We start from the raw sequence: 86,676 nt of genomic DNA on the forward strand, positions 1-86,676 counted from the left end.
TTGGTTAGGCGTGGTATAAGTGGCTTTAGGTTCTTGTACCTCACGGTTACCGTCTGCACCGGTTGCGGTTACACCTGAACCAGTCAGTTGCTGCTCTAGGTTCGATTTAACCTGCACACTTTGTTTGGTTACATCGTCTTCTGGGCGATCTAATACGCGTGTTTTCAGGCGCAGTGGGTTATTCGGGTCGTTAGCCTCATCAACAATTTCTTGGAATTTGTCGTGCGCAACAATGCTCAGCGTATCGACGGCTTCAACACCTGTACGTTTGCCATAAGGTAAACGCAAACCACGGCCAATTGACTGTTCAATTAGGGTTCTGGCGTTGGCTGCACGTAGTGGCACAATGGTGTACAGGTTAGTAACGTCCCAACCTTCTTTCAGCATGTTAACGTGAATGACGATCTCGGTTGGCTCATCGACATGCTCAACATTGAGCAGTGCTTGAATAGTTTCTTCTTCTTTTTTACTGCTATCCACTTGAATGACTTTGCCACGGTAGCGGCCGTCAAACACTGTTTCAAGTTTGGTTAAAAGCTCTGCTGCATGCGTGGTATCACGGGCAATCACCAACATAAAAGGCTTAACTAACTTGGCATCGTTTTCATGTGCATAAGTGATTAAATCCACCTTGGTTTGCTCATGTAAACGAATACCGTCCATTAACTTAATGGTTTCTAGTTCGTCTTTATCATATTGGCTGGCATCAAAGTTACGCTGAGTAACAACGGCCGGCTCTTTAACAAAACCATCATCCATGGCACAGGCCAATGGGTAATCAATCACCACATTTTTAAAGTGCACAGGGCCACGACTTGATTCGGTAAATGGTGTGGCCGTTAGCTCTAATGCGAATAGTGGATTAAGCTCATTGAGCGCACGCATACCGGCATCGGCACGATAGCGATGCGATTCGTCCATCAGCAGCACTAAGTCAGGTAAGTTCGATAGATACTCAAAGTAGCTTTCGCCTAGGGTTTCCGCTAAACGCTTAATACGCGGGGCTTTGCCTCCACGTACTTCGGTGTTAATTTTCGCGATGTTAAACACATTGATCCGAACCGAACCAAATAGATCTCCCATGACTTGTGCGCCGCGGCTCTCATAGTTATCACCGGTGATCACTTCTGGCGGTGCTAGCACAAAATCGGTAATGCCTTTAAACACGTACTTCGGTGAGGCGGGCGAGAAATCGCTGATCAGCTTTTCATAAATAGTCAGGTTAGGTGCCAACACAAAATAATTGCGAATGCCGTGCACCTGATACAAATAGGTAATAAAAGCCCCCATCAAACGGGTTTTACCGACCCCTGTTGCCAAGGCAAAACACAGTGAAGGAAAGTCACGTTCAAAATCACTGAGCTTAGGAAACTGCGCTTTTAAGGTTTCTAATAATTCCGGCACATCGCGTTTTGGGTTAAGTAGTTTGTGCTCAGAAGCACTAATTGCCACCGCCAGCGCACGCAGCGAGTCTTGCTGTGGCTGGCGTAAACTTAAACGGCCAATAACATTGTTGATGGCGCGTAATTGCTCGGGTTTTAAGTTTGATAAATCCATGGTCATTATAATTATCCTTATTAACCGTTAATCTTGCGCTGCATCGTCATCGGCAGACGCATCGTCAGTTAGGTTTGCCACATTTAACGAATAATCGTCCTGACCAAATTGGCACTTATTCAAAATGGCTTTTGGCAGTTTTTTCAAGGTTAAATTCGCAAAACGACCTGGCTCGCAGCGAAATGCACCACACATAACCAGTAAAGTTCGGTCACTGCCAACTTCTTCTGACAGCGCTTCTAATTTATCTACCGATAAGCTTTGTGTGGTGACATAAATATGATCCGTCTCGGTTGAATAACCGTGATCCCACCAATTCACTTCCGATGGCGCATAGGTAAAACCTTCCAGCTTACAAACCGCCTCAGCAAGCATTTCTGGGTTGTACTCTTTATTGATCACTTCCAAGCCAAACTTATCTTTCACAATTAAGGTCGGGGCAAGTTTGTAATAGCGGAAGCCACCGCCACCTTGCCAGTTTACAAACTTAGAAATACCACCTTGATCTTCACCATCAATCACTTTTTGCAAGCGCGGGATGATGTGAGTGTGGCAATGCTCGCCTAGCTCCACCATGATCCAACGACGGCCCATTTTATGGGCGACTGCGCCAGTTGTTCCTGACCCTCCAAAAGAATCCAATACCAAGTCACCTGGTCTTGTTGTCATCGCAATAATGCGTTTCACTAACTTTTCTGGTTTTTTGCCATTTTTAAAATCTACTGAACCTTCATTATCAAGTCCTGTTGTTTTTATATCATGCCAAAAATCGCCGGGATGAACTTCTAAATACTTATCTGCAAAAAGCATTTTACATCGTGGTAGGCGCGTTTCATGATTAAACTCACCTCTAACAAGATATGCTTTGGATTGTTTTGTCGTGACAATGAATGCTGAAGGTATATCACCGTATGATAATTTCTTTTCAACGGCCAGATCTCTAGCCCCGCCAGTAATAGTTGCAAATTGAACTACGCGCCAAGCATTATCAAATAGCCACTCTTCTGTAAGCTTAGAGTTTCCCTCTTTTTTACACGCTTCTGTAGCACTACAGAATTCTAGCTTTTTAGCTAAATCTTCTGCTCTCTTGATCTCTTCTTCCGTGCGTAATTCGTTGTCCAAAACATCTTTTATATATTCAAGTTCTAGTTGGCTTAGACCCAGACAAACTGTTTTATATTCATAGTCCCAACTTCCCTTAGGGATTTTTTCAAGTGTAAGACCACGAATACCACTTTTTCCAGCCAAAATTATGTACTCTTTTAGCTTTGCAATACTTCCATTCTTATTAATGGAAGCCATTTTTACACCTGTAGGCTCACTCATCTTAACGCAGATGGTTTTTAAATTTTGCTCACCAAATATCTCTGCCATTATCAAATACAATCTTGCAAATTGTCGGTCATCTATTTGAACTGCAATAAACCCATTTTCATGTAATAAAACCTCTAATATCTCTAACCTAGACTTCATCAAACTCAACCATATAGAGTTTTCCAGTCCGTCATCATAATGCTCGAATGCGTTCCCTGTGTTATATGGCGGGTCTATATAAATACACTTTACCTGACCAGCATATTCTTGCTCTAACGCCTTCAACGCCAATAGGTTATCGCCAAAAATTAGCTTATTATCAAAAATATCATTTTCGGTGACTTTTTGGCTGGCATGGTAAGACTTGCTCGGGTCTTCTAATAAAATGCGCGGCTCTAGCTTTTTGCGCTCGTTTTTACCTATCCAGGTCAGTTCTAATTTAGTTTTGCTCATCATTTCTGTGCTCTTATTTTGTGTTCGTTACTTGGCGTTATTATTCCACAGCAATCGCTACGCAGGTTGTGCTTGGCGATTACTCGCTTGGGTGTTTTGCCCTTGTCGGCGTTGCGCTTGCTCGGCTAAGTAACTGAATAAATTCTGGTTGTGTGGGTCGTTCGCTTGAAGGCGTTCTTGTTTTGCTACAACTGCCGGGCTTTCTGTCAAGTTTAAATGGCTAATCCACACCGTTTGCATTAAACGTGCGGTATCGCCCAAGCGTTTGAAGTATGCGTGCGGCGCACTGCCTAATACTAATGCCGTAAAACTATCAAAAAATTGCTGACGAAGTTCATCAAAAGCGTGGCTGATTAATCTTTTAAATGCCGCTTGCTCGGTAATCTCAGGAGCCGTAATAGCGCCTTCAAACTGCGCCATTAATAGCGTGGTTATGCAGTAAGTAAAATGTCGATATACCAGTTTTTCTGGGCTTGGACTACTGCGCTCTGCGTTTGTACATAAGACTTGAATAGCCAGATAGCAGTTCACCGCGTTAATGGCGACGGCCCCCTGTAAATCTGTACTAAAAACGGCTTGGTACTCGGCACTTTCTTGGTTAGTGAATTTGCTTGGCTCTACTTTTAGCTGATAAGGCACGCGTACATCACCTTGCATACAGGCCAATGCTTTGGCCAAGGTGTCGATAGTAATGCTGCGAATACCCGCTGCTGCGCTTTGTTGTGGGCGGTAGAGATATTCAACACCAAACATTTTCATCTCTTGGCGCAAGCGTTCTTGGGTATCATCCAGCGCGGCAAAGTTGGCTAAATCGACCGGGTTTTGCAGGTTACGCGCTTTGGTTACTTGTTTGTGAAATGCATCGTTACCCGTGTTGATAATGGTTACCATCACTTGAGCTTGGCTGATGTCTGCATTTGGGTTTTCACGCATAAACTGTGCAGCACTAGCAATGGTTTGTGCACCGTTAACGACGGACAGGCCATCGACTGCAACATGCTTGCTACCTGTGTGGCCTCTAATATTCCCTTTTGGTTTTACTGCATTGCCAACCAGAGTAATGCCATTGTTAAGATAAATAAAATTTTCCGGCTCATGTAAAAGGGTGTCTTTAATCGCCCTATTTACCCCACGTCTGCCAGCACCAATAAAATAGCGAATATTTTTCTCGTAAAGTTTACGGTCATGAGTAGTGTGCAAGGCAATTAAATCGGTTAGCTTGGCGATACCAAATACGACTTTTCGTGGTTGTTCTTGCACTCGGAACTTATATACAGCGACACGCTCGTTTACCGTATCAACCGCATGTTCACTGCGAAGAGCCTGCTCAACATCGGTGGCGGTGTATTCTTGATATTCAGGTGCGATTTGCTCTTCACCTTCATCAATCAGCTCTTGGATCGCTGGTTGTAGGTAGTTTTGTGCTTGTATGGTAATGCCATTACCTGTGTATGCGACAAGCAGTTGAATGCTTTCGCACTCGTCTAATGCGGCTTCAATATTTGCTTGAAGGTTTTGAACATTTTGATTAAAGCGGTGAAATTGCTTGTTTAAAAGTAACTTTACACCCTCAATAAAAGCCTGTGCTTCGCCCAATTGGAATTGCGCATCTTCCTTCATTTTTGACTGTACTAAGTACAGAGTCTGATCAGCTTCGTGATAATAAATTGCATCAATACCATGGTCTTCATAGTCGTCCACCACAGCTTTTGCTGCGGTCACTACGTCTAAATCGAATTTTTGCTGTAGTACGAATGCGCTAAAAGCCCTGGAAATTTGCTTTTTAGGTTTATCTTCTCGCCCACCTTGCCCAAGCAATGGCGGTAAATGCGGCACAAAACGCTGCTGTAGCAGTTCTTTTAATGGGGTAAGAAATTGTGGTTCTAATGCTGCCAAGTGAGTTGTCCTTATTTTTATTGCCAAATTGGCCGCGCTTGCCAGTCGGCTGGAAAGCCCATGCGGTCAATGTCTATTTGGTGATGATTTATCAATTGGATGAGTCGTTGCTTCCAGTGATGTTCACCACTGATCACATCCATGAGGTAGCCCAACATCACCAAGGTGTTATAAATTTTTCGTAAACGCCGGTCGCTATCGGGCAGGTTTTGCAAGCTTTGAATCAGTGCCGGTTCACCATGGCGTGGCAGTACCGTGGTTTTAATAAAATCACGGTTCCATAGCCTAGAATGATGGGCACTTAAATTGCGCACTAGCGACAAATGCTCACAGAATGAGGTAAGAGTTTTTTCATCTAGGCCGTAGCTTTTGCTTATTACCTGGCGGTCGGCACGCAGCTTGATATTGCTGTACCAACAGGAAAGTTGCCCCATGGTTAACAGCTCAACACAGGCCCAAATAGGGGGTAGTGGCTCTTGATATTTTTGCGTAAGGTGCTTGATGAACTCTTCACGACTGCGCTTTACCTCACCCGTGAGTTTGCCAAGGCTACTGGCGTATTCTAATAAATCACCAAAGAGCTCTGGTTTTAAATGAGGGTGCGCGGTTTGGTATTTTTGGCTCAACTGATACGCAATTTGTGTGCGTAATGACACCTCAAAACGCTCGATGGCATCTAGCACTAACAAACGTAGTTCACGGTCGAAAACATATAGGCTTAGGACTTGGTCAAACTGAGTACCTGTGATAAACGTATGACTGGCATGATCTTGCTCATAGGGCAAACAATAAGCCGCAAAACGATAGTAGTTCAGCTGTGCTAAGTAAAACTCAGCTTTCGGGACATCACTGATCACTAGGCCACGTTGTTGCAACAAGCGTACTTGATCGCTAAAGCTTGTAGGGGGCTTGGTAAAAGCGACTTTAGGGACTGGTTTGCGGCTCATTTGACCTCCCATGCAACAGAAGATCGAATTTTGCGGGTCCCAGAAACGAGTAACCCCTCACAGGGCGCTGATCTGACGGGTAGCGGGAGGGGTGTTGTTGCAGTGATCATAGCCCCAAACTGAAAAAAGTCAATGCTGGCGTTGAAATTGATTGTCATCATTGAACCGTCCACCCAATGGTAAATAGGGTCTCTTGGCTGGTTTTTTTATTCAGTTTGCCTTCTAAGCTTTCAATAAGCTGTTCGCGCTTTTCGTCCACTTCATCTTGTTTATCAAAAAGTTCGCGGCGGCTTTTATTGCGCTGACTTTCTAACTGGCGCTGCTGTTTTTGCAGGGCAAGTTTCTCTTCTAGCGTTGGGGCTATTTTGGCTTCGCGGCGTACTTGCTTGATTTGCTTATCAAGCTCTTTTATGGATTGTTCAAGCCCTTCTTTTAAATCGTCTGCCCAAGAATCTAACTTGTTTACTTCTTGCTCGAAGAAGCTGAGATTACGATCGTTAACTTGCTTTTCGATGCCTAGTCTCGACTGCTGTAACGCTTGCTGCAGCGCATTTTGATAGCCAGGATATAAGGCGGCAAGTTCTTGCTCACTGACTTCACTTTGCACACAAGCACTGAGCTGCATCAACTTTTGCACGACTTCACTTGGCAGCAGGTTGCCATGTTCGTCTTGCGCTGCGAACAGTAAATGGTCTTCGCTACGCTCTAGTGATTCAACACTGAATTTTTGTAGGCTTAGTACACCTGACGAACCCACTAAGGGTTCTAGCATACTGATTTTTGTTTGGTGGTTGCTGTAATCAAAAATTACGCTGGCAATAGGTAATTCACGTTGAAGCGCGTTGCTGATCACCCATTCACCCAGCGGGTGGGTGATACGATAAACATGGGCATTGGCTAGTTTGCCGGTTTCAATACTGCCGCTTTGCTGTCCTCGGCGTACAAGTTGGTAGCTACCTGTAGGAGCCTGATTGATGCTCTGATTAAGCGTAAAACTATGGTTGCTTGGGTCAATGTCTGCGATAGCAGCGAGCTCATGCGTACTGAGTTGCCAAAACCAACGGCCTACTTTATCGAGGCGTTGCTGCGCGGCATCAAGCTGAATTTTGAGTAAGTCGTGAATATCTTCATCGAAATTTTCCAGCAGCAGTTGCTGGGTCTCGCGCATTTTTTGGTTAATGTCGGCTTCTAGCTCTTTTTGCAATTGATCAAAAGCTGCTTCTATTTCCGCCGGTTGCCGACAAGTCTCGTATATATTTTGGATGCGTTTTTCAAAATCAATACCAGATTCGATACTGCCTAGCACATCGTCCGATGCACCAAACACGCCATCGAACAGATGGAATTTTTCTGTTAGTAGCTCTAAAACACGCTGATCGGCTTTGTTGGCTTCGTTGAGGAAGTTGATCACCACAACATCAAATTGCTGCCCATAGCGGTGACAGCGGCCAATACGTTGTTCTACCCGTTGTGGGTTCCATGGTAAGTCATAGTTAATCAGTAACGAACAGAACTGTAAGTTAACCCCTTCTGCAGCCGCTTCGGTTGCGATCATAACTTCGGCATGATGGCGGAAGTAATCAATTAGGGCGGTACGGCGGTCAATTTGCGGTGAACCACTAACCTTATCACTACCTTGGTTTTCAGCTAACCACTGCTGATAAACTTTGGTTGCTTCTGGATGGTTATTGCTGCCACTAAAAGTGACTAATTTATCAGCAAAGCCATTCGCCTCGAGGAAACGAGCTAAGTATTCTTGCGTGCGCTTCGATTCGGTAAAAATAATGACTTTACGCGGCGCACCCATCTCCTCCATTTTGGCAAACCCTTGATTAAGCGCCGTTAGCAAGGCTTGGGTTTTACTGTCGGTGGTAATGGATTTAGCCTGCTCGATATAATGCTCAAGCTCGGCTATTTCAGCATTGAGTAACTCAAAGTCAATATCACTCTCAGGGGTATTGCTTTGTGTTTCTCCTACATACTCGCTGTACTCTTCTCCTAAATCATCACTCTCAACAAGCTCACTGATAATATCGAGGTCCGATTTAGCCTGTACTTTCAAGTCAACCAATCGGCGCTTTATAGTTTCGAGTGTGTTGAGCACTGCGTGCGAACTAGATGCTAATAGCTTTCTCAGTATAAGGCCGGTTAAATGACGTTGGCTCTTGGGTAGTGCATAGCTCTCGTCCTTTTCCAATAAGGCACTAATACTTTCGTAAAGTGCCATCTCAGCATTAGAGGGTGTAAACGGTACGGTGAGTGTTTGACGTTGGGTATAGCGGACGTATTCGAGTACATCTTTGCGCAAGGTACGCTGAATAAACCCGGTAAGTCGTTTCTTTAAATGCCCTAGCGCACTTTCGTTATTGACAAAGTGTTGTTTGAAGCTTCGCTCATCGCCGAAGATTTGATCGTCGATAATGGTTGAAAGTCCATACAATTCCATGAGCGAGTTTTGTAAGGGTGTTGCAGTAAGTAATAGCTTTTTACTGCCATCTAATGCGCGGCGTAGCGTTTGACCCATTTTATTGCTGCTACGATGTGCATTACGTAGCTTGTGCGCTTCGTCGATGACGACAATATCCCATGGCTCTAGCATTAGCTGCGTTTCCATTCTCGCAGCATAGTGATAGGACATAATAGAAACGCAGTGATTAGCTAGCGGGTTAGTTTGACCATTGTTAACACTAATGCGCCACGTTTTTGCATCAAGCACTTGCGTTGGTAAATTAAACTTATCGCCCAATTCCTGCGCCCACTGGCGTCGCAATGACGCCGGGCAGATGATCAATATGCGGCGTTTACGCTCTGCCCAATACTGTGACAGTACTAAGCCTGCTTCAATAGTTTTCCCTAAGCCCACTTCATCAGCGAGTACAACACCTTTGCTTAACGGGTTGTTGAGCGCAAAAAGTGCCGCATGAATTTGGTGCGGATTGAGATCAACACTGGCATCAAAAAGAGATTGAGACAATTTATCAACGCCATTTTCAGCGTGGCGAATGGTTAATTCCTGCGCAAAGTATTTTGCTTGATAATCAGTTAGTACCATCCAACACCCCTTTTCCTTGAGCTGCTTGCGTACTGATCCATTCTTCAAGATCGGATTGTTTAAAGCGCCAAGCATTGCCAACTTTAAAAGCAGGAATTTTATGTGCCGCTGCTAGACGGTAAACAGTTCTCTCATTTACCTTCAAATACTCAGCTACTTCTTTAATTGTCAGAACAGTATCAGTCATTTTCACTCGGCCACTTTGAAAAGTGCGTCAATTATCTAATGCGAGTGTCAAAATAGTACAAATAAGTACATGAATCAATCTTATTCGGCACTTGCCGGAGCTCCTTGGCTTTAATCCTCATCAATTTTAGGTACACAACCAGTACACTAACGGTATTGTCCGCCTTAGCCTTTAAACCTAGCCAAGCTCTTAGGTTGACTGGCGATTCACTGCAAGGCGACAAGCCAATACAGGATTCATCGCCTTTTTAGTCATCCAAGATGCTGCCTTTAACACAATACATGCGTGGGCGGGTGTTGTCGGGTAGGCTGACTTTGCGCTGTGGTCGGTTGCCATCGGGGACAAGGTAGCCTGCGGCTATCAGTGCTTTGGCGGCGCGATCTGGGCTTAGGCCTTCGGTGGCTTCGCGCCAGCCGGTTGGGTAAAACAGGTAAAGGGTTTGTGGGCCTGTAGAGTCAAGCCAACCGGCGCGTTGGCGTACTTGGCTGCTGTAACCGGTTTGTTTGGGCGTAAAGCGGCTTTCGCCATGTTGCTCAATAAAACTGCGTACTTGGCGAATGGCTTGTTGGTCTTCATTGGCGGCCACACCACCGCGGGCGAGTATCCATTGGTTAAGCAGGCTTAAACAAGCGGCTTCGACACTTTGAGCTGGCCAATCGAGTACTTTGGCTTGAATGGCTAACAGGCCTGCGCTGGCCAGTAAGGCAAACTTTTCGGCGACCCGGCGCACTTGGCCGTCAGCCTCGGTTGGTAAGCTGGTTAAAAAGCGTTGGCGTACGTTTTGGAAAACGGGTCGCACCTGTGCGCCGTGCTGCGTTAAATACCGTAACCAGTCCAAGGCCAAGCAGCCGTAATGTTGGCGACTTTGCTGTTTTAGATGATCGGATAAATCGGCGGCATTCATACCATGACTCTGGTTAAACACGCCCATTTGCGCTCCGGCATCGGCACTGAGATCAATCACTCGCACTTGCTGGCCGGCTTTTACGCGCTTGCCGATACTGGCAAGATGGCTTTCGAGCGTGACTTCGCCAGTGGATAAAAACACCAAACGCCAACGGGCGGGTAAGCGCATTTCACCGTATTTGCCTGCACGGGTTTTACCTTGTCCATTGGCAAGCATGTAAGCGACATCGCCCGCCTCTTTTGGGTCAACTTCGCCCATTTCATCGAGCGCCAGCAAGGCATCGTTATGCGCTAATGCTGTGCCTTCTAAACCGTTGGCCGTGGCCCGCCAACTGTGGCGTAGCTGATTAGGTTCGCCCCACACCGATAATGCCGGATACAGCGCTGCGGTTTTACCAGTACTGCTGGCACCATAGAGGTGTAAACCAAAACCATCCACCCCACACTCCAAGCTGAGCGAAGGTTCGACAATGCTGAGTTTCCCCAGCAGGCATATAAATTTGTGCCTTAGGTCTGGCCCCGCCCGAACTACCTCCGGCGACTAATGCGGCCAACACCTGTTGAGTACGCCCATCTAACTCATCGTGATTATCATCCATATAATCTGGCATTGAAGCATCGAACAGCGTTTGTGCTTCTAAGCCCAAGGTGGCTAAATCAATATCCGCATGCGTGGAGGCTGAAAACTCAGACACCGGAGAAAAAGACAATGCTCCCATGCCTTTATCACCGATAAAGGCCAGTCTATCCATCGCCGTTAATTGATTAGGCAGGATGCCCTGTTGCCGGAAAATACGATCTTGTAACAGCATGCCCCAGCCATCGGGCAAACAATCTCCAAATACGCCATGTACACCCTGGTGTGGCTGCTTAGGTGCAACTTGAACTTGCGCGTTCGCATGCAAGGTAAAAGGAGATAAATTGCCAAACTGCTGCAAATAGCTGTCTGCATACTGAAAAAAAAAACGCCTTGCCGATTCTGCGCCAAGATCCCTACAGCAACCTGCTCACCTGAGCTTAACGTACGAGTTACGGCGAGTTTTTGAATGGGTTTAAAACTCATCTTTTAGCACCTCATCAATACTCGCGGGTACAGCAGCGCGTTCTTTGCTATGTTGTGTGAGCTGATAAAGCCTCTCTAGCGAATCAAGTGTTTGCCAAAGCAACAGCAATTGGCGAAATGAAATTTGCCCAGTTAACTCAAACTTCTTAATGGTGGCCGCAGGCACACAGCTGCGCTCAGCAAGCGCCGCTCGTGACAGCTTTGCCTGCTTTCGTAACTCACGTAAATATGCCGCATAGGCTTGGCTTACATCGGTATCATCAAGTAAGGTAAATTTCATCCGCAAAGGCCAAATGGATACATTAATATCCATTATAGCGAAATAAAATAGAAAGTGGATATCATTGTATCCGTTATAAAGTGAAGTGTTGAAAAAATTACTCGATAAAGCCCTTCAAAACTGCTATGTTTTAGCTCTAACAGCAGCATAAAAACGGCACTGTTTTTCCGTAGTTTTAGCCAAGAAGCACCACTAAGATTTAGTAAAAGCCATAGGCAAGTGGTGGGCAGTTTGGTGGGCAAACAGGCATTTTTGAACGGTTTCTTTTCGATAACTCATTGAGTTTGTTAGGATTTAGGCCGCTACTCAATGAGCAAACACAGAATATAGGATGGAGTTAGGTTATAAAGTGAATAGCATTATAATTATTAAAATCCATTAATATTTAAATCGCTTATATGGATATTACCTATTTGTTTTAGGCTGATGTTCTTCTGTAACATTCTCCGCTGGAATACACCAAATCCCCTCATGACAGTTCGGACAACATTTTTGATTGTTTGTAAAGTATTCGCGGCACTGCACACAAAACCAATTCGTGACCTTTAATATTGGTGAAACTGACCTAAAGTGTGTGTTCAGTCGTGCCTTGTCTTCTAAGTTCTTGATCTTACTGATGACCTGCGGACAGTGCTCTGCGGTCTGAGGATCAGAATGGGTAAACCATGACTCCGTTGGCGTCTTGTGCAGTGTGACGGGCTCACCGCAGTGAGCACAGTAATAGTTTTCTCGTGAATAACTCGGTTCTTGGGTGGCTCCAGCGAATCGATTGTTTTGTGTTAGGGCGAGAGACATTTTGACTTCGTGTAATTTAAGCATGGGTGTGATCCTTTTTGGTTAATTCAAACTAAACGTTTTGAGTACCTAAAGCTCAGAACCGATTTGGTACCCACCTTGAAACTCAGAAGACCACTGAGCTGTGCCTGCATGCGTATCGAGTCAGGTTCGTATGTTTAGGGCGTAGCTTTGCCTAGAGCGCATTCAATCGCACCAGGTGTGGTTGAAATTGACTTGGTGGGTAATGGGTGGGTATGCTATGGAAAATGCACGGCGACTCGCGCTAGTGCCTTAGGATCCAAGGGCGGAGTTGCCCCCTCTCGATTCATCAATGCGCGCTTGTAACCACTGTACGACTTCACTTTTTAACCAGCGCGACATACGACCAAACTTGATGGGTTTTGGGAACTCTCCATTTTGGATCAACTTATAGAACCACTTATCCGTTAAGCCTGTGAGCTTTGTAATGAATTTCATATCGACAAATTGGTCATCTAGTAAGGAAATAGCTTGGGTAGTCATTATTGAACTCCTGTCTTTAAAGTTAAAAGGCAGAAGGGATATCGATAAGTGTTTAGGGATATCTCTCTTGCAAAAGATATCCCCCTCATGTTTTTTATTGGTAGATTAACGGCTGCACCCAAAAGAACGCTCACCATCACCATAATATTTTGTATGTTCTTTGGCTAAGTAGCGACAGCGCTGGTTTAATTCGAATATCGTGCTTTCATTATTGGGTTTATTATTATCTAGCCACGTTATGGCGTTATCTGGAATATGAATTAAATAACGCTCCGCAGGGTAGTTCACACCAATAGCACTACACCATGCTTGCTGTATTAATGCATAGAGCGTCCCTTCAGTTTTAATAAAATCGCCCAGCCCCCAATAAACATCTTTATTTAACAGCAAAAGAACATGATAGTGTTTTTTATTATTTATCTCACCGAACTCTCTGACCCAGACATAAGATAACGGACATATGTGGTTACGCTTCCATATTTTATTCTTACGTTTTAGGTCAGCATTTATTTTGGCTTTTAACGATTCAAAGAATCGAGTGATGACCCTCGAATCGTTAAAGTGAAATATATTTTCAGATGGGAAACGTAAGTCAACTCGAACAGCAGTAACACGATTGTGAATTAAAAGTGCTTTACGGATAGTGTGGTTTATCTTTTGAATGTAATGCTTATTGTAGGTGTAACTAGACATGATTAATACCTGTGGTTGGTTTTATTTCATATCTAGAAGGGATGTTGTTAAAAATAGGCATTCATCATTTAACCAAGATGATGAATATATGGATAGGTGAGTCAGTGACAGGGTAATGTTTAATCTTTTAGGTGTGGTTATGATGCTAGTTATCTTTATTAAAATAATACTATACCAACACGATAAAGCCTTTCTTTATCTTATCATCAATGCCCGTGACAGCGCGTTTTTGAACCACAATGAGCAGCTTCTTTTTGAGGAGAGTCAACTCTGATATTAACTTATCTAAAGATTAGTCTTCACTCTAATAGTAATTAGTGCAGTTATCGTGAGTTTTAGCACATAAATAGGGGTTTTCATGTAGTACAATGACACCTTAAACACTACGTAAAATACTATGTAAACATATGCAAAAAATACTACGTGGAGAATAAATGATAAATATAAATGTCAATGATAATTATTTGGAGTGCAGACAATATTATGCTGTTCTGTTCTATATATTTTCAGAAAAAATACTGTCGCCTAATGAGATTTATAAAATGATATCTGAGGCAAAGAATAAGAATGTGTGTACATTACTTAGTGAGCTAAATCAATATGTCGGGAATAGATTTAAAAATGTTGATTATTTTTTAAGAACGATAGAGCAAAAGATTATCCCAATAGAACAATTATCTTTTTTAACGGATGAAAGAATATCATTTGTTATCTTAAACTTTCTCATGAAGTCGTATAATAAACACCTTATAGAAAATGATTATCCATCAATTATGGGGGGCGTGTATAATTACTCTCCCTTGAACTTGAACCCTATCATGGGCAGGAATATCCCTTTTCATTATATTGTTTGTTTTTTGGACTTTTTAGTTTTGTTTATAAACCCTAAAGATTTTAATGAGACAGTCTTTTACATGAAAGATAAAGCTTCGTCTATTTCTAAAGAATACCCCGATCCTTTTTTATTTTTACCCAGAAAGAATGAAGCATTAAAATGGATAGCCGAGAGGATGATCCGCGCAAATATTGCTGTTGATGATGATGTTAATGTTCTTATTCAAAATGAAAAATGGAAATTAATTATTTCCTGTTTTGATTATTGGGCTATTATTTCAAGTGTAGAAGCGGTCAAGCTTTTTCTATCTCAAACAAGAAAAGCTTGGAGCCAAAAAAAATATCGTGATGGTGTTAAAGATAAGGCTGTACTGAATACGTATATTTCCAAATCAGCAATGGTAAAATTAAAAAAAATAGCCAAAAATCATAATAAAAATATTAACGAAATTATCGAGGCGATGATTGATCAAATTGTTCTACCACGGGATTCCATTGAAGAACTCATACTGCTAGTTAAAAAGAAAAATTTAAAATAATTTCAAATATATATTATCACCTTGAATAATGATAATTTTATTTTCAAGGAGTTTGTATGAATCAACATATTGAACTGGAGAAGGCTCTCGCAGCCTTTCCCTTTTCATTTAAAACATCATTTTTTAACCAACTCAGTCAGCTCATCAATTACTCCCCCACCATCGGTTTGATGGGTAAAACGGGAGCGGGAAAATCCAGTCTTATCAACGCACTATTCCAATCGTCATTATCACCTGTGAGTGATGTTTCAGGCTGCACACGCCAAGCCCAACGCTTCAGCATGACGATGAACAACCATACTCTCACTTTTGTAGATTTACCCGGCGTGGGGGAAAGCCTTGAGCGGGATAAAAAGTACCACCAGCTCTATCGCAACTTATTACCAGAATTCGATTTAATCATTTGGGTACTCAAGGCCGATGACAGAGCATGGTCTTCTGATGATCAGTGTTATCGCTTTCTCACGAAGAAATGCGGTTACCAACCTAATCAATTTCTATTTGTCTTGAACCAAGCCGATAAAATAGAGCCTTGTCGCCAGTGGGATGAATACAAGCATCAGCCATCCTCAGAGCAGACCTATAACTTAAAATTAAAGCAACAAGCCGTCATAACCGCCTTTAAGCCGCATCATCCTGTGATAACAGTTTCTGCGGTCGAAAACTATCAACTAACTGAATTAGCAGAGCAACTCATACAGGCGTTACCGGCGCAAGCCAGTAGCGGAGTAGCTAGGCAACTGAACACCCCTTACCGGACGCAATCGGTGGAGAACGCTGCACGTAACGATTTTGGTCAATGTGTCAGTGATATTGTGGATACCTTAATCAATATCATTCCCTTGCCGCCATTGATAAGAAGTACGGTTAGCATCGTTAAAAACAGTATCGTCTCCGTCGCTAAATCCCTGTGGAGAATGTTCTTTTAACCTCTTACATTAAACCATTAATTATCACTCTCAGCGCCAGTCCCGTTAAGGACTGGCGCTTTTTTACTTCTTTTTCTTGGAGTATCAACTGATGAATAATTCAACTGAATGTGCAATTACAATGACACTCGTCCCCAATGAACAACGACTTGATTTTTGGCTCAACCACTTCGGGAGCGTGAAAGGCTGGACCACCTTTGAAGTGGTCATTTTTACCACTATGGGGCAGTTTTGTGATGACTATCAAGGTGGATATTGGGAATATTGCACCTTATCCAATGGTGGCGCTTTTATTTATCCCGATTTACCTCAAGAGACACTGACGCTGTTCAACCCACATAACGGTAACGAAGCCAACGTCAGTTGTGAAGCCGCAGGCATTGCCGTGTGTTTGATGATGTACAGTTTATGGTCATTTCAAACGGAAAGTGACATCCTCGTCGATCGCTTTTATCAATTGCGTGATTATGCGGCGCAACACCCAGAACGTTCCGCCATTTTCCATCTAATCGATTAACCACGTCCTTATTTACGCCTTCGTATTATCTGATTCATTATAAAAGCATCATCAGACTAACCCATTAATTAACTTACATTTATTTTTATATCTATATTATTTTAGTGAATCAATCATCAGAATGAGTCACTAAAAATGATACTCAATATACCTATCATTTCGAGAAAGCTCTGCACCGCAAGGTGTAGGGCTTTTTTGCTTATTACTGTCTATCAATATCGACTGAATTGGAGTTCTATTATGTTTACCTTACAAGAGCAAGAATCAACTGTTATCAAAACCAATCTCGTTCACTCCAGTGGCCGTCATATCTTCTGGCGTTTCTACTTTGGGACGGTACCCGATTGGCAACGTATCGAGGGCGATATTTTTAACATGATGGCGAAGCTCTGTCATCGCTATCAGGGCGCGTTTTGGGAGTTCACCATGTTATCGAATGGGGGTGCTTTTATCTGGCCTGAGATGATTGAAATCACCTTGCCGATGTTTAACCCTCATAATGGTAACGAGGCTGAGTTAAGCCCTGAAGCAGCCGGTATCGCAGTCTGTCTAATGGTGTATAGCATCTGGTCGTTTAAAGCCGAGAGTTCTGTGCTGGTAGAGTATTTTTACCAACTTCGTGACTATGCGATGCAACATCCCGAGCAAGCACAAATCTTTCACCTAATTGACTAAGTTATTGATAACGCTTTAATACAGCGTCCACCAGCTTATCACCTCACTTATTTCCTTTATCTTATTTTAATTTATCAGTGTTATCACTGAGGAGGCCCCCTATGTCTCGTTTAGCTTCTCGCTTTGGTGCGGCGAATAGCATTCGCCGTGACCGCCCGTTAACCATTGAAGAGTTATTTCGCACAGTACCCAGTGTATTCTCTGAAGAGAAACACGATTCTCGTAGCGAAAAGTATACTTATATTCCTACGATTACCTTATTGGATAGCCTGCAAAAAGAAGGTTTTTATCCGTTCTTTGCATGCCAAACTCGTGTGCGAGATGACAGCCGTCGTGATCATACTAAGCATATGTTACGGCTCCGACGTCATGACCAAATTACGGGTAGCCAAGTGCCTGAAATCATCTTACTTAATAGCCATGATGGTTCAAGCAGTTATCAAATGTTACCGGGCTTTTTTCGCTATGTTTGTCAAAATGGGCTGGTTTGTGGCGATACCTTTGGGGAGGTCAGAGTCCCCCACCGAGGTCATGTTGTCGATAATGTCATTGAAGGGGCTTATGAAGTATTAGGCACCTTCGATACCATCGCTGAAAAACGTAAGCAAATGCAGTCCTTACTATTACCGCCACCAGCACAGCAGGCCTTGGCGCATGCGGCTTTAACCTATCGCTTTGGTGAGGAACATCAACCAATAACTGAAGCTCAAGTTTTACAACCTCGACGCGTTGAAGATAAAAAAGAAGACCTTTGGACGGTGTACCAACGTTTACAAGAAAATCTGATTAAAGGGGGATTATCAGGCCGTACTGCAAAAGGTAAACGCGCTCGCACTCGTTCAGTTAATGGGATTGATGGCGATATCAAACTCAATAAAGCCTTGTGGGTGATGGCGGATACCTTATTTAACCAACTCGCCCCTTGCCAACCCAACTAATTTTCCCGCCCTGACAGTTTGTGTCGTTACGCCTTACTTTCTTATTGTTCAAATAAAAAGCATAACGCTATTTATCAATGAATTACTTATAGTGATTTTTCACTAAAAAGCCCAATGAGAATTTTTCCCAACAGACATAACCTGTCAATCCCCTAAGTTAAACTCCCTCATTTCTTAATTTCCTAAAGTCTGTTATTGAGAGCAATACGTTATGTTTCAGACCAAACGAAAATATGAGCGCATGGCTGTGCGACTCTCTGTGTTGATTGCCCGCTTAATGGCAGGAGAAAGCCTTGTGCTCTCGCATTTAGTCCAAGAATTCAATGTTTCTGAGCGCACGTTACAACGGGATTTACGTGAACGCTTGGCTTATCTGGGTGTAGAAGGTCGGCAAGGTTGTTATCGCTTGCCCATCAATACGCTAAAAGCTTACCGAGACAAAGATGTTCTTACCTTTGTGAAACAGATTGGGATGACTCGCTTGTTTCCAGGGTTAGACAGCCGCTTACTCGGGTTACTGTTAACTCAGCAGCCTCATGCACCTTGTTTGATTTGGCATCACGCCCATAAGATTTCGGCTTTGCATGCTGACCATTTCTATCAATTGGTGTATGCCATTACCAGTAAGCAATCTATTAGCTTACTTACACCTGAGCGTCGATTTAATCCACTACAACCTTATCAACTGATTTACCGTGAAGGCCAGTGGTATTTATTAGCTGAATATCATCAGCAAGTGCATGTTTTGCTGTTAGAGGATATCCAGCAAGTTCAACCACTTAATACCCACTTCACACCGAAACACGTAGTGATGCAACTGTCACAACAAAACAATTTTATCGCGGCCTTACCGCATTTTCGATTGATATCACAAGTAGTTACCTCTCTTCTATCACACAAAGAAAGGAACCGACCATGACATTATTAATCCCACTAACATCGTATCCCACACATTGCCCTCACTGTTCTTCTGAGCAAGACATCATTGCATGGGGTACGGGTTGGATGTGCCGCGATTGCAATTTTGAATGGATAACGCCGATTAAAAATCAAGACACTATATCCAGTGAGATTAAGGAGAGACTGCAATTTCACGGTAAAGAAACATTCAGCCATTCATGAATTGAACACTTAATACGCTACACCTTAGAAAACTGAGCACCTATTAAGTTGTGCTTATCTTGCATCAATATTGACGTATCTAATAATATTGAAAGGAATTTTAAATGAAAAAATATTTAGCTCTTATTACATCCGCATCATTATGTCTTATCGCTTCGCAAGCTTTTGCCGCCAGCAAGCCGCCTAAAGATACAATTTGGGAATATAAAGGTGATGGAGGTAAAACTTTATGGCAAGTCTGTGGTAGCCAAAACAGTACCTGTAAAATTGTGGGTTCAACCAAACATTATGTTGCCGTACTGAACCGAAAATCTGCCTCTGGGTGTGCATTTGGTGATTTTTATATCGTAGCGAGAACTGAAGGTTTTTGGCAACAACGAGATACCGGCACGTGTAGTCCAAATGCTTATATTAAAAAGGGCTACATCAACAATGGTCAATACTCTACGGTGGACATTGGTGTCGGAGGAACGATTGTGGCTCAGTACCCCATCGGTTATTGGAGTCAGAAGAAAGAATTTTCAGGTAAAAATCGCCCTCGTTGGAAAGAGAAAAATAGAATGCAAGGCGGGTTACAAACTAACATGAAAGCTTATGAGGATATTCAAAAATATGGACGTATTCAAAAAGAGACATTAGAAGAAATGAAGCGAGAGAAACAAAATCGATAAATGTGGATACATGTTCATTAGTCTCCATTCTTTCATCGTCAAGCTTAAACCACCTCCTAAGGAGGTGGTGATTGACCCAGTGAGGCTAACCGAGGAGCGACAATACCAGATTTTGATGCTGCATGAAGATAACTTATAAAATTATATTGTTTCATCAGCATCACGATTACTTGTATTAGATAACCATCAGAAAAAGTAAGAATTTTATCTGTTGGTACATGTGTTGGTATAAATAAATTTATACTTTTATATTTTAATTTAGATCATGAGGTTAAGTATTATGTGCGAGTCCGGCCTTCGCACCATAAGAACATCAATGGACGTCAACAGACGTCTTTTTTGTATCTAAAATCCAGTGTTTGCAAGGCTTTTCCCACTTTTCAGTCAATGCATGTCAACTTAACTCAACCCACATCAACCTCCGAGTGAGTATATAACTGAGTATAGACGTCGCTTCGATAATGAATGTATACTCGTCATACTTCGAATTACATGGGTGTTGGCTTCATTCAGCTATCCTATATCCTAGTCACATAGTTATCTATGCTCCTCAGCTATCTTCACTTGTCGCCTACATGTGATCATGAGCTGATCTTTATCGGCGATCACAATTCTAGAAAACCAATGAGTGAGAACACGATTAACAACGCATTATATTGACCTAACGTGTAGTAGATATCTTTATTCAATAATAAAAGAAGGTGATAATATTTTTGTTTATTCCTTTCACCGTATTCTCGTACTTAAACATAATGTAATGGATTATTTAAGCGCCTACCCGCCGCCAGCACAACATGCTTTGGCACAAGCTGCACTCATATATCGTTATGGTGAAGAGCATCAACCTATTACGGAAGAATAGGTATTACAGCCACGTCGCTGGGAGGATAAAAAGACGACCTTTGGACCATCTACCAACGTTTGCAGGAGAATTTAATCAAGGGGGGATTGCCTGGTCGGAACGCTAAAGGTAAGTGAGCTCGCACACGTTCAGTGAATGGCATTGATGGTGATATTAAATTGAATAAGGCACTGTGGGTGATGACGGAAAAGATGTATGAGCATTTTGGCTGTAGCTAGTTTACTTAAGCAAAACTTTATTAGTGGGCAGGTTACGGATACTAGCTACTCAGCTAGCATCGCAATTTTTATGGGCGAAGGATAATACTAAACACATTTTTATTCGATGTTAAGTCGTCTTCTGGGGGGGTGAAAATTGTGTTTTTTCAATTAGTTCCATACCTCTAATGCAAAGCTTTTTATCATTGTTATTATTTTTCTCATTAGGGATAGCTGAAATTAATTTTCCATCGTCGTTGAGAGTAATCTTAATTTCGCACTCTTGTCCCTTATAAAGGTCTATATCATAAAACCGGCTTTGAATGGATTTTTTTAAATTTGAAGCGTAAATATCCATGGGATGTTTACTTGTTGGGGTAGCGTTTAAGTAGCTAGGAAAACAAATGAGAAACAAGAGAATGTAATTTTTAAAATTAATGATCATTTACCACCATTGGTTCAATCAAAGGTAAGTTACTTCAATATCTTCCGAAGTAAGAGATCTATTACGTATGCAACTATAGGAATTAAAAATACACCATGTATTACGTAAGAAGTCATGAATATGTGACCAAATATCCCAGTGGTTGAACCATTACTGGAGTACTGACTTGGATTAGCAATATAAATATTAATGTACCAAGCAATTACAGAAAGTATGTACGGTAAAACGATGTAAAATAAAAAACGATAACCATTATTCATTTTATTTTTAATACAAAAAAAGAATAAGGGGGCTATAGATAAAAGGTAAATAGTAAAAATGAGACTCAATAATTTTTGATGTTGAAATATAGGTATAGTATTCATTGCCTTCGGATAAAGTCTGAAAAAAAACTCATGAACCATTTCAAGGTAATAGAATAAAATGCTTAAAGATAATGAAATATAAGATATTTTAGTAGGCACCTGATATTACTCCACCTCGGCTAGGGTAGTAAATATCTAATAGCTGTTTTTTTAGCTCCCAAGGCGAACGCAACCAAAAAGGTTCTTTCAATTCACTAAAAATTCCACCACTTTCATGTAATACAGTATAAATACGTTTGGCACATTCCATGATCCCAGCACCACCATATTCAAAGACTAAATTACGTAAGTGCTCTGCTTGTTTTTCAGGGATAACAAATTCAATTATGGCAATATCCTCACCATCGTCTCTCTGATAAGCTAAATAGTCATTCCAATCATAATTTGGATATTCAAAGAATTCACCTGAACCCCGGTGTATAGTTACCCCATCTTCACATTGTCTTTTGTAACATCCAGTATATGAGCCAGCTGGGTCATATAACAAAGAACCTTCACCTTCGCCAATAACTAACCCAACATGGCCTATCCATTCGTTATTTATCATCACATATATTTTGACAGGATCTTCAATTAGTGAATCATTGATTGGGTTTGGATTGGTGATAACGGGAATATTTAAATTATTACTAAAAACATTATTAACAGTTGATGGCGGCTTAGGTGTTGTTATTAGCTGCTTTTGTTCAGTTTCAACGAAAGATCTTGCTTTGACTGGCTCATCTTCTTTGCTATAGCAATCAGTGATGGAGTTTATTAGTCCTGCTTTGCATGGGCAGGAACTAAAGCTATCCAGTGTTCCTGCCATCATTCTACCATTACCCCATACATTGCTAACGCCACCAAGTATGTTGTATGTCCCAGAATGTTTTCCACAGGTAACTAGATCGCCCTGACGTGCAGCAGATCTTCCATGAAATATAAAAGTATTATCTCCAGTTAAAATCTGACCGCCACATGTTGTTTTATCGCCAACGCGTAAAAAATATCCTATAGCCATGTCTGTCCCTAAACGAAATTGAACTTAAGTTAAATGTTATTGTTGACCAGTGTTAAGCAATTGACAAGTTATTTTTAACAATTACTAAGGGTTACAATGGATAAGAGTAAGGGGGAGTATTTTAATAATATCCAATAAAAATGATAAAGATGCTATTATGACAATAGCTTATGTAAGAGGGGGGAATGGTGCTAATTAATCCAGTCTTCAAACCCTAAATCACTGAGTATATATTTAAGTATACAAAAAATTATCTTTAAATTTATATCAAACAAAAAACAATGCATTGAATGTTAAGATCGAGTCCGGAATTCGCACCAAAAATCAGACGCTAAAAGCGTCTTTTTTGATTAATGGCATAAAACACATAGTAATAACTAATTAAACTCCAATACAAAGTTTGCGGAGGCACTGAGTTTGCCTGGCTTTACTTCATCACCATAACGATAATATTCTGCTTTTAATGGAACGTTATTGATACCACTCGCTAAATCCGCAAGTTTTACAAACTCATTATTAATTAATACGGTATTGCCACTGGAAGGGGCTGAAACCACAAATCCTACACCTTTAGCATTATTACTGTCGCCTTCGTTATCAGGTTTTATAATAGTTTTTTGTCCCTCATAACTTGTTGTGTTATGCGCCATAAGTTTGATTTTAGCGGAAGCATTACCAGTACAATTAATTCTTAGATGATCTTCAGCATATTGATTATCACGAGGAAATCCGATATCAGAGAATGCAGTAATAGGCATCTTAGGTAAATTCATCTCAAGTTCTGTATTTTCAGCACTGCAAGATATTGGTGCGCTAATAATATTGACTGATAAACGATAACTAAAACCAACAGCTGTTGTGCCACCACCTGAATTAAAGCGATTAATTAATATTGAGCCAATATATTGAGTCGTAAAACGCTGTGATTTAGGGTTATCTTTAGTGGAGTAAATAATAACGGTAGCATCTCTTGTATTAAGTTTAGGGCTGTTAACAGGAACTTCTTGTCCTGGCTGACTTCTAAATGAAAGGCCTGACTCGTTTTCAATGAGAACATAAGCATAATCATCTAAACCTGTAATATGGCCATTGCGTACAACATAATAAGCCGGTCTTCCATCGATATCCATATAATAGGTTGGCATTACACCACTGGCTTCGCTATATGTAGCATAAGCATAGAACTCAGCGCCATCTGGGCAATCCGCGACTGCGACATCAGAGCCATCGCGCTTAAATGTAAAACGTGCTATCTCTTGATTTCTTTTAATCATTCCTTTTAGTTCAATGGTGCCACCTTTTGCATCCATTGTGCCATGTTTAATACCGCCATTATTGACACAATCTGGCGCAGCATAACTGTAAAAAGAGAAGGTAGATAAACTAAGAATAAAAATTAGAAATAATAATTTGTTCATTTTATTTTTTACGTTAGTCATTTTATTTCCTTATTTACACTCAGTATCTAAAATATATAAGCCATTAACAGGCGTTTTATTATCAATATTATAAGTTGCATGGCAGCTTTTTTGCTCACCGTTAATTATCCATGAAACTTGAATATTGCCTTGTGGTTTATTAGCAACAAAATAGAGTTGATGGAAGCTTGCGACTAGTTGCGTATCATCGTTATCAATTTCAGCTTTAGCACCCATAGGGATGGTACTTTTATCCGGTGTTTGTAATGTTAGTAGGAATTTAAAGCCTTTTTTAGCATCGAAATCAGCCAACACTAAAGCGCCTTTGGTCGGAATAATATTACTAATAATGTTATTCGAAATTTCAGTATCACTTGGAATAGAATTGGTATTAACACTAATGCTATTTTTTTGGTAAGGCGACATTCCAGAAATAACCGCTAACCCACTATTATTCGTTTTAATCGATTGACCATTAATGACTTCTACTCCTGAAGTATCTTTAGTCAGAATTAACGCATTCGTTTGTTGTAATGAAGGTGTAAATACCACTCCATACTGTGTTGCAACTAACGCGCCATTAATACCGTAGTTGATGTTTTGTTTATCTTGTGTATATGAATAGCCTGCATTAATGACGGCACTTTGTGTTTTATAAGAGCCATTTACGCCACCACTATAGTTAACACCTTTATTGCCATATCCTTGATAAATATCCCAGTTAGCTTGGTTTTTATCACCATAGGTTCCACTTAAACGTGCGGTTTGTAATACTTGGTTATCATTGTTGGTCGAAATACCGTAATTAGCCCAAATGTAATTCTCATGCCATGAAAAAGGAATACTGACATTCATACTTAAATCATGGCTATTTTTATTATTATCGCTATAGCGATTGCCATCGTAATAAGTGTAATAAACGCTATAGTTAACTTTATTAATTGAGCTATTAAATCCCGCATTATAAGAATGAACAGTTTTACCATTAACATATTTATAAATAACAGAATTTAAATTAATTGAAGCATTATTAGAAAACAAAGGTTGGTTAATAGAGAGTGTATACTCATTTTTTAATCCATTGCTTGGATAGTATTTTCTGTCTTTGTGTTCCATCGCTTGAGTAAAATTGAGAAAATTGGCATCAAAATGACGATAACCGACTAACGAAAGCGTTGTATCTGTTATTGATATATTTTTAGAGTAATTAACTCTAAATGCATTGCCATGTAATGGATCATTGCCATTATTAGTAGAGGACTTGGCGTATAGTAAATCAGTGGTGATCGCGCCATAGCTACCTAAATTTACCCCAGTGCCCACACCAACAGATTGATATTTTTCACCAACAAGTATGCCGCCATAAAGGGTGACATAGTCAGTTAAACCATAAAAAGCTTCGGTCTGAACAATATAAGCTCCATCCCCGCTATTATTACCGTCGTATTTACCCGTGGAGAAGCTGTATTTTAATTCACCTTTTCTTTCTAGATTGGCAATAGAAGAGAAAGGCACAATAAAACTCTTTTCAGAGCCATCAGCTTCAGTCACGCTGACATATAAATCTCCGCCACTGTTCATCGGATAATAATCAGTAATATTAAAAGGTCCAGCAGGTACGCTACGCTTATAAATTACTTGTCCGTTTTGGGTGATAGTGACAATAGATTCTGTATTAGCAATACCTGAAACACTAGGAGCATAGGTTCTATTCTGTGTTGGTGTCATTAGTCTATCAGTGACTAATTTAATACCTCTAAATTTTACTGAATCAAAGAGTTGTGAAGAAGAATAGAGATCACCAATCATTAATTCACTATTAATGCGGGTAATTGCTCTAGAAATAACATTACTTAATGTATTCCATTTTTTATCGCCATTTTCATTTTTCGTCCATGTTGAATAATTATTGAAACGCCAAGACCCTAAATTAATTTGGGTTTGAATATTGCCATAATAACTATCTGTTGTATTCCCCTGACTACGACTATTAAATGAAGACAATGCGTAATTCACTAATAATGCAGGAATACCTGAATCCCAGTTTTTTATTTCATTTTCTTTCAATCTATCTTCGTTAACATATAACTGTGGTAATGTTAGAACATATTGTTTTCTATTTAAATCTAAATAACCGTTTGCATTATTGATCTCGTTGAGATTAATAAAATCATTATTTTTGCTTTTATTAATTACATCATAAGGAAGATCAATGCCTGCTTTATACCACTCTTCTGCTGAAAGACGAGGAGCTAATATTTTATTATTATTCTTATCTTCCATTAGAATAAAATCGAATTCACGGGTTTCTATACGATTGTTATTGACAAAAAGTGTTACTGTATAGTGACCAGGGGCAATATTATTCTCTCTAAAGACATTAAGATCCTCATTCGTTACTTGTTGAGTACTTCCTTCAATATTTAATAGATTGGCAGGATAATAGTCATTTGCTGATATATTAAAAGAAGCGAATAAAACGCCAGCAATAAATAAATTAAGTGACGGTTTATTAATATAACTATCCATTATCTTTTTCATATTGAATAACATCTCTTATTATAACGCGAATTCCATTGGTAGACTTTTTCCAAAATCATCGATATAAAATAGTTTTATTTTTTCTTTTCCAGACAGTGTTTTATTTACATTTATGGTTGTTTCTGATTTTGGTGATAGAAAACTAGGTATTTTCTCAATCTCGTTTCCATCAACAATAAGTTTCCCAATATTAATAAAATAGGGAGAACTGTTTGATACCACTAAACTTGTATTTTTTACGCTCCATCTTAATTCTTTGATTTCTTTTTCAATATTCACATCTCTAAGAGATTGAGGTCTATAAATTAACTTGATCCTATTGGTCATGGAATAGCGAAGAACATTTTCTAAGTTCTCATTGCTTGGTGCGACAAATTTAACATTGATCCAATACATGGATTCAATATCATTAGGTAATGTTGTATTTTTAGTGACTTGTAATGTATTTTTTTGTTGTGCCATTAATTTAATTAATGGTGGGGTAATCACAAAATCTTGAGTGAGTTTACCATTAAGATCTTCAACCCAAGATTGTAATAAATAGTTTGTGTTTTTATCGCTATTAAAGGCGACAAAACCTTCATTATTATTACTTTCATTATAAACAACACGAGTTGTCTCTAAACCAAATCCGGCAAAGCTAGATGTAATTGAACTAAATATTATGCCTAATCCTAATAGTATTTTTTTTAATTTCATCGATAAATACCTTTTTAATAAAAGCAGGTTAATACTATTATTAACCTGCTGTTTTTTATTATTGATAAGTTAATGTGTAATTCAATGTTGCATCAGCACGACCTGCTTCTACATCATCAGCAGTGCTGACATATTTAGCAATGAATGAAAGTGTTTTTGATTTAAGATCACCTGTATCTTTAATATCGTATTCAGTTGAAAGATTAATATGGTAAGGTGTACTTGGATCTTGCTCGCTATAAATATGAATACCGACATTTTTTGCTGTATTCGAATTATCGGGATTATCTAAAGCTAAAATTTGATCAGAGCTACTGTCTGTTTTACCTTCTAGTTTTAATTTAACTTTCCCTTGTGGTGGACAATTAATTAAAGAGATATCTAGTTTTCCATTACCTGATTTTCCACCGACTTCGCTGCCTGCACCGCCAAATTCACTGGTCGCATAACGACCCATATTAACGTTACCGTCAGAGCCAGTACCATTAATATCAATAGTACAAGTTGATGAATAAATTAAACCGGTAAAAGAGATTTGACCAGATTGCTCTTCAGCAGAAACTGTAGCACTTGCCGTTATCACAGAAATAACGAAAGCCATTGGAAGTAATTTTTTTGTTAAAATAGGCATTTTGACCCCTAGTGATTGATATAAATAGTATTTAATAAGTCATATTAAGTGCTATTTATTCTAAGATTAGTTTATTATCACTGCTTATAAATTGACTAAAGGCACCAGAAAATATAAGCATTTTAAATAGATAAATCTAATAAAAATATAATCTTAAATAAAATAGCTCTTACTGTTAATTATAAAAAACTTAATCAATTTTCATTGTTTTAATTTTTATAATTAACATTAAATCTTGATGTTGAAACTTACTTGAATTTATTCTCAAACGGATTCTATGTATTTTATTTAATTTTGTCTTATGGACAGTGTTACAAAATTTTCTTATGTAATTTAGAAAAATCATTAATAAGATAATGAAAATGAAATAATTTATGATTATTTATCATATAGTTAGTTTTGGATGTGTTATCAGGAAGAAAAGAAGATAGTTTAAATTTATTTTATGGAAAATATATTTTGTTACAAATGACATTAAGTTTAAAATATTATAATGGTCATGCTTGATAAAAAATAGTCATTAAAAGAAGTATTTTTAATAATCTAGATGAAATAATTAATGGAAATAATTTTCATTAAAGTTTTCATGCTAATTTAAATCTATTGATTAAGTTATTAATATTTAAAAATTCATCTTAAATAACTTTTATCATATTTTTATTTTTCTATATAAAGTGGCAATACTTATTCCTAAGATTTTTGCTGCTTTCTTCTTTCCTTCCAATGTTGTTCCTGTTTTTTCTAATAGGTTCATAATGGTTTGAAACTCTGATGTTAGGCTCTGAGATTTGAGATGTTCTTGTGTATTTAATGGCTGAATTTTCTCTTTATTATCTGTTTTAGCTTCTGTAGAGATACTACTGTTTTTATCCTTTTCTAAAGAAGCAGAATGCGATGTTTCTAACAAATAAGGTGGAAGGTGACTAAGATTTAAATCAACAGTATCGCCTTGCATAACATACATATATTCAATCACATTGCGTAACTCTCTGATATTACCGGGCCAATCGTAGGAATATAAATAGTTAATAATAACGTTGGGGATCTTCGTCGCAGGTCGCTGATAGGTTAATGCTAAATCGTCGGCAAAAAACTGAGCCAGTTCTGCAATATCTTCTCGGTGTTCACGTAATGCTGGCGTATGGATCGGAACTACATTCAGGCGATAAAACAGATCTTCACGAAATAGCCCTTTATTTACCATTTCACGCAGATCTTTATTGGTGGCAGCAATGATCCTTACATCAATATTGATCATATTATTAGAGCCAACACGCGTGATGCTTTTTTCTTGAAGTACACGTAAAAGCTTGGCTTGTAAATGTAAAGGCATATCCCCAATTTCATCTAAGAATAGGCTTCCACCATGTGCCAATTCAAATTTACCAATACGTCCTTTAGGATCTGCGCCACTAAATGCACCACGTACATAACCAAAAAGCTCACTTTCTAGCAGTTGTTCCGGGATAGCCGCACAGTTAATGGTAATAAAAGGCTGTTTCGTGCGTAAGCTTTGTTGGTGAATAGTGTAAGCAACCACTTCTTTACCTGAACCGCTTTCTCCGGTGATAAGTACGCTGGCGTGGCTAACGGCAACTTTGCTTAACATGCTTTTTAATTGGAGCATATTTTGTGAGTTGCCAATTAGAGGTGAGTGGGGATTTTCATCAACAGAGAAGGTATTTATTTGTGTCATATAATCACGAGCATCATGAAAAATAACCATGGTAAGTTGGTCATTATCAACGGATGAAAACGTAATTTTTTTACACAGAACATGATAGCGTTGTTGGTTTAGGATCAGCCATGCTTCTTCATCGCCATAAAGAATATCTCCTGTCATCTGAATATCAAGAGATTGACCAATCAATTCACTATCAAAAAAGCGCAAAGCAGAAAGATTAGCGTGCCAAATTTTACTTTGGCTATCGATAGCGATCACACCTCTATCCATGACATCAATCAAATTTCGAAAAGTACCAAATCGCTCTTGCTCTCTCAGCCTTTCAAGGCATTCAAAAACACGGCTTGAAATCATCTCGGAAAACTGTTCGATAAAAGTAATAAAAGCTTGTTTTTGTTTCATCAAAAACATTTTCTGTTCTCGGTTAGAACAGATAATGCCAATGACACCAATAACTTGGTTATTAAGAAAAATCGGTGCATTAAGATCAAGCTCTTCGGTACAAGTTAAGCGATTTTGGCATAGCTGACAGAGCGCGTTTTCTTTTGGATCTTCAATCAGAATAGTTTTTTGTACTTGCAGGACATGGCGATAAATATACCCATTACTAGAGACATCTTGATTGAGCATATAGCGATAACGCCCCGTACCGGCAATACGAATTAAATTGTTATCAATAATTTCAACATCAGTACCAGTGATCCCCGCAATGGCATCGGTGTACTTACTGATTTCATCTTGTAGGGTACTCAGTAATGAGTGCATCACATTCTCACCTTAAAATTATCAATATTGATAATAAATTATCATTGCTCATTTTGGGTTGTTAATTTAATTGTTATTTATTAATTATTTATGTGTTTTTTGTATAAGGCTCACACAATTTCTTATTATTGATAATTTATCACTTAAATAAAACCGCCTAGATCACAGCTTTTCTGCATCATTAATTTCATCTTTTAATCAGTTAAATAATAAATCCATTTAAAATCAAAATATTGCATCTTTATTAAAGGATTTTTGAGTGAGTTGGCATACATATTGCGATATAGGGGATAACCCTATGTATTCCGATTAATCGCGATATTGGGTTATCGCGAATTTTAAAGTGTGATTAAGAGGTAATTCCATGCAGGAGCAATTGCAGTACCTGATTAACCAGAGTTCATTTACACGAAAACCAACCGCTGAGCTTGCCCCTTTTCGTTATGAAGAGTTAGTCAAAGCGTTAGATTTTCACAGAACTATTCCAGGATACGCACCTACACCGTTATTTCATTTACCCCAATTAGCCAAAACTTTAGGGGTTGGTGAGTTATATCTAAAAGATGAGTCTTTCCGTTTTGGTTTAAAAGCATTTAAAGCGTTAGGTGGTGCTTATGCGATGGCTCGCCATATTGCTGATTTCCTCGAAATGGACATAAGTGAATTACCTTATGAGGTAATGATCAGTGATGAGATCAGGAAAAAGTTAAATGGCGTAACTTTTGCGACAACCACTGATGGGAATCATGGACGTGGTGTTGCTTGGATGGCAAGACAGTTAAAGCAAAAAGCAGTGGTCTATATGCCAAAAGGATCATCACAAGAACGTTTAGATGCCATTTTGCGTGAAGGTGCAGTCGCTGAAATCGTTGATATGAACTATGACGATGCCGTAAGAATGACGGCTGAAATGGCTGAAAAATATGGCTGGATAGTGGTTCAAGACACTGCATGGGATGGTTATGAAGAGATCCCTCTTTGGATCATGCAAGGCTATGGCACGTTAATGCTGGAATCTCTCGCACAATTACATGAAGTACCCCCGACGCATATTTTTGTGCAAGCCGGCGTGGGCTCTTTTGCGGGTATGGTGCAAGGCATGGTAACAGCCGCTTATGGCAAACAAGCACCGAAAGTGATTGTGGCAGAAGCGCGTATTGCTGACTGTTTATATCAATCTGCGGTATCAGGAACAGCAGATGCTATTCCTGTTGGTGGGGATTTACAAACGGTTATGGCAGGGTTGGCTTGTGGTGAAGCAAATAGTATTGGTTGGAATTTATTACGTGATTATTCAGCGGCATTTTTCTCTTGCCCTGATGCCGTCGCAACTAGGGGAATGCGGATTTTAGGGAACCCTTTACCCGGTGATCCGCACATCATTTCTGGTGAATCTGGTGCTGTGACAACAGGCTTGCTCTCTATTTTGATGCAATCACCTGTTTATCAGAGTGCAAAAGAAGAGTTGGGATTAGATGAAAATGCAAGAGTGCTTGTGATAAGCACTGAAGGTGACACTGATCCTGAACGTTATCGCGATATCGTGTGGGATGGTGAATTGCCTAGCTTCAAACAATTTTAAAAAACAAATAAGTCTTTTGGAGTGAAATAGTATGTTATCAGCAAACCGATTTGATGAAGTTATTAAGAATTGCCAATTATTAATCCAACAAAAAAGCTATTCAGGTGAAGAAGGTAATGTTGTTAAAGTCATAGAAGAGATGATGAAAAGCTATGATTTTGACGATATTCACATTGATAAATACGGCAATATCATTGGTGGAATTATAGGTCAACACCCAGGGAAAACCCTTGTTTTTGATGGTCATATCGACACGGTCCCCGTTAGTGAGCGCGACTGGAAAGAAAAGCCTTATGGTGCAGAAATAAAAGATGGAAAGATTTATGGCCGTGGTACCAGTGATATGAAAGGTGCCGTCGCAGCCATGATTTCAGCGATAGGTTTTTATGGTCAAGATAATCAGCGTAATTTTGCTGGTCGTATCTATGTCTCTTGTATTGTGCATGAAGAGTGTTTTGAAGGTGTTGCCGCAAGACTCGTTTCTGAACGCTATAAACCAGACTACGTGGTAATTGGGGAAGCCTCAGAATTAAATCTCAAAATTGGGCAACGTGGTCGTGCTGAAATTGTTGTTGAAACTTTTGGTAAACCCGCTCATTCCGCCAATCCAGATGCAGGGATCAACTCTGTTTATAAAATGGCAAAACTTATCGAGAAGATAAGAACCTTAACGCCTTCTGTTCATCCTGTATTAGGAAAAGGGATCTTAGAGCTCACGGATATTAAATCATCACCTTATCCAGGCGCTTCGGTTGTACCTGAATATTGTCGCGCCACTTACGATCGCCGTTTATTAGTCGGTGAAACTAAAGAGGAAGTGCTCGCACCATTACAAAAAGCAATTGATGAACTAGCTTCTCAAGATTCTGATTTTAAAGCAAAAGTCTCTTATGCCTACGGTACTGAAAAATGTTACACCGGTGCCACTATTGAAGGTGAGCGTTTCTTCCCGGGTTGGTTATTAGAAGAGAGCGATCCTTACGTACAAAGCGTTTTAAAAGGGCTGCATGAATCGGGCTTTAACCCTACAGTCACACAATACTCTTTCTGCACTAACGGTAGTCACTATGCGGGTGAAGCAGGAATTAAAACCATTGGTTTTGGCCCGTCTCGCGAAAACTTAGCCCACACCATTGATGAATATATCGAAATTGAACAGTTAAAAGGTGCAGCGAAGGGGTATTACAGCATTATGAATAGCCTTTATCACCTTTAATTTACTTCTTACGCAATAAATCCTTACTAGAAGAGTGTCTGGCGAAACAGTCAGATGCTCTTTGGAGAAATAACAGAATGAAAACAATATTTAAAAACGCCACTGTTATTGATGGAACAGGGGCAAGCGCATTTCAAGCTGATGTTGTGGTTAACGAAGGAAAAATAATAAAAATCGGTCAGTTTGATGCAAAAACCAATGATCAAATTATTGATGCAACAGGGAAGATAGTCTGCCCTGGCTTTATTGATACCCACACTCACTCTGATCTTTCTGCTCTGCTTAATCCCGCTTTATCTGCCAAAATTCGCCAAGGGATCACTACTGAATTGTTAGGGCAAGATGGTGTCGCACTAGCGCCATTGCCAGAACAATATATTTCAGCATGGCGCAAGAATATTGCGGGTTTAGATGGTGATTCTGACAGCATTGATTGGCATTTTAACAATACCGAAGGTTACTTAGGTATGTTGGAAGCGAGAGGCTCAGCAACGAATCTTGCTTACCTTGTTCCTCATGGCAACATCCGGATGGAAGCGATGGGATTGGAAGGTAATCCTTCTACTCGTGAAGATGTCGCCAAGATGTGTGAGATCTTAGAGCGTGAGTTAAAAGCAGGGGCATTTGGTTTATCCACTGGATTGATTTATATGCCTTGCGCCTTTGGTGATACCGCTGAAATGATCGAGCTTTGTAAGGTTACAGCAAAACATAATGGTATTTTTGTTGTACACCAGCGTAGTGAAGCTGACGATATTATTCAATCAACTCAAGAGCTTATTGATATCGCCAAAGCATCTGGTGTTTGGTTGCATATTTCCCATATGAAGGTTTGTGGTAAGAAAAACTGGGGATTAATCGATGAAATGCTGGGTATGTTAGAGCAAGCACAAAAAGAGGGCATCCGTATCTCTTTTGACCAATATCCGTATGTGGCAGGCAGTACCATGCTTGGGGTGATCTTACCGCCTTGGGTTCACGCAGGAGGTACAGAAAAATTATTAGAGCGCTTAGCTTCTCCTGAACTGCGTAAAAAGATGATTGAAGATATCGAAAAAGGCATTCCAGGTTGGGATAACTTTATTGATTTTGCAGGCTTAGAAAATATTTATGTCACTAGTTCTAAAACAGAAAAAAACCAAGATGCCGTTGGCCTTAGCCTTGTAGAGCTAGGCGAATTGAGAGGTAAAGATCCGTATAACGCAACTTTCGATCTGCTATATGAAGAAGAGAATGCAGTAGGAATGGTGGATTTTTACGGTACAGAAGAGCACGTTATCAAATTCTTATGTCGTCCTGAACAAAACGTATGTACTGATGGGTTAATGGGGGCAGGTAAACCTCACCCTCGTGTATTTGGTGCATTTCCTCGTGTTTTAGGGAAATACGTCAGAGAAGAAAAATGCCTCTCTTGGGAACAAGCTATCCGCAAAATGACAGGTAAACCAGCTGAAGTCCTTCGATTAACCGATAGAGGTTTAATTAAAGAAGGGTATGCGGCAGATATTGTGATGTTCGACCCTGAAACCATTATTGATAAAGGTACGTTTGTGGAGCCTAACCAATACCCAGAAGGGATCGACTTGGTAATGGTCAATGGTCGTATCGCTTTAATTAATGGAGTCGAAAGTTACGCCTGCAGTGGACATGTTTTAAGAGCATAACAACACAATAGCGCTCTTAAACGTTAAATCTTATCTCTGTTTATCACGGTTGTTTTTCAACCGTGATGGTTTCCCCTTACCTGAGGAACAGGAAAATGAGTTCAAATATTATTCCAGACCTTCAACCGAAGAAAACATGGAAAGCTCGTTACACCGTTTTATCCTTAATTTGGTTAGCATGGTTACTTTCATTCTTAGATAGAATGGTAATGAGTGTTTCATTACCCTTTATTGGACGTGATCTTAATCTTGATACCACCCAACAAGGTTTAATCATCAGTGCGTTCTTTGTCGGTTATGCGGCATTCCAAATACCGGGTGGTTTTTTAGCTGACCGCTTTGGTGCGCGTAAAATTATGGCAATCGGCATTGCATGGTGGTCAGTCTTCACTAGCTTAACGGGGATGGTATTTACATTACCGTTAATGTTAGCGGTGCGATTCTTATTTGGTATTGGTGAGGGATGTTTTCCATCGGCTTCTTGGAAAATGATCTCAACTTATTTCCCATCTAAAGAGCGTGGTCGTGCTACTGCAATTCAATCAACAGTAAATACTTTAGGGCCAGCATTAGCTGTCATTGTTGCCGCCAGTATTATCGGTGCTTTTGGCTGGCATATGGTGTTTATTGTTTTAGGTATTCCGGGATTATTAATTGCAGCGGGTATTTATTTCTTTACTCGTGATAATCCAAAAGATCACCCAAGTATTACTCAGCAAGATCTCGATGAATTAGCGGCAGATGGTACATTAACGGATAAACCTGTTGAAGCGGTACCTTTTAAAGACGTTTTAAAGATGCCAGTATTGTGGCAAATGGCAGCGATTTGGTTTCTGTTTGATATTACCTTCTGGGGATTCTCAACATGGTTACCAAGCTATTTAATTACTGTTCGTGAATTCTCTTTGGCGAAAACCGGGGTAATGGCGGCTATTCCATTCTTATTTGGTGCGGGTGGAACATTATTAGGGGGTTATGTTTCTGATAAATGTAAAGCACAGCGTAAATGGTTATATATGATCACCGCAGTGATTGCAGCAGGCTTCTTATATATGACATATACCGTTGAAAGTGCCGATATGGCTGTTGTATATCAGTGTATTTCAGCATTATTTATGTTCTTCGCCATGGCAATGTTCTGGGGTATTTTAATGGATACTATCCCCAATAAAATCATGGGCCGTGCTTCAGGAATTGTTAACTTCGGTGGGCAAATGGCGGGGGTTGTTTCTGCACCGGTGATGGGATTCTTAATTAAAGCCAGTGGCGGTAGTTATGACAGTGCATTTATGTTTATGATAATTGCATTGGTTGCCTCTGCTGTTGTGACGTTCACTGTTAAAATGAGAAATACACCAGCACCTGTTTAATTAATCAGTATTAATAACGTTTATATTTAAATAAGTGTGATGTTATTAAAAGAAATAAGATTAATTAAATAAAATAAATGTATTAACTGTAAGATTTATTTATTAAAACTCACTCTATGCTTTATTGATTTTTTAATTTAAAAAATCTTATTGTAGGATACTTTTGTCTTAAAAAAGCCACGATTAAAAATCGTGGCTTTGCTTTTGTTAGATTAATAACATTATTTGCTTGTAAGAACAAAATTGTCGCCGCTAAAACAGAGAGTAGCATCGCCACGAATAACTTGATGATGGGCAATATGACGTTGGCTATTTAATGAGGCGTGTTGCTTCCTCATATAAGCCTCTAAATGCCATGCAATAAGTTGTTTAGCGAGCTTTTTATTAGCGTGCTGACTACGCTCTGATTGCACTTTTACACTAATGCCTGTGGCAATATGTGTTGCTCTGACCGCAGATTCTGTTTTGTTAACATGCTGACCACCTGGGCCATTTGAGCGCATGGTTTCAAAAACAATTTCTTGGTCATTAATTTCATCAGGTTGTTCAAAACAAGCAACACCAATAAACCAATTTTTCCGTTTATGCCGTGGTCGTAACGTGCTTGCACATTGCCATTGTATAGAACCTGCCCACTGTTGTGCGATAGCCTGTGCATCAGCACCTTCAAGAGACACTAACGCTGATTTTAAGCCATAACGTGAAGGCTCTTTTTCAAGAACAGTGATGTTTACTTGCTGTGTTGCAGTTGATTTCAAAAAGTAATTTAAAGCTTTTTCAACTGCTAAGCAGCACTCTTCAGGGCCTTGTGCGGAGGTGAATTGTAATAACATTACGCCATCTCCCCACTGGTTTTATAGGTGACCACCGGTTTTAAACGAGCGATGACCTCGATTAATCCAACGTTCACCATACTTTCAATCACACTCTCTATTGATTTATAAGATTGCGGAGCCTCTTCATAAATCAGTTGCTTATTGGCACAAATAATGCGGCTACCTAATGCAGTTCGTGAAAGTTGTAAAGGTGTAAAACGGTGTGATAATCGCCCCTTACACTCTGTACGCATCCATTTTCTACCTGCACCATGAGGTAATGAATAAAGGCTTAATTCAGACACGATTGGCTTAACAATATAGCTGTGATCACCGCGTGAACATGGGATCACCACCATATCGTGATGTGCCGGTGTTGCACCTTTTCGATGTAACCAGCCTTGTTGACCATATAACTCACAAGGCTCCACAAGATTATGATTTACATCAGAAATAATTACACCTTGAGTACGGATTTGGCGCATCATTCTTTCACCAATAAGGCGACGATTAATCTTTGCATAATCAAGTGCATTATTGTGAGCTTGCAAATATTCATTTGCATCTTCAGTGTTAGCAATCAGCCCTTTATGACCAAACTGTTCTGTATGGGCACGTAAGATAGATTGTCCTAAGCCTCTCGATCCGCTGTGAACAAGTAGCAATAACTGTTTTTTATTGATACCACTTTCAGCGAAAAGCGTTTCATTGATCACTCGGTCAATTTGTTGGAATTCAGCAAAGTGATTACCACCACCAATAGAGCCTAAAGATCCAGCAAAAGGGTGGTTGTGCATTTCAGTTGGTAGATGTGCTTCTAACCATTCTAACGGTGCGATATCACTCATTTCACTCAACTGTTTTTCTGCTTTATCTAAGTTAAGTTTGCTGTTTTTAAATTCAGTTTGAAAGAGTGTCATACCACAGCCAATATCATTTCCGACTAGAGCAGGGTAAAAACGATTAACAGAAAAAAAGGCAGCGCCAATAGGATAACCACGGCCCGGATGTAGGTCTGGCATACCTGCAACATAAGCCATATCAGGAAGTTGAGCCGTTATTTCTAGTTGTTGGATTGCTTTGCTTTCAATCCAAGTATTATCCGATGCGATATAACAAACGCTATCAGATAAATAATGAACACACTTGTCCATATACCAATCCATATAATGTAAAGGATAAAAAAATAAATTGATTGGCGGACAGCAAAAAGAAGGAAAAAAGGATTACTTCTGAGATTGTCCGCAAAGAGTATTCATATTTGTTGTTGTCATGGGATACCTCCTTGCGTTAATTAAAATGGGTGAGAAATAATAAATCGCGGGCATAGTAACCACTTTTTTTTGCATTGGCAATTAAAAAGTGGTGTGATTTTTCTTTATTTTAAAAAACAGAATGAATAGATTTTATTTAATTTAAAGTTAATTTTCTTTTATTTACTATTTTAGTTAATACTCTATTTTTTATTAATAAATCACTTTTACTGAGCTTTTTCGGCAATAATCTTCGTAATCATCCGTTAATTTTCTATCTGTGATCACAACATCAAATTGCGCTAAATCACCCATATTGGCTGTCGCTGTTTCATCAAAATAGTGATATTTAGTGAGTAAGATCTTACGAATAGATTTGTCCATCGCTTTTTTCTTCATATAAAGATCGTCGATGCTATAACAGGTCACGCCAAAATCGAGATGTACCCCTTCGGCTGAAATAAAGGCTTTTTTAGGATTAATGCTATCAAGATAAGAGGGTTGGGTTGGATTGAAGAATGAATCACTTTTAGGGCGGTATTCACCTCCGCAAAGTAATACGGTGGCATTTTTTTTCTGACTTAATGCTAAAAATACTCGATGAGAATAACAGATCCCAGTGAAATGCAGGTTATCGGGAATAAGCTCAATCAGTGTGGGAATAAATTGTCCGTTATCGAAAAAAAGAACATCGCCCTCAGACACCATGCCAGCAGCAAGATTAGGAATATGAAGTTCTTCTGCTTGATCCGGCGTAATAATATTGGAGGATGTTGATAGCGATCCTGCATGAGGTTGGGCTAATGCAACAATATAGCCGCCTAATAATGACATTGGGAACGGGTTTTCAGCATCAGAGCTAAGATCTCGTCTAATCGTCATCTCAGAAACTTCAAGGATCCTTGCGGCGTCTTTAAGATGTATGCGACCTGAGCGTTTTATACATTCACTGAGGCGGCGCAAACGTTCGTGCTGTTTGGTCTCTATCACCGAAGGATCCTTGTATTATCGAATAGCGCACTCCAAAAAAAGATACGCTAAATAATTAGTAAGTTGATTCAGGTGCATCTGAATCTGTTGCGATAGCGACACTTGCGCTAGCTCCGATACGTGTTGCTCCTGCTTTGATCATGTTTAGTGCTGTTTGGCGATCGCGAACACCACCAGATGCTTTCACGCCAACTTCATCACCAACGGTTTTACGCATCAAAGCAACATGATGTTCTGTTGCGCCCATTGTACTGTATCCTGTCGATGTTTTCACAAAATCAACGCGGATCTCACGGCACATTTCACAGACTAAACGTACTTCGTCGTCAGTTAATAAGCAAGTTTCTAAAATCACTTTCAGAGTTGTATTACCACAAGCTGCTTTTACTGCTTCAATATCTTGTTTTACGAAGTCTAAACGACCGCTTTTTAACATACCGATATTGATAACCATATCGACTTCTTGTGCACCTTGACGAATAGCTTCAGCCGCTTCAAATGCTTTTGTTGCTGTTAAACCAGCCCCAAATGGGAAGTCGATAACACAACATACTTTTACATCACTGCCTTCAAGGCAAGTTCTTGCTAAAGGGATGTAAGAAGTGTTAATACACACAGAGAAGAAACCGTGTTCAATTGCTTCAGCACACAATTTCTTGATTTGTGATTCAGTTGTATCTGCAGCAAGAAGAGTATGATCGATATAATTAGCTAATGGACGCATAGTCTATTCCTTAGTAAAGAGATTGTTATTTTTCACTCATGTTAGTTTGGTAACATATTAGAGCCGTTTTAATGAGATAACAATCACAGATGATATCTAAATAACATTATACTGTTATACACCTAACAAAATGTCACTATTTTCACATTTGAGAATTTCATATAAGAGTAAGAGGCGCTATGGATATTGCAGTGATTGGTTCAAATATGGTGGATTTGATCACCTATATAGATAGGATGCCAAAAGAGGGAGAAACCCTTGAGGCGCCGGCATTTAAGATGGGTTGTGGTGGTAAAGGGGCAAATCAAGCGGTTGCGGCTGCTAAACTAAATTCAAAAGTGATGATGTTAACAAAGGTCGGTGATGATATTTTCGCAGATAATACCATCATGAATTTAGGATCTTATGGCATTAATACACGCTATGTTGAAAAAGTACCCGGCACAACAAGTGGTGTTGCCCCTATTTTTGTGACATCTCAATCATCAAATAGCATTTTAATTGTTAAAGGTGCTAATCAACATTTGTCGCCAGAAGATATTGATAGAGCGGCAGATAGCCTGAAAAAATGCAAAATAATCGTATTGCAATTAGAAATCCCGCTTGAAACGGTCTATCACGCTATTGAGTTCGGCAATAAACACCATATTCCTGTGTTATTTAACCCAGCACCAGCTTCAAAAGCATTAGATCTTGGTATTGCTGCTCGTTGTGATTTTTTTGTTCCGAATGAAACCGAACTTGAAATATTGACCGGTATGCCAATCACTACAATGGATGAAATTCGCAAAGCCGCTTATTCTTTACTACAAAAAGGATTTAAGAATGTCATCGTTACGTTAGGTGAAAAAGGTGCATTATGGATGAACGGCGAAATTGAAAAGCACATTCCTGCCATTAAAGTTGATGCAATAGATACCAGTGGAGCAGGGGATGCCTTTATTGGTTGTTTCTCCCATTATTATGTTCACACTAATAATATTGACGAAGCATTAAATAAAGCAGTGATGTTTTCAGGCTTAAGTGTTGCCGGAAAAGGCACACAATCTTCTTACCCAAGCATTGAAGAGTTTGGGCTGTTTTTAGCACAAAAGAAATAGTCACCTTCTACACTATCACATCTTTGTATTCCACTTGCTTTCTTATTTAGAAGGTAAGTGGAAATCATTTTAAATCAATATATTACTTTGTTTTTTGGTCAATATTGAATTTCTTGCAAACAAAAAATATTAACTTAATGTGATTGATTTCACGAAGTGGTGACAAATACCATTGAAATATAATTTCAGTAAGTGTAATTTTTAATGAAATTTGGTTTCGTTGGGGTTGTTGTGATGAAAGAAGATGCATTAAGCGAATGTCTTAAAAATGAAAGCAATCAAGAAACAACACAGTTTTCTGAATTAAGTGCTTTAGAGTTGGTTACGCTTATCAATAGTGCAGATATGACAGTTGCAAGTGCGGTTAAAAAAGAATTACCCGCTATTGCTAAAGCAGTAGAAAAAATAACTGAACGTTTGCAAAAAGGTGGCCGTATTTTTTATGTCGGTGCCGGAACCAGTGGTCGATTAGCTGTACTAGACAGTGCAGAATGCCCACCTACTTTTGGTGTCTCTCCTACATTAGTGCAGGCGATTATTGCTGGCGGTCATGATGCAATGTTAAAAGCAGTTGAAAATATTGAAGATAGCCGAGAGGCTGCAATTGAAGAGCTTCAACGCCGTCATGTTGGTGATAAAGATGTTGTTATTGGTATTGCAGCAAGCGGTCGTACCCCCTTCACCGTCGCAGCTTTGCAATATGGCAAAAAGTTAAAAGCATTGACAGTATCTATAACTACCCGTGGCAAAAGTATGATGAGTGAAATCGCTGACTTATCTATTGCGCCAGATGTGGGCGCAGAGGTGTTAACTGGTTCTACAAGAATGAAAAGCGGTACGGCTCAAAAAATGATTTTGGGTATGTTAAGTACTAGTGTCATGACTAAGCTTGGAAAAGTGCATAAAAACCTTATGGTGGATGTGATTGCAAGTAATGAGAAGTTGCAACGCCGTGCTGAAGGTATTGTTAGCGAAGTGTGTGGAATATCACATGAAAGAGCCAGGACCTTGTTACAAATGGTGAATTATCATCCTAGAAAAGCCATTTTAATGTATGAACTTCACCTGAGTGTGGAGAAAGTGGAGCAAATTACACAGCAATATCCTTATCGTTCACTACAACAGCAACTTGCCTTATTTAATGAATAACAATATGAGTAAACACTCTGAACTTTAGCAGGCACATATATGGCTAATAAAATAGAACATCTCGACACGTTAGCAATAGAAATAGAAAAACATGCTGGTGGGTTTCAAAATGTGGCAACCCTAACACATTGTATGACTCGTATTCGATTGATTTTAAAAGATAGTTCTCTATTTGATGCTGATGCTTTAAAACAAGTCGAAGGCGTTAAGGGCGTTGTATTCAATGGTGAGCAGCATCAAGTAATTGTTGGAATGGGAACTGCGGCAAAAGTTTATTCCATCATGAATAAGCGTATGCAAAACAGTTCAGTCAGTAGTGAACATGAGACGGCGCCAACACCAGTAACAAAAGGCTTCTCAATTCGCCGTATGCTAAATACATTAGCGGCGATTTTTGTTCCAACAATTCCAGCTTTAATTGGCTGTGGTTTGATTATGGGGTTAATTAATATTATCCGTTTAGTCGCACCGGGTTTAGTTGAGCAATTTCCTGAACTATTTAAATTATTCAAATTAATTGGTAGTACGGTATTTGCATATCTCTCTATTATGATTGGGATAAATACCGCTAAAGAATTGGGAGCATCAACTTCAATCGGTGCGGTCATGGCCGGATTATTAGCCATGCCTGGGCTTGCTGATATCACCTTATTTGGTGAGAAGTTACAGCCAAACAGCGGCGGGATCTTTGCCGTATTGATGGTGGTTGTGTTCTCTTCAAAATTAGAATTATGGTTTCGTAGTATCGTTAAAGAGAGTCTTGATCTTATCTTAACGCCATTTGTGACGATTTTAGTCTCTTCACTGGTGGCGATTATGATATTTCAACCTATCGGCCATTACCTTAATCAGTTATTAGCGCAAGGCGTATCATTATCACTATTGAATCAAGGTAGTGGCGCGGTTGTAACGGGGGCTGCGTTAGGCGGAAGTTTCTTATTTTTACTCTTAACGGGATTACATCAAGGGCTGATTCCTATTCATACCGAAATTTTAAATACTTTTGGTTTAAATTATCTATTCCCTATTTTAGCGATGGGCGGTATGGGGCAAGTAGGCTCTTGTTTTTGGGTTTATCTACGTACTAAAAATCAACGTTTAAAGAAAACATTAATGGGCGCATTACCCGTTGGTATTTTTGGCGTCGGCGAACCTTTATTATTTGGTGTTTCCCTTCCACTAGGAAAACCTTTTATTGCGGGATGTATTGGTGGCGCGGCGGGTGGCGCATTAATGGCATATTTCCAAGTTGGGATCATTATTCCATTTGGCACTGCTGGGTTATCATTAATTCCTTTAGTCGGCGATGGGCAAATTATTAAGTTCTTGATCGCGGTATTAGGTGCATGGATTGTCGGTTTTATTGCCAGTATGCTAATGGGATTTACGGATCCAGAGAAATAAGTCAGAAATAAAAAGGATAACAGAATGTCGACACTGACCAAAAAGCTTGAAAGTTTGCGAATACAAGGTAAAGGCACAGAGCAGCGTATTGCTGATTATCTATTACAGAATAGTAAGAATATTGCCAGTATGAATGCGGCTGATCTGGCACTTAAAGCCGGTGTAAGTAGTGCTTCTGTTATCCGTTTTTCTCGTCAAATGGGATACAGCGGTTATCCTGAATTTAAAATTGATTACCTTTCAGAAGAAAAGCAACAAAAAAGCAGTGGCGATATTCTTTATGGTAATTTAGCAAAAACAGATCCGACGGAATTAATTATTTCCAAAACGGGTCATCTATTTACTAGTGCTATTCAGGATTCACTTGCGTTATTAGATCCCCATTATATTGATGTCTTAGCGGAAAAGATGGTCTGTGCAAAACGTATTGTATTGTTTGGTATTGGCGCATCAGCCATTGTGGCGAGTGATATTTTTCATAAATTAATTCGTGTAAATAAAAACACCTTATTTAGTCCAGATCTTCATGCTCAATTAGCGTATTCCGCCAATTTATCGGCGGATGATTTGGCTATTGCAGTGACTGCACGAGGCAATACTGCTGATATTAATCGAATGCTGAAATCTGCAAAAAATGAAGGTTGTTTAACAGTAGCATTAACGCGTTTTGGGCAAGATGAAGCCACTCGATTATCAGATTATACATTGCCTTATTTTTATGACGAGCAACACTCTCAATTAGGGGTGATCACGCCACAAGTTTTACAAATGGTGGCTTTTGATGTGCTGTTTTTTAAATATATGACATTAGCGAATGGGACGGCAGAAAAAGCACTATTAAAAGGGCGAGAAGCTGTTATGCAAGGAAATCAATAATGTTACTTATCACCACATTAGCGGTGGGTGCGGCCATTGGTTTAATAATAAGTACGACAGGTGTAGGTGGTGGTGTTATTGTTTTGCCTGTATTGACCTATTTTTTTGGTATGAATGCGTTAATGGCAGTGGCAACCGCCAATTTATTATCTATGTTGATGAAAGTCACGTCGTCTTATATGCATTTTCGCCTTGGAAACATTCCCTTTAAAAGAGCGATGATTGTATTAGGAATAATGCTACCAAGTACCTTTTTAGCCAGTGTGTTGGTAAATTATTTAGGTTCGTTAGAGCAGTATCAGCAACAAGTCGAGTGGGGGATTAATGCACTTGTTGTTGGGGCGATTATTTTTTCTCTATTTCTTTTTATTCAGAGAATGTTTTTCTCATTACCTTCCGCTGTGGTTGAAAATGCAACGTTAGCGCCTTTAAATATAAAAGCACTTTTACTGCCTGCGATTGCTGCAGGTGTTGTTTTAGGGGCAACTGGAGTAGGTGGTGGTGTGGTTGTATTACCATTATTGTTACGTTATGCAAATCTTTCTATTAAGCAAGCTATTGGTACTTCTATATTTACCACAACATTATTATCGGGATCTTCAGCACTAGCCTATATGCAAGATGGGCATACGGATATTCATTTGGCACTCTTGTTATTCTTAGGCTCGTTAATCTCTATTCCGTTATCTAAGTGGCTATTGATCAGAATGCCTGACAGGATATTTCAGTATGCGACTTTGATTTTAATTATTTGTAGTGCCGTAATGATGCTAGCTAAATTATTTTAGTATTGAAATGTATCATTAATGTTAATTGTAAAAATATAATTTAAATAATAGCTAAATAAAAAATTATTTTTATTGGCTATTTTTTTATTATCTTACTAATTTTATTGAAGTCATTTTTAATATGAAAACGATTATTCCTTATTTATTCTAGTGTTAATGGAATGTGTTATTAATAATTTATTTTACTAATATATAGTTTTATCATAAATAGATAATTGCGATGATAATCACATTAATATTAATTCCTATGTGTTTCACTGTGATCCTCATTTAATACCTATAAGTGACGGTACTAGTATTATGGAAAATAATAATAGAAAAACACCTCATATTAGACGTATTGCCCACATTATGATGTATAAACAACGTCAGTGCTTCCATTTCTCTGTTTTTAACGGATAAACCCTCTTTTTATTTTCTAGAAATATAAAACACACTTCTTAGTAACCTTGGTTATTGAGGTGGGTTTTCTTTTTTTTTAAATATCAAACTTTTTTTAACTCTATTATTATCAAAATAATTAGGAGATAGGATTATTATGTCTATTAATATTAAAGGTAGAAGTTTTTTAAAATTACTCGATTTCTCATCTGCTGAAATTCAATATTTATTAAAGCTTTCTAAACATTTTAAATCATTAAAAATGGCTGGTATTCCTCACCGCTCTTTGGAAGGCAAAAATATTGTTTTATTATTTGAAAAAACCTCAACACGTACACGCTGTGCCTTTGAAGTTGCGGGTTATGATTTAGGAATGGGTGTGACTTATCTTGATCCGGGCTCATCACAAATGGGAAAAAAAGAGTCTATTGAAGATACCGCGCGCGTGTTAGGGCGTTTCTATGATGGTATTGAATATCGTGGTTTTGATCAGTCATTAGTTGAGGAGTTGGCTGCGAAATCAGGAGTACCAGTATGGAATGGTCTGACAGACAAATTCCATCCAACTCAGATGTTGGCGGATATGTTAACAGTGGAAGAAAACTTTGGTCATTTAAAAGGGCTTAAGTTGACTTTCTTTGGTGATGCTCGTAATAACGTTGCTAACTCTTTAATGGTGGTTTGCGCCAAATTAGGCTTACATTTTACAGCTTGTGGCCCAGCATCTTTAATGCCAGAAGAACAACTTGTGAAGGCGTGTCGTGCAATTGCGGCTGAAAACGAAGGTTCTATCACATTAACAGAAGATATCGAGAAAGGGGCAAAAGATGCTGATGTTCTCTATACCGATATTTGGGTTTCAATGGGTGAGCCAGATAGTGTTTGGGATGAACGCATTCGCTTACTGAAAGCTTATCAAGTCAATGGTTCTATGATGAAAATGGCAAACCCTCATGCGATTTTCTTACACTGTTTACCTTCATTCCATGACCGTTTAACAACCATTGGCGAAGATATTTATCAAAAATTTGGTTTGAGTGAAATGGAAGTGGCGGACGATGTTTTTGAGTCTCGCCAATCAAAAGTTTTCGATCAAGCTGAAAATCGTATGCACACCATTAAAGCAGTTATGTTTGCAACGTTAAGCTAAAGCAAGGAGTTAACAATGCCTAAGAAGGTATTTATTGCTTTAGGGGGAAATGCGCTGGGTAGTACACCACTAGAGCAAAAGCAGATAGTACGAAAAACCGCAAGGCCCATTGTGGATTTGGTTGAGAAGGGCTATCAAGTCATTATTGGTCATGGAAATGGCCCACAAGTTGGGATGATCAATTTAGCTATGGATTATGCATCACAACAGAACATCGGCACACCTTATATGCCATTTGCTGAATGTGGTGCTATGAGTCAAGGCTATATTGGCTATCATCTACAACAGGCTATTAATGACGAATTATGTACGAGAAATCTAAATAAAAATCATGGTTGTGCCACTATTGTGACTCAAGTGGTTGTTGATAAAAACGACCCTGCTTTTTTATCACCAACAAAACCAATTGGCAGTTTTTATACTCAACAGCAAGCTGAGAAAATTCAAAAAGAGCACGGTTTTTACTTTATGGAAGATGCAGGGCGTGGATATCGCAGAGTGATCCCATCGCCTAAGCCGTTAGAAATTGTAGAATCACCGATTATTAAACAGCTGGTTGAACGTAATATTGTGGTGATCACTGTTGGTGGCGGTGGGATTCCGGTTATTCGAAAAGGGAATTTATTAGAAGGTATTGATGCTGTTATTGATAAAGATAACTCTAGCTCAAAATTAGCTGTAGAATTAAAAGTAGATATTTTATTAATATTAACGGCTGTTGATAAAGTTGCCATTAATTTTAATAAACCAGAACAAATAAATTTAGATAAATTAACACTTTCTCAAGCTCAGGAATATATTTCTCAAGGGCAATTTGCTAAAGGAAGTATGTTACCTAAAGTGGAAGCCTGCCTTAATTTTTTAAAAGAGAGTGAAAAAGGTGTACAAGCAATTATTACTTCTTTAGAGAATGCATTATCTGCTTTAGAAGGAAAAACAGGTACAACAATTATTTCTGGTTAATATCATACTTATTATTATTTTAAATTTAATTCTAATAATAGACTCTGCCAAATAGATATTATTTCTATTGGCAGAGTAGCCTCTTATTTAAGTCGAGGACGCTTATGAAACTTAAAAAGTTTGCGTTTCCGACCGCATTTACTATTTTATTTGCCATTACAGTAATTGTGGTTGGCTTAACGTGGATAATTCCAGCTGGCGAATATCAACGATTAAGTTATAACTCAGCAGAGCCATCATTAGTGGTTGCAAAAATAGATGGTTCTCATGAAGTGTTACCAGCAACTCAGGCGACATTGAATGATTTAAATGTCTCTATTGAGATTAATAAATTTACCGATGGGACAATTAAAAAACCCATAGCGATACCCGGAACCTATGAGCGTGTAGCACAGCAACCTAAAGGAATAATGGATATTACCGAAAGTATGGTGAAAGGGACAATAGAAGGGGCAGATGTTATTGTTTTCATTCTTGTCTTAGGGGGACTTATTGGGGTTGTAAATCAAACTGGTGCATTCAATGCGGGTTTAACAGCACTCGCGAATCGAACTAAAGGTAAAGAGTTTTTAGTCGTATTTGGGGTCACGATTATATTATCTATAGGTGGGACAAGCTGTGGGATTGAAGAAGAAGCTGTTGCTTTCTATCCCATATTAGTACCAATATTCTTAATCTTAGGTTATGACGCTATTGTGTGTGTTGGGGCTATTTTCCTTGCCTCTTCAATGGGGGCAGGATTCTCAACTGTAAATCCTTTCTCAGTTGTTATTGCATCAAATGCTTCCGGGATCAGTTTTATTGAAGGGATCGGATTTCGTACTATTGGGTTGGTGATTGGTACGTTGGGGGTTTTGGTTTATTTATATTGGTATTGCAAGAAGATCAAAAAAGATCCAACTTTCTCTTACAACTATGAAAATGCCGAAAGTTTTAAACAGCGCTTTTTGAGTAATTACGATCCTAATGAGATATTAGAATTTTCGTGGCGTCGTAAAGTGATCCTCTGCTTATTTGTTGCTGCTTTTCCTATAATGGTTTGGGGTGTTATGGACATGGGCTGGTGGTTTCCACAAATGGCGGCTCTTTTCCTTGCTATCGCAATCATCATAATTTTCTTATCGGGACTAAAAGAAAAAACAGCCATTGATGGATTTATTCACGGAGCATCTGAATTAGTTGGTGTTTCATTAATTATTGGTTTAGCGCGTGGTGTTAACCTTGTGATGGAACAAGGTAAGATTGCTGATACTATTCTTGAATTTATGTCTCATATAGTTGCAGGAATGCCACCGAGCTTATTCTTATTAGCACAACTCGTTGTCTTTATTTGTTTAGGTTTTATTGTTCCTTCCTCTTCAGGTCTTGCGGTTTTGGCGATGCCAATTATGGCACCATTAGCCGATGCAGTCGGTGTTCCTCGTTATATGGTGGTATCAGCATATAACTGGGGGCAATATATTATGTTGTTCTTAGCACCAACGGGATTGGTGTTAGCGACATTACAAATGTTAGATATCTCCTATAACAAATGGCTTAAATTTATTATGCCGATGGTGATATTTATGTTTGTCCTTTCGGCAACACTATTATTGGTTCAAGTTGCTTTTTTATAAAATAGAATCGATGTGTTTACGTTGAGAAAGGAATTTTTGGGTTATTCTGTAATATGAAATTAATCTGGTTTTTTATGCTGCAATCAGGGGTGTTTTTTGATTTTCACTAGAAGTGATCTAGCTCTCGTTTTTAGTGGTGGTAAAAAATAAACCGAAAAAAAAGGTTGTTAATTTGTAGAAGTTATGTTTTTTTAAATACAGATAACACGTAAACACATCATTAAATTAATTGATAGGTAACCCATGATCATCACTACTCTACTACAAAGCCTACGACTAACAGCGCATATCGCGGCTGTGGTTGTCGTGCGTGTGGTGGTGGTCGTCGGCAAAGCGCCGTAACGGGTCCGAATCAACACAGTTTCGAAACCCCGCCGGCGAACTAACCGGGCGGGGTTTTTCTTTTCTACCTGCCCATCAAGTCCGGCTTAGAACAAAGGACAGATAAAAATGGGTGATCAACAAGAAACCGCCACAACAAGTAGAACGTTTACTGGTGCGCAATTAATCGTTTATTTACTGGAACGGCAAGGCATTACCACAGTTGCAGGGATCCCCGGTGGGGCTGCTCTCCCTTTGTATGATGCATTAAGTCAAAGTAAATCTATTCGACATATCTTAACTCGCCATGAACAAGGCGCAGGATTTATCGCACAAGGTATTGCTCGTGCAAATGGTAAACCTGCTGTTTGTATTGCATCGAGCGGGCCGGGTGCAACAAACTTAGTGACAGCGATTGCCGATGCTAAGCTTGATTCAATTCCTTTAGTTTGTATTACAGGTCAGGTTTCTTCAGCAATGATTGGAACTGATGCTTTCCAAGAAGTTGATACCTATGGCATGTCTATTCCAATCACGAAACATAATTATTTAGTTCGTGATATTGCTGAGTTACCTGAAATTATTTGTGATGCGTTTCGTTTAGCGATGTCAGGAAGACCGGGACCTGTATGGGTTGACGTACCTAAAGATATTCAGCAAGCTACAATTACATTAGAAGCGTTACCACCTATTCCACAAAAAGATCCTGTTCCCACATTTAATACTGATTTAGTGATACAAGCGGCGCAAATGATTAATCAGGCTAAAAATCCCGTTTTATATTTAGGTGGGGGGATCATTAGCTCTGAAGCATGTAAAGAAGCAATTGAATTAGCAGAGAAAAATAATCTGCCCACAACGATGACCTTAATGGGGTTAGGATTAATGCCACCTTCGCATCCGCTGTATTTGGGGATGTTGGGTATGCATGCGACGCGTAGCACCAATTTTATTTTAGAAGAAGCGGATCTGTTGATTGTATTAGGGGCGAGATTTGACGATCGCGCCATCGGTAAAGCAGAGAAGTTTTGCCCTAATGCCAAAATTATTCATGTTGATATCGATCGCGCTGAAATTAGCAAGATCAAACGCCCAGATATCGCGATCCACGCTGATGCGAAATCAGTGTTATCACTGTTATTACCATTGATTAATACAAACAAACGTAGTGAATGGATAGATCGTGTTACGACATTGAAACAAGAATATCCATTAGAGATGAAAAATTCTGAAAATATTTTAAGTGGCTATGGCATTGTCTTAGCTGCTGCAAACTGTGTTGATGATGATGCCATTATTACAACAGACGTTGGACAACATCAGATGTGGGTAGCACAGGCATATCCGCTAAATCGACCTCGACAATGGTTAACATCGGGGGGGTTAGGTACGATGGGATTTGGTTTACCGGCAGCGATTGGTGCCGCATTAGCTGAGCCAAGTAAGAAAATTCTCTGTTTCTCGGGGGATGGTAGCATTATGATGAATATTCAAGAATTTGCTACGGCGGCTGAGCACCAATTAGATATCAAAATTATTTTGATAAATAATCAAGCATTGGGGCTGGTTCACCAGCAACAAACGCTATTTTTTGAAGAGCGTATTTATGCTGCTGCTTACCCTTATCAAACAGATTTTATTCGTATTGCACAAGGTTTTGGTTTAGATACCTGTGACTTAAATCAAGAAGCGGATCCTGCGAGCGCATTAAAAGCAGCAATTGAAAAACCAGGTCCGTGTTTAATTCATGTAATGATTGATATTCATGAAAAAGTATTTCCAATGGTACCGCCAGGGGCGGCAAATATTGAGATGATAGGAGCTTAATTTATGTCACACCAATCACAACCTATCGCACTGGAATTGATTGTTCGCAACCATCCCGGTGTTATGACCCATATTTGTGGGCTATTTGCTCGCCGTGCATTTAACGTCGATGGTATTTTGTGTTTACCAATGAAAAACAGTGATAAAAGCCGTATTTGGCTCTTAGTGCAAAAAGATGATCGCCTTATGCAAATGGTGAGTCAGGTGGAAAAGCTTGAAGACGTAAAAGAAGTGAGATTCAGCGACGATTTACGTGTTTTTGAGCAAATGGAAAGTTATTTAAATTAATCGCTTTATATTATTGGCTCGCCTCACTAATTGAGAGAGCCAATAATATCGCTTAAGGGCGGTGATGATAATGCTGTTGATTTGGGCTAGACATAATCACAGAGGCACGCAAATGTCCTTCAACACAGATATACGAGTGAGGGGCATTACCGTGAAAAGCATAAAAATCACCTGTTTCTAGTAAGACAGTTTCGTCATTATCAAAACGCATCATCAATTTACCAGAATAGACCATGATATGTTCTTGGGTGCCATCAGCGTGGGCAGGGCTATTGATGATCGCGCCATGCTTCATTTCGATATGCCAAATTTCAGTAATATTGCCGATGCCAATACGAAATTTAAACTCTTGGGCATAATCACCAACGATAGGTTTATGTCGTTCTAAACGAGGGTACTCTTCACGTGTAAAACTAAATAAATCTCCCAAAGGAAAGCCAAGTGCTATTGCGATAGCCTCTAAGGTATCGATTCTAGGATTAGAATCACCCGATTCTAATTTTGACAATGCAGCCTTGGATATTCCCGATTTTCTTGATAACTCATTAAGTGATAAATTTCGAGATTGTCTTAATTGTTTGACTTTATTACCAAGGTATTCATTTGTTTTTTTAGGAGGTTGTGGGTTCATTGCCAATTCAAAATATCGTTAGTTTAAAAGTGTTATTCCGATTAGATAATAACACTAAATAATCGTATTCGGAAAAATGAGATCCTGTTTCTGCTGTATTTTGTGAATAGTCTTACGATCACTGTTCGAGTTTTAATAATTACGCTAATATCCTTCATTAAATGATAATTATTCAAGGTTTTATTATGATGGACTTGCTCAGTTGGTCTGATCTTTTTATTTGCCTACTTACCTTATTCTTTGCTTATGTTATTTTCGGTATGGCTGGGTTTGGCTCAGCGTTAATTGCGGGTCCTGTATTAGCACTCTATTTACCTCTTTCAATGATAGTGCCTTTATTAGCATTAATCGATTTAAGTGCCGCCATAGTGAATGTTTTAAGAGATGGTAAACAGGCTGATTTTAAAGAGATACGCTATCTTATCCCGCTTATTATTATTGGGAGCCTTGTCGGAGCAACAATTTTATTAACCACACGACCGGATTTACTCTCTCTTCTTTTAGGCATCTTTGCCACTTGTTATGCAATTTATGCTCTGTTTTGGAAAAAACAAGAAAGCCAATTTTCTCAACGCTTAGTGTATCCTTTTGGGTTAATTGGTGGTGTGTTTAGTGCGTTGTTTGGCAGTGGTGGCTTTTTATATGCGATCTATTTATCAGGTAGAATTGCAGATAAAAACAAGTTTCGCATTACACAAACGACATTGATTGGCTTTAGCACACTTACGCGAGTGGTTATCTTCTTATTTGCAGGTATTTATTGGCAATTGGCACTCCTTAAGTTAGCCGTTATTTTCTTACCTGCTATGTTTGCTGGTGTATGGTTAGGGCGAAATTTAACATTACGGATGTCAAAAGCACGATTTATGAGTGTGATTTATACCATTGTATTGGCATCAGGTACTGTGCTTATCTATCGTTATTTTTCTTAAGCGTTGTAGGATAAATAACGATGAAGTGAGAATATTGTGAAAGGCAAAGATCTTCGACAGTCAAATGGAGATCTTTCTCTAATTAACATTACTTTTTAAGCATGTTTATCTATTTCTTATCCCCTATAATACAACAATATTTTATTTAACCACCTTCCTTTTATTACAGAGGTTTCTGTTATTTGCAGAAACAAAACAACATGTCACATCAAAATTATCGCCAATCTGAAGTTTTTGCGATAACAACTATCACGGTAAGCATTGGGGTTATCGGAATTGTTATCGGATTAACTATTCCTATGGTGGCACTGCGCCTTAATTTAGTGGGTATTAATGAGTCTATTATTGGGCTTATTTCCGCAGCACCCGCTATTGGAATGTTAATTATTTCCCCCTTTGCTCGGCGTATTGTCCAATGGATCGGTAAACGCTTTGCCATGCTATTAGCAACCATTATTTCTGCAATAAGTTTATTACCCTTAATGGGAAGTTTACCTCTAGAGTTGCTATTTCCTTTACGATTAATCACGGGTATTGCCAGTGGTGTGATGATTTGTTTAGGAGAAACATGGATTAATGAGCTTTCACCAGATAATAAACGTGGGCGGATTTTAGCGGTATATACCACGGTATTTACGATTAGTCAGTTATTAGGACCTTCAATTATTGCGTTGTATGGGGTTGCAGATAAGACACCGATTTTAATTAGTGTTTTTATTCATATTATCTCTATTGTTCTATTTTTAATGATGGATCAGAAAACCGGAGATAAACTACCAAAAGATACGCAAGAGCCTAATTTTTCTATTATCCACTTTGTTAAAGTTGCGCCAGCAATCTGTGGTGGAATTGTTTTCTTTGCTTTTTTTGATGGCACCGTGCTTTCAATGTTTCCTATTTATGGCTTAAGTGTAGGGCATACTGAAGCTATTGCGGCAATGATGATAAGCGCTATTTTAGCGGGTGATGCCATTATGCAAATGCCATTTGGTTGGCTTGCTGATCATATGAACAGAACGCGGTTATATCGAGTTTGCGGTGTAGTGACTTTACTAGCAAGCTTATTACTACCTATCATGATGTCCCATACATTTTTGATTTGGCCTTTATTACTGGTATTAGGTGCAACAGCCGGTGCGATATACACCATTGCGTTGGTACAAATTGGGCAATACTTCTCAGGTAATGATCTGATGGTCGCTAATGCATCAGCTGCGATGTTATGGGGGATTGGTAATTTAGCAGGGCCTTTGCTGGCGGGGGCGATGTCTGAAATTTCATCATCTTCACTACCATTCTTATTGGTTGCTATGACGGGTTTATTCTTAGTTTCAACGATGGAACGTTGGAACCAAGGGGTTAAAACACTCAATAATAGCCCATCTTAATGTTATTTCTTCTCTATCGTATTCTATTTAGAAGATAGGAGTGCGATAGAGGAAGCCTTTCTTTTCTCGATTTCTAAATATTAAGATCTTATCTTCTTGTTTTCTATAAATGGTTATAATTATCTTTCGTAATTTCGCTTATTTTAAAATTTATTAAGAATAATCTAGAAATGCTTATACAAAACAGAAAACGGTTTGCTAAAACAGCATTTATTCATCTAACGTTAGAAGTAGAAGATAAGCTTATCTTCAGATAAAAATAATGAATACTGCAAATCATTAATCGCCACACATTGGGAACGGGAGGTATTATTTATCTAAGTAACTTATTAAAGTTACTAATAATAGATAGATATACCTAGTCATCGTAATGAGTAATATAAATTCAATAAAAACAATTGATTAAGATATTTTCTACTGTGAGATAAGTATGATATTAGATAATTGTACAAAAGTAGAATAATGAGGAAAGTAGGTAACTGCTTTCCTCTTTTTCTGTTTTTCTAACTTTAAACTATCTTTTTATGACATTTTTATTAAAAATGTATTTTTTCACTTGATTCTTACCCTAAAATCACCAGATAATCGTTTGCGTCAAATTCTCTCACTCAATCCACACGAAAAACCAAACGTTTGCTTTTTGACTCCCTCTTAAGATTATTTATCAATAAGAGGCTATTCTAATTGATACGTAATCGTTTTCGTTTTTTGGAGAGTGAACCGTTTTTATGTCAGAGGAATGTAATGTCTGCTAATCAATCAGCAAGCACAGGTAAACTGGATAGCTATTTTAAACTTACAGCACGTGGCACAACTGTTCGCAAAGAAATGATCGCAGGTTTGACGACATTTCTAGCTATGGTGTACTCCGTGATTGTTGTTCCTAGTATGTTAGGGCAAGCCGGTTTTCCACATACAGCGGTTTTTATTGCAACCTGTTTAGTCGCGGGATTGGGCTCTCTTCTAATGGGTTTGTGGGCAAATCTTCCTATGGCAATTGGTTGTGCTATTTCCTTAACAGCATTTACCGCTTTTAGCTTGGTCTTGGGACAAAATATCTCTGTACCCGTTGCGTTAGGTGCCGTATTTTTAATGGGATGTTTATTTACCGTTTTCTCATTAACAGGCATTCGTACTTGGATCTTAAAAAATATTCCAATAGGGATTGCGCATGGTGCGGGAATAGGGATCGGGCTTTTTCTGCTTTTAATTGCAGCAAACAGTGTTGGATTAGTGGTTAAAAACCCATTTGATGGTTTACCTGTCGCTATGGGGAAATTTACGTCATTTTCTGTTCTGATGTCACTCGCTGGGTTAGCAGCTATTTTCGGATTAGAAAAACGTAAAGTACCCGGTGGCGTTCTATTAGTGATTGTGGCTATTTCGATTATTGGTCTTATTTTTGATCCTAATGTGAAATATCAAGGGATCTTTAAAATGCCTCAATTGGGTGAGGATGGACTTTCTTTATTGTTTGCGATGGATATTAAAGGTGCCTTACAACCTTTAGTATTACCGAGTGTTCTTGCGTTAGTAATGACGGCTATTTTTGATGCCACTGGAACTATTCGTGCTGTTGCAGGTCAAGCAAATTTATTAGATAAACGTGGGCAAATTATTAATGGCGGAAAAGCGCTGACTTCTGACTCTGTGAGTAGCATTTTTGCGGGCGTTATTGGTGCAGCACCTGCTGCGGTTTATGTTGAATCAGCTGCAGGAACAGCTGCTGGTGGTAAAACAGGATTAACCGCCACAGTAGTTGGTATTTTATTTTTATTGATCCTTTTCTTATCGCCTCTCTCTTATTTAGTTCCCGCTTACGCAACGGCGCCAGCATTAATGTATGTCGGTTTATTGATGCTAGGTAATGTTACTAAGTTAGATTTTAGTGATTTTGTTGATGCAATGTCAGGCATGGTGTGCGCTGTATTTATTGTTTTAACGTGTAATATTGTCACCGGTATTATGTTAGGTTTCGGCTGTTTGGTTATTGGTCGTATATTTGCAGGTGAATGGCGTAAACTCAATATTGGTACAGTCTTAATTACTATTGCTCTAGTGGCATTTTATGCGGGTGAGTGGGCAATTTAATTTAAATAATCGGTTTTAAAGACAAAAGGCGGAATATATTTTTATTCCGCCTTTTTGCTATTTATTTATCTACTTTTATTCGCTATTGTCGAAATTAAGCCTAGTGATTAAATTTTTGGTAGAATATATGCAAGAAATAAAAATACGCCATGGCGAACTTGACGACGCATTAGCAATTCAACAGCTATATACTCATCCCGATTTATATATTTGCACTTGCCAATTTCCTTATCCTTCAGTCACGATGTGGAAAAAAAGATTACTTGAATTTTCAGAGCAAAATATTCCTAATTTTGTTGCAACTATTGATGATCAAGTGGTGGGGCATTTAGCTCTGATAATAGATAATCACCCTCGTCGTCGCCATGTTGTAAGTTTTGGTATTGGTGTTGGCGCTGAATACTCAGGAAAAGGTGTTGGTAAATTACTTATCAAGACAGCAATTGATTATGCTTTCAATTGGTTAGCTGCCACACGATTAGAATTAGAAGTGTATTCAGACAACGAAAGAGGTTTGCATCTGTATAAGAAACTAGGTTTTGAAGTTGAAGGTGTACGCCGTAAAGCGGCTTTTAGAGACGGTAAATATTGTGATGTTGTTATGATGTCGATGTTAAGAACAATTGAATAATCATTAGCATTACGGGTTAGCTCTCAAATTTAATCGTAATTGTTATTTATCTATGATTTTTTATTTAATTACTTAACGTTTTACGTTTTTATACGGTCTATTACATTGCTTAGACTGAAAAAGAGAAATAAAAACGTATGCTTTCTAGAATTAATGCCGTTAATAAATAGAGAGCAATAAATTGTGTACAATGTGCGGTGTTAGATACGATTAATCTTAATTTTTAAATATTCTCACAGAGTCTATGTGGGTTCAGTTTAAAATAAGCATAGATACATAGATAAAGAAAGGTACGATGCGCGAATTTTACATAATACGTTTCTTTATCGTTCGGTAGGTTTCCCGTTTATCAGGGGAAAATGGCTGGTTTCAGGATAAAAATAGGCATGTAAGGGTAACATGGAAATTTTCTTTACTATTTTGATTTTAATACTGGTGGTTTCAGTTTCGGGAGTTATCACAAAATTAATTCCCTTTCGTGTTCCGTTACCATTAATACAGATTGTGATAGGGGCTTTATTGGCATGGCCTCAGTTTGGTTTACATGTCACTTTTGATCCTGAATTATTCCTCGTTCTATTGATCCCACCTTTACTGTTTGTTGATGGTTGGAAAACACCGACACGAGAATTTATCCAAAATGGGCGTGAGATTTTTATTCTAGTGCTTGTTTTAGTCATGGTGACCGTTGTGGGTATCGGTTATCTGATTTATTGGATGATGCCAAGTATTCCTCTTATCTCGGCATTTGCGTTGGCGGCAGTACTTTCGCCAACGGACGCGGTCGCACTCTCTTCTATTGTCGGTAAAGGGCGAATACCTAAGCGAATAATGGGTATCTTAGAAGGTGAAGCATTAATGAATGATGCTTCGGGTCTGGTGGCCTTGAAATTTGCGGTTGCTGTGGCTATGGGCACGATGGTGTTTACTGTTGGTGGTGCAACCCTTGAGTTTTTCAAAGTTGCCATAGGTGGATTACTGGCAGGTATCGGTGTCACCTTAATTTACAGTAAATCTTTACGATTGATGAGCCGTTGGAGCGGAGACGATCCAGCTACACAAATCGTCTTTATGTTGTTGTTACCTTTTGCCTCTTACCTTATTGCCGAGCATATTGGTTTTTCTGGTATTTTAGCGGCTGTTGCCGCCGGTATGACTATCAGTAAATCTGGCGTTATCAGGAATGCGCCTCTTGCGATGCGTTTACGTGCTGATAGCGTGTGGTCAATGCTTGAATTTGTCTTTAACGGCCTTGTCTTTATCATGCTAGGCTTACAGCTTCCTATTATTTGGACGAGCTCTGTTATTCAAGCAGATCTTGACCCAGAAGTTGAAGTCTGGATGTTGTTTGCGGCAGTTTTCGTTATCTACTTTGCACTGCTACTTCTGCGATTTACGTGGTTATGGCTAATGAAGAAAACTAGCCGGATCTTTATGAAAAAGCATCCACTTGATTTCGCTAATTATACAACGCGTGAGTTGTGGTTATCGTCATTTGCAGGTGTTCGTGGTGCTATTACGCTTGCAGGTGCGCTTTCTATTCCACTCTTTTTAACTGATGGCAGCACTTTCCCAGGACGTTATCAAATTATCTTTATTGCTGCTGGTGTTATTTTACTGTCGATTTTAGTCGGTATCATTTCACTTCCTTTCCTATTAAAAGGCGTGAAGACAACTGATAAAGAAGCAGATAAAAATGAAGTTCGCTATGCACGGAAAGTGATGGCAGAAGTGGCAATTGTCAGTCTGAATAAAATGGAAGAGCGCTTAGCTGCAAGTACTGAAGAGCAGTTGGATGCGGAAGAAATTAATGAGGTTGCTTCTCGTGTTACGGGATATTTAAGACGTCGTACTGCGGATCAAGATGAGATGCTCCATAACGCGTTAGAGGAAGATCTCGAAAGACGTTTTCGTTTAACGGCATTACGTGCTGAGCGTGGTGAACTATACCATTTAAGAGCGACGAGAAAAATCAGTAATGAAACGCTCCAATTATTGCTACATGAGTTGGATTTAATGGAAGCATTGTTAGTAGAGAAAGATAGTTAATTATGTGGTTGCTTGTTATTACAACACTACTATGGGCAGCCTCTTTTAGCCTGATCGGCGAGTATCTCGCGGGTCAGGTTGATAGCTGGCTCTCTGTCCTGATACGCGTTTCTTTGGCGGCTTTGGTCTTTTTACCTTTCTTACGTTGGAAGGGGATCCGCTTTAAGGTGATTTTGCTTTATATGCTTGTGGGAGCCTGCCAACTCGGCATTATGTATCTCTTCGTCTTCCACGCTTATAACTATTTGACTGTTGCAGAATTTTTACTTTTTACTGTATTAACACCGCTTTATGTCACGTTAATTTATGATTTATTAGAGCGTCAGAAATTACGTTGGGGTTATGCATTTAGCTCATTATTAGCGGTATTAGGTGCGGCAATCATTCGTTATGATCATTTAAGTGATGATTTTTGGTATGGATTGTTATTAGTTCAATTAGCGAATATTTTCTTTGCTATTGGTCAAGTGGGTTATAAACGATTAATGGAAGTGCATCCTATTCCACAACATCATGCATTTTCTTGGTTTTATCTTGGTGCTGTTGTGGTTTCATTAGTTGGAGCATTGTGTTTTGCCGATTGGCAGAAAATGCCAACAACATCACTACAATGGGGTGTTTTACTCTGGTTAGGAGTGGGGGCTTCTGGAATAGGGTATTTCATGTGGAACTATGGTGCCACACAAGTTGATGCTGGAACCTTAGCTATTATGAATAACATGATGGTTCCAGCAGGATTATTAGTGAATTTTTCTATTTGGCAGCAACATCCAAATTGGCCAAGTTTTATCATAGGCGCGAGCCTGATCGTTGCATCACTTTGGATCCATCGACGCTGGATACGCCGACCTGCTTTACAAAAGGAAGATTGTTAACCGCATGTTGGCCTGATAAGCGAATAAACTCTCTGATTGCCGGTTGATGTTGCTCTCCAAGACGGTTAGCAGCATATAATCGGCTCCATAATCCCTCGCCTAATGTTTTTGTAACTACTAATCCTTGTTTTTCAAAATTCTCAACAGCCCAATGAGGTAATGCAGCAATTCCCATACCGGCTGCAACCATTTGAATTAACAACAGCGTATTATCAACATGTTTAAAATTTGGAGTGATCCCCGCCGGTTGTAAAAAATGGCGCCATACATCAAAGCGCTCTCTTTGTACGGGATAAATAAATAAGGTTTCTGCAATTAAATCTTGTGGCTGAATATGTAAGCGATTAGCAAGAGGATGATCTGGAGATAAAACCAATTTTACTTCATAGTCAAACAGCGGTGTGTAGTGCAAACGAGGATCATCTGAAATATCTGATGTCAGCACAACATCTAATTCACGCTGTAATAATGCTGGTTGTGGATCAAACGTTACCCCGGAATGAAAATCGACAGTCACTTCAGGCCATGTTTGGCGATATTGCTGTAATGCAGGCGTTAACCATTGAATACAACTGTGGCATTCAATAGCAATGTTCAAATTCACACTCCCCGGTTCATTACATGTATCGAGCGCTCTACGAACGATAGGCAATACTTCTTCTGCTAATTTAACCAACACATCTCCTTGTGGGGTGAAACGCAGTGGTTGGCTTTTACGCACAAAAATTCGATAACCAAGACGATGCTCTAATTCACTGAATTGATGCGAAAGGGCCGATTGTGTTTGATGCAACTGATTTGCTGCATTGGCAAGAGAGCCGGTGTGCTTTAGTGCCAATATCGTTTTTAAGTGTTTTATTTCTATCATGAGAAACCTTCAGGTTGTTAATGAAAAATTTGCGCTTGTGATTTATACACTACCTGTAGATTATGGATGTGTAAACATCTAGACGGCTAAAAATAGGATTTTTTATTATGACCATTCGTAATCACACATTAGGTTTCCCTCGTATTGGCTTAAACAGAGAGCTAAAAAAGGCGCAAGAAAATTATTGGGCAGGTAAGATTTCACAGGAAGAATTGGTGGCTGTGGGTAAAGCGCTTCGTGCTCGTCATTGGCAACAACAAGCCGATGCGGGTGTTGAATTACTCCCTGTTGGTGATTTTGCTTGGTATGACCAAGTTTTAGGAACTAGCTTACTGTTAGGTAACGTACCTCCCCGTCATCGTAATGAAGATGGCACACTCGATCTTGATACTTTATTTAGAGTGGCTCGAGGTAGAGCACCGACAGGTAAACCTGTTGCGGCATCTGAAATGACGAAATGGTTTAATACTAACTATCACTATATCGTACCGGAATTCCAACAAGGTCAATCATTTACCTTTGCATGGAAAGAGTTATTAGATGAAGTGGATGAAGCATTAGCTCTTGGTCATAAAATAAAACCAGTGTTACTGGGGCCTGTGACTTATCTTTGGTTAGGCAAAGTGAAAGGGCCTGAATTTGATAAATTAACGCTTTTAAAAGAAATTCTCCCTATCTATCAACAAGTTCTTAATGCCTTAAAAGAGAAAGGTATTGAGTGGGTACAAATTGATGAGCCGGCTTTGGTACTGGATTTACCTGTTGAATGGCAAAATGCGTATCAAACAGCTTATCAGGCATTAACGGGACAAGTTAAATTACTGCTGACGACCTATTTTGATGGTATTTCTCACCATCTTGATATTATTAAAAACTTACCTGTTAATGGGCTTCATGTTGATATTTCAGCAGGGCGAGATGATTTGCAACACTTACATCAAGCATTACCTAATGATTGGGTGTTGTCATTGGGTGCCATTAATGGTCGAAATGTTTGGAAAGCAGATTTAAGTGAACGTTATCAGCAAGTGATTGCGCTAAAAGATAAACGTTCCTTGTGGATCGGAACATCCTGTTCATTACTACATAGTCCAATTGATTTGAATGCAGAGACGAAACTTGATGATGAAGTAAAAAGCTGGTTCGCTTTTGCTGTTCAGAAATGTGAAGAAGTCGCTCTGTTAGCTAAGGCATTGAATGCACCAGAAGGTGAGTATGATGAACAACTAGCACAGTACAGTGCACCAATTCGTCAACGTCAGCACTCGACTCGTGTACATAATGCAAAAGTTGCAGCTCGTTTACAGGCAATTGAAGCGCAAGATAGTGAAAGACATTCACCTTATACCCAACGTGCAGAAGTACAACGTGCACGGTTTAATTTGCCATTATGGCCAACCACTACGATTGGCTCATTCCCACAAACAACTGAAATTCGTACTGTCCGTTTAGATTTTAAGAAAGGGCGTATCGATACGGCTGCTTATCGTACAAATATTAGTGAACATATTAAGCAGGCAATATCTGAACAAGAAAACCTTGGCCTTGATGTATTAGTTCATGGTGAAGCAGAACGTAATGACATGGTGGAGTATTTCGGTGAGCATTTTGATGGTTATGTATTTACACAAAATGGCTGGGTACAAAGCTATGGTTCACGTTGTGTAAAACCACCTGTGATTATTGGTGACATTAGTCGCCCAGCCCCCATTACCGTGGATTGGGCAACTTACGCGCAGTCGTTAACGGAAAAGCCAGTCAAAGGCATGTTAACAGGCCCCGTGACAATTCTATGTTGGTCTTTCCCTCGTGAAGATGTGACGCGTGAAACGATTGCAAAACAGATCGCGTTAGCACTACGTGATGAAGTGGATGATTTGCAAAAAGCAGGTATTGGTATTATTCAAATTGATGAGCCAGCATTACGTGAAGGATTACCATTACGTCGTAATGAGTGGCAGGCTTATCTTGATTGGGCAGTGGATGCTTTTAAATTAAGTGCCGCGATTGCTGATGATGAAACACAAATCCACACACATATGTGTTATTGCGAATTTAATGACATCATGGGATCTATTGCGGCCTTGGATGCAGATGTTATTACTATTGAGACATCACGTTCAGATATGGAGCTGTTAGAAGCTTTCGAGCATTTTGATTATCCAAATGAAATTGGGCCAGGAGTTTACGATATTCACTCACCTAATGTGCCTAATGTGGAATGGATTGTTGGATTATTAAGAAAAGCGCAATCACGTATTCCTGCAGAGCGTTTATGGGTAAATCCAGACTGTGGATTAAAAACACGAGGCTGGACTGAAACACGCGCAGCATTAGCAAATATGGTTGAAGCTGCTAAATATTTACGTCAAAACGCATAATCATTAATTACTGATTAGCCTGTTAATTAGCCTGTTATCTATATTGTCTTATTTTGCTAAATGACTAATTAAGATAACAGGTTAATTCTATATAAAACGAAAAGGATAGGTATAAATTAAAACTTAGAGAAAATCTTATTATTGATATTTTTGAGAGTTGCTATACTGCGAAAACTCTCTATTTTTTATGGATATAATTATTGTGCAAACGAGCATTCAACTTTCGGATAAAGTATTAGATGCTTTTCCAACTCGACCTTTGAAATTAGTTCCACTAAGAGGAGATGGTGGACTATTTCGCTCCTTGTTTTTAGTGATCACCATGTTGGTACTGACGATATTTAGTGCTTACCAAATTCCGAATATTCTTTATGACTATAAAATTAGTGAGAATGCAGTTCCTGTTGATGCCACAGTTAAAGGTTCTTGTCGTTCTCAACTCTTTGTTCTTACTAACTGTAGTGTTGATTTAAATTATAAAGGCAATGAAGTTTCGCGTAATTTTACTTTTTTAGATTTAGGTCCTAAAGATGTGTTAGTTGAACCTGTCGCTGATGCAAATGATCTAAGTAAAATGACTGTTGATGTGGCGATAGATAATATTTGGCTTCGTTTAATTAGCACGATTATTTTTGTCGGATTATTTGGTTTTTGTGTGATATTTTTTATTTATCGTCAAATACTGACAAGTAAAGTGAGAAAAGCATTATTATCAGTGGGAACGCAACCTTTAAAATTAATCGCTGTTCCTGCAAAAATGGTTGTGAGTAATAAGCAATTTATTGCCACTTATCATCTTAATTTAGATGGTAAAGATATTCGTATTGCTTATTCAGGGAATAAGAAAACACCTCCTATTGTGATTGAGCAAAATGGAAATACCTACGTATTAGCCGTTTATTCACCACAACAGAATATTCCTTATGCTCTGGATGTACCTTTAGAGCGTATTCAGGCAACACCTGAAGAGAAGCAACGTTTTCATGAAGCGTTGATTGAAGAAGGTTTGCTGTAATTCGTTTCAATTATTAAGATAGTGATGCGTTTTCTCTTATTGGGATGTAAGGGAAAACGCATTAAGACGATCTGCTTATTTAGCCACCGAAAATTTTTGCTTTTAAAATATCCATCCCCGCACTGACTAAATCTAAGTCTTTAGGTACAACGCCATCTGGTGTGACTTTATCAATTAATTTAGGTAGATATTGTGCCGCCATTTCAGACGCTTCTGTCGCATTTAAATTAATTTTTGACGCAAGTTCGTTAATAACAGGTAATGAAAAAACGGCTACGATTTGTTCAGCACTGATAGGTAAATTTGTATTTGTGCTTATCCAAGATTGAATAAGCTCACTTAAACCCGCTGCATCAAATTGCTTTATTAAGCCTTCAATACCACCTTGAGATCCAATCCACTCAAGGACAGTTTTATATTGATTGATTTTTTCGCCACCTAATAGGTTCGCAATTTGGTTAAATAAGCTCATATTCACTCCAGTGACGATGTGTTTGTCACATTAGATGTTTTTTAAGGGCGGGTAGTGTACGCGTTATACTCGTTATACTTCAAGTTACTCGTCATACTTCAAGCTGTCGCGTTGTTGACTTCGTTCATTCGCACTAGTCACATACTACTGTATGCTCCTAGCGACTCATTCACTTGTCGCCTAGCGACATCTTGAATTATTTAGAGTATCTACTCGTCGACGTTTAATTAATCGCGTTGTTGACTTCGTTCATTCGCACTAGTCACATACTACTGTATGCTCCTAGCGACTCATTCACTTGTCGCCTAGCGACATCTTGAATTATTTAGAGTATCTACTCGTCGACTTTTAATTAATCGCGTTGTTGACTTCGTTCATTCGCACTAGTCACATACGACTGTATGCTCCTAGCGACTCATTCACTTGTCGCCTAGCGACATCTTGAATTATTTAGAGTACCTACTCGTCGACTTTTAATTAATCGCGTTTTTGACTTCGTTCATTAGCACTAGCCACATACGACTGTATGCTCCTAGCGACTCATTCACTTGTCGCCTAGCGACATCTTGAATTATTTAGAGTACCTACTCGTCGACTTTTAATTAATCGCCGTTGTTGACGGCGTTCATACGCACTAGTCACATACTGAATTATTTAGAGTATATATTTGGTATTTGGGTATTTATATTCGATAAGATGTTTATTGCATCTATACTGATTAATTAGGATGGATGCATGACTATCTTGAATGATTGAAGTGAGCAAATATTGGTAGTGTATTTGCTGAGAATGTATTTCGAACGTCACATTTCGTGATAATAATCACAATTTTATGAAATTATTACTTTGTTTGGAACCTTGTAGGTGATATTGGTCACTAAAAAGGTCTGTAAAGCTGATAAAGTAAGTCTTAATTTAATGATCATTGGTTTTGTCCCATTGAGGAGTCCGATATGTCTGATGTATTTCACTTAGGTTTAACCAAAAATGACCTACAGGGTGCCACTTTAGCAATTGTTCCAGGTGATCCTAAGCGTGTTGAAAAAATTGCAAAATTAATGGATAACCCAGTTCATCTGGCTTCTTTACGTGAATACACGTCGTGGCGTGGCGAAATTGATGGCAAAGCTGTTATTGTTTGCTCAACAGGTATCGGTGGTCCATCTACCTCTATCGCAGTTGAAGAATTAGCACAGCTAGGTATCCGCACTTTCTTACGTATTGGTACAACCGGTGCAATTCAAGAACATATCAATGTAGGTGATATTCTTGTGACTACGGCGGCGGTTCGTTTAGATGGTGCAAGCTTACATTTCGCACCAATGGAATTCCCAGCTGTTTCTGATTTTGAATGTATGAATGCACTGTACAAAGCGGCTAAAGACAATGGCTCAACTGTACATGTAGGTGTTACAGCATCTTCAGATACATTCTACCCAGGACAGGAACGTTACGACACCTATACAGGTCGCGTTGTTCGTCGTTTCAAAGGCTCTATGAAAGAGTGGCAAGAAATGGGCGTAATGAACTATGAAATGGAATCAGCAACATTACTGACAATGTGTGCAAGCCAAGGTTTACGCGCAGGTATGGTTGCAGGTGTTATCGTAAACCGTACTCAACAAGAAATTCCAGATGCGGAATTACTGAAGAAAACTGAAAATAATGCACTCGGTATTGTTATCGAAGCCGCTCGTATTTTAATGAAATAAGTTTTTTTTAATCAATTATGAAAGCCCTTAATACCTAGGTATTAAGGGCTTTTTTGTATGGTAATTCATCACGTTAATGTATTAACAGACAATGATTTCTGTTAAGGTCTTTAAGGTCTTAACAATACAACAATGAGAAGAGGCATTATGACTGATATCTTACAAACACATCCTTCGGTGTTGCCTTTAGTTGGCGGAATTAACTTTCGTGATCTAGGCGGTAAAAAGTTGAGTAATGGTGGTGTGATTAGACCCGGAATGCTCTTTCGCTCTGGCTCACTGGATAGATTAACCAATACAGACCAATCTCTGCTCATTGATAAAAATCTTTTTCAAATCATTGATTATCGTGATAGTGGGGAAATCGTTGATAAACCAGACCGAGTCTGGGAAGGAGCACAATATTATCATGCTCCTGCAAACCCATTATCCAAAGAAGTTTCTGCAAACCTTGAAAAGTTGACACCTGAAATACTTGAGCAATTTGATGCTAAAGCCTTTATGTTTCAGTTATATAAATTATTACCCATTAATAATCCTGCCTATAAACAATTAGCTACGTTATTAAAGCAACCTGAAAAAGGGGGCGTTGTGCAACACTGTGCGGTAGGCAAAGACAGAACAGGTGTTGGCTCTGCTTTAGTGTTATTTGCTCTTGGTGCATCTTTAGATGTGGTGATGGAAGATTATTTGCTTACTAATGAAACATTAGCGCCTTATCGCGCTTATCTTTTAGAAGAACATGCCAAAACAATGAGTGATAACATTGTTGATAAATTTGCCTATGTTTACTCAGTACAAGAAGAGTTTTTGCAAACGGCATTGGCCAGTATTAATCAGCATTATGGTAATGTTGATACTTGGCTAGAAAAAGATATCGGTTTAGATGCTTCTAGCCGAGATGCCCTACAAAATTATTTTCTCGAATAATAAAGTAATTTATATTCGGTTAATATTATTTAGGTTAACCGAATATAAGGCCCTCTATTTTGACAGTACAAGATATTATTCATACCATCACTCTCTTTGTAAAAGAGCACGAAATTTGGGCGATTCCAATCGTGTTTTTTCTTGCTTTTGGTGAATCACTCGCGTTTATCTCATTGCTTATTCCTGCCACGGTTATTTTATTGGGATTAGGCGCCTTAATCGGTGAGAGTGGTCTGTTTTTCTGGCCGATTTGGCTTGCTGCTGCATTAGGAGCTTTCTTTGGTGATTGGGTATCGTATTGGATAGGATTTCACTATAAAGAAGGAGTGAGAAATTTGTGGCCAATTTCACGCTCACCACAAACATTGGTTAGAGGTCATCAATTCTTTAATCGTTGGGGAATTTGGGGGGTGTTTATTGGGCGATTTTTTGGGCCTTTTCGTGCAATTGTTCCGTTAGTGGCGGGTATTTGTGCAATGCCACAACGTTATTTTCAAATGGCTAATTTTACATCAGCTATGATTTGGGCTTTTGGTATTTTGGCACCCGGTGCTTTTGGTTTGCAATGGCTTGCCAAATGGATGGGATAACTGCGTCCTTTATCGCAAATCAAGTCATGATATAAATTGTTGCTAGACAATATTACCTATGCGTTTTAACGTAGCCCGCTGGAAAGTAAAAAGGTCACTTTAGTGGATATTCAGTTGTTATATGGGATCATTGGTTTATTAGGTGGGGTACTTGTTGGTGGCGCGCTGGTATGGTGGTCTGTTCAACAACGTTTATCCGATAAAGAAACCATGCTACGTGAAAATTATACGCAGCTTGCTATCGCCCAAGAAAAAGCGGTGATTATCCCCTCTTTACAACAACATATAGAACAGCTTGAGCAAGAATTACGCACTCAGAGAGAAATTATTACTTCTCAAGAAGCTGAATTAAGAGAAGTGACAACTCGTTGGGAAGAAAGCCGAATATCCGCAGAGGAAAAACAGCGATTATTAATGAACAGCGAACAACGGCTTGCTACACAATTTGAGAACTTAGCTAATCGCATTTTCGAACAGAGTGGGCGTAAAGCTGAAGAGTTAAATCGTCAAGGATTAACACATTTACTTTCACCATTTCGTGAACAACTCGAAAGCTTTCGACGACAAGTTCAAGAGGGTTTTGGGCAAGAAGCTAGAGAGCGACATACTTTGGTTCATGAAATTCGTCAGCTCCAACAATTGAATGTAAAAATGGCACAAGAAGCGGTTAACTTAACTAATGCCCTAAAAGGGGATAATAAAGTTCAAGGTAACTGGGGCGAAACGGTATTAGCACGTATATTAGAGTCTTCGGGATTACGTGAAGGCCATGAGTTTGAAACACAGGTAAGTATTCGACATGAAAATGGTAGTCGCTATCAACCTGATGTAATAGTGCATCTACCTCATGGCAGAGATGTTATTATCGACGCTAAAATGTCGCTGGTGGCATATGAAAAGTATTTTAGTAGTGATAACGATAATGAACGTAAACAAGCGCTTTATGCGCATGTGAACTCAATTAAAGCGCATATTAAAGGATTGAGTGTAAAAGATTATCATAAACTACCGGGTGTAACGTCTTTAGACTATGTTTTAATGTTTATACCTATTGAGCCCGCTTATCTTGTTGCAATTGGTCATTCTCCAGACTTGCTAGAAGAAGCATTGAAAAACAATATTATGTTAGTTGGGCCATCTACTTTACTTGTTGCTTTACGTACAATAGCTGCATTGTGGCGTTATGAATATCAGAGCCAAAACGCACAAGAAATTGCAGACAGAGCGGCTAAAATGTATGACAAATTAAGACTTTTCGTTGATGATATGCAAGGGCTGGGAAACAGTATTCAAAAAGCGCAGTCTGGCTACTTATTAGCAATGAAAAAACTCTCTGAAGGTCGTGGAAATCTTATCAGTCAAGCGGAAGGCTTTAAATCCTTAGGGGTTGAGATAAAAAAAACGATTGATAATGATCTCATTGAAAAATCAGCATCTGATTGATTTGATAAAATAAAGAGATAAAGGCTTCTGAAAACGACCAGTACTGAACTTACTAAATTTTGATTAATTAGCGGGCAAATAATATGACTCAACAAACAAAGGAAACAACAGATTTTGGTTTCCAAACCGTTGACAAAGATGATAAACAAACCATGGTTGCAAGGGTTTTTCACTCTGTCGCGTCTAAGTATGATTTAATGAATGACTTGATGTCATTTGGTGTTCACCGGATTTGGAAACGTTATACCATTGAAGCTAGTGGTGTAAGACGTAACCAACGTGTTCTTGATCTTGCTGGTGGTACGGGTGATTTAACGGCTAAATTCTCTCGTCTTGTGGGCGAAAATGGGGAAGTTGTTTTAGCTGATATTAATGACTCAATGTTGAAAATGGGACGTGAAAAGCTACGCGATCACGGTATTGTGGGTAATGTTAACTATGTACAAGCGAATGCTGAAGAATTACCTTTCCCTGATAATCATTTTGATTGCATCACTATCTCCTTTGGCTTACGTAATGTGACCGATAAAGCAAAAGCTTTACGTTCAATGTTCCGTGTATTAAAGCCAGGTGGACGCCTGCTGGTGCTGGAATTTTCTAAACCTGTACTTGAACCTTTAAGCAAGATTTATGACGCTTACTCTTTTCATATCCTACCGAAAATTGGTCAAGTGATTGTGAATGATGCTGAAAGTTACCGTTATTTAACAGAATCAATTCGCATGCATCCTGACCAAGAGACGCTAAAAGGTATGATGGAAGAAGCGGGATTTGATCAAGTTACCTATACCAATATGACTGGAGGTATAGTTGCCTTACACAAAGGATTTAAATTCTGAGATGGAAAAAGCCACTTTTTCTCATGATATTGCCTCTCAAGTACTGTATCCGCTGTTAACAGCATCCATGGAGACAGCACTTAATCATGTTTTATATCAGGAAAATGTGCTTAAACCTGCCCGCAATCGCCTTGCGGGCAAAGTGTTAGCGCTTTCTATCAATGAGTTTCCTCGTTCTATCTACTTAGTCTTTAGCGAACAACAAGTTGATGTGTTAAGTCAGTGGGATGATGAAATTGATTGTTTGATAAAAACAAAATTATTAACTTTGATTAAGCTTCGTGACCGTCAAAAAATGTCAGAACTAATCAACCGTGGTGATATTACTATTGATGGTGATATGCAGGTTGTTCAAAATTGGTCTGCATTATTAGATATGGCGCAGTGGGATCCTGCGCAATATTTAGCACCTTATATTGGTGATATTGCGGCGCAAGGCCTGACTGTTGTTGCAGGAAAGGGCGTTCAGTTATTTTCTTCACTCTTAAGTCATCAAAAAGATTATTTGCGTGACGCGTTAATTGAAGAGTGGAAAACCGCACCTAGTGCATTAGAAACAGTCCATTTTTATGATGAAATAGAAGAAGTTGCACAGCAAACAGCCGAGCTGGAAAAACGGTTAGGTATATTGGAGAAAAAATAATGCTCCTTAGTGAGTTAAAGCGCCTCTATCATATTATTCAGGTATTTTTATCTTATGGGCTTGATGAGTTAATTCCTAAACATCGAATTACTTTACCTGCAAGATTAGGATGCCGAGCACTATTTTGGATCAAAAATAAGCATCCAGAAAAACCATTAGGTGAACGCTTACGACTCGCATTGCAAACATTAGGCCCTGTTTGGATTAAATTAGGTCAAATGTTATCAACTCGACGTGATCTTTTCCCTCCTCAAATTGCTGACCAACTTGCTTTATTGCAAGACAAAGTTGCTCCTTTTGATGGTAAGAAAGCACGACAATATATTGAAAAATCATTTGGTGGCCCTATTGACCAATGGTTTGATGATTTTGATGAAACCCCATTGGCTTCTGCTTCTATTGCGCAGGTTCACACGGCAAAATTAAAAGAAAACGGCAAAGAAGTCGTACTCAAGGTCATTCGTCCTGATATTCAACCAGTGATTAAAGCGGATATCCGTTTGATGTATCGCTTGGCAAATCTTTTACCGTTTTTGCCTGATGGTCGTCGTTTACGACCAAAAGAGGTGATCCGCGAATATGAAAAAACATTACTTGATGAGCTAAATTTGTTGCGTGAAGCTGCAAATGCTATTCAGCTACGTCGTAATTTTGAAAATAGCTCGATGTTGTATATTCCTGAAGTGTATTCAGATTATTGTCATGAAAACGTGATGGTAATGGAGCGTATTTATGGTATTCCCGTTTCTGATATTGAAGCGTTGAATGCACAAAAGACGAATATGAAACTTCTTGCGGAGCGTGGTGTAAAAGTCTTTTTTACTCAGGTGTTTAGAGACAGTTTCTTCCATGCTGATATGCATCCAGGTAATGTGTTTATTAGCTATGATCACCCTGAGAATCCATATTATATCGGTATTGATTGCGGTATCGTTGGCTCATTAAATAAAGAAGATAAACGTTATTTAGCTGAAAACTTCTTAGCTTTCTTTAACCGTGATTATCGAAAAGTTGCAGAATTACATGTTGATTCAGGCTGGGTACCAGCAGATACCAATGTAGAAGATTTTGAATTTGCAATCCGCACGGTGTGTGAGCCGATTTTTGAAAAACCACTTTCTGAGATCTCATTTGGACATGTGTTACTTAATCTTTTCAATACAGCACGTCGTTTCAATATGGAAGTACAACCGCAGTTAGTTTTACTTCAAAAAACATTGCTTTATGTTGAAGGGCTTGGGCGTCAGTTATATCCACAGTTGGATTTATGGAAAACGGCAAAACCGTTTTTAGAAGATTGGTTACATAGTCAAATTGGTATCACGGCATTAGTGAATGGTATAAAGAGTAAAGCACCTTACTGGATTGAAAAAATGCCAGAGATACCAGAGCTGGTTTATGATAGTCTGAAGCAACATAAAAATATGAAGTTAACGCTAGATAAATTGACGGAACAAATAAGTTCGCAAAGAGTCAAACATAGACAGTCTCTATTTTTATTGGGTATAGGTACAACACTGTTTTTATGCGGTAGCCTGTTTTTTGTTTCTGGTTTTAAAACATTATTCAGTGTTTTTATCAGTTTAGGCCTTCTTGCATGGATTTTGGGTTGGTTTAGATCTGGTAATCCACAATAAAAACACATCAAAGTTTGTCTTTGAGCAAGTTAAAAGATGAATTCGAGATTCCCGAAAATTGAATTCGTTGTATATAATGGGCACTGTTATTAAGTATAACCCCGAAAATAGTTGAGGAACATAAAATGGGCGGTATTAGCATTTGGCAATTACTTATCATCGCTGTCATCGTTGTTTTATTATTTGGTACAAATAAACTGCGCACATTGGGCTCAGATTTAGGTGCATCAGTAAAAGGCTTTAAAAAAGCGATTGGTGATGAAGCTGCAGATAAGAACACCAACAACGCTGAAAAAACAAATAACGACGCAGATTTTGATACTAAAAATTTAGCGCAGAAGACTTCAACAGAAGAGAAGTCTACAACTGAGAGCAAAAACAAAGAGCAGGTATAAACCGTGTTTGACATTGGTTTTAGTCAGCTGCTATTGGTCATGGTGATTGGTCTTGTTTTTCTGGGGCCAGAACGTTTGCCCGTAGCAGTAAAAACAATTGCTGGCTGGGTAAGGGCGCTACGCTCTTTGGCTGCGAATGTGCAAAATGAACTGACTCAAGAACTAAAACTTCAAGAACTCCAAGAGAGCTTGAAAAAAGTTGAAGAGAAAGCAAATTTACAAACGTTATCGCCAGAGCTGAAAGCGTCTATGGATGAGTTAAAAGAGGCTGCACAGTCTTTAAAACAAACTTATCAAGCACCTACAACGCCAGAACCCACTAAAGAGCAGTCTGTAAAAACCGACTCTACGGAACCTTCACCTTCTGATTTAGCCGCACTTGCTGAAGCTAATGAAGTTAATGATGATGCTAATCGCCATAAACCTGTGGCAGAAAGTGTTATAAAGACAGAAGTTCCTGTTACTCAGCCAGTAACAATAGAGAAAAAAACAACTGATCAGGTCAATGGTGAGCATTAAAACATGGCAGTAAATGATACCCAACCGCTGATCAGCCATTTAATAGAATTACGCAAGCGTTTGATGTATAGCTTGGTGTCAGTTCTTGTGGTTTTTTTAGCGCTGGTTTATTTTTCTAACGATATCTATCAATTAGTCTCGGCTCCATTACTTGATAAGTTGCCACAAGGGTCAAATATGAGTGCGACTGATGTTGCCTCTACATTTTTGACTCCGATTAAATTGACAATCATGGTATCCGTTTTTGCTTCTGTACCTGTTATTCTTTATCAGGTATGGGCTTTCATCGCACCAGCATTGTATAAACACGAACGTCGCTTAATGCTGCCATTACTTGTTTCAAGTACAGTATTATTCTATCTCGGTATGGCGTTTGCTTATTTTGTTGTGTTCCCTCTTGCGTTTGGTTTCTTTGTTAATACAACCCCAGAAGGGGTTAACTTTATTCCTGATATCAGTAAATACCTAAGTTTCGTGATGACGCTCTTTATGGCGTTTGGTGCTGCTTTTGAAGTACCCATTGCGATTATTTTATTGTGCTGGAGTGGTGTAACAACACCAGATGCGTTAAAGAAAAAACGTCCTTATATTCTTGTGGGTGCCTTTGTTGTTGGTATGGTATTGACACCTCCAGATGTTTTCTCTCAAACCTTATTGGCAATACCTATGTACTTACTGTTTGAAATCGGTGTCATGGTATCGCGTTTTTATGTAGGTAAGGGAAGAAGAGAAGACGAAGACGCAGATACAGAGGCAGAAGCAGAACAGCAAAAATAATTTTAGAAACCATTTTCTAAAATCATATGATATTAGCCCAGCAATTGCTGGGTTAACTTTTTCTAGAAAGTCTCTTTTTTAAATTCTTTATTTCCCACTGATTTTTTCACTTCGCTATTTAATATATTTAAAAGCAAAATTGAACGTGCTTCACCATCAGGTTCTTGATATATGGCTTTGATCCCTTGAAATATACCCTCTGTAATTAACACGCTATCGCCACTATGGGGTACATTTTCTTCACTATAAGAGAGAGCAGAAAGCTGAGGTATTTGCAGTGTATCAATCACATCTTGAGGCACTGTGACAGGATATTGCCCAAAACGGACAAACGAGTTTACTCCACGCGTTGAGTTAATGGTCGTGGTATGGATCACTTCAGGATCAAATTCTATAAAAAGGTAATTAGGAAAAAGCGGTTCGGTTACCGTAGTGCGCTTTCCTCTTACTATTTTTTCTATGGTTACCATCGGTGTAAAACAGCCCACTTGCTGACGTTCTAAGTGTTCGATAGCACGAGGAATTTGTCCTCGTTTACAATACAGCAAGTACCAATTTTTCATAGTAGAGACAATAAGTTAGTTGATTTTAATTTACGTAATAATAGCAAATTTATCGTTGAGGTAACAGCTATCTATTGAGGTTAAATAAAAATAGCTTAACGCGATTTTATACTGGAAAAAGAAGAGAAAAGCTGTGTTTATTCGCAATAAAAGAGTTTGTTTTTGTTACTTTCAATTGGATCTCAGATAGAGGTAACAAGTTGACAAAAAAGTGATGGTAAAAACAAGAAAAAGCTTTCAAGATAATTATCTTAGAATTTTATTCATAATTATAAAGAGGTTCTGTAATGGAAGTTTTTTTATTAAGTAACGGGAAAATTGCCGGGGATCCACGTTGGTTAAGTTATGCAAAAGATAATATCGATAGCATGATTAAAAAACGCGGTATTCGTTCTGCTGTATTAATTGCTTATGCCGTTATTCGTTCAGATCATGATCAACGTGCTCGTGATTTATCAGAAGTGTTAGGTATTGAAGTTACTTGTATTGAACATTTTGATTCAGAAGTTGATGCAATCAATAATGCAGAATGTATTTTAGTCAGTGGTGGTAATACTTGGTTATTAAACCAAATGTTGCATGAGAAAGGATTAGTTGTTCCTATCCAACGCGCAGTACGTGAGCGCAATATTCCATATATTGGTTGGAGTGCCGGTTGTAACGTTGCAACACCAACAATTCGTACCACGAATGATATGCCAGTACGCTCCTCTGTTATTATGCCTTCATTAGGTCTATTTCCTGTTCAAATTAACCCACATTATATTGATGCTTCTATTAGTGGCCATATGGGTGAAACGCGTGATGAACGTATTGCAGAGTTTTGTGCAATTAACCCTGAAGAGATTGTTGTGGCTATCCGTGAAGGTAGTTACTTACATATTCAAGGTGAAGAATTACATTATTACAGCGCTAAAAATGAAGGTTTTAAAATCTTCCAACATGGAAAAACATTCCCTGAACAGTTTGATACAAAATTACTTTCAGAGTGGGTTCCATTCCGCTGTTTATAAGTATAGTGAACGCTACTAAATAAAAAGCATTGCATTTTAGTGAGTTATGCGTTTAGCTTATAGCGTCTCAAAGAGGGCATTGTCCCTCTTTTCTTTCACTCACTGGCTCGTAAGATTATGATGAAATACCGCGATTTAAGAGATTTCCTTTCATTATTAGAAGAAAAAGGTGAATTAAAACGTATCACCTATGAAATAGATCCCTACCTTGAAATGACCGAAATAGCGGACAGAACTTTACGTGCCGGTGGGCCAGCACTGTTGTTTGAAAATCCTAAAGGGTATGATATGCCAGTGCTTTGTAACTTATTTGGTACACCTGAGCGTGTAGCAATGGGGATGGGCCAAGATGATGTTAAAGCCTTACACGAAGTTGGAAAGTTATTAGCTTTTCTAAAAGAGCCTGATCCTCCGAAAGGCTTTCGTGATCTCTTCGATAAGTTACCTAAATTTAAGCAAGTTTTAAATATGCCAACAAAACGCTTGAGTAAAGCGCCTTGTCAGGAGGTGGTTTTAACAGGTGATGATGTTGATTTAACAAAGATCCCTGTTATGCATTGTTGGCCTGAAGACGCAGCACCTTTGATTACTTGGGGATTAACGGTGACTCGTGGCCCATTAAAAGAGCGCCAAAATCTGGGTATTTATCGCCAGCAAGTGCTGGGTAAAAATAAAGTGATTATGCGCTGGTTATCACATCGTGGTGGTGCGTTAGATTTTCAAGAGTGGTGTCAAAAACATCCGGGAGAACGATTCCCTGTTTCCGTAGCATTAGGAGCTGATCCTGCTACTATTTTAGGTGCTGTAACACCTGTACCAGATACCTTATCTGAATATGCATTTGCTGGATTATTACGGGGTAATAAATCAGAGGTTGTAAAATGTCTTTCAAATGATCTTGAAGTGCCGGCAAGTGCTGAGATTATCCTTGAAGGTTACATTGAACCGGGAGAATTAGCCCCAGAAGGGCCATATGGAGATCACACAGGATATTATAATGAGATTGACTCTTTCCCTGTGTTTACCATTACGCATTTAACGCGCCGTAAAGATGCAATTTATCATTCAACCTATACAGGACGTCCACCTGATGAACCGGCAGTATTAGGTGTTGCGTTGAATGAAGTGCTTGTTCCGATATTACAAAAACAGTTTCCCGAAATTGTAGATTTTTATTTACCTCCTGAAGGATGTTCTTACCGTTTAGCCGTTGTGACAATGAAGAAACAGTATGCGGGTCATGCTAAACGCGTAATGATGGGAGTTTGGTCTTACTTGCGGCAATTTATGTACACAAAATTTGTGATTGTTTGCGATGATGATGTCAATGCAAGAGATTGGAAAGATGTGATTTGGGCAATTACAACCAGAATGGATCCTGCGAGAGATACCATTATGATGGAAAATACGCCTATTGATTATCTCGACTTCGCTTCACCGGTTTCAGGATTAGGATCAAAAATGGGGCTTGATGCGACGAATAAATGGCCAGGTGAGACAGATAGAGAATGGGGTAGACCTATTGTAATGTCTGATGAAGTTAAGCAACGAGTCGATACTATTTGGGAACAGCTCGATATTCTTAAATAATAACAGAGGAACAACATGGCAATACTGAATTGTAAAGTCTCACTTGTTGAGCCGATGACAGATACGGTTTATCGGGTAAGGCTATTACCTGATGGCGAATTTGATTTTCAGGCTGGGCAATATCTTCTAGCAGTTATGGATGAACGTGATAAACGCCCTTTTTCTATTGCATCTATACCTGAGAACAAAGACTTTATTGAACTTCATATTGGTGCGTCTGAACTCAATCTTTATGCGATGGCAGTGCTTGATGTGATATTAGAAAAACAGCAACTTACCATTGATATTCCTCATGGGAATGCATGGTTTAAAAAAGAGAGTCAACGTCCTCTACTATTAATTGCTGGCGGTACAGGATTTTCTTATACCCACTCAATTTTATTGGCTGCATTAGCTGAAAACCCACAACGATCTATTACGATTTATTGGGGGGGAAGAGAAAGCGTTCACCTCTATGACCTTAATGAATTACAAGAATTATCAGAATTGCATCCATCTTTAACGGTTGTACCTGTAGTCGAGCAACCTGATGAAACTTGGCGAGGCCGAAAAGGTACGGTATTAACAGCGATAAGCGAAGATTTTGGTGATTTATCAGAATATGATATTTACATCGCAGGGCGTTTTGAAATGGCTAAAATTGCCAGAGATCGTTTTTGTAATGAGCGTAATGCTGATAAAACACGCTTATTTAGCGATGCTTTTGAATTTATCTGATAAAACGATAGTATCCCATTATTTGTTATTATTTTCGTTTTTAAAACCATAAAAAAACCCGCCCCTGACGGCGGGAAAATGGTTTCTAACCATGCAATCGAAGTGAATACTGTCCCAACGATAAGAATGTGGATATACAGAATACGGTATTAAACACGTTCTATAATCGTTGCAATACCTTGTCCTAATCCAATACACATTGTGGCTAAGCCAAACTGCGCATCTTTACGCTCCATAATATTTAATAATGAAGTAGTTATTCGAGAGCCTGAGCAACCTAAAGGATGCCCTAAGGCAATTGCTCCGCCATTTAAATTAATTTTGTCATCGATACTATCGAGTAAATTCATTTTCTTCATGCAGGCTAATGACTGTGCTGCAAAAGCTTCATTTAGCTCAAAAATATCAATATCACCTAATGTTAATCCTGCTTTTTTCAATGCGATTTCTGTTGCAGGCACAGGACCATAACCCATAATTGCAGGATCACAGCCCGTCACTGCCATAGCACGGATCATGGCGCGAGGCTTTAAATTGTGCTCTTTGGCATAACGCTCACTGGTGATAAACATAGCGGATGCACCATCAGATACTGCGGATGAATTGCCTGCCGTTACAGAGCCTGTCGCGGGATCAAACACAGGTTTAAGCTGTGCTAACTCTTCAAGGCTAGGGTTATAGCGAATAACCTCATCATTTTTTACATTGATAAGATTACCCATTGCATCATGACCATTGATAGTCACTATCTCATTCTCAAAATAGCCTTGTTGTGTTGCAATTGCTGCTAACTGATGCGAACGATAAGCAAAATTATCTTGCTCTTCACGTGAAATTTGGAATGATTTTGCTAGCATTTCCGCGGTTAATCCCATTGAAAATGAGGCTTTAGCGACAGAAAGATTAAGTGATGGATTAAAATTTGTATTATAAGTCATCGGTACATGACCCATATGTTCAACACCACCGATTAATGCGACTTGACTATCACCCAGCATAATCTGGCGAGCTCCATCATGTAATGCTTGCATTGATGAACCACATAACCGGTTAACTGTAACTGCTGGAACCTTGTGTGGAAGTTCAGCCAAGAGCGCCGCATTACGAGCAATATTAAAGCCTTGTTCTAAAGTTTGTTGCACACAGCCCCAAATCACATCACCAATATCATTAGGATTAATATTCGGGTTACGTGTTAGTAGTGTTTGCATCAATTGTGCTGAGAGATTTTCCGCTCTAACATGGCGAAATGCGCCACCTTTTGAGCGTCCCATTGGAGTACGAATACCATCAATTATGACAACTTTTTCCATTTCATATCTCCTTACGCGAGTTCTCTGATGTTAACATCTACTTTTTCGGGCTTTGGATAATAAGTTTCGTTGCGTTGCGCTTTCTGTTTTAAGCTTTCAGGAATTTGATAAAGAGGCCCTAATGATGCGTATTGCTGTGCATCTGCAACAAATTGCGCTAATCCAATGGTATCAAGGTAACGGAATACACCACCTCTGAAAGGAGGAAAGCCTAAACCATAAACTAACGCAATATCGGCTTCTGCTGGTGAGGCAATAATACCTTCATCTAAACAACGGATAACTTCATTAATCATTGGGATCATCATGCGAGCGATAATTGCGTCTTGGCTAAACTCTTGTGTTTTGCCAGCATTTTGCTGAATAAGCGTTTGAATTTGACCATCAACAGATTTCTGTTTTTTACCCCGTTTATCAATAGAGTAATCATAGAAACCATGGTTATTTTTTTGACCATATCGTTGTTGCTCATATAAAAGAGCAATCGCATCTCGTTCAATTGTCCCCATTCTGTCAGGGAAACCCTCAGCCATTACGGCTTGAGCGTGATTTGCCGTATCAATACCCACAACATCGAGTAGGTAAGCGGGTCCCATAGGCCAGCCAAATACTTTTTCCATTGCTTTATCAACGGCAATAAAATCAGCACCATCTCTTAGTAATAGAGAGAATCCTGCAAAATAAGGAAAGAGGACTCGGTTTACAAAGAAGCCGGGACAGTCATTAACGATAATCGGTGTTTTTCCCATTTTACTGGCGTAACTGACTATACGATTAATAGTTTCCTCACTGGTTTTTTCGCCTTTAATGATTTCAACCAGTGGCATTCGATGAACTGGGTTAAAGAAGTGCATTCCACAGAAATTCTCAGGACGCTTTAAAGATTTCGCAAGTAATGAAATAGGGATGGTTGATGTGTTGGATGCAAGGATCGCGTTATCTGCTAATAGTGCTTCTGTTTCTGCAAGTACAGTTGCTTTTATTTTTGGGTTTTCAACGACAGCTTCGACAACAACATTTGCATCACTGACAGATGCGTAATTCAATGTAGGTTGAATAGAAGCGAGAGTTTTCGCCATATCTACGGCATTCATTCGACCTTTTTCCTGACGTTTTTGTAGCAGGCTTAACGCTTCATTCATACCCAGTTCAAGGGATTTTTGGTTAATATCCTTCATTACAACAGGAATACCTTTTAAGGCAGATTGGTAGGCGATCCCACCTCCCATGATCCCAGCACCTAATACAGCAGCCTGTTTAGGTAGTTCGGCATGACGTTTTTTCGTGATGCTTTTGACGTACTGATCATTAAGAAAAATACCGACTAAGGCTTTTGCAACATCAGTACGTGTGAGCTTAACAAAGTTTTCGGTTTCGAGAGCCAGTGCTTCATCTCTATTTAGGAAGGCTGCTTTTTCAATCGTTTTTACTGCGGTGATAGGTGCTGGATAGTGAGGGCCTGCTACTTTCATCACCATACCTTTAGCCACACTGAAAGACATTTTATGCTCAAGCTCGGTCAGTCTTAATGGCGCTGTTTTTGGATGACGTGCCGCTTTCCAATCAATTTTACCTGCAATTGCTTGTTCGATTAATGAAATAGCACTCTCTTTTAAATTTTCTAGCGGAATAATTGCTTGAATTAATCCATTTTGAAGTGCCGTTTGAGCATCAATATCTTTACCAGCAGTAATAATTTCTAATGCGTTATCGACACCTATTAAACGAGGTAGACGTACTGAGCCGCCAAAGCCAGGCATGATCCCAAGTTTTGTTTCTGGTAAACCGATACGTAAATCAGGAGAAGCAATACGAAAATCAGTGGCAAGTACGCACTCACAACCACCGCCAAGCGCATAGCCATTGATAGCGGAAACAGTAGGAACAGGTAAGTCTTCAAGTCGACTAAAAATCTGATTAGAGAAATGTAGCCACTGAGTTAATTCTTCTTCAGGGGCATCAAAAAGGGATAAAAACTCGGTAATATCAGCACCGACAATAAAAGCCGGTTTTTCAGAACGTAAGATAACGCCTTTCAAGCCTGGTGTTGCCTCTAATACGGTTAAAGCTTCACTTAGCATTGCAACGGTTTTGGTATCTAATTTATTAATAGAACCTTTAGCATTAAAAATAAGTTCAACAATACCTTGTTTCACCCAATCGGCTTGAATATTTTCGCTTTGATAGAGCATTTGTATTCTCCCTTAATGTATAGACTGGTATGACCAGATAATGAGAGTGTGAATACTATGTTAAATAAATGCAAATATTTGATTAAAAAACTGCAAGGGTGATCACAGTGAAATTATTCAACTTATTGAATTCTATGTTGTTGCTCAGATTGATAAAAAGAGGAGCGATAAATCGGTAATAATCTATTTTTGTTATGGGGTTAGCCACTAAAAGAGTTGGCGTGTTAAGCTGAATCATTAACAATGAATAAGATAAGGTAATTAATAATGGAAAAATTGCTCTCTCTGTACCAAGAACATATCAAAACTCTACAAAATCGTACTCGTGATGCTTTATCCAGACACCATCTTGATTCTGTATTAATTCATTCTGGTGAACCTATTCGTATTTTCCTTGATGACAGTGATTACCCTTTTAAAGTGAATGCTCATTTTAAAGCGTGGGTACCTGTAACAGATGTACCACATTGTTGGTTATTAGCGGATGGTGTGAATAAACCTAAATTATGGTTCTATTCCCCGGTTGACTATTGGCACAGTGTTGAAGCTTTACCAAGTAGTTATTGGACTCATGAAATTGAGTTAATTCATCTCAAAAATGTTGATGATATTCAAAAAGAGCTAGCACCTTATATTAATAAAAACACTGCTTATATTGGTCCAAATACACAGCGAGCAGAATCATTAGGTGTGAGTATTGAGAATATTAACAATCAATCTCTTCTTAATTATTATCATTACTATCGTGCATATAAAACAGGTTATGAATTAGCTTGTATGCGTGAAGCACAAAAAATGGCCGTCAACGGACATATTGCCGCTCGTGAAGCTTTTCAAGCTGGATTAAGTGAGTTTGATATTAATATGGCGTATTTAATGGCTACGGGCCATCGTGATACGGATGTTCCGTATGGCAATATTGTCGCTTTAAATGAACATGCTGCTGTTTTGCATTACACAAAATTAGATCATGAATCACCGGATGAATATCGTAGTTTCCTTATTGATGCCGGTGCAGAGTATAATGGTTACGCAGCAGATATCACCCGAACTTATAGCGCAAAAGAAAATCATGAATTTACTTCGTTAGTTAAAGATATGAATGATGCGCAACAAGCACTGATTGCAACAATGAAAGCGGGTGTGCGTTATACTGAATACCATGTTCAAATGCATCAACGCATTGCTGGGCTACTTAATAAGTACGGTATTGTTAAAGGTGTGAGTGAAGAAGAGATGGTGAGTGCTGGATTAACTACACCATTTTTACCACACGGCTTAGGACATGCTTTAGGTCTACAAGTTCATGATGCGGCTGGATTTATGCAAGATGATAAGGGTACTCATTTAGCGGCTCCTGCTATGTATCCATTCTTACGTTGCACACGCATTATTGAACCGGGCATGGTATTAACAATTGAACCTGGGTTTTACTTTATCGACTCTCTGTTAGCGCCTTGGAAAGAAGGCAAATACGGTACTCATTTCAATTGGAAGCTTATTGAGCATTTCAAACCATTTGGTGGTATTCGTATTGAAGATAATATTATTATCCACGATAACAAAATTGAAAATATGACCAGAGATTTACACTTAGCCTGATGAAAGCGTATTTGATCCCCGCTGAAACTGTAGAATTCAGTGAAGAAATAAAGAAGAGTCGTTTTATTACATTTATAGCTCACACTGAAGGTATTGATGCAGCAAAAACTTATATCCAGTCTATCAAAGAGCAATTTCCTGATGCCCGACACCACTGTTGGGCTTTTGTTGCAGGAAGACCCGATGATTCACAACAGTTAGGTTTTTCTGATGATGGTGAGCCAACAGGTACGGCGGGAAAACCTATTCTTGCACCTCTTTTAGGGAGTGGGATGGGAGAAGTTACCGCCGTGGTTGTTCGGTATTTCGGTGGGATCAAATTAGGGACCGGTGGGTTAGTTAGAGCTTATGGTAGTGGCGTTCAACAAGCATTAAAGCTTTTGCCAACAAAAACGAAAGTGCCACAGTTGCGTTTTAGTGTAGCGTGTGAATATTCACTTGTTTCATTACTTGAACAAGTCGTTGAACAATATCATGGGCAAGTACTTTCAAGTGAATATACTGATAAAGTTACTTTTATACTTTCATTGCCTGCAGTACATAGTGGTGAAGTTGAAGTTAAACTACGTGATATAAGTCGTGGCAGTATGCAATTAATCCCGTTAGATAAAAATGAATAATCTTTGCTATCAAGGAAATCGCTAAATGCATTTTCGTTCAATAACCCGTATTGTCGGACTGCTTGTTATCTTATTTTCTGTCACGATGATCATTCCTGGTATTGTCGCACTAATATATCGAGATGGTGCAGGGCGTGCATTTAGCCAAACATTTATTGTAGCGTTGATCATTGGGTTAATGCTGTGGATCCCAAATCGACATAAAAAAAGTGAGCTTAAACCTAAAGAAGGTTTTCTGATTGTTGTCTTATTTTGGACAGTATTGGGTAGTGTTGGGGCATTGCCGTTTATCTTTTCTGAACAACCTAATCTCTCTATTACTGATGCCTTTTTTGAATCCTTCTCAGGACTAACGACAACAGGTGCCACAACACTTGTAGGGCTAGATTCGTTACCTAAAGCTATTTTGTTTTATCGCCAAATGCTCCAATGGTTAGGAGGGATGGGGATCATCGTGTTAGCTGTCGCTATTCTTCCACTTTTAGGTGTTGGGGGAATGCAGTTATATCGTGCAGAAATGCCGGGTCCATTGAAAGATAACAAAATGCGACCTCGAATAGCAGAAACAGCGAAAGCACTTTGGCTTATCTATGTTTTATTAACGATCATTTGTGCTTTAGCATTATGGATTGCGGGCATGGATGTGTTTGATGCTATTTCTCATAGCTTTTCAACAATTGCGATTGGCGGCTTTTCTACTCACGATGCTAGTATTGGTTATTTTAATAGCCCAACTATTAACATCATTATTGGTGTATTTCTTCTGATCTCGGGTTGTAACTTTGGTTTGCACTTCGCCGTATTAACGGGCAGAAGCTTAAATATCTATTGGCGTGATCCTGAATTTCGTATGTTTATCTCAATTCAATTGGGATTAGTTATTATCTGTAGCGGTATTCTATGGTTTTATTCTGTATATGACACAGGATGGGTAACCATCAATCAGGCTTTTTTCCAAGTTGTCTCTATGGCGACAACAGCAGGCTTTGCCACGGATAGCTTTGCACAATGGCCTGCATTTTTACCTCTTCTATTATTATGCTCGGCATTTATTGGTGGTTGTGCAGGATCAACGGGTGGGGGATTGAAAGTTATTCGTATCTTGCTGTTATTCCTACAAGGGAATCGTGAATTAAAACGTCTTGTTCACCCTAACGCTGTTTATACCATCAAACTTGGTCACCGAGCATTACCCGAACGTATTATTGAAGCTGTGTGGGGATTTTTCTCTGCTTATGCATTGGTATTTATTATTAGCTTAATGTTGTTGATAGCGACAGGCGTCGATGAATTTTCTGCATTTTCTGCTATTGCTACCACATTAAATAATCTTGGGCCTGGACTAGGTATTGTTGCTGACAACTTCACAACAATGAATCCAGCGGCAAAATGGATATTGGTCGTGACAATGTTATTTGGACGACTAGAAGTTTTCACACTATTGGTTTTATTTACCCCAACGTTTTGGCGTGATTAACCTAATACAAGGAGTAATGTATGAGCGCGCTATTATTGTACTGTAGTACTGATGGTCAAACTAAAAAAATAATGACACAAATCGCGAATGAATTAAGACAACACGGTCATGAATGCGATGTGAGAGATTTAACCTCTGTGCAGCAGAGTTTAAATTTATCTGCTTATAATAAAGTCTTAGTAGGTGCTTCGATTCGCTATGGTTACTTTAATAAAGCGCTCGATAAATTTATCACTCGTCATCTTGTACAATTGAATAGTATGCCGTCCGCATTCTTTGGCGTTAATCTTACGGCAAGAAAAGCAGAAAAGAATACACCTGAGACGAATGCTTATATGCGTAAGTTTTTAGATAAGACTCCATGGAAGCCAACGTTAACGGGAGTCTTTGCTGGCGCACTTTTTTATCCTCGTTATAAATGGATTGATAGAGTCATGATCCAGTTAATTATGAAGATGACTAAAGGTGAAACGGATCCTACAAAAGAAATTGAATATACAGATTGGAATAAAGTAAGCGAATTTGCGACGCACTTTGCTAAAATTGAGTGATATTTAATCTTTTTTGTGGGGTTTTTATACGTCTTGTTGGAGTTTTGAACGAACAGTAAATTATTTTAAAAAAACACTTGCGCTAATCCGAGAACCCCCTATAATGCGCACCCACTGACCGGCGATGAGCAAACAACAAGCCACGCAGGACGGTGAAGAGAAAAGAAAAAAGTTTGAAAAAATTCTTGACTCTTCAGAGGAATAACGTAATATACGCCTCCTCGCAACAACGCAGAAGACCGGAAACGGCAGCGAATGTTGCAC

General features: G+C 39.0%; 76 protein-coding genes and 2 pseudogenes (1 of these 78 running past the window's edge). 49 read left to right on the forward strand and 29 right to left on the reverse strand.

Going from position 1 to position 86,676, the window contains the following annotated elements; all coding sequences use genetic code 11:
- The 12 genes and pseudogenes from DK858_RS06725 to DK858_RS06780 form a co-directional block, all read right to left on the reverse strand.
- A protein-coding gene (locus tag DK858_RS06725) for a DEAD/DEAH box helicase (RefSeq protein ID WP_228407207.1) crosses the window boundary here: on the reverse strand, positions 1-1,563 show its 5' portion. It extends 1,176 nt beyond the left edge of the window; the window shows 1,563 of its 2,739 coding nt (coding positions 1-1,563); its start codon is at positions 1,561-1,563; the stop codon falls past the left edge of the window.
- Between the two features lie 21 nt (positions 1,564-1,584).
- The gene (locus DK858_RS06730; protein WP_196548501.1) at positions 1,585-3,327 is read right to left on the reverse strand and encodes a site-specific DNA-methyltransferase; all 1,743 of its coding nucleotides are present in this window, start codon (positions 3,325-3,327) and stop codon (positions 1,585-1,587) included.
- 54 nt (positions 3,328-3,381) lie between these two features.
- The gene (locus tag DK858_RS06735; protein ID WP_162556663.1) at positions 3,382-5,160 is read right to left on the reverse strand and encodes an AIPR family protein; all 1,779 of its coding nucleotides are present in this window, start codon (positions 5,158-5,160) and stop codon (positions 3,382-3,384) included.
- A gap of 77 nt (positions 5,161-5,237) precedes the next feature.
- On the reverse strand, positions 5,238-6,167 hold the full coding sequence (locus DK858_RS06740; protein ID WP_109396741.1) for an Abi family protein: 930 nt from the start codon (positions 6,165-6,167) through the stop codon (positions 5,238-5,240).
- A gap of 157 nt (positions 6,168-6,324) precedes the next feature.
- Positions 6,325-9,219, reverse strand: coding sequence for an SNF2-related protein (locus DK858_RS06745; protein ID WP_109396742.1), 2,895 nt, complete (start codon positions 9,217-9,219; stop codon positions 6,325-6,327).
- Positions 9,206-9,406 carry a methylation-associated defense system helix-turn-helix domain-containing protein MAD1 gene (gene mads1, locus DK858_RS06750; protein WP_109396808.1) on the reverse strand — a complete coding sequence of 67 codons (201 nt, stop codon included), beginning with the start codon at positions 9,404-9,406 and terminating at the stop codon, positions 9,206-9,208. The genes DK858_RS06745 and mads1 overlap by 14 nt, the downstream gene beginning before the upstream one ends.
- A 247-nt stretch (positions 9,407-9,653) precedes the next feature.
- The gene (locus DK858_RS06755; protein WP_267128365.1) at positions 9,654-10,751 is read right to left on the reverse strand and encodes a DUF927 domain-containing protein; all 1,098 of its coding nucleotides are present in this window, start codon (positions 10,749-10,751) and stop codon (positions 9,654-9,656) included.
- Positions 10,705-11,277, reverse strand: a pseudogene (locus tag DK858_RS06760) (HipA N-terminal domain-containing protein); the annotation flags it as partial. The pseudogene DK858_RS06760 and the gene DK858_RS06755, both read right to left, overlap by 47 nt.
- 87 nt (positions 11,278-11,364) lie before the next feature.
- Positions 11,365-11,655, reverse strand: a complete 291-nt coding sequence (locus DK858_RS06765) for a helix-turn-helix domain-containing protein (protein ID WP_109396743.1) — start codon at positions 11,653-11,655, stop codon at positions 11,365-11,367.
- 405 nt (positions 11,656-12,060) lie between these two features.
- Entirely contained in the window at positions 12,061-12,474 is a 414-nt protein-coding gene (locus DK858_RS18485) for a putative zinc ribbon protein (RefSeq protein ID WP_109396744.1), read from the reverse strand.
- Between the two features lie 249 nt (positions 12,475-12,723).
- On the reverse strand, positions 12,724-12,954 hold the full coding sequence (locus tag DK858_RS06775) for a helix-turn-helix transcriptional regulator (protein WP_109396745.1): 231 nt from the start codon (positions 12,952-12,954) through the stop codon (positions 12,724-12,726).
- Between the two features lie 105 nt (positions 12,955-13,059).
- On the reverse strand, positions 13,060-13,647 hold the full coding sequence (locus tag DK858_RS06780) for an inovirus Gp2 family protein (RefSeq protein WP_109396746.1): 588 nt from the start codon (positions 13,645-13,647) through the stop codon (positions 13,060-13,062).
- A gap of 434 nt (positions 13,648-14,081) precedes the next feature.
- Here DK858_RS06780 and DK858_RS06785 point away from each other — a divergent pair, with 434 nt between their 5' ends.
- The 8 genes and pseudogenes from DK858_RS06785 to DK858_RS18290 all read left to right on the forward strand — a co-directional run.
- Positions 14,082-15,020, forward strand: coding sequence for a hypothetical protein (locus DK858_RS06785; protein ID WP_109396747.1), 939 nt, complete (start codon positions 14,082-14,084; stop codon positions 15,018-15,020).
- 56 nt (positions 15,021-15,076) lie between these two features.
- On the forward strand, positions 15,077-15,949 hold the full coding sequence (locus DK858_RS06790; protein WP_109396748.1) for a GTPase family protein: 873 nt from the start codon (positions 15,077-15,079) through the stop codon (positions 15,947-15,949).
- A gap of 91 nt (positions 15,950-16,040) precedes the next feature.
- A complete protein-coding gene (locus tag DK858_RS06795; protein WP_109396749.1) occupies positions 16,041-16,466 on the forward strand; it encodes an antirestriction protein in 426 nt (141 codons plus the stop codon).
- Positions 16,467-16,706: 240 nt separating this feature from the next.
- On the forward strand, positions 16,707-17,141 hold the full coding sequence (locus DK858_RS06800) for an antirestriction protein (RefSeq protein ID WP_109396750.1): 435 nt from the start codon (positions 16,707-16,709) through the stop codon (positions 17,139-17,141).
- Between the two features lie 101 nt (positions 17,142-17,242).
- Complete coding sequence (locus DK858_RS06805) at positions 17,243-18,079, forward strand: DUF932 domain-containing protein (RefSeq protein ID WP_109396751.1); 837 nt, start codon at positions 17,243-17,245, stop codon at positions 18,077-18,079.
- Positions 18,080-18,290: 211 nt separating this feature from the next.
- Positions 18,291-18,998, forward strand: coding sequence for a WYL domain-containing protein (locus tag DK858_RS06810; RefSeq protein WP_109396752.1), 708 nt, complete (start codon positions 18,291-18,293; stop codon positions 18,996-18,998).
- Between the two features lie 307 nt (positions 18,999-19,305).
- The gene (locus tag DK858_RS06820) at positions 19,306-19,872 is read left to right on the forward strand and encodes a hypothetical protein (RefSeq protein WP_109396754.1); all 567 of its coding nucleotides are present in this window, start codon (positions 19,306-19,308) and stop codon (positions 19,870-19,872) included.
- 778 nt (positions 19,873-20,650) lie between these two features.
- Positions 20,651-20,952: pseudogene (locus tag DK858_RS18290) on the forward strand (DUF932 domain-containing protein); the annotation flags it as partial.
- Between the two features lie 109 nt (positions 20,953-21,061).
- On the opposite strand, the gene DK858_RS06835 reads toward DK858_RS18290, so the two are convergent.
- From DK858_RS06835 to DK858_RS06865, 7 genes are all read right to left on the reverse strand, one after another.
- Positions 21,062-21,289, reverse strand: a complete 228-nt coding sequence (locus tag DK858_RS06835; RefSeq protein ID WP_267128366.1) for a cell envelope integrity TolA C-terminal domain-containing protein — start codon at positions 21,287-21,289, stop codon at positions 21,062-21,064.
- 540 nt (positions 21,290-21,829) lie between these two features.
- Positions 21,830-22,741, reverse strand: coding sequence for a PAAR domain-containing protein (locus tag DK858_RS18490; protein ID WP_109396755.1), 912 nt, complete (start codon positions 22,739-22,741; stop codon positions 21,830-21,832).
- Between the two features lie 377 nt (positions 22,742-23,118).
- Positions 23,119-24,180, reverse strand: coding sequence for a fimbrial protein (locus tag DK858_RS06845; RefSeq protein WP_109396756.1), 1,062 nt, complete (start codon positions 24,178-24,180; stop codon positions 23,119-23,121).
- 9 nt (positions 24,181-24,189) lie between these two features.
- Positions 24,190-26,700 (reverse strand): fimbria/pilus outer membrane usher protein, encoded by a 2,511-nt coding sequence (locus tag DK858_RS06850; protein WP_228407211.1) that lies wholly within the window; start codon positions 26,698-26,700, stop codon positions 24,190-24,192.
- 18 nt (positions 26,701-26,718) lie between these two features.
- Complete coding sequence (locus tag DK858_RS06855; protein WP_109396758.1) at positions 26,719-27,399, reverse strand: fimbrial biogenesis chaperone; 681 nt, start codon at positions 27,397-27,399, stop codon at positions 26,719-26,721.
- A gap of 58 nt (positions 27,400-27,457) precedes the next feature.
- Positions 27,458-28,030, reverse strand: coding sequence for a fimbrial protein (locus DK858_RS06860; RefSeq protein ID WP_109396759.1), 573 nt, complete (start codon positions 28,028-28,030; stop codon positions 27,458-27,460).
- Positions 28,031-28,679: 649 nt separating this feature from the next.
- Entirely contained in the window at positions 28,680-30,479 is a 1,800-nt protein-coding gene (locus DK858_RS06865; RefSeq protein WP_109396760.1) for a sigma-54 interaction domain-containing protein, read from the reverse strand.
- 364 nt (positions 30,480-30,843) lie between these two features.
- On the opposite strand from DK858_RS06865, the gene dpaL reads away from it, so the two are divergent.
- The 4 genes from dpaL to DK858_RS06885 all read left to right on the forward strand — a co-directional run bounded on the left by dpaL (position 30,844) and on the right by DK858_RS06885 (position 36,311).
- Positions 30,844-32,061 (forward strand): diaminopropionate ammonia-lyase, encoded by a 1,218-nt coding sequence (dpaL, locus tag DK858_RS06870; protein ID WP_109396761.1) that lies wholly within the window; start codon positions 30,844-30,846, stop codon positions 32,059-32,061.
- A 31-nt stretch (positions 32,062-32,092) separates the two neighbouring features.
- Complete coding sequence (locus DK858_RS06875) at positions 32,093-33,277, forward strand: YgeY family selenium metabolism-linked hydrolase (RefSeq protein WP_109396762.1); 1,185 nt, start codon at positions 32,093-32,095, stop codon at positions 33,275-33,277.
- A 77-nt stretch (positions 33,278-33,354) separates the two neighbouring features.
- Positions 33,355-34,941, forward strand: a complete 1,587-nt coding sequence (locus DK858_RS06880; RefSeq protein WP_109396763.1) for an N-acyl-D-amino-acid deacylase family protein — start codon at positions 33,355-33,357, stop codon at positions 34,939-34,941.
- A gap of 95 nt (positions 34,942-35,036) precedes the next feature.
- Complete coding sequence (locus DK858_RS06885) at positions 35,037-36,311, forward strand: MFS transporter (protein ID WP_072064521.1); 1,275 nt, start codon at positions 35,037-35,039, stop codon at positions 36,309-36,311.
- A gap of 221 nt (positions 36,312-36,532) precedes the next feature.
- Here DK858_RS06885 and prfH read toward each other — a convergent pair whose 3' ends face one another.
- The 4 genes from prfH to deoC form a co-directional block, all read right to left on the reverse strand.
- A complete protein-coding gene (gene prfH / locus DK858_RS06890) occupies positions 36,533-37,144 on the reverse strand; it encodes a peptide chain release factor H (protein ID WP_109396764.1) in 612 nt (203 codons plus the stop codon).
- Complete coding sequence (locus tag DK858_RS06895) at positions 37,144-38,280, reverse strand: RNA ligase RtcB family protein (RefSeq protein ID WP_109396765.1); 1,137 nt, start codon at positions 38,278-38,280, stop codon at positions 37,144-37,146. Before DK858_RS06895 ends, prfH begins: the two co-directional genes overlap by 1 nt.
- A 312-nt stretch (positions 38,281-38,592) precedes the next feature.
- Positions 38,593-39,369, reverse strand: coding sequence for a DeoR family transcriptional regulator (locus tag DK858_RS06900; RefSeq protein ID WP_109396766.1), 777 nt, complete (start codon positions 39,367-39,369; stop codon positions 38,593-38,595).
- 55 nt (positions 39,370-39,424) lie between these two features.
- The gene (gene deoC, locus DK858_RS06905) at positions 39,425-40,093 is read right to left on the reverse strand and encodes a deoxyribose-phosphate aldolase (RefSeq protein ID WP_109396767.1); all 669 of its coding nucleotides are present in this window, start codon (positions 40,091-40,093) and stop codon (positions 39,425-39,427) included.
- 179 nt (positions 40,094-40,272) lie between these two features.
- Here deoC and rbsK point away from each other — a divergent pair, with 179 nt between their 5' ends.
- From rbsK to ilvN, 12 genes are all read left to right on the forward strand, one after another.
- Entirely contained in the window at positions 40,273-41,193 is a 921-nt protein-coding gene (rbsK, locus tag DK858_RS06910; protein ID WP_109396768.1) for a ribokinase, read from the forward strand.
- Between the two features lie 234 nt (positions 41,194-41,427).
- Entirely contained in the window at positions 41,428-42,342 is a 915-nt protein-coding gene (murQ, locus tag DK858_RS06915; RefSeq protein WP_109396809.1) for an N-acetylmuramic acid 6-phosphate etherase, read from the forward strand.
- Positions 42,343-42,381: 39 nt separating this feature from the next.
- Positions 42,382-43,746: a PTS transporter subunit EIIC gene (locus DK858_RS06920; protein WP_109396769.1), complete on the forward strand. Its 1,365-nt coding sequence runs from the start codon at positions 42,382-42,384 to the stop codon at positions 43,744-43,746.
- 24 nt (positions 43,747-43,770) lie between these two features.
- Positions 43,771-44,622 carry a MurR/RpiR family transcriptional regulator gene (locus DK858_RS06925; RefSeq protein WP_109396770.1) on the forward strand — a complete coding sequence of 284 codons (852 nt, stop codon included), beginning with the start codon at positions 43,771-43,773 and terminating at the stop codon, positions 44,620-44,622.
- On the forward strand, positions 44,622-45,410 hold the full coding sequence (locus DK858_RS06930; RefSeq protein ID WP_109396771.1) for a sulfite exporter TauE/SafE family protein: 789 nt from the start codon (positions 44,622-44,624) through the stop codon (positions 45,408-45,410). The genes DK858_RS06925 and DK858_RS06930 overlap by 1 nt, the downstream gene beginning before the upstream one ends.
- Before the next feature lie 300 nt (positions 45,411-45,710).
- Positions 45,711-45,812: a leader peptide SpeFL gene (gene speFL / locus DK858_RS06935; protein ID WP_109372621.1), complete on the forward strand. Its 102-nt coding sequence runs from the start codon at positions 45,711-45,713 to the stop codon at positions 45,810-45,812.
- A gap of 136 nt (positions 45,813-45,948) precedes the next feature.
- Entirely contained in the window at positions 45,949-46,941 is a 993-nt protein-coding gene (gene argF, locus DK858_RS06940) for an ornithine carbamoyltransferase (RefSeq protein ID WP_109396772.1), read from the forward strand.
- A 15-nt stretch (positions 46,942-46,956) separates the two neighbouring features.
- The gene (gene arcC / locus DK858_RS06945) at positions 46,957-47,904 is read left to right on the forward strand and encodes a carbamate kinase (RefSeq protein ID WP_109396773.1); all 948 of its coding nucleotides are present in this window, start codon (positions 46,957-46,959) and stop codon (positions 47,902-47,904) included.
- 104 nt (positions 47,905-48,008) lie between these two features.
- Entirely contained in the window at positions 48,009-49,520 is a 1,512-nt protein-coding gene (locus DK858_RS06950; protein WP_109396774.1) for a YfcC family protein, read from the forward strand.
- Between the two features lie 243 nt (positions 49,521-49,763).
- Positions 49,764-49,862 carry an ilvB operon leader peptide IvbL gene (gene ivbL / locus DK858_RS06955; protein ID WP_071788573.1) on the forward strand — a complete coding sequence of 33 codons (99 nt, stop codon included), beginning with the start codon at positions 49,764-49,766 and terminating at the stop codon, positions 49,860-49,862.
- 108 nt (positions 49,863-49,970) lie between these two features.
- Positions 49,971-51,668 (forward strand): acetolactate synthase large subunit, encoded by a 1,698-nt coding sequence (gene ilvB / locus DK858_RS06960; RefSeq protein WP_109396775.1) that lies wholly within the window; start codon positions 49,971-49,973, stop codon positions 51,666-51,668.
- Positions 51,669-51,671: 3 nt separating this feature from the next.
- A complete protein-coding gene (gene ilvN / locus DK858_RS06965) occupies positions 51,672-51,956 on the forward strand; it encodes an acetolactate synthase small subunit (RefSeq protein ID WP_023583512.1) in 285 nt (94 codons plus the stop codon).
- A 52-nt stretch (positions 51,957-52,008) separates the two neighbouring features.
- Here ilvN and DK858_RS06970 read toward each other — a convergent pair whose 3' ends face one another.
- Positions 52,009-52,587 (reverse strand): helix-turn-helix domain-containing protein, encoded by a 579-nt coding sequence (locus DK858_RS06970; RefSeq protein WP_069368071.1) that lies wholly within the window; start codon positions 52,585-52,587, stop codon positions 52,009-52,011.
- Between the two features lie 185 nt (positions 52,588-52,772).
- On the opposite strand from DK858_RS06970, the gene DK858_RS06975 reads away from it, so the two are divergent.
- The 6 genes from DK858_RS06975 (at position 52,773) to DK858_RS07000 (ending at position 60,553) form a co-directional block, all read left to right on the forward strand.
- Complete coding sequence (locus DK858_RS06975; protein ID WP_109396776.1) at positions 52,773-53,519, forward strand: sulfite exporter TauE/SafE family protein; 747 nt, start codon at positions 52,773-52,775, stop codon at positions 53,517-53,519.
- 200 nt (positions 53,520-53,719) lie between these two features.
- Complete coding sequence (locus tag DK858_RS06980) at positions 53,720-54,907, forward strand: MFS transporter (protein WP_109396777.1); 1,188 nt, start codon at positions 53,720-53,722, stop codon at positions 54,905-54,907.
- Between the two features lie 744 nt (positions 54,908-55,651).
- The gene (locus DK858_RS06985) at positions 55,652-56,998 is read left to right on the forward strand and encodes an NCS2 family permease (RefSeq protein WP_099075192.1); all 1,347 of its coding nucleotides are present in this window, start codon (positions 55,652-55,654) and stop codon (positions 56,996-56,998) included.
- A 127-nt stretch (positions 56,999-57,125) separates the two neighbouring features.
- Positions 57,126-57,629 carry a GNAT family N-acetyltransferase gene (locus DK858_RS06990; protein ID WP_109396778.1) on the forward strand — a complete coding sequence of 168 codons (504 nt, stop codon included), beginning with the start codon at positions 57,126-57,128 and terminating at the stop codon, positions 57,627-57,629.
- A 399-nt stretch (positions 57,630-58,028) separates the two neighbouring features.
- Positions 58,029-59,678, forward strand: a complete 1,650-nt coding sequence (locus DK858_RS06995; protein WP_072064506.1) for a Na+/H+ antiporter — start codon at positions 58,029-58,031, stop codon at positions 59,676-59,678.
- A 2-nt stretch (positions 59,679-59,680) separates the two neighbouring features.
- On the forward strand, positions 59,681-60,553 hold the full coding sequence (locus tag DK858_RS07000; RefSeq protein ID WP_109396779.1) for a carboxylate/amino acid/amine transporter: 873 nt from the start codon (positions 59,681-59,683) through the stop codon (positions 60,551-60,553).
- Here DK858_RS07000 and metR read toward each other — a convergent pair.
- Positions 60,468-61,421, reverse strand: a complete 954-nt coding sequence (gene metR, locus DK858_RS07005; protein ID WP_109396780.1) for an HTH-type transcriptional regulator MetR — start codon at positions 61,419-61,421, stop codon at positions 60,468-60,470. The genes DK858_RS07000 and metR overlap by 86 nt on opposite strands.
- A 107-nt stretch (positions 61,422-61,528) precedes the next feature.
- Between metR and metE the strand changes: the two genes are divergently transcribed.
- On the forward strand, positions 61,529-63,802 hold the full coding sequence (metE, locus tag DK858_RS07010; RefSeq protein WP_109396781.1) for a 5-methyltetrahydropteroyltriglutamate--homocysteine S-methyltransferase: 2,274 nt from the start codon (positions 61,529-61,531) through the stop codon (positions 63,800-63,802).
- A 187-nt stretch (positions 63,803-63,989) separates the two neighbouring features.
- Positions 63,990-64,817, forward strand: a complete 828-nt coding sequence (locus DK858_RS07015; RefSeq protein ID WP_109396782.1) for a hypothetical protein — start codon at positions 63,990-63,992, stop codon at positions 64,815-64,817.
- A 79-nt stretch (positions 64,818-64,896) separates the two neighbouring features.
- Here DK858_RS07015 and DK858_RS07020 read toward each other — a convergent pair whose 3' ends face one another.
- Complete coding sequence (locus tag DK858_RS07020) at positions 64,897-65,289, reverse strand: YidB family protein (RefSeq protein WP_109396783.1); 393 nt, start codon at positions 65,287-65,289, stop codon at positions 64,897-64,899.
- 953 nt (positions 65,290-66,242) lie between these two features.
- On the opposite strand from DK858_RS07020, the gene udp reads away from it, so the two are divergent.
- The 10 genes from udp to tatC all read left to right on the forward strand — a co-directional run bounded on the left by udp (position 66,243) and on the right by tatC (position 74,774).
- Entirely contained in the window at positions 66,243-67,001 is a 759-nt protein-coding gene (udp, locus tag DK858_RS07025; RefSeq protein ID WP_023583501.1) for a uridine phosphorylase, read from the forward strand.
- A gap of 147 nt (positions 67,002-67,148) precedes the next feature.
- Entirely contained in the window at positions 67,149-67,931 is a 783-nt protein-coding gene (locus tag DK858_RS07030; RefSeq protein WP_109396784.1) for a tyrosine-protein phosphatase, read from the forward strand.
- Between the two features lie 59 nt (positions 67,932-67,990).
- Positions 67,991-68,521, forward strand: coding sequence for a DedA family protein (locus DK858_RS07035; RefSeq protein ID WP_109396785.1), 531 nt, complete (start codon positions 67,991-67,993; stop codon positions 68,519-68,521).
- A 102-nt stretch (positions 68,522-68,623) separates the two neighbouring features.
- Entirely contained in the window at positions 68,624-69,964 is a 1,341-nt protein-coding gene (gene rmuC / locus DK858_RS07040) for a DNA recombination protein RmuC (protein WP_109396786.1), read from the forward strand.
- Between the two features lie 83 nt (positions 69,965-70,047).
- Entirely contained in the window at positions 70,048-70,803 is a 756-nt protein-coding gene (ubiE, locus tag DK858_RS07045) for a bifunctional demethylmenaquinone methyltransferase/2-methoxy-6-polyprenyl-1,4-benzoquinol methylase UbiE (RefSeq protein WP_006535554.1), read from the forward strand.
- A gap of 1 nt (position 70,804) precedes the next feature.
- Positions 70,805-71,446, forward strand: coding sequence for a ubiquinone biosynthesis accessory factor UbiJ (locus DK858_RS07050; RefSeq protein ID WP_109396787.1), 642 nt, complete (start codon positions 70,805-70,807; stop codon positions 71,444-71,446).
- Positions 71,446-73,083 carry a ubiquinone biosynthesis regulatory protein kinase UbiB gene (gene ubiB / locus DK858_RS07055; RefSeq protein ID WP_109396788.1) on the forward strand — a complete coding sequence of 546 codons (1,638 nt, stop codon included), beginning with the start codon at positions 71,446-71,448 and terminating at the stop codon, positions 73,081-73,083. Before DK858_RS07050 ends, ubiB begins: the two co-directional genes overlap by 1 nt.
- Before the next feature lie 125 nt (positions 73,084-73,208).
- Entirely contained in the window at positions 73,209-73,478 is a 270-nt protein-coding gene (gene tatA, locus DK858_RS07060; RefSeq protein WP_109396789.1) for a twin-arginine translocase TatA/TatE family subunit, read from the forward strand.
- A 3-nt stretch (positions 73,479-73,481) separates the two neighbouring features.
- Positions 73,482-73,997 carry a Sec-independent protein translocase protein TatB gene (gene tatB / locus DK858_RS07065; protein WP_109396790.1) on the forward strand — a complete coding sequence of 172 codons (516 nt, stop codon included), beginning with the start codon at positions 73,482-73,484 and terminating at the stop codon, positions 73,995-73,997.
- A 3-nt stretch (positions 73,998-74,000) separates the two neighbouring features.
- Positions 74,001-74,774 (forward strand): Sec-independent protein translocase subunit TatC, encoded by a 774-nt coding sequence (gene tatC, locus DK858_RS07070; RefSeq protein ID WP_109396791.1) that lies wholly within the window; start codon positions 74,001-74,003, stop codon positions 74,772-74,774.
- Positions 74,775-74,836: 62 nt separating this feature from the next.
- Here tatC and rfaH read toward each other — a convergent pair whose 3' ends face one another.
- Positions 74,837-75,337, reverse strand: a complete 501-nt coding sequence (rfaH, locus tag DK858_RS07075) for a transcription/translation regulatory transformer protein RfaH (RefSeq protein WP_109396792.1) — start codon at positions 75,335-75,337, stop codon at positions 74,837-74,839.
- A 287-nt stretch (positions 75,338-75,624) separates the two neighbouring features.
- Here rfaH and pepE point away from each other — a divergent pair, with 287 nt between their 5' ends.
- From pepE to fre, 3 genes are all read left to right on the forward strand, one after another.
- Positions 75,625-76,350 carry a dipeptidase PepE gene (gene pepE / locus DK858_RS07080; RefSeq protein WP_006535545.1) on the forward strand — a complete coding sequence of 242 codons (726 nt, stop codon included), beginning with the start codon at positions 75,625-75,627 and terminating at the stop codon, positions 76,348-76,350.
- 120 nt (positions 76,351-76,470) lie between these two features.
- Positions 76,471-77,940 carry a 4-hydroxy-3-polyprenylbenzoate decarboxylase gene (gene ubiD, locus DK858_RS07085; protein WP_036914642.1) on the forward strand — a complete coding sequence of 490 codons (1,470 nt, stop codon included), beginning with the start codon at positions 76,471-76,473 and terminating at the stop codon, positions 77,938-77,940.
- A 15-nt stretch (positions 77,941-77,955) separates the two neighbouring features.
- Positions 77,956-78,657, forward strand: a complete 702-nt coding sequence (gene fre, locus DK858_RS07090) for an NAD(P)H-flavin reductase (protein WP_109396793.1) — start codon at positions 77,956-77,958, stop codon at positions 78,655-78,657.
- Positions 78,658-78,806: 149 nt separating this feature from the next.
- On the opposite strand, the gene fadA is transcribed toward fre, so the two are convergent.
- Positions 78,807-79,970, reverse strand: a complete 1,164-nt coding sequence (gene fadA, locus DK858_RS07095; protein WP_109396794.1) for an acetyl-CoA C-acyltransferase FadA — start codon at positions 79,968-79,970, stop codon at positions 78,807-78,809.
- 11 nt (positions 79,971-79,981) lie between these two features.
- Positions 79,982-82,162, reverse strand: a complete 2,181-nt coding sequence (gene fadB / locus DK858_RS07100; RefSeq protein ID WP_109396795.1) for a fatty acid oxidation complex subunit alpha FadB — start codon at positions 82,160-82,162, stop codon at positions 79,982-79,984.
- Between the two features lie 267 nt (positions 82,163-82,429).
- On the opposite strand from fadB, the gene pepQ reads away from it, so the two are divergent.
- Genes pepQ through hemG form a run of 4 tightly spaced genes read left to right on the forward strand, consistent with a single transcriptional unit; the run spans position 82,430 to position 86,412 of the window.
- On the forward strand, positions 82,430-83,764 hold the full coding sequence (gene pepQ / locus DK858_RS07105) for a Xaa-Pro dipeptidase (RefSeq protein WP_109396796.1): 1,335 nt from the start codon (positions 82,430-82,432) through the stop codon (positions 83,762-83,764).
- Complete coding sequence (locus DK858_RS07110) at positions 83,764-84,384, forward strand: IMPACT family protein (protein ID WP_109396797.1); 621 nt, start codon at positions 83,764-83,766, stop codon at positions 84,382-84,384. Before pepQ ends, DK858_RS07110 begins: the two co-directional genes overlap by 1 nt.
- A gap of 25 nt (positions 84,385-84,409) precedes the next feature.
- Positions 84,410-85,861, forward strand: a complete 1,452-nt coding sequence (trkH, locus tag DK858_RS07115; RefSeq protein WP_109396798.1) for a Trk system potassium transporter TrkH — start codon at positions 84,410-84,412, stop codon at positions 85,859-85,861.
- Between the two features lie 20 nt (positions 85,862-85,881).
- Complete coding sequence (hemG, locus tag DK858_RS07120) at positions 85,882-86,412, forward strand: menaquinone-dependent protoporphyrinogen IX dehydrogenase (protein WP_072064490.1); 531 nt, start codon at positions 85,882-85,884, stop codon at positions 86,410-86,412.
- Positions 86,413-86,676: the final 264 nt, after the last annotated feature.

The organism is Proteus faecis (genome assembly GCF_003144395.1).
GTDB lineage: Bacteria > Pseudomonadota > Gammaproteobacteria > Enterobacterales > Enterobacteriaceae > Proteus > Proteus faecis.

Coding starts and splice junctions, on each gene's coding strand:
- DK858_RS06730 (WP_196548501.1), bottom strand. CDS start 3,327: ATGATGAGCAAAACTAAATTAGAACTGACCTGGATAGGTAAAAACGAG.
- DK858_RS06740 (WP_109396741.1), bottom strand. CDS start 6,167: ATGAGCCGCAAACCAGTCCCTAAAGTCGCTTTTACCAAGCCCCCTACA.
- DK858_RS06745 (WP_109396742.1), bottom strand. CDS start 9,219: ATGGTACTAACTGATTATCAAGCAAAATACTTTGCGCAGGAATTAACC.
- mads1 (WP_109396808.1), bottom strand. CDS start 9,406: ATGACTGATACTGTTCTGACAATTAAAGAAGTAGCTGAGTATTTGAAG.
- DK858_RS06765 (WP_109396743.1), bottom strand. CDS start 11,655: ATGAAATTTACCTTACTTGATGATACCGATGTAAGCCAAGCCTATGCG.
- DK858_RS18485 (WP_109396744.1), bottom strand. CDS start 12,474: ATGCTTAAATTACACGAAGTCAAAATGTCTCTCGCCCTAACACAAAAC.
- DK858_RS06775 (WP_109396745.1), bottom strand. CDS start 12,954: ATGACTACCCAAGCTATTTCCTTACTAGATGACCAATTTGTCGATATG.
- DK858_RS06780 (WP_109396746.1), bottom strand. CDS start 13,647: ATGTCTAGTTACACCTACAATAAGCATTACATTCAAAAGATAAACCAC.
- DK858_RS06785 (WP_109396747.1), top strand. CDS start 14,082: ATGATAAATATAAATGTCAATGATAATTATTTGGAGTGCAGACAATAT.
- DK858_RS06790 (WP_109396748.1), top strand. CDS start 15,077: ATGAATCAACATATTGAACTGGAGAAGGCTCTCGCAGCCTTTCCCTTT.
- DK858_RS06795 (WP_109396749.1), top strand. CDS start 16,041: ATGAATAATTCAACTGAATGTGCAATTACAATGACACTCGTCCCCAAT.
- DK858_RS06800 (WP_109396750.1), top strand. CDS start 16,707: ATGTTTACCTTACAAGAGCAAGAATCAACTGTTATCAAAACCAATCTC.
- DK858_RS06805 (WP_109396751.1), top strand. CDS start 17,243: ATGTCTCGTTTAGCTTCTCGCTTTGGTGCGGCGAATAGCATTCGCCGT.
- DK858_RS06810 (WP_109396752.1), top strand. CDS start 18,291: ATGTTTCAGACCAAACGAAAATATGAGCGCATGGCTGTGCGACTCTCT.
- DK858_RS06820 (WP_109396754.1), top strand. CDS start 19,306: ATGAAAAAATATTTAGCTCTTATTACATCCGCATCATTATGTCTTATC.
- DK858_RS06835 (WP_267128366.1), bottom strand. CDS start 21,289: ATGGATATTTACGCTTCAAATTTAAAAAAATCCATTCAAAGCCGGTTT.
- DK858_RS18490 (WP_109396755.1), bottom strand. CDS start 22,741: ATGGCTATAGGATATTTTTTACGCGTTGGCGATAAAACAACATGTGGC.
- DK858_RS06845 (WP_109396756.1), bottom strand. CDS start 24,180: ATGACTAACGTAAAAAATAAAATGAACAAATTATTATTTCTAATTTTT.
- DK858_RS06850 (WP_228407211.1), bottom strand. CDS start 26,700: ATGAAAAAGATAATGGATAGTTATATTAATAAACCGTCACTTAATTTA.
- DK858_RS06855 (WP_109396758.1), bottom strand. CDS start 27,399: ATGAAATTAAAAAAAATACTATTAGGATTAGGCATAATATTTAGTTCA.
- DK858_RS06860 (WP_109396759.1), bottom strand. CDS start 28,030: ATGCCTATTTTAACAAAAAAATTACTTCCAATGGCTTTCGTTATTTCT.
- DK858_RS06865 (WP_109396760.1), bottom strand. CDS start 30,479: ATGCACTCATTACTGAGTACCCTACAAGATGAAATCAGTAAGTACACC.
- dpaL (WP_109396761.1), top strand. CDS start 30,844: ATGCAGGAGCAATTGCAGTACCTGATTAACCAGAGTTCATTTACACGA.
- DK858_RS06875 (WP_109396762.1), top strand. CDS start 32,093: ATGTTATCAGCAAACCGATTTGATGAAGTTATTAAGAATTGCCAATTA.
- DK858_RS06880 (WP_109396763.1), top strand. CDS start 33,355: ATGAAAACAATATTTAAAAACGCCACTGTTATTGATGGAACAGGGGCA.
- DK858_RS06885 (WP_072064521.1), top strand. CDS start 35,037: ATGAGTTCAAATATTATTCCAGACCTTCAACCGAAGAAAACATGGAAA.
- prfH (WP_109396764.1), bottom strand. CDS start 37,144: ATGTTATTACAATTCACCTCCGCACAAGGCCCTGAAGAGTGCTGCTTA.
- DK858_RS06895 (WP_109396765.1), bottom strand. CDS start 38,280: ATGGACAAGTGTGTTCATTATTTATCTGATAGCGTTTGTTATATCGCA.
- deoC (WP_109396767.1), bottom strand. CDS start 40,093: ATGCGTCCATTAGCTAATTATATCGATCATACTCTTCTTGCTGCAGAT.
- rbsK (WP_109396768.1), top strand. CDS start 40,273: ATGGATATTGCAGTGATTGGTTCAAATATGGTGGATTTGATCACCTAT.
- murQ (WP_109396809.1), top strand. CDS start 41,428: ATGAAAGAAGATGCATTAAGCGAATGTCTTAAAAATGAAAGCAATCAA.
- DK858_RS06920 (WP_109396769.1), top strand. CDS start 42,382: ATGGCTAATAAAATAGAACATCTCGACACGTTAGCAATAGAAATAGAA.
- DK858_RS06925 (WP_109396770.1), top strand. CDS start 43,771: ATGTCGACACTGACCAAAAAGCTTGAAAGTTTGCGAATACAAGGTAAA.
- DK858_RS06930 (WP_109396771.1), top strand. CDS start 44,622: ATGTTACTTATCACCACATTAGCGGTGGGTGCGGCCATTGGTTTAATA.
- speFL (WP_109372621.1), top strand. CDS start 45,711: ATGGAAAATAATAATAGAAAAACACCTCATATTAGACGTATTGCCCAC.
- argF (WP_109396772.1), top strand. CDS start 45,949: ATGTCTATTAATATTAAAGGTAGAAGTTTTTTAAAATTACTCGATTTC.
- arcC (WP_109396773.1), top strand. CDS start 46,957: ATGCCTAAGAAGGTATTTATTGCTTTAGGGGGAAATGCGCTGGGTAGT.
- DK858_RS06950 (WP_109396774.1), top strand. CDS start 48,009: ATGAAACTTAAAAAGTTTGCGTTTCCGACCGCATTTACTATTTTATTT.
- ivbL (WP_071788573.1), top strand. CDS start 49,764: ATGATCATCACTACTCTACTACAAAGCCTACGACTAACAGCGCATATC.
- ilvB (WP_109396775.1), top strand. CDS start 49,971: ATGGGTGATCAACAAGAAACCGCCACAACAAGTAGAACGTTTACTGGT.
- ilvN (WP_023583512.1), top strand. CDS start 51,672: ATGTCACACCAATCACAACCTATCGCACTGGAATTGATTGTTCGCAAC.
- DK858_RS06970 (WP_069368071.1), bottom strand. CDS start 52,587: ATGAACCCACAACCTCCTAAAAAAACAAATGAATACCTTGGTAATAAA.
- DK858_RS06975 (WP_109396776.1), top strand. CDS start 52,773: ATGATGGACTTGCTCAGTTGGTCTGATCTTTTTATTTGCCTACTTACC.
- DK858_RS06980 (WP_109396777.1), top strand. CDS start 53,720: ATGTCACATCAAAATTATCGCCAATCTGAAGTTTTTGCGATAACAACT.
- DK858_RS06985 (WP_099075192.1), top strand. CDS start 55,652: ATGTCTGCTAATCAATCAGCAAGCACAGGTAAACTGGATAGCTATTTT.
- DK858_RS06990 (WP_109396778.1), top strand. CDS start 57,126: ATGCAAGAAATAAAAATACGCCATGGCGAACTTGACGACGCATTAGCA.
- DK858_RS06995 (WP_072064506.1), top strand. CDS start 58,029: ATGGAAATTTTCTTTACTATTTTGATTTTAATACTGGTGGTTTCAGTT.
- DK858_RS07000 (WP_109396779.1), top strand. CDS start 59,681: ATGTGGTTGCTTGTTATTACAACACTACTATGGGCAGCCTCTTTTAGC.
- metR (WP_109396780.1), bottom strand. CDS start 61,421: ATGATAGAAATAAAACACTTAAAAACGATATTGGCACTAAAGCACACC.
- metE (WP_109396781.1), top strand. CDS start 61,529: ATGACCATTCGTAATCACACATTAGGTTTCCCTCGTATTGGCTTAAAC.
- DK858_RS07015 (WP_109396782.1), top strand. CDS start 63,990: ATGGATATAATTATTGTGCAAACGAGCATTCAACTTTCGGATAAAGTA.
- DK858_RS07020 (WP_109396783.1), bottom strand. CDS start 65,289: ATGAGCTTATTTAACCAAATTGCGAACCTATTAGGTGGCGAAAAAATC.
- udp (WP_023583501.1), top strand. CDS start 66,243: ATGTCTGATGTATTTCACTTAGGTTTAACCAAAAATGACCTACAGGGT.
- DK858_RS07030 (WP_109396784.1), top strand. CDS start 67,149: ATGACTGATATCTTACAAACACATCCTTCGGTGTTGCCTTTAGTTGGC.
- ubiE (WP_006535554.1), top strand. CDS start 70,048: ATGACTCAACAAACAAAGGAAACAACAGATTTTGGTTTCCAAACCGTT.
- DK858_RS07050 (WP_109396787.1), top strand. CDS start 70,805: ATGGAAAAAGCCACTTTTTCTCATGATATTGCCTCTCAAGTACTGTAT.
- ubiB (WP_109396788.1), top strand. CDS start 71,446: ATGCTCCTTAGTGAGTTAAAGCGCCTCTATCATATTATTCAGGTATTT.
- tatA (WP_109396789.1), top strand. CDS start 73,209: ATGGGCGGTATTAGCATTTGGCAATTACTTATCATCGCTGTCATCGTT.
- tatC (WP_109396791.1), top strand. CDS start 74,001: ATGGCAGTAAATGATACCCAACCGCTGATCAGCCATTTAATAGAATTA.
- rfaH (WP_109396792.1), bottom strand. CDS start 75,337: ATGAAAAATTGGTACTTGCTGTATTGTAAACGAGGACAAATTCCTCGT.
- pepE (WP_006535545.1), top strand. CDS start 75,625: ATGGAAGTTTTTTTATTAAGTAACGGGAAAATTGCCGGGGATCCACGT.
- ubiD (WP_036914642.1), top strand. CDS start 76,471: ATGAAATACCGCGATTTAAGAGATTTCCTTTCATTATTAGAAGAAAAA.
- fre (WP_109396793.1), top strand. CDS start 77,956: ATGGCAATACTGAATTGTAAAGTCTCACTTGTTGAGCCGATGACAGAT.
- fadA (WP_109396794.1), bottom strand. CDS start 79,970: ATGGAAAAAGTTGTCATAATTGATGGTATTCGTACTCCAATGGGACGC.
- fadB (WP_109396795.1), bottom strand. CDS start 82,162: ATGCTCTATCAAAGCGAAAATATTCAAGCCGATTGGGTGAAACAAGGT.
- pepQ (WP_109396796.1), top strand. CDS start 82,430: ATGGAAAAATTGCTCTCTCTGTACCAAGAACATATCAAAACTCTACAA.
- DK858_RS07110 (WP_109396797.1), top strand. CDS start 83,764: ATGAAAGCGTATTTGATCCCCGCTGAAACTGTAGAATTCAGTGAAGAA.
- trkH (WP_109396798.1), top strand. CDS start 84,410: ATGCATTTTCGTTCAATAACCCGTATTGTCGGACTGCTTGTTATCTTA.
- hemG (WP_072064490.1), top strand. CDS start 85,882: ATGAGCGCGCTATTATTGTACTGTAGTACTGATGGTCAAACTAAAAAA.